This is a genomic window from Leucobacter sp. OLIS6 (assembly GCF_002752355.1).
In the GTDB taxonomy this organism is placed as follows: Bacteria; Actinomycetota; Actinomycetes; order Actinomycetales; family Microbacteriaceae; genus Leucobacter.
The window spans coordinates 1-113,603 of record NZ_MRAV01000012.1; the positions used below are offsets into that span (position 1 = coordinate 1).

Annotated in this window: 102 protein-coding genes (1 of these 102 running past the window's edge); 63 read left to right on the forward strand and 39 right to left on the reverse strand. The window is 71.6% G+C overall.

From position 1 onward, the window contains the following. Positions 1-1,282, reverse strand: a 1,282-nt coding sequence (locus tag BMH31_RS09005; protein WP_158234991.1) for a sigma-70 family RNA polymerase sigma factor, incomplete at its 3' end; no start/stop codon positions are given. Positions 1,283-1,596: 314 nt separating this feature from the next. On the opposite strand from BMH31_RS09005, the gene BMH31_RS09010 reads away from it, so the two are divergent. Then, the gene (locus BMH31_RS09010; protein WP_143469834.1) at positions 1,597-6,246 is read left to right on the forward strand and encodes an SdrD B-like domain-containing protein; all 4,650 of its coding nucleotides are present in this window, start codon (positions 1,597-1,599) and stop codon (positions 6,244-6,246) included. A gap of 115 nt (positions 6,247-6,361) precedes the next feature. On the opposite strand, the gene BMH31_RS09015 is transcribed toward BMH31_RS09010, so the two are convergent. From BMH31_RS09015 to BMH31_RS09025, 3 genes are all read right to left on the reverse strand, one after another. Beyond that, the gene (locus tag BMH31_RS09015; protein WP_099724106.1) at positions 6,362-7,282 is read right to left on the reverse strand and encodes an ADP/ATP-dependent (S)-NAD(P)H-hydrate dehydratase; all 921 of its coding nucleotides are present in this window, start codon (positions 7,280-7,282) and stop codon (positions 6,362-6,364) included. Further along, positions 7,279-9,042: a phospho-sugar mutase gene (locus BMH31_RS09020; RefSeq protein ID WP_099724105.1), complete on the reverse strand. Its 1,764-nt coding sequence runs from the start codon at positions 9,040-9,042 to the stop codon at positions 7,279-7,281. Before BMH31_RS09020 ends, BMH31_RS09015 begins: the two co-directional genes overlap by 4 nt. 274 nt (positions 9,043-9,316) lie before the next feature. Then, positions 9,317-10,303, reverse strand: coding sequence for a LacI family DNA-binding transcriptional regulator (locus BMH31_RS09025; protein ID WP_099724104.1), 987 nt, complete (start codon positions 10,301-10,303; stop codon positions 9,317-9,319). A gap of 144 nt (positions 10,304-10,447) precedes the next feature. On the opposite strand from BMH31_RS09025, the gene BMH31_RS09030 reads away from it, so the two are divergent. The 5 genes from BMH31_RS09030 (at position 10,448) to BMH31_RS09050 (ending at position 15,446) form a co-directional block, all read left to right on the forward strand. Continuing rightward, the gene (locus BMH31_RS09030) at positions 10,448-12,145 is read left to right on the forward strand and encodes an amidohydrolase (protein ID WP_099724103.1); all 1,698 of its coding nucleotides are present in this window, start codon (positions 10,448-10,450) and stop codon (positions 12,143-12,145) included. Positions 12,146-12,209: 64 nt separating this feature from the next. After that, positions 12,210-13,115 (forward strand): ABC transporter substrate-binding protein, encoded by a 906-nt coding sequence (locus BMH31_RS09035; protein ID WP_099724102.1) that lies wholly within the window; start codon positions 12,210-12,212, stop codon positions 13,113-13,115. 21 nt (positions 13,116-13,136) lie between these two features. Continuing rightward, positions 13,137-14,111 (forward strand): amino acid ABC transporter permease, encoded by a 975-nt coding sequence (locus BMH31_RS09040; RefSeq protein ID WP_099724101.1) that lies wholly within the window; start codon positions 13,137-13,139, stop codon positions 14,109-14,111. Then, a complete protein-coding gene (locus BMH31_RS09045; protein WP_275066538.1) occupies positions 14,108-14,872 on the forward strand; it encodes an amino acid ABC transporter ATP-binding protein in 765 nt (254 codons plus the stop codon). Before BMH31_RS09040 ends, BMH31_RS09045 begins: the two co-directional genes overlap by 4 nt. Before the next feature lie 190 nt (positions 14,873-15,062). Further along, positions 15,063-15,446, forward strand: coding sequence for a hypothetical protein (locus BMH31_RS09050; protein ID WP_099724100.1), 384 nt, complete (start codon positions 15,063-15,065; stop codon positions 15,444-15,446). Positions 15,447-15,485: 39 nt separating this feature from the next. Here the strand turns inward: BMH31_RS09050 and BMH31_RS09055 are convergent, their stop codons facing one another. Beyond that, complete coding sequence (locus BMH31_RS09055) at positions 15,486-16,031, reverse strand: Lrp/AsnC family transcriptional regulator (protein ID WP_199068291.1); 546 nt, start codon at positions 16,029-16,031, stop codon at positions 15,486-15,488. Between the two features lie 174 nt (positions 16,032-16,205). Between BMH31_RS09055 and BMH31_RS09060 the strand changes: the two genes are divergently transcribed. Genes BMH31_RS09060 through BMH31_RS09080 form a run of 5 tightly spaced genes read left to right on the forward strand, consistent with a single transcriptional unit; the run spans position 16,206 to position 21,375 of the window. Beyond that, positions 16,206-17,777 carry an ABC transporter substrate-binding protein gene (locus BMH31_RS09060; RefSeq protein WP_099724098.1) on the forward strand — a complete coding sequence of 524 codons (1,572 nt, stop codon included), beginning with the start codon at positions 16,206-16,208 and terminating at the stop codon, positions 17,775-17,777. Between the two features lie 58 nt (positions 17,778-17,835). Continuing rightward, positions 17,836-18,846 (forward strand): ABC transporter permease, encoded by a 1,011-nt coding sequence (locus tag BMH31_RS09065; protein WP_241898216.1) that lies wholly within the window; start codon positions 17,836-17,838, stop codon positions 18,844-18,846. After that, positions 18,843-19,754 carry an ABC transporter permease gene (locus BMH31_RS09070; protein WP_099724097.1) on the forward strand — a complete coding sequence of 304 codons (912 nt, stop codon included), beginning with the start codon at positions 18,843-18,845 and terminating at the stop codon, positions 19,752-19,754. The genes BMH31_RS09065 and BMH31_RS09070 overlap by 4 nt, the downstream gene beginning before the upstream one ends. Beyond that, positions 19,751-20,587, forward strand: coding sequence for an ABC transporter ATP-binding protein (locus tag BMH31_RS09075; protein ID WP_099724096.1), 837 nt, complete (start codon positions 19,751-19,753; stop codon positions 20,585-20,587). The genes BMH31_RS09070 and BMH31_RS09075 overlap by 4 nt, the downstream gene beginning before the upstream one ends. After that, positions 20,584-21,375: an ATP-binding cassette domain-containing protein gene (locus BMH31_RS09080; protein WP_099724095.1), complete on the forward strand. Its 792-nt coding sequence runs from the start codon at positions 20,584-20,586 to the stop codon at positions 21,373-21,375. The genes BMH31_RS09075 and BMH31_RS09080 overlap by 4 nt, the downstream gene beginning before the upstream one ends. A gap of 35 nt (positions 21,376-21,410) precedes the next feature. Here BMH31_RS09080 and BMH31_RS09085 read toward each other — a convergent pair whose 3' ends face one another. Beyond that, positions 21,411-22,661: an aldolase/citrate lyase family protein gene (locus tag BMH31_RS09085; protein ID WP_099724094.1), complete on the reverse strand. Its 1,251-nt coding sequence runs from the start codon at positions 22,659-22,661 to the stop codon at positions 21,411-21,413. A 29-nt stretch (positions 22,662-22,690) separates the two neighbouring features. Further along, positions 22,691-23,425, reverse strand: coding sequence for an aspartate/glutamate racemase family protein (locus BMH31_RS09090; RefSeq protein WP_099724093.1), 735 nt, complete (start codon positions 23,423-23,425; stop codon positions 22,691-22,693). A 137-nt stretch (positions 23,426-23,562) separates the two neighbouring features. On the opposite strand from BMH31_RS09090, the gene BMH31_RS09095 reads away from it, so the two are divergent. Beyond that, positions 23,563-24,390: a bifunctional allantoicase/(S)-ureidoglycine aminohydrolase gene (locus tag BMH31_RS09095; protein ID WP_099724178.1), complete on the forward strand. Its 828-nt coding sequence runs from the start codon at positions 23,563-23,565 to the stop codon at positions 24,388-24,390. Next, entirely contained in the window at positions 24,387-25,730 is a 1,344-nt protein-coding gene (gene allB, locus BMH31_RS09100) for an allantoinase AllB (RefSeq protein WP_099724092.1), read from the forward strand. Before BMH31_RS09095 ends, allB begins: the two co-directional genes overlap by 4 nt. A 51-nt stretch (positions 25,731-25,781) precedes the next feature. Here allB and BMH31_RS09105 read toward each other — a convergent pair whose 3' ends face one another. Continuing rightward, on the reverse strand, positions 25,782-26,057 hold the full coding sequence (locus BMH31_RS09105; RefSeq protein WP_099724091.1) for a metal-sensitive transcriptional regulator: 276 nt from the start codon (positions 26,055-26,057) through the stop codon (positions 25,782-25,784). A 101-nt stretch (positions 26,058-26,158) separates the two neighbouring features. Between BMH31_RS09105 and BMH31_RS09110 the strand changes: the two genes are divergently transcribed. After that, the gene (locus BMH31_RS09110) at positions 26,159-26,344 is read left to right on the forward strand and encodes a hypothetical protein (RefSeq protein ID WP_099724177.1); all 186 of its coding nucleotides are present in this window, start codon (positions 26,159-26,161) and stop codon (positions 26,342-26,344) included. Next, positions 26,341-28,083, forward strand: a complete 1,743-nt coding sequence (locus BMH31_RS09115; protein WP_099724090.1) for an FAD-dependent oxidoreductase — start codon at positions 26,341-26,343, stop codon at positions 28,081-28,083. Before BMH31_RS09110 ends, BMH31_RS09115 begins: the two co-directional genes overlap by 4 nt. On the opposite strand, the gene BMH31_RS09120 is transcribed toward BMH31_RS09115, so the two are convergent. Genes BMH31_RS09120 through BMH31_RS09130 form a run of 3 tightly spaced genes read right to left on the reverse strand, consistent with a single transcriptional unit; the run spans position 28,080 to position 32,095 of the window. After that, positions 28,080-29,414 carry an NAD(P)/FAD-dependent oxidoreductase gene (locus tag BMH31_RS09120; RefSeq protein WP_099724089.1) on the reverse strand — a complete coding sequence of 445 codons (1,335 nt, stop codon included), beginning with the start codon at positions 29,412-29,414 and terminating at the stop codon, positions 28,080-28,082. The genes BMH31_RS09115 and BMH31_RS09120 overlap by 4 nt on opposite strands. After that, positions 29,411-30,742, reverse strand: a complete 1,332-nt coding sequence (locus BMH31_RS09125) for an FAD-dependent oxidoreductase (protein ID WP_342586347.1) — start codon at positions 30,740-30,742, stop codon at positions 29,411-29,413. The genes BMH31_RS09120 and BMH31_RS09125 overlap by 4 nt, the downstream gene beginning before the upstream one ends. 6 nt (positions 30,743-30,748) lie before the next feature. Further along, positions 30,749-32,095, reverse strand: coding sequence for an MFS transporter (locus BMH31_RS09130; protein WP_099724087.1), 1,347 nt, complete (start codon positions 32,093-32,095; stop codon positions 30,749-30,751). Positions 32,096-32,423: 328 nt separating this feature from the next. Here BMH31_RS09130 and BMH31_RS09135 point away from each other — a divergent pair, with 328 nt between their 5' ends. The 9 genes from BMH31_RS09135 to BMH31_RS09175 are packed head-to-tail and all read left to right on the forward strand — an operon-like array spanning position 32,424 to position 41,554. Next, entirely contained in the window at positions 32,424-32,999 is a 576-nt protein-coding gene (locus BMH31_RS09135; protein ID WP_099724086.1) for a cupin domain-containing protein, read from the forward strand. 60 nt (positions 33,000-33,059) lie between these two features. Further along, positions 33,060-34,184, forward strand: coding sequence for an ABC transporter substrate-binding protein (locus tag BMH31_RS09140; RefSeq protein WP_241898217.1), 1,125 nt, complete (start codon positions 33,060-33,062; stop codon positions 34,182-34,184). Positions 34,185-34,194: 10 nt separating this feature from the next. Beyond that, entirely contained in the window at positions 34,195-35,079 is an 885-nt protein-coding gene (locus BMH31_RS09145) for an ABC transporter permease (protein ID WP_099724084.1), read from the forward strand. After that, positions 35,076-35,882 (forward strand): ABC transporter permease, encoded by an 807-nt coding sequence (locus tag BMH31_RS09150; protein WP_099769561.1) that lies wholly within the window; start codon positions 35,076-35,078, stop codon positions 35,880-35,882. The genes BMH31_RS09145 and BMH31_RS09150 overlap by 4 nt, the downstream gene beginning before the upstream one ends. Further along, on the forward strand, positions 35,866-36,915 hold the full coding sequence (locus tag BMH31_RS09155; RefSeq protein WP_099724082.1) for an ABC transporter ATP-binding protein: 1,050 nt from the start codon (positions 35,866-35,868) through the stop codon (positions 36,913-36,915). Before BMH31_RS09150 ends, BMH31_RS09155 begins: the two co-directional genes overlap by 17 nt. A gap of 47 nt (positions 36,916-36,962) precedes the next feature. Continuing rightward, the gene (locus BMH31_RS09160; RefSeq protein ID WP_099724081.1) at positions 36,963-38,336 is read left to right on the forward strand and encodes an FAD-binding oxidoreductase; all 1,374 of its coding nucleotides are present in this window, start codon (positions 36,963-36,965) and stop codon (positions 38,334-38,336) included. A 14-nt stretch (positions 38,337-38,350) separates the two neighbouring features. Then, positions 38,351-38,707: a cupin domain-containing protein gene (locus tag BMH31_RS09165; RefSeq protein WP_099724080.1), complete on the forward strand. Its 357-nt coding sequence runs from the start codon at positions 38,351-38,353 to the stop codon at positions 38,705-38,707. Positions 38,708-38,719: 12 nt separating this feature from the next. Next, the gene (locus BMH31_RS09170) at positions 38,720-39,898 is read left to right on the forward strand and encodes an FAD-dependent oxidoreductase (protein ID WP_099724079.1); all 1,179 of its coding nucleotides are present in this window, start codon (positions 38,720-38,722) and stop codon (positions 39,896-39,898) included. 18 nt (positions 39,899-39,916) lie between these two features. Further along, on the forward strand, positions 39,917-41,554 hold the full coding sequence (locus BMH31_RS09175; RefSeq protein ID WP_099724078.1) for an amidohydrolase: 1,638 nt from the start codon (positions 39,917-39,919) through the stop codon (positions 41,552-41,554). A gap of 104 nt (positions 41,555-41,658) precedes the next feature. Here BMH31_RS09175 and BMH31_RS09180 read toward each other — a convergent pair whose 3' ends face one another. Both BMH31_RS09180 and BMH31_RS09185 read right to left on the reverse strand, forming a co-directional pair. Further along, on the reverse strand, positions 41,659-43,113 hold the full coding sequence (locus BMH31_RS09180) for a SulP family inorganic anion transporter (protein WP_099724077.1): 1,455 nt from the start codon (positions 43,111-43,113) through the stop codon (positions 41,659-41,661). A gap of 9 nt (positions 43,114-43,122) precedes the next feature. Beyond that, a complete protein-coding gene (locus tag BMH31_RS09185) occupies positions 43,123-45,819 on the reverse strand; it encodes an ornithine decarboxylase (protein WP_099724076.1) in 2,697 nt (898 codons plus the stop codon). A gap of 174 nt (positions 45,820-45,993) precedes the next feature. On the opposite strand from BMH31_RS09185, the gene BMH31_RS09190 reads away from it, so the two are divergent. The 3 genes from BMH31_RS09190 to BMH31_RS09200 are packed head-to-tail and all read left to right on the forward strand — an operon-like array spanning position 45,994 to position 48,705. Continuing rightward, positions 45,994-47,433, forward strand: a complete 1,440-nt coding sequence (locus BMH31_RS09190; RefSeq protein ID WP_099724075.1) for an NAD(P)H-quinone dehydrogenase — start codon at positions 45,994-45,996, stop codon at positions 47,431-47,433. A 5-nt stretch (positions 47,434-47,438) separates the two neighbouring features. Then, a complete protein-coding gene (locus BMH31_RS09195; protein WP_099724176.1) occupies positions 47,439-47,840 on the forward strand; it encodes a cupredoxin domain-containing protein in 402 nt (133 codons plus the stop codon). Positions 47,841-47,874: 34 nt separating this feature from the next. Beyond that, positions 47,875-48,705, forward strand: coding sequence for an aldo/keto reductase (locus BMH31_RS09200; protein WP_099724074.1), 831 nt, complete (start codon positions 47,875-47,877; stop codon positions 48,703-48,705). 34 nt (positions 48,706-48,739) lie between these two features. On the opposite strand, the gene BMH31_RS09205 is transcribed toward BMH31_RS09200, so the two are convergent. Then, positions 48,740-49,747, reverse strand: coding sequence for an LLM class flavin-dependent oxidoreductase (locus BMH31_RS09205; RefSeq protein ID WP_099724073.1), 1,008 nt, complete (start codon positions 49,745-49,747; stop codon positions 48,740-48,742). Positions 49,748-49,775: 28 nt separating this feature from the next. Beyond that, complete coding sequence (locus tag BMH31_RS09210) at positions 49,776-50,249, reverse strand: MarR family transcriptional regulator (protein WP_099724072.1); 474 nt, start codon at positions 50,247-50,249, stop codon at positions 49,776-49,778. An 81-nt stretch (positions 50,250-50,330) separates the two neighbouring features. On the opposite strand from BMH31_RS09210, the gene BMH31_RS09215 reads away from it, so the two are divergent. Then, positions 50,331-50,612: a hypothetical protein gene (locus BMH31_RS09215; RefSeq protein WP_099724071.1), complete on the forward strand. Its 282-nt coding sequence runs from the start codon at positions 50,331-50,333 to the stop codon at positions 50,610-50,612. A gap of 23 nt (positions 50,613-50,635) precedes the next feature. Beyond that, positions 50,636-51,976, forward strand: a complete 1,341-nt coding sequence (locus BMH31_RS09220) for a GNAT family N-acetyltransferase (protein WP_099724070.1) — start codon at positions 50,636-50,638, stop codon at positions 51,974-51,976. A 179-nt stretch (positions 51,977-52,155) separates the two neighbouring features. On the opposite strand, the gene BMH31_RS09225 is transcribed toward BMH31_RS09220, so the two are convergent. Further along, positions 52,156-53,922: a biotin carboxylase N-terminal domain-containing protein gene (locus tag BMH31_RS09225; protein ID WP_099724069.1), complete on the reverse strand. Its 1,767-nt coding sequence runs from the start codon at positions 53,920-53,922 to the stop codon at positions 52,156-52,158. A 223-nt stretch (positions 53,923-54,145) separates the two neighbouring features. On the opposite strand from BMH31_RS09225, the gene BMH31_RS09230 reads away from it, so the two are divergent. From BMH31_RS09230 to panB, 7 genes are all read left to right on the forward strand, one after another. After that, positions 54,146-54,766, forward strand: coding sequence for a DUF937 domain-containing protein (locus tag BMH31_RS09230; protein WP_099724068.1), 621 nt, complete (start codon positions 54,146-54,148; stop codon positions 54,764-54,766). A gap of 83 nt (positions 54,767-54,849) precedes the next feature. After that, positions 54,850-55,296, forward strand: a complete 447-nt coding sequence (locus BMH31_RS09235; RefSeq protein ID WP_099724067.1) for a MaoC family dehydratase N-terminal domain-containing protein — start codon at positions 54,850-54,852, stop codon at positions 55,294-55,296. After that, positions 55,293-55,724, forward strand: a complete 432-nt coding sequence (locus tag BMH31_RS09240; RefSeq protein ID WP_099724066.1) for a MaoC/PaaZ C-terminal domain-containing protein — start codon at positions 55,293-55,295, stop codon at positions 55,722-55,724. Before BMH31_RS09235 ends, BMH31_RS09240 begins: the two co-directional genes overlap by 4 nt. Before the next feature lie 71 nt (positions 55,725-55,795). Beyond that, a complete protein-coding gene (locus BMH31_RS09245) occupies positions 55,796-56,890 on the forward strand; it encodes a UDP-N-acetylmuramate dehydrogenase (protein WP_241898226.1) in 1,095 nt (364 codons plus the stop codon). A gap of 10 nt (positions 56,891-56,900) precedes the next feature. Beyond that, positions 56,901-57,683, forward strand: coding sequence for a DUF2520 domain-containing protein (locus BMH31_RS09250; RefSeq protein ID WP_241898218.1), 783 nt, complete (start codon positions 56,901-56,903; stop codon positions 57,681-57,683). Next, entirely contained in the window at positions 57,680-58,558 is an 879-nt protein-coding gene (gene panC / locus BMH31_RS09255) for a pantoate--beta-alanine ligase (protein WP_099724063.1), read from the forward strand. Before BMH31_RS09250 ends, panC begins: the two co-directional genes overlap by 4 nt. After that, on the forward strand, positions 58,555-59,409 hold the full coding sequence (gene panB, locus BMH31_RS09260) for a 3-methyl-2-oxobutanoate hydroxymethyltransferase (RefSeq protein ID WP_099724062.1): 855 nt from the start codon (positions 58,555-58,557) through the stop codon (positions 59,407-59,409). The genes panC and panB overlap by 4 nt, the downstream gene beginning before the upstream one ends. A gap of 21 nt (positions 59,410-59,430) precedes the next feature. Here the strand turns inward: panB and BMH31_RS09265 are convergent, their stop codons facing one another. Further along, positions 59,431-60,840: an aminotransferase class I/II-fold pyridoxal phosphate-dependent enzyme gene (locus tag BMH31_RS09265; RefSeq protein WP_099724061.1), complete on the reverse strand. Its 1,410-nt coding sequence runs from the start codon at positions 60,838-60,840 to the stop codon at positions 59,431-59,433. Continuing rightward, positions 60,837-62,117, reverse strand: a complete 1,281-nt coding sequence (locus BMH31_RS09270) for an aminotransferase class I/II-fold pyridoxal phosphate-dependent enzyme (protein WP_099724060.1) — start codon at positions 62,115-62,117, stop codon at positions 60,837-60,839. Before BMH31_RS09270 ends, BMH31_RS09265 begins: the two co-directional genes overlap by 4 nt. A 156-nt stretch (positions 62,118-62,273) precedes the next feature. Between BMH31_RS09270 and BMH31_RS09275 the strand changes: the two genes are divergently transcribed. Beyond that, positions 62,274-63,149 carry an aldo/keto reductase gene (locus tag BMH31_RS09275; protein ID WP_241898219.1) on the forward strand — a complete coding sequence of 292 codons (876 nt, stop codon included), beginning with the start codon at positions 62,274-62,276 and terminating at the stop codon, positions 63,147-63,149. A 6-nt stretch (positions 63,150-63,155) separates the two neighbouring features. Here the strand turns inward: BMH31_RS09275 and BMH31_RS09280 are convergent, their stop codons facing one another. Next, a complete protein-coding gene (locus BMH31_RS09280; RefSeq protein ID WP_099724058.1) occupies positions 63,156-64,496 on the reverse strand; it encodes a heparan-alpha-glucosaminide N-acetyltransferase domain-containing protein in 1,341 nt (446 codons plus the stop codon). Positions 64,497-64,649: 153 nt separating this feature from the next. On the opposite strand from BMH31_RS09280, the gene BMH31_RS09285 reads away from it, so the two are divergent. Beyond that, on the forward strand, positions 64,650-65,993 hold the full coding sequence (locus BMH31_RS09285; RefSeq protein ID WP_099724057.1) for an anaerobic C4-dicarboxylate transporter family protein: 1,344 nt from the start codon (positions 64,650-64,652) through the stop codon (positions 65,991-65,993). Positions 65,994-66,018: 25 nt separating this feature from the next. Here the strand turns inward: BMH31_RS09285 and BMH31_RS09290 are convergent, their stop codons facing one another. After that, the gene (locus BMH31_RS09290; protein WP_099724056.1) at positions 66,019-67,131 is read right to left on the reverse strand and encodes an N-formylglutamate amidohydrolase; all 1,113 of its coding nucleotides are present in this window, start codon (positions 67,129-67,131) and stop codon (positions 66,019-66,021) included. Between the two features lie 23 nt (positions 67,132-67,154). Continuing rightward, complete coding sequence (locus tag BMH31_RS09295; RefSeq protein WP_241898220.1) at positions 67,155-67,634, reverse strand: RimK/LysX family protein; 480 nt, start codon at positions 67,632-67,634, stop codon at positions 67,155-67,157. 24 nt (positions 67,635-67,658) lie between these two features. On the opposite strand from BMH31_RS09295, the gene BMH31_RS09300 reads away from it, so the two are divergent. Further along, positions 67,659-68,858: a RimK family alpha-L-glutamate ligase gene (locus tag BMH31_RS09300; protein ID WP_099724054.1), complete on the forward strand. Its 1,200-nt coding sequence runs from the start codon at positions 67,659-67,661 to the stop codon at positions 68,856-68,858. Positions 68,859-69,010: 152 nt separating this feature from the next. Then, entirely contained in the window at positions 69,011-69,949 is a 939-nt protein-coding gene (locus BMH31_RS09305; RefSeq protein ID WP_099724053.1) for an Ig-like domain-containing protein, read from the forward strand. On the opposite strand, the gene BMH31_RS09310 is transcribed toward BMH31_RS09305, so the two are convergent. Further along, entirely contained in the window at positions 69,946-70,653 is a 708-nt protein-coding gene (locus BMH31_RS09310; protein ID WP_099724052.1) for a YceI family protein, read from the reverse strand. The two genes, BMH31_RS09305 and BMH31_RS09310, sit on opposite strands and share 4 nt — an antisense overlap. Before the next feature lie 179 nt (positions 70,654-70,832). Here BMH31_RS09310 and BMH31_RS09315 point away from each other — a divergent pair, with 179 nt between their 5' ends. Beyond that, positions 70,833-71,891, forward strand: a complete 1,059-nt coding sequence (locus tag BMH31_RS09315; RefSeq protein WP_099724051.1) for a GNAT family N-acetyltransferase — start codon at positions 70,833-70,835, stop codon at positions 71,889-71,891. Between the two features lie 236 nt (positions 71,892-72,127). Here BMH31_RS09315 and BMH31_RS09320 read toward each other — a convergent pair whose 3' ends face one another. Next, entirely contained in the window at positions 72,128-73,387 is a 1,260-nt protein-coding gene (locus tag BMH31_RS09320) for a glutamyl-tRNA reductase (protein ID WP_099724050.1), read from the reverse strand. A 102-nt stretch (positions 73,388-73,489) separates the two neighbouring features. Here BMH31_RS09320 and hemE point away from each other — a divergent pair, with 102 nt between their 5' ends. The 8 genes from hemE to BMH31_RS09360 are packed head-to-tail and all read left to right on the forward strand — an operon-like array spanning position 73,490 to position 82,273. Further along, complete coding sequence (gene hemE, locus BMH31_RS09325) at positions 73,490-74,608, forward strand: uroporphyrinogen decarboxylase (RefSeq protein WP_099724049.1); 1,119 nt, start codon at positions 73,490-73,492, stop codon at positions 74,606-74,608. After that, entirely contained in the window at positions 74,598-76,175 is a 1,578-nt protein-coding gene (locus BMH31_RS15580) for an FAD-dependent oxidoreductase (protein ID WP_099724048.1), read from the forward strand. Before hemE ends, BMH31_RS15580 begins: the two co-directional genes overlap by 11 nt. After that, entirely contained in the window at positions 76,172-76,888 is a 717-nt protein-coding gene (gene hemQ / locus BMH31_RS09335; protein ID WP_099724047.1) for a hydrogen peroxide-dependent heme synthase, read from the forward strand. The genes BMH31_RS15580 and hemQ overlap by 4 nt, the downstream gene beginning before the upstream one ends. Continuing rightward, positions 76,885-78,090: a ferrochelatase gene (locus tag BMH31_RS09340; RefSeq protein WP_099724046.1), complete on the forward strand. Its 1,206-nt coding sequence runs from the start codon at positions 76,885-76,887 to the stop codon at positions 78,088-78,090. The genes hemQ and BMH31_RS09340 overlap by 4 nt, the downstream gene beginning before the upstream one ends. Continuing rightward, a complete protein-coding gene (gene hemC / locus BMH31_RS09345; RefSeq protein WP_099724045.1) occupies positions 78,087-79,091 on the forward strand; it encodes a hydroxymethylbilane synthase in 1,005 nt (334 codons plus the stop codon). The genes BMH31_RS09340 and hemC overlap by 4 nt, the downstream gene beginning before the upstream one ends. Next, positions 79,088-79,954, forward strand: a complete 867-nt coding sequence (locus tag BMH31_RS09350; protein ID WP_099724044.1) for a uroporphyrinogen-III synthase — start codon at positions 79,088-79,090, stop codon at positions 79,952-79,954. Before hemC ends, BMH31_RS09350 begins: the two co-directional genes overlap by 4 nt. Then, on the forward strand, positions 79,941-80,924 hold the full coding sequence (gene hemB / locus BMH31_RS09355) for a porphobilinogen synthase (RefSeq protein WP_099724043.1): 984 nt from the start codon (positions 79,941-79,943) through the stop codon (positions 80,922-80,924). Before BMH31_RS09350 ends, hemB begins: the two co-directional genes overlap by 14 nt. Next, positions 80,921-82,273 (forward strand): glutamate-1-semialdehyde 2,1-aminomutase, encoded by a 1,353-nt coding sequence (locus tag BMH31_RS09360; protein ID WP_099724042.1) that lies wholly within the window; start codon positions 80,921-80,923, stop codon positions 82,271-82,273. The genes hemB and BMH31_RS09360 overlap by 4 nt, the downstream gene beginning before the upstream one ends. A 237-nt stretch (positions 82,274-82,510) precedes the next feature. Here BMH31_RS09360 and purQ read toward each other — a convergent pair whose 3' ends face one another. The 6 genes from purQ to purD form a co-directional block, all read right to left on the reverse strand. Further along, the gene (gene purQ, locus BMH31_RS09365) at positions 82,511-83,215 is read right to left on the reverse strand and encodes a phosphoribosylformylglycinamidine synthase subunit PurQ (protein ID WP_099724041.1); all 705 of its coding nucleotides are present in this window, start codon (positions 83,213-83,215) and stop codon (positions 82,511-82,513) included. Then, positions 83,215-83,487, reverse strand: coding sequence for a phosphoribosylformylglycinamidine synthase subunit PurS (gene purS, locus BMH31_RS09370; protein WP_099724040.1), 273 nt, complete (start codon positions 83,485-83,487; stop codon positions 83,215-83,217). The genes purQ and purS overlap by 1 nt, the downstream gene beginning before the upstream one ends. A 64-nt stretch (positions 83,488-83,551) precedes the next feature. Next, a complete protein-coding gene (locus BMH31_RS09375; RefSeq protein ID WP_241898221.1) occupies positions 83,552-84,436 on the reverse strand; it encodes a VOC family protein in 885 nt (294 codons plus the stop codon). A gap of 96 nt (positions 84,437-84,532) precedes the next feature. After that, a complete protein-coding gene (locus BMH31_RS09380; protein ID WP_099724039.1) occupies positions 84,533-84,940 on the reverse strand; it encodes a VOC family protein in 408 nt (135 codons plus the stop codon). A gap of 78 nt (positions 84,941-85,018) precedes the next feature. After that, entirely contained in the window at positions 85,019-85,921 is a 903-nt protein-coding gene (locus tag BMH31_RS09385; RefSeq protein WP_241898222.1) for a phosphoribosylaminoimidazolesuccinocarboxamide synthase, read from the reverse strand. Between the two features lie 13 nt (positions 85,922-85,934). Continuing rightward, a complete protein-coding gene (purD, locus tag BMH31_RS09390) occupies positions 85,935-87,200 on the reverse strand; it encodes a phosphoribosylamine--glycine ligase (RefSeq protein ID WP_099724037.1) in 1,266 nt (421 codons plus the stop codon). 39 nt (positions 87,201-87,239) lie between these two features. On the opposite strand from purD, the gene BMH31_RS09395 reads away from it, so the two are divergent. The 3 genes from BMH31_RS09395 (at position 87,240) to tatA (ending at position 88,334) form a co-directional block, all read left to right on the forward strand. Further along, positions 87,240-87,611 carry a sterol carrier family protein gene (locus BMH31_RS09395; RefSeq protein WP_099724036.1) on the forward strand — a complete coding sequence of 124 codons (372 nt, stop codon included), beginning with the start codon at positions 87,240-87,242 and terminating at the stop codon, positions 87,609-87,611. Between the two features lie 75 nt (positions 87,612-87,686). Beyond that, positions 87,687-88,064, forward strand: coding sequence for a hypothetical protein (locus BMH31_RS09400; protein ID WP_099724035.1), 378 nt, complete (start codon positions 87,687-87,689; stop codon positions 88,062-88,064). Positions 88,065-88,097: 33 nt separating this feature from the next. Beyond that, positions 88,098-88,334, forward strand: a complete 237-nt coding sequence (tatA, locus tag BMH31_RS09405) for a twin-arginine translocase TatA/TatE family subunit (RefSeq protein WP_099724034.1) — start codon at positions 88,098-88,100, stop codon at positions 88,332-88,334. Between the two features lie 77 nt (positions 88,335-88,411). Here the strand turns inward: tatA and purF are convergent, their stop codons facing one another. Continuing rightward, positions 88,412-89,872 carry an amidophosphoribosyltransferase gene (gene purF, locus BMH31_RS09410; RefSeq protein ID WP_099724033.1) on the reverse strand — a complete coding sequence of 487 codons (1,461 nt, stop codon included), beginning with the start codon at positions 89,870-89,872 and terminating at the stop codon, positions 88,412-88,414. 78 nt (positions 89,873-89,950) lie between these two features. On the opposite strand from purF, the gene purM reads away from it, so the two are divergent. Then, the gene (purM, locus tag BMH31_RS09415) at positions 89,951-91,090 is read left to right on the forward strand and encodes a phosphoribosylformylglycinamidine cyclo-ligase (protein WP_099724032.1); all 1,140 of its coding nucleotides are present in this window, start codon (positions 89,951-89,953) and stop codon (positions 91,088-91,090) included. 267 nt (positions 91,091-91,357) lie between these two features. On the opposite strand, the gene BMH31_RS09420 is transcribed toward purM, so the two are convergent. Beyond that, positions 91,358-91,543, reverse strand: coding sequence for a DUF3073 domain-containing protein (locus tag BMH31_RS09420; RefSeq protein ID WP_099724031.1), 186 nt, complete (start codon positions 91,541-91,543; stop codon positions 91,358-91,360). Positions 91,544-91,672: 129 nt separating this feature from the next. On the opposite strand from BMH31_RS09420, the gene BMH31_RS09425 reads away from it, so the two are divergent. Continuing rightward, on the forward strand, positions 91,673-92,317 hold the full coding sequence (locus BMH31_RS09425) for a hypothetical protein (protein ID WP_099724030.1): 645 nt from the start codon (positions 91,673-91,675) through the stop codon (positions 92,315-92,317). 27 nt (positions 92,318-92,344) lie between these two features. On the opposite strand, the gene BMH31_RS09430 is transcribed toward BMH31_RS09425, so the two are convergent. After that, positions 92,345-93,637 (reverse strand): DUF445 family protein, encoded by a 1,293-nt coding sequence (locus BMH31_RS09430; RefSeq protein ID WP_099724029.1) that lies wholly within the window; start codon positions 93,635-93,637, stop codon positions 92,345-92,347. Positions 93,638-93,697: 60 nt separating this feature from the next. Between BMH31_RS09430 and BMH31_RS09435 the strand changes: the two genes are divergently transcribed. Together BMH31_RS09435 and BMH31_RS09440 are read left to right on the forward strand one after the other, a co-directional pair. Further along, positions 93,698-97,939 carry an efflux RND transporter permease subunit gene (locus BMH31_RS09435; RefSeq protein WP_099724028.1) on the forward strand — a complete coding sequence of 1,414 codons (4,242 nt, stop codon included), beginning with the start codon at positions 93,698-93,700 and terminating at the stop codon, positions 97,937-97,939. Between the two features lie 6 nt (positions 97,940-97,945). Further along, positions 97,946-99,742 carry a DEAD/DEAH box helicase gene (locus tag BMH31_RS09440; RefSeq protein ID WP_099724027.1) on the forward strand — a complete coding sequence of 599 codons (1,797 nt, stop codon included), beginning with the start codon at positions 97,946-97,948 and terminating at the stop codon, positions 99,740-99,742. 42 nt (positions 99,743-99,784) lie between these two features. On the opposite strand, the gene BMH31_RS09445 is transcribed toward BMH31_RS09440, so the two are convergent. Then, positions 99,785-100,075: a DUF4287 domain-containing protein gene (locus BMH31_RS09445; RefSeq protein WP_099724026.1), complete on the reverse strand. Its 291-nt coding sequence runs from the start codon at positions 100,073-100,075 to the stop codon at positions 99,785-99,787. Between the two features lie 41 nt (positions 100,076-100,116). After that, entirely contained in the window at positions 100,117-100,473 is a 357-nt protein-coding gene (locus BMH31_RS09450) for a cupin domain-containing protein (RefSeq protein WP_099724025.1), read from the reverse strand. A 90-nt stretch (positions 100,474-100,563) separates the two neighbouring features. Between BMH31_RS09450 and BMH31_RS09455 the strand changes: the two genes are divergently transcribed. Both BMH31_RS09455 and BMH31_RS09460 read left to right on the forward strand, forming a co-directional pair. Next, positions 100,564-101,556 (forward strand): DUF5937 family protein, encoded by a 993-nt coding sequence (locus BMH31_RS09455; protein WP_241898223.1) that lies wholly within the window; start codon positions 100,564-100,566, stop codon positions 101,554-101,556. Between the two features lie 229 nt (positions 101,557-101,785). After that, on the forward strand, positions 101,786-103,882 hold the full coding sequence (locus BMH31_RS09460; RefSeq protein WP_099724023.1) for an acyl-CoA dehydrogenase: 2,097 nt from the start codon (positions 101,786-101,788) through the stop codon (positions 103,880-103,882). A gap of 247 nt (positions 103,883-104,129) precedes the next feature. Here the strand turns inward: BMH31_RS09460 and BMH31_RS09465 are convergent, their stop codons facing one another. Beyond that, positions 104,130-105,065: a hypothetical protein gene (locus tag BMH31_RS09465; protein WP_099724022.1), complete on the reverse strand. Its 936-nt coding sequence runs from the start codon at positions 105,063-105,065 to the stop codon at positions 104,130-104,132. Between the two features lie 349 nt (positions 105,066-105,414). Here BMH31_RS09465 and pip point away from each other — a divergent pair, with 349 nt between their 5' ends. Beyond that, a complete protein-coding gene (gene pip, locus BMH31_RS09470) occupies positions 105,415-106,392 on the forward strand; it encodes a prolyl aminopeptidase (protein ID WP_199068279.1) in 978 nt (325 codons plus the stop codon). Positions 106,393-106,450: 58 nt separating this feature from the next. Here pip and BMH31_RS09475 read toward each other — a convergent pair whose 3' ends face one another. Continuing rightward, a complete protein-coding gene (locus BMH31_RS09475) occupies positions 106,451-107,347 on the reverse strand; it encodes an ABC transporter substrate-binding protein (protein ID WP_099724021.1) in 897 nt (298 codons plus the stop codon). A gap of 257 nt (positions 107,348-107,604) precedes the next feature. Between BMH31_RS09475 and BMH31_RS09480 the strand changes: the two genes are divergently transcribed. Continuing rightward, positions 107,605-108,492, forward strand: a complete 888-nt coding sequence (locus BMH31_RS09480) for a neutral zinc metallopeptidase (protein ID WP_099724020.1) — start codon at positions 107,605-107,607, stop codon at positions 108,490-108,492. Positions 108,493-108,502: 10 nt separating this feature from the next. Here BMH31_RS09480 and BMH31_RS09485 read toward each other — a convergent pair whose 3' ends face one another. After that, complete coding sequence (locus BMH31_RS09485) at positions 108,503-109,417, reverse strand: LysR family transcriptional regulator (RefSeq protein WP_099724019.1); 915 nt, start codon at positions 109,415-109,417, stop codon at positions 108,503-108,505. 99 nt (positions 109,418-109,516) lie between these two features. On the opposite strand from BMH31_RS09485, the gene tdh reads away from it, so the two are divergent. Further along, positions 109,517-110,560, forward strand: a complete 1,044-nt coding sequence (gene tdh, locus BMH31_RS09490; protein WP_099724018.1) for an L-threonine 3-dehydrogenase — start codon at positions 109,517-109,519, stop codon at positions 110,558-110,560. Next, positions 110,560-111,777, forward strand: a complete 1,218-nt coding sequence (locus BMH31_RS09495) for a glycine C-acetyltransferase (protein WP_099724017.1) — start codon at positions 110,560-110,562, stop codon at positions 111,775-111,777. Before tdh ends, BMH31_RS09495 begins: the two co-directional genes overlap by 1 nt. Here BMH31_RS09495 and BMH31_RS09500 read toward each other — a convergent pair. Next, a complete protein-coding gene (locus BMH31_RS09500) occupies positions 111,774-112,688 on the reverse strand; it encodes a LysR substrate-binding domain-containing protein (RefSeq protein ID WP_099724016.1) in 915 nt (304 codons plus the stop codon). The genes BMH31_RS09495 and BMH31_RS09500 overlap by 4 nt on opposite strands. Next, positions 112,685-113,023: an MGMT family protein gene (locus BMH31_RS09505; RefSeq protein ID WP_046454820.1), complete on the reverse strand. Its 339-nt coding sequence runs from the start codon at positions 113,021-113,023 to the stop codon at positions 112,685-112,687. Before BMH31_RS09505 ends, BMH31_RS09500 begins: the two co-directional genes overlap by 4 nt. Before the next feature lie 460 nt (positions 113,024-113,483). Here BMH31_RS09505 and BMH31_RS09510 point away from each other — a divergent pair, with 460 nt between their 5' ends. Beyond that, positions 113,484-113,603, forward strand: partial view of a serine hydrolase domain-containing protein gene (locus tag BMH31_RS09510; protein WP_099724015.1) — the start only. The gene runs 1,320 nt beyond the window's last position; 120 of the gene's 1,440 nt are visible here — the first part of the coding sequence; the start codon lies at positions 113,484-113,486; its stop codon lies beyond the right edge, outside the window.

Genomic DNA, 113,603 nt, shown 5'->3' on the forward strand with positions numbered 1-113,603 from the left:
CCACCGGCCAGCCGACGACCTCACCGGCACCGTCGCCGAACGGCGGTACGACAGCGGAAGCCGTTGCGCCGCGCGCGGCCGCAACGGCTTCCGCTGTCGTACCGCCGTTCGGCGACGGTGCCGGTGAGGTCGTCGGCTGGCCGGTGGGCTTCCGCTCGGGCGACCGCGACGGCGAGGCGGGCTTCGAACTCCGTCCGGGCGTCCGCTCCGCGGTGCTCGAGCTGGGCTCGGTCGGCCGGGATCCGGTCGCCGTGGGCGAGAACATCACCGCCCCGGTGATCGCGGCCGCGGCTGCGACGCCCACGGTCGCGACGATCGCCACGGGAGTCGCGACCCCGGCGAGCAGTCCGGTGCTGGTCGCGGCGGTCGCACCGCCGCCCACCGCACCGCTCGCCCCACCGGTCGCGCCGGCTCCGGCCGCTCCGGTCGCGCCGGAGCCTGCCGAGGAGCCGAGCGCGGCGGCGGCGGCGGTGCCTCCGGCGGCCGCGGTGCCGTGCCCGAGCGCCGCGAGCAGCGCGCCGGTTCCGCCGAAGCCCAGCAGGGCGATGGCGAGCGTGCGAGCCAGGTCGAGGTCGAGCACCCGCAGCTCCTCGGACGCACTGCGGCACGCGGCGCAGTCGTCGAGGTGGGCCTCGACCGCGCGACGCTTGCCCGGAGTCAGCCGATGCTGGCCGTAGCGCTGCAGCAGTTTGCGCGTCGAGGCGCACTCCTCCGACACGACGTCCTGCTCGACGTGGGCATCGATCCACGCGGTGCGCAGCGCCTTGCGGGCGCGCACCGCGAGCGCCGAGACGCCGTTGGGGGACACCCCGAGGATCGATGCGATCTCGCGGGGCGGCAGCCCCTCGACCTCGGTGTACCAGAGCACCGCCTGCCAGCGCTCGTTCAGCGTGGTGAACGCGCGCGCGACGGTGTCGTGGTCGAACACCTCATCGGCGCCGGGAATCTCGGACTCCGGGGTGGGGACCATCTCGGGTTCGGCGTCCTGCTCGACCGAGCCGCGGTCCATGTCGGCCGCCGTCGTCTTGATCACCCGGTACAGATACGGGCGGAACGCGCCGGTCGGGCCGCGCCCGTCGCGCACGAGCGCGAGGATCTTGAGGTACGCCTCCGAGACGAGGTCGTCGGCGTCGAGGTGCGGTGCGAGGCTGCGCGCGGCGACCCGGCCCGCGGCCGAGTGCCGGCTCCAGAGCTCGGCGAATGCCGCGGTGTCTCCGGCGCGGCTCGCTTCGAGCAGAGCCGGATCGTCGCGGTCGTGCGATGGTGAACCGAGGTTCGGCATGGCAGCAGAAGTCCCCCTTGTGCATTGACTGCAAGACCGCCCGGCGTGTGCCGATCCGGTCCTCCCCCTGCCAGCTGCGGACCGGAATGTTCCGACCGCCGCCGTCTGCAGTGTCGATGGTACCCGCGACACGCCGAAAGAAAGAATTTCGGAAACTCGCGTCATGAAACGACGGATCCCCCGTGTTATGAGAGTGCCCGGTCTCCGCCGGTTCCTCTCCCCCTAGCAGGACCGTCGGGGGCCGGGCGCATCTACGTGGCGGCCGGAAGGCCGTGGGGAGCGGCCGAGGGGCCGTGGGGAAGGGAAACACGACGATGAAACCATTGGAAACGACGGGACCGCGGTCGCCGGGCATGCGCAGTCGCGTGCTCGCGATGCTCGTCTCGGCGCTGACGGTGCTGATGGGCGCGATCGCATTCGCGCCCGCTGCTGCGCAGGCCGCGGCCGGCGAGATCCGCGAGGCCGCGATCACCATCGTGAACGACGGCACGAGCAACGTGCCGGGCGACACCTCCGCCACCGACGGAAAGGTCGCGGTGGGCAACCGTGCGAGCTTCGCATGGTCGGTGACCGTCAACGAGCTCACGGACGGCGTGCTCACGCAGACGCTCCCTGAGGGCTGGAGCTGGGATCAGCAGTCGCTCGTCACCTCGGGCATGCAGAACCCGGGCGGGCTCAACGGCTACACCTCCTCGTTCGAGGTCTCGCCCGACGGCCGCACCCTGACGCTGCACCTCTCCTCGAGCGTCGGAGCCGCAGGTACGCAGATCATCGAGTTCCGGTCGCCCACCGCCGTGGTGAACCGGACCCAGGCCGCGGTGAACGCCGTCTACGCGCCCGAACTGTCGGTGACCGACGGTGCCGGGACGAAGACGGTTCCGGCGACCGGCTCTCCCAGCACGCTGACCACGGTCGGCGCGGAGCGCATGGACCTGGTCAAGGGCGGGCGCACCGGCGGCGTCGCGGCCGAGGGGACCTACGACTTCGGCAACGGCCCCGAGCCGGCGCTGCGCCACTCCTTCTACGTCGAGCTGCAGTACGGCACCGGAATCGGCGACCTGCCGTTCAAGTGGCAGGGCCCGATGGCGATCGACGATGCCTTCACGCTCACCAAGAACGGCGCGAACGCGCTGGGCAGCGGCCAGGCCATCACCCTGGGCAACAAGTCCCACCCGGGGCTCGACGTGAAGCTGCAGAACGTCGACGCCGCGAGCGGGAAGTTCCAGGTCGTCTTCGACAGCATTCCGGATGCTCCGTCGGTCTGGACCGACGTGAACATCTGGATTCCGCGCTCGCAGGTCCCGAACACGACGGCCGCGGGCTCCTTCCCCCTCGTCATGTCGAACACCGTTTCGAAGCCCGCCGGCGCCGACTGGAAGAGCGCCGACGGCACTCCGCTGAGCGACTGGACCAACACCAACAACACCCAGGTGCGCAACTACGAGGTGAAGGATCCGATCGACGGCGGCTGGGGCGCGCAGCTCTGGTACGACCTCGTGCAGCCGAAGAACAGCAACCAGGCCGTCAACGGCTACGGCGTACTGCCCGGTTCGAAGTTCGGCGGCAATGTCCGGTACATCCCCGCGATCACGAAGCCGGCCGGCACGGACACCATGGTGCCGACTCCGGCGAAGGGGCTCAACCTGATCCAGCGGTGGAACCCCGCGGACGCGGTGCTCGACCCGAGCGTCGCCGACGAGGTCACCGCGTTCGACCCGACCACCGGTGCCGCGAAGCCGAGCACCGAGGGCACCGACTACCGCGTGTACTACACGACCGATGCGGTCGACAACGCGAGCCCGAACTGGGTGCCGCGCACCGGCTTCACCGGCGATGTGAACACCGTCACCGGCATCCGCTACGAGTACATCGGCAACGGCGGGGTGTTCGATCCGGGCACCGGCCCCTCCGACTTCTCGCGCTACCGCTGGCAGGCGGTTCCGCACTTCACCGTCGTGCGTCCGCTGCCAGCGGCCGGCACCAACGACCTCGCGCGGATCCTGCTGACCGGATCGGCGCAGACGGTCTCGCCGGCCGCGCCGGGCGCCATCGCCCGCGACCTCTACGTGCGCGCCGGCGGCGCCGCGATCGCGAAGAAGGGCGTCGTGCTCGACTCGAGCGGTGAGGTGCAGAAGCCCGAGACGGTGTACCTGAACGCCGGCCAGTCGGTGCGCTACACGATCACGCCGCAGCTCACGGGGCTCGCGACCGGTCTCGCACCCGACGACGCCAGCGCGCTGACGATCCCGAACGTGGTCGTGGCCGACTGCCTGCCGGCGAACACGCTGCCGAACACGCTGAACTTCGACTCGCTCGACACGAGCAAGTGGAAGGTCGCGGCGATCACGCCGAACGGCTGCGGCAACGGGAACCGAACCATGGTGTCGTTCGCCTACCAGGGGCAGGCGAAGTACGCGGATCCGCTGGCACCGATCACCTTCTCGATCGGCACCTCGCAGGTGGCGCCGGCGAACTCCGCGTTCGACAACTACGCCGAGATCCGTGCCGACGGCATCTTCGCGGCGAACGGCGGCCCCGCCGCCTCCACGAGCGCGATCATGTACGCGTCGCAGCTCAACGTGGCCCGCGTCGAGAAGGCGACCAAGTCGCCGGTGATCGAGCGCGGCTCGCTCGCCACCTACGACGTGACCTGGTTCAACTTCCTCTCGACCTCGCGCGGCAAGAGCGCCTTCGTCGACGTGCTGCCCTACAACGGGGACCCGCGGGGTACCTCGGTGCACGGCGCGGTCACGCTGAACGCGGCATCGCTCAGCGCCGACGGCGCGACTGGGGCGAAGCTGCAGCTCACCACCGATCCCGCGATCCGGACGGGCAGCGCGGGCACCGCGCCGGCCGACGGTGTGACGTGGATCGACTACGCGCAGGCGACGCCCGCGGAGATCGCCGCGGCCACCGCGCTCCGCGTCTCGATCAGCGACTTCGTCGCAGGGCAGAAGAGCGTCGGCACTCTCAGCTACAGCCTGAAGGCGCCCGACGCGGTGAACGGCGACGTGCTGCGCAACACCGTGACCGGTTCGCTCATGGACGGCGCCACCGCGCTGCCGGCCGGCGCTCCCGTCGACGTCCGGATCCAGAGCAGCACCATCACCGGTACGGTGTGGAACGACGCCAATGGCAACGGCGCGCGCGAGGTCGGCGAGCAGGCGATCCCGGGCGCGAAGGTCGAACTGCTGAGCGGCGACGGCGCGACCGTGCTCGCGGAGACCACGAGCGACGCGAGCGGCGGGTACGCCTTCCCGAACCGGACCTCCGGCGACTACCTGATCCGCGTCGACATGTCGACCCTGCCCGCTACCAGCGGCGCCTGGTCGAACACGGCGGCCCCGGCGAACGGCTCGAACGGCCGGTCGGGCACGGTCAAGGTGCTCGCGGGCTCCGACCTCGCGGGCCAGGACTTCGGGTTCCGCGACAACGTCCCGAGCCTGAAGCTCGAGAAGTCGGGCGTCGCGCCGGCGAAGATCGAGGCGGGCCAGCCCGTCACCTGGACCTTCACCGTCACGAACACCGGCAACACGCGCCTCGAGAACGTGCGCATCAGCGACGCGCTCCCGGGCATCAGCTCGATCGGCTTCGTGCAGTGGCCGAACGCCGCCCAGCCGGGCGTGCTCGGCACGGGGGAGACGGTCACCGCGACGGCGACCTCGCCGCTGACGCAGGCGCAGATCGATGCCGGCGTCGCCGTGAACACGGCCAAGGCCGAGGGAGACTCGGCGGTGCCGAGCACCACCGTGTCCTCGGACGCGACGGCCCGCGTTGTGCTGCCCACCACGTCGGGGATCTCGCTCGACAAGACCGCGACGATCGGGTCGGGCACCGACCCGGCCGATGCGGTCGCCGGTGACACCGTGCACTACTCGTTCGCCGTGAAGAACACCGGTTCGGTGACGCTGAGCGATGTGCAGGTGAAGGATCAGCTCGCGGGGCTGTCCGGGATCCAGTTCGGTGCGTGGCCGGATCCGGCGAAGCCGGGCACGCTGCTGCCGGGCCAGGAGGTGCGCGCGACCGCCGATCTGACGCTCACGCAGGCGCACATCGATGCCGGCGCGCTGAAGAACGAGGCGACCGCGACGGGCACCGCGCCCGACGGGGGCTCGGTGAGCGATGGCGACTCGGTGACCCTGCCGTTCGACAACCGCCCGCTGATCGACCTGCAGAAGACCGCGACCGGCCCCCAGGGTCGCGCCGCGGCCGGCGGAACGGTCGACTACGCCTTCACCATCACCAACGCCGGCAAGTCGACGCTGCACGATGTGAAGCTCTCCGACGGGCTCGCGGGGCTGTCCGCGATCGAGTTCGGCGCGTGGCCGGATCCGGCGAAGCCGGGCACGCTGCTGCCGGGCCAGCAGGTGCGCGCCACCGCGAAGCTGACGCTCACGCAGGCGCACATCGATGCCGGGTCGCTGACCAACACCGCGACCGCGACGGGCACCGATCCCGCCGGAACCGGAGTGAAGGCCGATGACTCGGCGCAGCTCGGGTTCGGCCAGGCTCCGTCGATCTCGCTCGAGAAGCACGGCGCGCTGTCGAAGGACCAGCGCACCATCCGCTACTCGTTCACCGCGAAGAACACGGGCAACGTCACCGTGACCGGCGTGAAGATCGAGGACCGCCTGCCGGGTCTCGGCTCGATCGAGTACGCGTGGCCGGGCAAGCCGGGCGTGCTCGCCCCGGGCGAGACGGTCACCGCGACCGCCGAACTGCCCGTGACCGAGGCCATGCTCGGGACGCAGGTGAAGAACACGGCGACCGTCTCGGGCAAGACCGAGCTGGACGCCAAGGTCTCGGCGCAGGACACGGCGCTCGTGAAGGTTCCGGCGAAGGCCGCGAAACCGGATCTCGTCGTGACCGGTGGTCAGAGCCTGTTCGGGCTGGCCATCGCGGCGCTGCTCGCGATCGGTGCCGGTGGCGTGCTGCTGCTGAGGCGACGCCGCGCCGAGCAGTAGGACGGCGAGGCTGAGACGGGCCGGCCGGGAGCGATCCCGGCTGGCCCGTCGGCGTCTCCGCGGGCGTCCCCGCGGGCGAGCGTGCCGGGACCGCCGACCCGGCCGAACCGCTCGCTCAGCCCGCGGTGGCGCCGGCGCCGGTCCCCGCCGCGCTCACCGCGCGGAACGCGCGGGGCAGCGCGGCGACGACGTCGAGCGCGGTGATGGGGGAGCCTGCGCCGTCGCCCGCCGGGTCGCTCGCCGCGATGCGTGCGGCGGAGTCGTGCAGCAGGGCCGCGGTCGCGCCGAGCTCGACCAGAGCCGCGGGGCGCTCGCGCAGTCGTTCCGCGTGCGTCGCCACGAGCGCGCCGAGGATCCCGGCGAGCACGTCGCCCGTCCCCGCGGTCGCGAGCCAGGGCGTCGACGGGCCGTGCGCGATCGCGCGACCATCCGGACCCGCGCAGATCGAGACGGATCCCTTGAGCAGCACGGCGGCGCCGAGCTCGGTCGCGAGGGCGACGGCGGCCTCGCCGCGTCGCGCGATGCCGCCCGGCGAGCCGTCGTCCGGGAGCGGGGCGCCGCGGTGCAGCCGCTCGAACTCTCCGAGGTGCGGAGTGAGGATCAGCGGGCCCGTCTCGCCGGCGACGCGTGCGACGAGATCGAGCGCCCCCGCGTCGACGACGGCCGGGGTGCCGCTGCGCAGCAGCTCGACGACCGCGGCCTCCTCTGCGGCCGTGCGCGTGCTCGGATCGGTGCCCGATCCGAGCAGCCAGGCGTCGCAGCGTCCCGCGCCGAGCACGGTCTCGGGGTGCCGGACGAGCACGGCCGCGGCCGGTGCCGGCAGATCCCGAGGCGCGTCCTCGAGCGGCGGGACGTACCGGACCATGCCGATGCCGGTGCGCCACGCGGCCGAGACGCCGATCACGGCGGCACCGGGATACTGCGCCGAACCCGTGCGCGCGGCGAGCACGCCGCGCCGGTATTTGTGGTCCTCGGGCGATGGACGCCGGAGCCAGGCCGCCGCGCGGCCGGGCGACCAGCGCTCGAGCGTGCTCACGCCGACTCCGCCTGCAATCCGTCGAGGTGCTCGCGGATCGCGGCCTCGAGGCGCCGCAGACGCTTCTCGGCCTTGCGTCGTCGCTCGGCCACGGACCCCTTACCCGACCGGGCGTCGAGGTAGATCTTGAGCTTCGGCTCGGTTCCGCTCGGCCGGATCATGATCCGGGACCCGCCGGAGAGGTCGAAACGGAGCACGTTCGCCGGGACCTCGGCCGCGCCGGGCGCGCGGAGATCGACGAAGCGCTTCACCTCGACGCCGTCGAACTCGGTCGGCGGATCCTGCCGGATCAGCTCGGCCAGCCGCTCCACCCGGTCGATGCCGTCGAGCCGCACCACGACCTGAGCGCTCGCGAAGTGCCCGAAACGTTCCGAGGCCTCGTCGAGCCGATCCCACACGGTGCGCCCCTGCGCGGCGAGCTCGCGCACCATCGCGATCGCGTCGGCGCTCGCCTGGATCCCGTCCTTGTCGCGGACGACCCCGGGGAACGGCAGATAGCCCAGCGCCTCCTCGTAGCCGAACACCAGGTCGGGCACGCGCGACACCCACTTGAACCCCGACAGCGTCTCGACGATGCCGAGCCCGTGCGCTCGCGCCACGGCGCCGAGCGCCGGCGAGGAGACGATCGTGTTCGCGAGCGCACCCGAGACGGGGAGGGCGTCGCGCTCGGCCTCGCGCAGCCGTCGTTCGGCGGCGCGCCAGCCGAGCAGCAGGCCGAGCTCGTTGCCGCTGAGGCGGCGGTAGGCGCCCCCGTTCGCCGGATCCGGGGCCGCGAGACCCAGCCGGTCGGCGTCGGGGTCGTGCGCGACGATCAGGTCGGCGCCGACGTCGCTCGCGAGCGCGTAGGCGAAGTCGAGCGCGCCCTCCTCCTCGGGGTTCGGGAACGCGAGGGTCGGGAACTCGCCGTCTGGGCGGTCCTGCTCGGGCACCGGCACCACGTGCGGGAGGCCCGCCGCCGAGAACACGCGGCGACCGAGCTCGGCGCCGACGCCGTGCATGGCGGTGTAGACGACCGTGAGCGAGGCGGTGAGGTCGGACTCGGCCTCGGGCGCGATCCCCGCGACGACCGCGGCCGCGGTCTCGCGCACGTACGCATCGGCGAGCTCCGGTCCGGCGATCGTGACCCCGGTGCCGCGGGCGATCTCGGTGAACGGCCGTTCGGCGGCGACCGCGATGCGGGCCGCGATCTCGGCGTCGACGGGCGGCGCGATCTGGGATCCGCCGTCGGCGTCGCCGAGGTAGACCTTGTAGCCGTTGTCGCGGGGCGGGTTGTGGCTGGCGGTGATCATCACACCGGCCGACGCGTCGAGGTGGCGCACGGCGAACGCGGTGAGCGGGGTGGGCCCGGCCTCCGGCAGGAGGGTGACGCGGATCCCTGCTCCGGCGAGCACCTCGGCGGTGTCCCGCGCAAACACCTCGGAGCCCACGCGGCCGTCGTAACCGACCACCGCGGTGGGCGGGCTCGTCGTCTCGCCGCGCGTCGCGCGGTCACGCAGATACGCGGCGAAACCGGCGCTCGTCTGCGAGACGACGACCCGGTTCATGCGTCGGGGCCCGGCGCCGAGCTCCGCGCGCAGTCCCGCGGTACCGAAGCCCAGACGGCCGTCGAAGCGATCGCGCAGCTCGGCTCGCGCCTCCTCGTGGCCGGCCTCGGCCGCGTCGGCGAGGGCCTCGGCCTCGGCGCGTGTCTCGGGGTCGGGGTCCTGGGCCGCCCAGGCGCGCGCATCCGCGCAGAGCTGAGCGTCGGTGGTCTCGGTCATCGCTGCCCCTTCCGCGTTTCCCCCAGCGGTCGATGCTTCACGCTAGCACCCGCACGGCGGCGATCCCGGCGCGTCGCGGGGTGTCCGGGCTCGCAGCTGCGGAGCATGCCTGACCGGATCGGGGTTTCGGACGGCTGCGCTGCGTCGAGTGGCGGCATACGCGTGGAATCAGGTTTGATTCGGCGAGTTTGCCGCCCTTCGATGTGTGGAGGACGAGTGGGGTCTTGCCGGGAGCGGCGGGAGCGGGGCCGGGGCGCGTGCGAATCGTGTTCGCTCAGCCGGAGGCGCGCTCCACGAGCGGCGCCGGGACGGTGCGGCGGATCGGGCGCTCGGGGCGCTCCGCGTCGAGCAGCTCGAGCAGCAGCTCGGCGCAGGCACGCCCGAACTCGCGGGGCTGCAGGTCGACGGCGGTGATGGACGGGGTGTGGAACTCCATGAGCGGGCTGTCGACGCCCGAGATGAGGCGGACATCGGTACCGACGCGCTTGCCGAGGGAGCGCAGGATCCCGGCGATGCGCACCGCGATGCCGTCGCCAGCGGTGAGCACGGCGTCGCACCCCGAGGTCTCGTCGAAGAAACCGGCGAGGGAGCGCAGGATCTCCTCGTTCGAGTCGTGGAATCCGACCTCGGCGATGCGCGGTTCGAGGCCGTGCTCGGCGCACCAGGCCAAGTAGGAGGCCTCGAGCTCGAGGGTCCACTCCGAGACCCGCTCGATCTGGATCATGCCGGGCCGCTTCGCACCGCCCGCGAGGAACCGGTCGAAGACGGTGCGCACGAGCTCCCCGTTGGGGGATTCGACGACGCCCCAGGGGTCGCCGAAGCCGCGCGGGGGCCGGTCGCCGGTGACGACCGGCAGGTCCTGGGCGAGGATCTCGGCGACGCCGGGGTCGTCGGAGTGCGGCTCGATCATGAGGTATCCGTCGACGGCGGGGAAGGTGTCGAGGCGCGCGCCGTGGGCCGCGTTGGGCAGCACGAGCAGGGGGATCCCGCTGCGGTGCAGGGCCTCGGCGACGCCGTTGGTGGCTTCGGTGTAGTAACCGAAGTGCACGGCGGAGTTCGGCAGGTAGAGGCCGATGGCGCCCGCGCGGGAGCTGCGCAGGGCGCGGCCCGCGGGGTTGGGGCGGTAGCCGAGCCGGTGGGCGGCCTCGAGCACCCGGTCGCGCGTCGCGGCCGAGACGCCGGGCTTGCCGTTCATCGCGAGGGAGGCCGCCGCAGTCGAGACGCCGACCTCCCGCGCGACGTCGGCGAGGGTGGTGGTCATCTGCGTGCTCCTCGTTCGGCGGCTTGCGGGCTGTTCGACTCCAATGCTATCTTCCACTCAAACGATTAACCTAAAACGATTGAGCGATGATGCTCGGCCGCCCGGCCCCGCAGCAGCGACTCGATCCCGACGAAGCGGGAACCCATGCAGCAGCTCACGATCGCCTTCACCGGCGGCGAGGTCTTCGACGGCAGCGGCGCCGATCCGGTGCGCACCGACGTCGGAGTGATCGGCGACCGGATCGCGGCCGTGGGCATCGACGAGGTGGCGGCGATGATCGGTCCGGAGACCCGCGTGGTCGACCTGAGCGGCGGGCTGCTGCTGCCCGGCCTCATCGACTCGCACGTGCACCCCGTCGAGGGCGGCCTCGAGCGCCTCGGCTGCGACCTCTCGGACGGCTGGACGCGCGAGGACTACCTCGCGACGGTGCGGGCCTACGTCGAGGCGAATCCCGACGCGCCCTGGATCCTCGGCGGCGGCTGGCAGATGGCCGCCTTCCCCGGAGGGTTCCCCTTGGCCGCCGACCTCGACGCGATCTGCTCCGACCGGCCGATGGCGATCTCGAACCGCGACCACCACAGCACCTGGGTGAACACCGCCGCTCTGCGGCTCGCGGGCATCACCCGGGACACCCCGGATCCCGCCGACGGCACCATCGAGCGCGACGCGGACGGCGAGCCGACGGGCACGCTGCACGAGGGCGCCCGCATGCTGGTGCTCGGCCTCGCCCCCGAGCCGACGCACGCCGATATGTACGCGGCGCTCATGTCCGCGCAGGAGTACCTGCACGCCTTCGGGATCACCGGCTGGCAGGACGCGCTGATCGGCGACTACGGCAACCACAGCGCGCAGGAGGTGGATGTCTACCGCGAGGCCATCGAGCGCGACGAATTGCACGCCCGCGTCAACGGGGCCCTCTGGTGGGACCGCACCCGCGGCGAGGAGCAGATCCCCGAGCTCGAAGCCGTGCGCCGCGAGTTCCAGGGGGACCGCTTCCGCATCACGACGATCAAGATCATGCAGGACGGCGTGGTCGAGAACCGGACCGCGGCCGTCAGCGTCCCCTACCTCGCGGCAGGTTGCGCGTGCGGCGACGCCGGGGACACCGGCATCTCGTTCGTCGAGCCCGAACTGCTGAACCGGATCGTGACGCGCTTCGACGCAAACGGTCTGCAGGCGCACTTCCACGCCATCGGCGACCGCGGGGTCTCCGAGTGCCTCGATGCGGTCGCCGCGGCGCGCGCCGCGAACGGCGACACGGGGGCGACGCACCACATCGCGCACCTGCAGATGGTGCACCCCGACGACGTGACCCGCTTCGGCGCGCTGCGCGTCGCCGCGAACATGCAGGCGCTCTGGGCGTCGTACGACCCGCAGATGGTCGACCTCAACGTGCCGCTCATCGGCGAGGACCGCACCGAGTGGCAGTACCCCTTCCGCAGCATCGCGGACGCCGAGGGGCAGCTCGTCGCCGGATCCGACTGGCCCGTGACCACCGCGGACCCTTGGCTCGGGATCCACGTGGCCGTGAACCGGCAGCACCCCGAGGGGCACCCCGACCGCAACGAGCGCGTGTTCGTGCCCGGGGAGCGCCTCGGTCTCGGCGAGGCGCTCCGCGCCTACACGCGCGGCGGCGCCGAGATCAACGGATGGGAGCACGAGGTCGGCACAATCGCCCCGGGCTTCGCCGCCGACCTGACCGTGGTCGACCGCAATCCCTTCGCCGCCCCCGTCTCCGAGATCGCGCGCACCTGCACGGTCGAGACCTTCTCGCGCGGTCGATCCGTCTTCCGCGCGACCGACCCGATCGGGTCGCCCGATCCGGCCGACCCGGCCCGATAGATCGCGGGCCCCGGCCCGCCCCGGACCACCACCCACTTCCGCACACCACGCAAAGGAGCACCCCATGTCGCTGAAGCGCACCCTCGCCCTCGCCGCCGTCACGGCGGTCGCCATCACGAGCCTCGCGGCCTGCGCGCCGCAGGTCGACGACAAGAAGAGCGGCGACCAGACCGGCGTCGACCTCACCAAGATCACGGTGAACAAGGACGCCGCAGAGAAGGTCCCAGCCGAGGTCTCGAAGGCCGGCAAGATCATCATCGGCGTCGACCCGACCTACGCGCCGAACGAGTTCAAGGACAAGAACGGCAAGCCGATCGGCTGGGAGGTCGATCTCATGAACGCCGCGGCGAAGAAGCTCGGGCTCGAGACCGAGTACCGCGTCGCGAAGTTCGACAACATCGTGCCGAGCATCCTCGGCGAGAAGTACGACCTCGGCATCGGCGGCTACTACGACTCGAAGATGCGCCAGGAGACGATGGACATCATCGACTTCTTCAAGGCCGGCAACCAGTTCGCCTCGCCGAAGGACAAGCCCATCACCGAGGAGCTGCAGGTCTGCGGCATGAAGGTCGGCGCCCAGAACGGCGGCTCCGCGATCCTCGACTACCTGCCCGCCGTGCAGAAGAAGTGCGACGCCGCGGGCAAGGGCAAGATCGAGATCCTCGGCTACGACACCCAGGACGAGCAGACCGCGGCGCTGACCCTCGGTCGCGCCGACGCGATGGTCTCGGACTCGCCCGTCACGAGCTACGCCGTGAAGCTCAGCAAGGGCAAGCTGGTCGGCTCGCCCATCTACGACGAGGTGCTCTCGGGCGCGATCGTCAAGAAGGATCGCGGCGAGTTCGCCGAGGCCCTGCGAGCCGCCGTCCAGGATCTGTCCGACGACGGCACCTACTCGAAGCTCCTCAAGTACTGGGGCGTCGAGCAGGGCGCGATCGACAAGATCACCATCAACGCCGCCACCAAGTAACCGTCAGGAGTCTCCGTCACCATGAGAGCATCCGCTCCCGACCTCGGGATCCCGCCCGAGGTGCGCATCCGCGCCGCGCGCGCGAAGCACCCGTGGCGCACGGTCGTCGCCGTGGTCCTGCTGCTGGCCGTCGTCGCCGTCATCGTCGACGCGGCCGGCCGCGAGGCCTACGACTGGAACGCGTTCCGCACCTACCTGTTCGATCCGCGGATCGTGCAGTCGGCGGGCATCACCCTGCAGCTCACCGCCTACTCCATGATCGTCGCGATCGCCCTCGGCGTGCTGCTCGCGGTCATGCGGCAGAGCCCGAACCGGGTGTTCGTCGCCGTCGCCTGGGCGTTCATCTGGATCTTCCGCGGCACCCCGGTGTACGTGCAGCTCGTCTTCTGGGGCCTGTTCACCACGATCTACAAGACCGTGACCGTCGGGCTCCCGTTCCAGCAGCCCTGGTTCTCGTTCGGCACCGCCGACCTGCTCGACGTGTTCTGGATCGCGGTGCTCGGCCTCGCGCTCAATGAGGCCGCGTACATGGCCGAGATCGTGCGAGCGGGCCTGCTCGCCGTGGATCCCGGCCAGACGGAGGCGGCGACGGCGCTCGGCATGAGCTGGGGGCAGAACATGCGCAAGGTCGTGCTGCCGCAGGCCATGCGAGTGATCATCCCGCCGACCGGCAACGAGATCATCGGCATGCTGAAGACCACATCGCTGGTCACGGCCGTGCCCTACAGTTTCGATCTCTACACCCGCTCCCGCGACATCTCGTCGGAGACGCTGAACCCGATTCCGCTGCTGCTCGTGGCGTCGGTCTGGTACATCGCGTTCACCTCGATCATGATGGTCGGCCAGTACTTCCTGGAGCGCCGGTTCTCGCGGGGTCACGTGCGCCGGGTGAGCCGCGGGCCGAAGGGTCCGCGCGCGGGCAAGGGCGTGACGAAGGTGATCAGCGTGGTGCCGGCGTTCGGCGCCGACACGGGCGACAACGGGAGGGTCTCATGAGCGAGTTCATGGTCGAGGCCGATCAGGTCCACAAGGCGTACGGGCACAACCACGTGCTGCGCGGGGTGTCGATGCGCGTGCGGCCGGGCGAGGTGAGCTGCCTGCTCGGTCCGTCGGGCTCGGGCAAGTCCACGTTCCTGCGCTGCATCAACCACCTCGAGAGCATCGAGGGCGGCAGCATCCGCGTCGACGGCGAGCTGATCGGGTTCCGGGAGCGCGGCGGAAAACTGCACGAGCTGCCGGCCAAGGAGGCGGCGGCGCAGCGCCGTGACATCGGCATGGTGTTCCAGCGCTTCAACCTCTTCCCGCACATGACGGCGCTCGAGAACATCGCGTGCTCGCCGATCACGGTGAAGGGCGAGAAGGCGTCAGTGGCGATGGCCCACGCCCGGGAACTGCTCGACCAGGTCGGACTCTCCGAGAAGGCGGCCGCCTACCCGAGCGAGCTCTCGGGCGGTCAGCAGCAGCGCGTCGCGATCGCGCGTGCGCTCGCGATGCGCCCGAAGCTGATGCTGTTCGACGAGCCGACCTCGGCGCTCGACCCCGAGCTCGTCGGCGAGGTGCTCGAGGTCATGAAGCAGCTCGCGCGCAGCGGCATGACGATGATCGTGGTCACCCACGAGATCGGCTTCGCCCGCGAGGTAGCGGACACGGTGACCTTCATGGACGAGGGCGTCGTCGTCGAGCAGGGGGCGCCGCGCGAGGTGCTGGTGGATCCGCGCGAGGCGCGCACGAGAGACTTCCTCTCGAAGGTGCTGTGACCGCGTGCGGTCCCGGTTCGGGGAAACCCGGGCCGGGACCGCGCGGCCGGGGCCGAGCGCTCCGTCGGACGGCTTCCCCCGAATCCCGTCCGGCGGGGCGCCCGGGCCCGGCCGCGCTCCCGGCGGCGCGGATCCACTAGCGTGGGAGCGCCCACGCGATGGCCGCGCGGTGCAGGCACGAGGGGACGCCATGATCCGGGAGCACATCGAGATCGTCGAGAGCGCGATCGAGGGGGAGCGCGTCGCGGTTCCGCTCGACGGGACCGTGTTCGAGATGCTGAGCTCCTCGACGAGCACGGTCGCCGCGGAGCCGACGCGCTTCTCGTACTTCGAGAACGACGGCGTGGTCTGGGGCGACTACGCCGGCGATACCGTGGTCGAGGGGCGCTTCGCCGGCGTGCGCGAGGGCGATACCGTGCGGCTCTCGTACAACCACCGCTCGGTCTCGGGGGCGCTGACGCACGGGAACGCCGTGACGGTCGTCTCCCGCACGGGCGACGGCGCGCTGCGTCTCACCGAGTTCTACGGTTCGGCCGCTGGGCCCGAGACGAGCGTCTGCGTCGAGGTGCGCTGAACTTCCGCGGCCCGGACCGGTTCCGCTGAGCCCGTCCGCTCACCCCTGCGCGCCGCCGTGGCGCGCGCGGATGAACCGGGTCATGCCGGCGACCTGCCCGTCGAACTCCTCGGACGCGGCGGAGGTCTGCGCCGGAGCCGTCGGGAGCGCCGCGAGGGTGCTCGCCTCGTCCATGAGGAACACCGTCTCGGTCGACTTGATCGACGGCCACTGCGCGAGGCGGAGCGACACGAGGCCGTGGATCCCCGCGACGTCGGCTGCGCGCACCAGCAGCATGGCATCGTGCTGGCCGGTGGTGACGGCGAAGTATTCGAGCTCCTCGACCTCCGCGAGCGCCTCGCGGAACTCGGTCCAGCGGGCCTGCTCGAGGGTGACGAAGACGAGCGCGGAGATGCCCAACCCGACGGCTCGCGGGTCGATGTCGGCGCGGAAACCGGTGATGATCCCGGCCTGGATGAGGCGTTCGAAGCGCTGGTAGGCGTTGGACCGCGAGATGCCGAGCTGCTCGGCGAGCGCGTTGACCGAGAGCCGCCCGTCCTGGCGCAGCAGATCGATCATGCGGCGGTGGGTGTCGTCGAGCTTCACTCTGTCCCTCCTTTGGGATCCGTGCATTCATCATCCTGGACGAATTGGTGAAATTCGGCAGGGTGACCGAAACGTTACGTCCGATCCGGCGGATCGAGTAGCACGAAACGGCGGCTTCACAGCATAATTCCACTCAGGTCCGTTCGCGGACCCCTCGATCATCAAGGAGATCCGATGAAGCATTCTCTGTCCCGCGTCCTCCTCGGCGCGACGGCGGTCGCCGCGACGGCGCTCGCGCTCACCGGCTGCGCCGGCGGCCCGAACGCCGGCGGCGGCGCGAGCGGCAAATCGCTCGTGGTCGACGCCTCGTTCGACCTCAAGACCGCGGACCCGAACCGCGAGTACGAGACCACCGGCTCGATCGTGGCGAAGGCGCTCTACCAGACGCTCCTCACCTTCACCGGCAGCGACGTCACCAAGCCGGTCGACGGCCTCGCCAGCTACGAGATGAACGCCGACAACACGGTCATGACCCTCACCATGAAGGGCGGGGCGAAGTTCTCCGACGGCTCCGAGGTCACCGTCGACGACGCCGTCTTCTCGCTGCAGCGCGTGCAGGGCGTGAAGGGCAACCCCTCGTTCCTGCTCGACGGCATCAAGATCGAGAAGACCGGCGACAAGACGCTGACCCTCACCTCGGCGAAGCCGAACCCGGCACTGCCCTACATCCTGCCGAACCCGGCGCTGTCGGTCGTCAACCAGAAGGTCGTCGCCAAGAACGGCGGCACGAGCGACGCGAACGACAAGGCGGAGGCGTTCCTCAACGGCGAGTCCGCGGGCTCCGGCCCCTACACGCTCGAGTCGTTCGACGCGGCGAAGCAGGTCGTCTTCAAGGCCAACCCCAACTACCAGGGCGACAAGCCGGCCTACAGCCGCGTCGTGCTGCGCAACGTCGAAGGTCCGACGCAGAAGCTCAACGTCGAGAAGGGCGAGTCGCAGGTTGCGCTCGACCTCAACCCCGACCAGGTCGCCGAGCTCTCGGGCTCGAAGGTCAAGGTCGAGAGCAACGCCTCGCGCTACATGATCTTCCTGCTGCTCAACCAGGACCCCGCCGTCAACAAGCTGACGAGCAACCCGGACTTCGTCAAGGCGTTCAAGCTCGGTGTCGACTACGACAAGATCGTCGACCTTGCGGGCAAGGGATCCGTGCGCCCCGGCGGCGTCGTGCCCTCGCTCTTCGACGGAGCGCTCAAGGCCGCCGACGGCAATCAGCGCGATGTCGCGGCCGCGAAGGCCGCGCTCGCGAAGTCGGGCTACGCGGGCGAGAAGATCACCCTGAACTTCCCCAACGACATCACCGTGCAGGGCCTCTCGCTGCAGAACGTCGCCGAGAGCGTCCAGGCGCAGCTCGCCGAGGTCGGCATCACCGTGCAGCTCGCCCCGGCGCCCGTCGCCACCGAGCTCGACGCCTACCGCAACGGCAAGGAGACCGTCGGCCTCTGGTACTGGGGCCCGGACTTCCCGGACCCCTCGAACTACCTCGTGTTCTCGCCCGGCGAGCTCGTGGGCCTGCGCGCCGGCTGGAAGGCCGGAGCCGATGATGCGGTGACGAAGGCCGCCACCGCGGCTGCGGCAGCCACCGGATCCGACCGCGCGTCGGCCTACGGCGACTGGCAGAAGCAGCTCAACGCGAGCGGCCCGTTCATCCCGCTGCTGCAGCCCGCCCAGAACGTGGTCATGGCGCCCAGCGTCTCCTCGGTGACGACCAACCCGGTCTGGACCGTCGACCTTGCCCTCATCAAGTAGCCAGACGCGAGCGATCGCCACGGCCGAACGTAGCGCGCGAGCGGGGATCCACCCGTTCGTGCGCTACGTCGCCGTGCGGCTCGTGGTGACCGTCCTGCTGATGTTCGGCGTCACGGTCGTCACCTTCACGCTCACGAACCTCGTCCCCGCCGACCCGGTACAGGCCGCGCTCGGCGAGCAGGCGGCGGCCAACCCCGAGATCGTCGCCAAGTTCCGCGCCGAGCAAGGGCTCGACCAGCCGATCCCGATGCAGTACCTGCGCTACGTCGGCAACATCTTCCAGGGCGATCTCGGCACCTCGGTGCAGAGCCACCAGCCCGTCGCGAAGGAGCTGGGGGCGGCGTTCCCGGCGACGATCGAGCTCGCGCTCGCCGCGATCGTGTTCTCGGCGATCATCGGCATCGGGCTCGGCCTGTGGGCCGCGCTCAAGCGCCGCACCATCGTCGATCAGGTGATCCGCGTCGTGAGCCTCATCGGGCTCTCGTGGCCGACGTTCTGGCTCGCGCTCGTCGCGTACTACCTCTTCTTCTTCCTGCTCGGGATCCTGCCCGGGTCGGGCCGCCTCGAACCCGCGAGCATCCCGCCGCCGCAGGTGACGGGCATGTACACGATCGATGCGCTGCTCGCGGGCGACCTCTGGACCTTCTGGGATGCGCTGCGGCACCTGATCCTGCCGGCCTCCGTGCTCGCGCTCTACACGATCGGCCTGCTGACGCGCTTCTCGCGCTCCGCGGTGCTCGAGGTGATGGACATGGAGTACGTGAAGGCGGCGCGCGCGAAGGGGCTGCCCCGCCGCACCGTCGTCTTCGGCTACATCCTGCGCGGCGCGTTCGTGCCGATCCTGACCGTGCTCGGCCTGGCCTTCGGCTCGCTGCTCTCGGGCACCGTGCTCGTCGAGCAGGTGTACTCGTGGCACGGCCTCGGCCAGTACTCCTTCGCCGCCGCGACGAAGCTCGACCTGCCCGCCATCATGGGCGTCGGCCTGATCGTCGGCGTCGTCTACATCGGACTGAATTTCGTCGTCGACCTGCTGTACGGCGTCGTCGACCCGAGAGTGAGGGTGGCATGAGCACCGAAGCTCCCCACGCCCCCGGCGCCGCCGAGGTGCTGCGCCGCGAGGCGCCGCGCAGTCGCAGGTTCCGGCTCAACGCGTCGTTCCGCACGCCGCTCGCGATCACGGGCATCGTGATCGCCGTCGGCTGGCTGCTGATCGCGCTGCTCGCGCCCGTGATCGCTCCCGCGGACCCGCTGGCCCAGGCGTTCCCGCGGCTCCAGCCGCCGAGCGCCGAGCACTGGTTCGGCACCGATCAGGTCGGCCGCGACGTGCTGTCGCGCGTGCTCCACGGATCCCGCGTCTCGCTGCCGTTGTCGCTCGCCCTCGTGGCCGCGGCCATGGTGCTGGGCGGTGCGCTCGGCGCCGTCGCCGGCTACTTCGGCAAGGCGGTCGACGAGGTCATCATGCGACTCTCGGACCTGGTGTTCGCGTTCCCGACGATCATCCTCGCGATGGTCATCACCGCGGCGCTCGGCCCGAACCTCACGAACGCCGTCATCGCGATGCTGATCGTGTCGTGGCCCGCGTACGCGCGCGTCACCCGCTCGCTCGTCGTGAGCGCCCGCGGTCAAGAGTACGTGGTCGCCGGGCGCCTGCTCGGCGCGGGCCCGTTCACGACGCTGCGCCGCGACATCCTGCCGAACGTGCTCGCGCCGGTCTTCGTGCTGGCCACGCTCGACGTCGGCACCGCCATGCTGCTGCTCTCGGGCCTGTCGTTCCTGGGTCTCGGCGCCGTACCGCCGACACCCGACTGGGGTGCCATGGTCGCGGGCGGCATCGAGCAGTTCTCGGCGTGGTGGATCTCCGCGTTCCCGGGCCTCGCGATCTTCACGGTCGTGATGGCGTTCAACTTCATCGGCGACTCGCTCCGCGACTCGCTCGACCCGCACACGCGGGATGCCGTGCAGGGGAGGGCCGTATGAGCGGCGGGCTGCAGATCCGCGACCTGACGGTCACGTTCGGGTCGGAGCGCGATCCGAAACCGGTCGTGCGCGGGATCGACCTCGATCTCGAACCGGGCCGGATCACGGGCCTCGCCGGCGAGTCCGGCTCGGGCAAGTCGATGACGGGGCTCGCGATGTGCGGGCTGCTGCCCGGCGGCGCCCGCACGGGCGGCCGCATCGAGTTCGACGGGCGCAACCTGCTCGAGCTCGACGAGCGCGCACTCACGAAGTACCGGGGCAACCGGATCGCGATGGTGTTCCAGGATCCGACCGCGAGCCTGCACCCCATGCTGTCGATCGGCCGCCAGCTGACCGATCACCTGCGGGTGCACGCGGGCGTCGACAAGCGCACGGCTCGCGAGCGGGCGATCCGCACGCTCGAACTCGTGCGGGTGCCGGATCCCGAGACGGCGATCAAGAAGTATCCGCACCAGTTCTCGGGCGGGCAGCTGCAGCGCATCGCCATCGCGATGGCGATCATCTGCGAGCCCGAGATCCTGATCGCCGACGAGCCGACCACGGCGCTCGACGTGACGGTGCAGGCCGGGGTGCTGCGGCTGCTGAAGCAGCTCTGCGACGACCTGGGGCTCGCGGTCATGCTCGTGACGCACGACCTCGGGGTCATGTCGAGCCTCGCCGATCGCATCTCGGTGATGCGAGAGGGCGTGATCCTCGAGGAGGGCCCGCGCTTCGACGTGCTCCGGCGTCCGCGCGAGTCCTACACCCGAGCGCTCGTCGAAGCCCTGCCCAACCACCTGCCGTTCCTCGACGAGGACGGGCAGTCGATCGCCGGAAGCGAGGCCGCACGATGACCGAGCCACTGCTGTCGATCCAGGATCTGACCGTGCGCTACCGTCTGCCGGGCGGCGGTTCCCTGACCGCCGTGAACGACGTGTCGCTCGACATCGCGCCCTCGAGCGTCGTCGGCCTGGTGGGGGAGTCCGGCTGCGGCAAGTCGACCCTCGCCCGTGCCGTCTGCGGGCTCGAGCCCGTCGCCCACGGCAGCATCCGCTTCGGCGGCGCCGCGGTCGGCAAGCTCGGCATGCGCCGACGGCCGAGCGAGCTCATGGGCATCCAGATGGTGTTCCAGAACCCGTACGCCTCGCTCAACCCGCGGCGCACGGTCGGCAGCCAGATCGAGGACGGGCTGCGCGCCAACCCCGAGTCGACCAGCTGGAGCGTCGCCGACCTGCTGAACGAGGTGGAACTGCCCATCGACGTGGGCAGCCGGTTCCCGCACCAGTTCTCGGGCGGTCAGCGGCAGCGCATCGCGATCGCGCGCGCCATCGCCGCAGGGCCGAAGCTCCTCATCGGTGACGAGCCGATCGCCTCGCTCGACGCGAGCCTGCAAGCGAAGGTCGCGGCGCTCATGCGGCGCCTGGCCCTCGAATCCGGCGCCTCGCTGCTGTTCATCAGCCACGACCTCGCGGTCGTGCGCACCATCGCCGACGTGGTCGCCGTGATGAACAAGGGGGTCATCGTCGAGCGCGGCGCGGCCGAGCGGGTCTGGGAGGATCCGCGCGAACCGTACACGCGGCGACTGCTCGCCGCGATCCCCGCCGTCGACGGCATGGGCACGCTGCCGGGGATCGAGGAGTAGGGATCCGGGCGCGCCGCTGGGCGCGCCCGGACCCGCTATCGGCGCAGCCGCACGAGAGTCCCGCGGTCGAGCGCGCCGAGCTCCGACTCCGCGATCGCACCGCACTCCAGCCCGCGAACGACGGTGTCGGCGAGCGCGGCCGCGGTGGCCGGCTCATCCAGATACTCCGTCGGTGCGCCGACTCCGGCGTAGGCGGCGAGCCGGCGCACGGTGACGTCGAGCCCGTCGCGGAAGAACGCGTAGGTCGCGAGGAAGCGCGTGGCGAACTGGCCGGGGTGCAGATCCCACCCCTGGTAGAAGCCGCGTTCGAGCGAACGCCGCACGAGCCGGGTGTGCAGCCGCCAGCCCGCGCGCACCCGGTCCCGGTCGCCGACGGGCAGCACGTTCGTCGACCCGTCAGAGAGCTCGACCCCGGTGCCCGCCGCGGCGACCTGCATCACGGCCTTCGCGTGGTCCGCGGCCGGATGCTCCATCGACTGGTAGCGTCCGACGATCCCGCACGATGCCGAGTAGTCGTAGGTGCCGTAGTGCAGGGCCGTGCACCGGCCGGCCGATGCGTGGATCAGGCGGGCGACGAGCGCCGTGCCGTCGGCGGCGAGGATCGACTGCGGGGTCTCGACCTGGATCTCGAAGCGCAGGACACCCGGGTCGAGCCGGTGCTCGCGCTCCAGGGCGCCGAGGACGCCGACGAGCGCGGAGACCTGCTCGACCGCGGTCACCTTGGGCAGCGTCACGACGAAGCGACGGTCGACGGCCCCGGCCTCCGCGAGCGCTCCGACGAACAGTCCGAGGGTGCGCAGTCCGCGGGCCCGGGTCGCCGCCTCGAAGCACTTGAAGCGGATCCCGGCGCGCATCGGCTTCGGCCCCTCCGCCGCCAGCAGTTCGGCGAGCGCCGTCGCGGCCGTGATCGCCGCGGCGTCCTCCTCGGCGTCGGGGCGCGGGCCGTAGCCGTCCTCGAAGTCGATGCGCAGGTCCTCGACGGGCTCTGTGACGAGCTTCCGCCGGACCCGCGGCAGCAGCTCCTCGACGATCTCGACCGGCAGCTCGACGGCCTCGGCGAGGCTCGCCGCATCACCGCCGTCCGCATCGAGGATGCTGATCGCCTCGGCGCCCCACTCGGCGATCGTGGCGGCCGAGAAGCGATCCGCAGGCACGTACACGGTGTGGATCGGTTGGCGTTCGGTGCGCCGACCCGGGTACTGCTCGGCGAGCCGTCGGTCGACCGGTGCGAGCTCGCGGTCGAGGTCCTGGGTGAGCCGCGCGATCAGCGCCGACCGGTGGTGCATGTTCCGTCCTCGTTTCGTCTCGGATGCGCTCAGCGCACGGCCGGCCCGCTCACCGGCCAGCCCGGTGTTGGTTTGGTGCGGTTCGGTGCGGCGTACGCGCCGGCCTTGCTCGTCCGTTTGCCCTGGCGCACGAGCGACTCGCAGAGGGTGACGGCCGCGGCGACGCCGTCGACGACCGGCACCCCGGTCCGCTCCTCGAGCAGTGCATCGAGCCCGGCGAAGCCCGCGCAGCCCAGCACCAGCACATCGGCGCCCGCCGCGAGCAGCGGTCCCGCGGCCTCGGCGAGCGCGTCCGCCGTCGCCGCGACGTCCTGGGCCGCGTCGACGACGGGCACCTCCGACGCGCGAACTCCGGCGCAGCGCGACGCCAGTCCGAGCCCGTCGAGGCTCTGCTCGATGGATCCGATGGTGCTCGACAGCGTGGTCACGACCCCGAAGCGGTGCCCGATGAGCGCGGCGGTGATGGCGGCGGCCTCGGTGATATCGACGACGGGAACGTCGAGCAGCTGGCGTGCGCCCTCGCGGCCGTGCTCGCCGAAGCCCGCCATGACCACCGCATCGAAGCGCTCCGGCCAGGTGGCCAGGAGATCGAGCACGGCTGCGGCCGAGATGAAGCTCTCGTAGTACCCCTCCGCGGAAGCGACGCCCCAGCTCGGGGTGGCGCCGACGACCACGGTGCCGGGGGCGGCGATGGCCTGAGCGGTGGCCTCGATCTCGCGCGTGACGGCCCGCGAGGTGTTGCAGTTGACGGCCAGCAGTTTCATGTCGCTCCTTCGCGAGGGGGTTCCGCTTCGAATCGTACCTCAGATGTCAGACGATAAGACGTATGACATATGATCGGTGAGCATTCTCCGCGCGACCCGCCGTGGTGCGCGCGTTCCGACCGATCGAAGGAGATCAGATGACCAGCTATCGCGTACCGGACACGACTCTTCCCAGTCAGCGCGCGCTTCTCACCGACCGCGCCATCGTGACCGAGGCCTACACGGTGATCCCCCGCGGCGTGCTGCGCGACATCGTGACGAGCGTGCTCCCGGAGTGGACCGGTACCCGCAGCTGGGTGATCAACCGTCCGGTCGCGGGCGGAGCCACCACCTTCGCCCAGTACCTGGTCGAGGTCGCCCCCGGCGGCGGTTCCGAGCACCCCGAGCCCGAGCCCGAAGTGCAGTCCTTCGTGTTCGTGATGGCCGGCCGTCTGACCGTGCGCCTCGGTGACGAGACCCACGTGCTCGAGCCCGGCGGCTTCGCCTACCTGCCCCCGGGCGCGGACTGGTCGGTCGGCAACGCGGGCGAGGAGCTCGCCTGGTTCAGCTGGATCCGCAAGCACCACGAGCCGCTCGCCGGGCACGAGCCCCGCGCGCGCTTCGGGAACGAGCGCGACATCGAGCCCGACGCGATGCCCGATACGGACGGGACGTGGCGCACGACCCGGATGCTGCCGACCGACGATCTCGCGTACGACATGCACTGCAACGTGGTCACCTTCGAGCCCGGCGCGTCGATCCCGTTCGCCGAGACCCACATCATGGAGCACGGCCTGCTGATGCTCGAAGGCAAGGCCGTCTACCACCTGAACGGCGACTGGGTCGAGGTGGAGGCCGGCGACTACCTGTCGCTCCGAGCCTTCTGTCCGCAGGCCTGCTACGCGGGCGGACCCGGCCAGTTCCGCTACCTGCTGTACAAGGACGTCAACCGCCAGGTGCGACTCACCCCGGGCGGCCGCAGGTGAACCGGGCGGCCGGGACCGCGTCGCCCGCGCCCGTCGCGTCGATCGCGGCGGAGCGCACCTGGCTCGGCGACCGCTTCGCCCCGGCCACGGTCCGGATCGCGGGCGGCATCATCGACGCGGTGGACCCCTTCGACGCGACGGCCGAGCTCGTGCTTCCCGGCGACGCGGTCCTGATCCCCGCGCTGATCGACAGCCACGTCCACCTGAACGACCCCGGCCGGGTCGAGTGGGAGGGCTTCGAGGCCGGGACCGCGGCTGCGGCGGCCGGCGGCATCGGCACCGTCGTCGACATGCCGCTGAACAGCGTGCCCGTCACGACCACGCTCGGCGCCATCGCGGCCAAGCGGGCGGCCGCGGAGGGGCGGCTCGCGGTCGATGTCGCGCTCTGGGGCGGTGCCGTGCCCGAGAACCTCGGTGCGCTCGAACCGCTCATCGGAGGCGGTCTGCGGGGCGTGAAGTGCTTCCTCGCGCCGTCGGGGATCGACGAGTTCGGTCACCTCGACGCCGAGCAGCTCGAAGCGGCGCTCGCCGAACTCGCGGGCTTCGGCGGCCTGCTGCTCGTGCACGCGGAGGACGAGCAGCACCTCGGCGATGCGGTCGGTGCGCGCCGCTACGCCGAATTCCTCGCGTCGCGCCCGGCCGAGAGCGAGCGCGCCGCGATCCTGCGCGTGATCGCGGCCGTTCGGCGCTCGGGCGGTCGCGCCCACATCGTGCACCTCTCGGATGCCGGGGCGCTCGACGCGATCCGCGCGGCGAAGGCCGACGGCGTGTGGATCAGCGTGGAGACCTGCCCGCACTACCTGACCCTCGCCGCCGAGGACATCCCCGATGCCGCGCCCGTGTTCAAGTGCTGTCCGCCGATCCGCGAGCGCGCGAACCAGGACCTGCTCTGGGGCGGTGTGCTCGACGGCACCATCGACGCGATCGTGAGCGACCACTCGCCGTCGACGCCCGAGCTGAAGCAGCAGGGCGACGGCGACTGGGGGCGCGCCTGGGGCGGGATCTCGGGCATCGAGACGGGCTTCTCGTCAGTCTGGGCGGAGGCCTCGCGGCGCGGGATCGCGCTCGAGGCGATCCTGCCGCTCATGACGACCGGCCCGGCGGGGATCGCCGGCATCGGAGACCGGGGGAGGATCGAGGCGGGGCTGCGGGCCGACTTCGCGGTGGTGCGTCCCGACGAGACCCGCACGCTCGATGCGGGCGAGCTGCACGTCCGCAACCGGATGTCGCCGTGGCACGGCGCCGAGCTCCGGGGCGTCGTCGACGCGACCTACCTCGGAGGCGCACCCGTCTACCGCCGCGGCGAGGGCGTGCTCTCGCGGAGCGGGCGGGTGGTCTGAGGCCTGCCTCCGGCCCCCGGCGCTCGACGCATCGCTCGGCCGCTCACTCGCTCAGGCGAGCGAGAGGAAGAGCTTCTCAAGCTCGGCGACATCGAGCTCGGACTCGCCCTCCGGCGCTTCGAGGCACTCGCGCAGGGCGGTCGAGACGATGAGGAAACCGGCGCGGTCGAGCGCCTTCGAGACCGCGGAGAGCTGCTGCACGACGTCGCGGCAGTTCGCCTCGTCCTCGACCGCGGTGATGACCGCATCCAGCTGCCCTCGCGCCCGGCGCAGCCGGTTGGCGATCTTGCGCTTCGTCTCCGGGTCGCCGTGCTCCGTGCCGCTCATCGTGCTCCGTTCTTCGCGGTGGATCGAAACTCCTCCCAGAATACCCCATGGGGTATTGTGCAAGGATACCCCCAAGGGTATCCGAATGAATGGAGCGAACGATGTGCAGACCCACCGCGTGCAAGGTGTGCGGCAAGACGACGTGGGCCGGGTGCGGCCAGCACGTGCAGCAGGTGCGGGCGTCGGTACCGGCATCCCAGTGGTGCCCGGGGTCCCACTCCCGCGCCGAGATCGACGCCGCAGCACCGGAGCGGGGCGGCTTCTTCGCCCGACTGCTCGGCCGATGAACTCGGCGGGCGAATCGGGCGCGCCGCTCGAGAAGCGGGACACGGCCGACGCGCGACCGCGCAGGATCCTGATCGTGGGCGGCGTCGCCGCGGGGATGAGCGCCGCCGCCCGCGCTCGACGTCTCGACGAGCGCGCGGAGATCATCGTGCTGGAGCGCGGCGAGCACGTCTCCTTCGCGAACTGCGGCCTGCCCTATTACGTCAGCGGCGAGATCGCCGACGAATCCGCGCTGCTCGTGCAGACCCCCGAGTCGCTGCGGGCCGCGCTGAACCTCGACGTGCGTCCGCGACACGAGGTGATCGGCCTCGACCCGGCCGCGCGCGAGGTCGTCGTCCGAACTCCCGCAGGGGACGAGACGCTCGCCTACGACGAGCTGCTGCTCGCGCCCGGCACGATCGCCGTGCGCCCCGAGATCCCCGGGATCGATTCGGTGCGCGTGGGAACGCTGCGCACGGTGGGCGACGCGGTCGCACTGCGCGAGCTGGTCGAATCGGAATCGCCGGTCGACGGCGTGCGGCGCGCGGTCGTCCTCGGCGCCGGCTTCATCGGCGTGGAAGCGGCCGAGGCGCTGCGCGCGCGGGGCCTGGAGGTCGAGCTCGTGCAGCGGGGCCCGCACGTGCTGGCACCGCTCGAGCCCGAGATCGCGGTGCCCGTCGCCGCGGAGCTCGTGCGGCTCGGCGTCCGCGTGCGCACCGGCGTCGAAGCGGTCGGGATCGAGCCGGGCGTCGAACGCGACACCGTCCTGCTGTCCGACGGCGCGCGCCTCGCCGCCGACACGATCTTGCTCGCGGCGGGCGCCCGACCCGACACCGCGGTGTTCGAGGCCGCCGGGATCGCCTGCGAGGACGGTGCGATCGTCGTCGATGAGCGCGGCCGGACCTCCGCCCCGCACGTCTCCGCCGCCGGCGACGCGGTCCGCTCGACCGATCCGGTCACCGGGATCCGCCGCTCGGTGCTGCTCGCGGGACCCGCGAACCGGGCGGGGCGCCAGATCGCCGACCACCTGCTGCGCCCGGAGCTCGCGCGCCCGATCCCGGCGCCGCTCGGCACCGCGGTGATCCGCGTCGGGTCCCTCACCGCCGCGCTCACCGGTGCCAACCGGCGGGCCCTCGATCGCGCGGGCATCGAATTCTCCACCCTGCACCTGCATCCGAATCAGCACGCCGGGTACTTCCCCGGCGCGGCGCAGATGTCGCTGCTCGTGCACGTCCGTCGCGGCGACGGGCTGGTGCTGGGCGCCCAGGGCGTCGGCCCCGACGGGGTCGACAAGCGGATCGACGTGCTCGCCACGGCGATCCGGTCAGGGATGACCGCCGGCGACCTGGTGGACCTCGACCTGGCCTACTCGCCCGTGCACGGCAGCGCGAAGGATCCGGTCAACCTCGCCGGGATGGTCGGTTCGAACGTCGTCGACGGCACGCTCGAGCTCTGGTACGCCGAGGACTGGGCGGACCGCCGCGACGGCGCGCTCGTGCTCGACGTCCGCAGCCCGGGGGAGTTCGCCTCCGGGCATCTGCCGGGTGCGCTGAACGTGCCGCACACCGAGTTGCGCTGGCGGCTCGGCGAGATCGAGGCGGCCGCCGCCGGCCGTCCCGTGCTCGCGCTCTGCGGCTCCGGCGTCCGCTCGCACATCGCCCACCGCCTGCTCGCGCAGGCGGGCTTCGACTCGGCGTCGCTCTCGGGCGGCATGCTCACTGCGCGCGCCGTGCTCGGCGACGAAGTGCTCGTGCGGTCCTAGCTCGGGGCGAGCTCCTCGGCGATCCGCTTCGCCTCGCGCAGCCCGCTCTCGATCGCGCCGTCGACGAAGCCGCCCCAGAGGTTCGCGTTGTCTGTGGTGGCGAAGCGCACGAGCCCGTGCGGCTCGCGCAGCTCAGCCAGATCGCGGGTGAGCTGGCCGGGCCGGTGCGTCATCCACGTGTTGCGCGACAGGGGATCCTTCATCCAGTCGTGCGCGGCGACCTCGAGCACCTCGAGGTCGCCGCGGAACGCGCCGACAGCGGCCTGCACGTCGGCGACGCTCGTGACGTCGAGCTGGGTGTGGTCGGGGCCGAAGCCGACGAGGATCGAGTACTCGCCCTGCGCGTCCGCCCCGAAGTACTCGCTCTTCAGTACGGACAGCGGGTGGCGCTGGCTGGCGTACGCGAAGAACCGGGGCACGGTGCCGCGCACCTTCACCCACACCTTCGTGCCCTGCGAGGCCACGGTCTCGGCCGCGGCCCGGCGCCAGACCTCGGGCAGCGCGGGCTCGAACGCGATACCGCCGATCGCGTTGATCGGCAGCGTCGACACGACGCGGCGTGCGCGCAGCGTGGCGCCGTCCACCGTCGTGACGGAGACGAGGCCGGTACCCGGATCCTGCACGACCGACGCGACGGTCGCGCCGAGCCGGATCTCGCCGGGCACGTCGTCGGCGATGAGGCGGGTCCACTCCGACATGCCGTCGACCACGCGGTAGGTGGCCGATGCCTCGTGCATGAGCTGCCAGTGACCGCCCGTCGCGGCGACCCAGCGCATCGCGCTCGACAGGCCGACCTGGTCGAGCCGCGCGTTCACGTGCCCCACCCACACCGATTCGTTCGCGCTGCGCGCTTCGGGGTCGAGGCCGAGCGCGTCGAAGCGATCCTGGATCGAGAGCGCGTCGAGCTGCTCGATGTCGCCGACCGTCGGATCCACGCCGCGCGGGATCGCCGACCGCACGTCGTCGATGAGCTGCTGCTGGCCCGCGTCGATCACCGCCATGAACTCGGTGAGCGATCCGCGCCGGGGCGCGTCGCCCGCTCCGAGCCAGAAGGCCTCCTCGACCGCGGGGCTGCGCACGATGTCGCGCTGGTACCGGGTCATCTCGGCCCAGGTGTGCGGCTGCACCCAGTGCACCCAGGTGCCGCCGAGCTCGAGGTCGTGGCCCATGCGCCGGTCGGTCCAAGTCCGGCCACCGACGCGGTCGCGCGCTTCGAGCACGATCACATCGAGTCCGGCCCGGCCGAGCTCGCGCGCGGCGACGAGGCCGGCGAAGCCGGCGCCGATCACGATGACGTCGGTGTCGGGGTCGGGTGCTGCGTGGGCGGTCATGCGCCGGCCCCGGCGGCATTCGCGAGCACCGGAGCGAGGGCGGCGACAGCGCGGTAACCCGAGGCGACAGCGCCCGAGAGCGACTGCGCGAGCCCGGTGTGCTCGCCCGCGATCGCGACTCGCCCGGCGCTGCGCTCGAACGCGGTCGCGTCGTCCGCGTGCCAGTCGAGACCCGGGGCGCTGTAGGAGCCGCGGGCCCACGGGTCGTCGGCCCAGGTGGTCAGCAGGGGGTCGCCGTCGATGGCGAGTTCCGGCCGCATCTCGCGCAGCGCGCGCACCCAGCCGTCGGGACCGTCCGCCACGCCCAGCGCGTCGAGCGCCGCGGGACCGCCCGCGAAGCAGGAGAGCGCGGGGATCCGGTGCTCGCCGTCGACCGAGAGGGAGCGCCACGACCACCAGGTGTGCTCGGGGTTCTGCAGCGCGATGTCGTCGTCGACGCGACTGAACGGAACGCCGAGCTTGGCGGCGACACCCATGAAACGATGGTCGAGCGCTCGCTGCTGCGCCTCGGGCAGCGCGAAGCCGACTTCGAGGTCGCGCAGCACCGGCAGCGGGACCGAGAGGACGGCGGCGTCCGCGTCGAGGCGGGTGCCGTCGCTCAGCTCGAGCTGCACGCCCGTCGCCGACTGGTCGATGCGGGCGATGGGGTGCTCGAGGCGCACCCGGTCGCCGAGGCGTCGCGCGATCTCGATCGAGAGCGACTGGTTGCCGCCGACGAAGCGGCCGCCGTCCTCCACGTAGCCGCCCTCGGTAGCGGACTCGTGCAGCAGCACCGCCTCGGCGCTGACCAGGTTCGGATCGGCCGCGGCCGAGGTCGTGGTGCGCCGGTATACCGGATCCAGCCGGTAGCCCGCGCCGAGCGCCTCTGCGAAGGCCGCTTCGAGCGACACGTTCCGGGCCCCGTCAGCGATCATCCGCGCGAGCGTCCCGCGGACCCGATCGCCCGTCGCACCGAGCTCCTCGAACGAGATCACCCGGCCGTTCACGGTGCGGCGCCCGTAGCGCACGTTGTGCGACATGATCGGCACCCCGAGCTCCGCCGACAGACGGCGGATGGGGAACTCCGTCGGGAAGATGTACTCGCCGCCGCGCTCGGTCACCTGACCGTTGCCGAGCCGCTGCGACCAGGTGCGGCCGCCGACCCGATCCCGCGCTTCGAGCACGGTGACCTCGTGCCCGGCCTTGCTGAGTTCCCAGGCCGCAGTGAGGCCCGAGAGGCCGGCTCCGACGACGACGATCCGCACGTGATTCTCCCTTGAACGAACGCGAACGATTCGTTCATCGTAGGGGGCGCGGGCCCGCCGCCGATAGGGGGCGGGCCCGCGCAGGCCGCGCTACGCCTCGATGTCGACGTCCTTCGTCTCGGGGGTCAGGATCAGCGACACGAGCGTGAGCACCGCGGCTCCCGTCAGGTAGAGGCCGACCAGCACCGGGCTGCCGCCTGCGAGCCCCCACAGCCAGACTGCGATGATCGGGGCGAGCGCGGCGCCCAGGATCGACGACACGTTGTACGCGATCGCCGAGCCCGTGTAGCGCACGTTGGTCGGGAACATCTCGGGCAGGAACGCGCCCATGGGGCCGAAGGTGAGGCCCATCAGGGTGAAGCCGAGCGCGAGGAAGAAGATCACGGTCGCGGTGCCGCCGCCGAGCAGCGGGACGAACGTGAAGCCGAACAGCGCGATCGCGGCGGTCACCCAGATGAGGGTGCGGCGGCGACCGTAGCGGTCGGCCAACGGGCCCGACACGAGCGTGAAGACGCCGAAGAACAGCACGCCGAACACGAGCATCAGGATGAAGTCGTTGTAGGAGTAGCCGAGGCCCGGCACGTACGACGCGGCATCGAACGGGGTGCCGGCCTTCTCGGCGGCCGCCTTCGCCGCGTCGAGGCCGGGGCGGGTGCCGAGCGTCAGCGTGAACGAGGTCATCAGGTAGAAGAGCACGTAGGTCGCGAGCATCGCGAAGGTGCCGAGGATCAGCGCCTTCCAGTGGCGGGTGAACGCCTCCGCGAGGGGCATGCGCTTCACCTGACCGGTCTCGCGGGTGCGCTCGAACGCGTTCGACTCGACGAGGCGCAGGCGGACCCAGAGCCCCACGATCACCATCACGGCCGAGAACAGGAACGGCACTCGCCAGCCCCACTGCAGGAACGCCTCGGACGCGATGCCGGGCTTCGACGGATCGGCGAGACCGAGGTTGATCGCGTAGAAGAGCATGTTCGCGATGATGAAGCCGATGGGGGCGCCGAGCTGCGGGAAGGTGCCGTACCAGGCGCGCTTGCCCTCGGGAGCGTTCTCGGTGGCGACCAGCGCCGCACCCGACCACTCGCCGCCGAGCGCGAAGCCCTGGGCGAGGCGCAGGATCAGCAGCAGGACGGCCGCCCACACGCCGATGTTCTCGTGGGTCGGCAGCAGGCCGATCAGGAAGGTCGCGATGCCCATGGTCAGGAGCGAGGCGACGAGCGTGGTCTTGCGTCCGAGCCGGTCGCCGAGGTGGCCGAAGAAGACGGCACCGATGGGGCGGGCGAGCATCGCCGCGCCGAACGTCGCGAAGGAGGCCACGAGCGCGGTCGTCTCGTTGCCGGTTGGGAAGAAGAGCACGGGGAACACGAGCACGGCCGCTGTCGCGTAGACGTAGAAGTCGTAGAACTCGATGGTGGTGCCGATGAGGCTGGCGAGGATCACCTGCGCCGGCTTGTTGCGGGGATGCGACGGTGCGGTCGGGGAGGCTGCTGGGGGATTCGTGGCTGACACGGAACGGCTTTCACTGAGGGGCGGGACGGACGATGCACGGACTGTGCAACCGAGCCGTGGGTGTGCTCAGTGCGCAACTTCGGGCCGACTCCGCTTGTGGCGGGGACTCCGACAGCCTACGCCTGTCCGTTTTCGAGCGCTTGCGCTTCGGGCGCGTCGACTGTACGGTGAACGAAACATCACTGAACGAAGTGTTCAGTGAGGTGGCGATCCGGGTTCAGTCCCGCGATCGCGGAGCTGAACGGTTCGAAGGAGAACCATGACGGATCACGAAGACGACCTCGGCCCCCGGGTCGCGTCCTTCCGCGAGCTGCGAGGCATGAGCCTGCGCGCGCTCGCCGCCGCGGCCGGCGTGAGCACCAGCTTCCTGAGCCAGCTCGAGAACGGGCGCACCAACGCGAGCGTCGCCTCGCTGCGCAAGATCGCCGGGGCGCTCGGCGTCTCGCCCGCCGAGCTGCTCGACGAGCGCGCCGCCCACACGCGCGGCGTGCTCCGCGCCGACCGCCGTCCCCGGCTCGAGGGCGCGCTCGGCGTCGAGAAGTTCGTGCTCTCGCTCCCGCCGCTGCGCAACCTCGAGGTCTACGCGGGAGAGTTCGCCCCCGGCGCGAGCACGGGGGCGCACCCCTATACGCACGGCAACGCGCAGGAGATGTTCGTCGTCATCGAGGGCACCGTCGTGTTCGAACTCGGCGGCGAGCGGTTCGAGATGTCGCGCGACGATTCGATCGAGTTCCTGAGCTCGGTGCCGCACCGCATCGTGAACGAGTCCGATGCCGAGGCCCGCGTCATCTGGATCAACAGCCCGCCGACGCCCGACGAGGCGCACAGCGCCTAGCCCGACCGCGCCCGCAGGGGCCGGCCGACCCACCTGATCATCAACGGAGAGGATCACACCATGTCATCAACCCAGCGGATGCGGCGCGCGGTCGCGTCGTCCCTCGCACTGCTCGGAGCCGGCGCACTGCTCGTCGGCTGCGCCTCGGGCGGAGGCGCTCCCAAAGCCGATCTCGGCAGCGGTCCCGCGAAAGCCGGAACGGTCAAGGAGGGCGCGCTGCAGGGCTCGACCGTGACCTTCGTCTCGTGGGGCGGGGTGTTCCAGAAGGGGCAGATGGACGCCGCCGGCAAGCCCTTCGCGAAGGCCTCGGGCGCGACCGTGCTCGAGGACGGCCCGACCGAGTACGCGAAGGTGAAGGCGCAGGTCGACAACAACGCGGTCACGTGGGACGTCGTCGACACCGACATCATCTGGGCGCAGAAGCAGTGCGGTGACAAGGGCCTGCTGATGCCGCTCGACAAGAAGATCGTCGACACGTCGAAGGTGCCCGACGGGCTCGTCGGCGACTGCTACGTGCCCGCCATGCAGTACGGCTACGTGATCCTCTACAACGCGAAGAAGTACCCCACCGCGCCGACCGGGTGGAAGGACTTCTTCGACACCCAGAAGTTCCCGGGCAAGCGCGCCATCGCCGGTTTCGAGGACGTGGGCCCCGGCATCTACGAGGGTGCCCTGCTCGCCGACGGCGTCGCGCCCGACAAGCTCTACCCGCTCGACATGGATCGCGCGTACAAGAGCATCGACGGGATCCGCAGCAGCCTCATCTACTGGAAGACGGGCGCGGAGTCGCAGCAGATGATCGAGTCGGGCGAGGCCGACATGGCGCTCGTCTGGTCGGGCCGCGGCTACGCCGCCGTGAAGAACGGCGCCGACTACAAGCCGATCTGGAACCAGGCGCTGCAGATCACCGAGGCGCTCGGCGTGCCGAAGAACGCGAAGAACCCGGATGCCGCGTTCGCGTTCATCAACTACTACCTCGGCAAGGAACAGCAGGAGAAGCTCACCGAGCTGACCTCGTACTCGCCGGTCAACACCGAGGCGGAGCCGAAGCTCGACGCGCTCGGCGAGGAGTACCTGACCACGGCGCCCGAGATCGCGAAGCAGATGGTCCCGACCGACGCGAAGTGGTGGGCGGAGAACTACGATTCCGAGCTCGAGCGCTGGACGAAGTGGCTGCAGGGCTGATCGGTTCACCGTGACGACCACGAACATCCCGGTGGTGCGCGCCGCGAACACCTCGCGGCGCGCACCCGTCCGGGCGCTCCTGCTCCTGCTGCCGGCGTACGCGCTGCTGCTCGGCGTCTTCGCCTACCCCGTGTTCGAGAGCATGTGGCGCAGCGTCAGCGACCCGCAGCCCGGTCTCGACAACTACGTCTGGGCCTTCGAGAACTCCCAGAACATCGGGATCCTGCTGCGCACCTTCGGCAACGCCGCGCTGGCGACCGTCATCTGCCTGCTGCTCGCGTACCCGTACGCCTTCCTCATGACCGTGGTCGGGCCCCGGGCACGCGCCTGGCTCGTGGTGATCGCGCTGATCCCGTTCTGGACCTCGCTCATGATCCGCACCTTCGCGTGGATCGTTCTGCTGCAGGACTCCGGCGTCGTGAACAGCTTCCTCGAGCTGCTGAACCTCGGCCCGGTCAAGCTGCTGCGCAGCAACACGGGCGTGCTCATCGGTCTCAGCCAGGTGCTCATGCCGTTCATGGTGCTGCCGCTCTACGCGGTGATGAGCGGGATCGACGGGCGGCTCGTGACCGCTGCCCGCTCGCTGGGCGCCCGGCCGTCGGTCGCGTTCCTCCGCGTGTTCCTTCCGCTGTCGCTCCCCGGCATCGCCGCGGGCGCGCTGATGGTGTTCATCCAGGCGCTCGGCTTCTATGTCACGCCCGCACTGCTGGGTTCGCCATCGGACAGCATGCTGGCCCAGGCGATCTACGCGCAGGTGAGCAGCCTGCTGCAGTGGGGCCGCGGCGGTGCGCTCGGCGTGATCCTGCTCGTGTCGACCTTCGTGCTGCTCGGCCTCGTCGGTCTGGTGGCGCGCGGGGCGAAGAAACGCGGCCTCGCGGTGGAGGTGTTCTCATGATCCGTGTCACTCCGCTCACACGCGGGATCCTGTGGGCGTTCAGCATCCTCGTCGCGGTCTGGCTGATCGCGCCGACGCTGGTGGTGATCCCGCTGAGCTTCACCGGGAAGGCATCGTTCGTGTTCCCGCCCGAGAGCTGGTCGCTGCGCTGGTACGAGTCGTTCTTCTCGAACCCGGCGTGGACCTCGGCGCTCGGCAACTCGCTGCTGATCGGCCTGCTGGTCGCGCTGCTCGCGACGGTGCTCGGCCTGCTCGCCGCGCTCGGCCTGCGGGCCCTCACCAGCAAGCGGGCGTCGTCGACGCTGCGGATCGGACTGCTGGCGCCCATGGTGGTGCCTGGCATCGTCGTCGCGATCGGCCTCTACTCGGTGTTCCTGAAGCTCGGCCTCGTCGGCACCCTCGTCGGCTTCGTGCTCGCGCACACGGTGCTCGCGCTGCCGTTCACGGTCATCGCGATCACGGCGGGCTTCGCCGGCTTCGACGACCGGCTCGAGCTCGCGGCGCTGAGTCTCGGCGCGAGCCGGCTCAAGACCTTCTTCGCGGTGACGCTGCCGAACATCATCCCCGGGGTCGTCTCGGGCGCGCTGTTCGCGTTCGTCACCTCGTTCGACGAGGTCATGCTGTCGCTCTTCATCAAGAGCCCCTACCTCAACACCCTCCCCGTCCTCATGTACGCGAGCGTGACTCGCGACACCGACCCGACGCTCGCGGCCGCCGCGACCGTCATCCTCGTGCTCATCACGACGCTCGTCATCGTGGCGCTCGTGCTCACCGGAAGGAAGAACCGTGGCCGAAGGGCGTAACCAGACCGGTGCCGAGATCCTGCTCGCGGGCGTCTCGAAGCACTACCCGAAGTCGATCGCGCTCGACGACGTCTCGCTGCAGGTCGAGCCGGGCGAGTTCATGACCTTCCTCGGGCCGTCGGGCTCGGGCAAGACCACGACGCTCAACCTGATCGCGGGGTTCACCGACCTCACCGCGGGGTACGTCGAGATCGACGGCAAACGCATGGATGACGTGCCCGTGCACAAGCGCGACCTGGGCATCGTGTTCCAGCACTACGCGCTGTTCCCGCACCTCAGCGTGCTCGACAACGTCACCTTCCCGCTGCGGCAGCGCAAGGTCGCGAAGCCCGAGGCCGAAGCCCGGGCGCGCGCCGCGCTGCTCACGGCGGGGCTCTCGGGCTACGAGGATCGCGCGCCGAAGGAGCTTTCGGGCGGGCAGCAGCAGCGCGTGGCGCTCGCGCGCGCCCTCGTGTTCGAGCCGAAGGTGCTGCTGCTCGACGAGCCGCTCGGCGCGCTCGACAAGCAGTTGCGCGAGCGGCTCCAGCTCGAGCTGCGGCGCGTGCACCGCGAGGTGGGCCGCACCTTCGTGTTCGTGACCCACGACCAGGAGGAGGCGCTCACGCTCTCCGACCGGATCGCGGTGTTCAACAACGGCCGCATCGAGCAGGTCGGCACTTCGAAGCAGCTCTACGAGACTCCGGCGTCGCTGTTCGTCGCGGGCTTCATCGGCGAGTCGACGAAGGTGCTGAGCGACGACGGCCGCACGATCACCGTCGTGCGTCCGGAGCACGGGGAACTCTTCGCCAGCGACACCGAGGTCGGCGCCGGGCGTCCCGCGATCCCCGTCTCGATCCGCCAAGCCATCTACCTCGGTTCCGGCTGGAAGTACGAGGTCGTGCTGCCCGACGGTTCGACCGGCGTGGTCCGCGGCCCGCGCGCGCTCGACTGGCTGTCGGGCGACGAGCAGTCGGCCTGGCTGAGCTGGGACCCGGCCCGTGCGTCGGTGTTCGACGCCGAACCGGGCGCGACCGCCGACGCGGTCGCGGCCTGATCGCTCCGTTCCACCCATCATCCATCTCGCAAGGAAGCTCGATACCCATGATCAACGGCAACGTCTCCCACTGGTGGCAGCAGGTCGGCACCCCGAAGCAGCGACCCGAGCTGCCGGGCGATCTGACCGCCGACGTCGCCATCGTCGGCGCCGGATACACCGGACTCTGGACCGCCTACTACCTGAAGCAGCAGCGTCCCGAGCTGCGCGTGGTGGTGGTCGAGCAGCGGCACGCCGGATACGGCGCGTCCGGACGCAACGGCGGCTGGCTCACCTCGGCCATGACCGGCGGGCGGGCGCAGTACGAGCCCACGCACGGCCGCGACGCGGCCGAGCGGTTCCAGCGCGCCATGAACGAGACCGTGGACGAGGTGATCCGGGTCGCCGCGGCCGAGGGGATCGACGCCGACATCAAGAAGGGCGGCGAGTTCAACGTCGCCTACACCCCGGCGCAGGAGGCGCGCATCCGCGCGTTCGCCGCCGAGGAGCAGTCGTGGCGCTCCACCGACCTCGAACTGCTGGAGGCACCCGAGGCGCGGGCGAAGATCAACGTCGCCGGCACGCGGGCGGCCGTCTGGCACCCGCACGCGGCGCGGATCCAGCCGGCGAAGCTCGCGTCGGGCCTCGCCGACGCGGTCGAGCGGCTCGGCGTCGAGATCTACGAGCGCACCCGCGTGGTCGAGATCGAGCCGCACCGCCTGCGCACGACCCACGGCACCGTGTCGGCCGATTACATCGTCCGCGCGACCGAGGGCTTCACCGCGGGCCTCAAGGGCCTCAAGCGGCTCTGGCTGCCGATGAACTCCTCGCTCATCGCGACCGAGCCCCTGTCCGCCGAGGTGTGGGACGAGCTGCGATGGAGCGAGGGGGAGGTGCTCGGCGACTTCGCGCACGTCTACATGTACGCGCAGCGCACGTCCGACGACCGCATCGCGATCGGCGGACGCGGGGTGCCCTACAAGTACGGTTCGCAGACCGACACCGACGGGCAGACGGCGCTCAGCACCGTCGACACGCTGAGCGAGATCCTCCACCGCTTCTTCCCCGCGACCCGCGGGGCGAGCATCGACCACGTGTGGTCGGGTGTGCTCGGCGTACCCCGCGACTGGGCGGCGACCGTCGGCCTCGACCGCGAGACGGGGATCGCGTGGGGCGGCGGGTACGTTGGCACGGGCGTCACGTCGACGAACCTCGCCGGCCGCACCATCGCGGACCTGATCCTCGGCAACGACACCGAGATCGCGAGCCTGCCGTGGGTGAACCACCGGGTGCGCAAGTGGGAGCCGGAACCGCTGCGCTGGATCGCGACGAAGGGCCTCTACGCGGCCTACGGCATGGCTGACCGGGCCGAACTGGGCGGGCGGTCGAAGACCTCGCCCATCGCCCACGTCGCCGACGTGATCACCGGCCGCGGCCACTGAGCGGGAAGGACCCCATGAACGACAGCATCCCCACCATCGCCGCGCACGGCACCGCCGCGCTCGACCTCGGGCCGCACGCGCCCAAGCCGACCGCACTGACCGAGGGCCTCACCGAGGCCGGCCTCGCCGTCTGGGCGCGCGGCCCCATCGAGACCGGGCTCTGGGAGTGCCTCCCCGGCGACTTCACCGCGTTCCGCGACGGCTACACCGAGATCTGCACGATCCTCTCGGGCCGCGTCACCGTCGAAGCCGACGGCGAGGCCCCGACCGAGTTCGGCCCCGGCGACATCATGGTGATGCCGTCGGGCTGGCGCGGCGTCTGGCGCGTGCACGAGCCGCTGCGCAAGCACTACACGACCGTGACCGACTGAGCGGAGCGGGCCATGTCCACGGGACGCGAACGCGCGATCGTCGTCGGCGGGGGAGCCTGGGGGCTTCCCGCCGCACTGCGACTGCAGGAGCTCGGCTGGCAGGTCACACTGCTCGAACGCTTCGAGCCGGGCGGGCCGTACGCCTCGAACGGCGGCAGCTCGCGGCTGTGGCGGCTCGCCGATACGCAGGTGTGGCGAGCGCGGTCCATCTTCGAGACCCTCGGGGCGATGGAACGCCTGGGGGATCGGCTCGGGGAGCCCGTGTTCCGGCGGACCGGCCTGCTCTGGCGCGATGACCGGTCGCTCCCGGCCGTCGCCGAGGCGCTCGCATCGATCGGGCAGCCCGTGCAGCGGGTGGCGGCCGATCGCGTCGGCGAGGCGTTCCCGGGCCTCCGGCCCGACGGGCGTGACGCGCTGTTCGTCGAGCAGGCGGGCGTCGTGCACGCCGACCGCCTGCTCGCGGGCGCGCTCCGCGCGTTCCTCGGTGCCGGCGGCGACTACCGTCCGCACAGCCGGGTCGTGCGGATCGAACCGGGCGCGACGACCGCGACCGCGGTCCTCGAGGACGGCACCGTGCACGAGGCCGAGCAGCTGCTGCTGGCCGCAGGACCGGGTACGGCCGAGCTGCTGCCGGGTCTCGGCCTGCGCCTGCCGCTCACGCCCTACATCGAGCAGGTCGTGTACCTCGGCGATCCGGCGCTCAGCCCGCCCGCCCCCTACCTCCCGGGTCTCGTCGACTGCCCGATCGGCGACGAGCCCGGCGTCTACGCCATGCCGAACGGGGCCGCGGGCTACAAGATGGGGCTCGACCAGCCGCTGCGCCGGCTCGTCGACGGCACCCTCGGCGACGACCTCGACCGCGCCGCGGTGCCCGACCGGACCGAGACGATCCGGGCGCGCGTCGAGCGCGACCTCGCGGCCGTGCCGCCGATCGTGCTCGGCACCCAGGTGTGCACCTGGACGGACTCCGGCGACGGCGACTTCGTCGTCGGACGCGTGCACCCCGCGGTCGTGCTCGCCTGCGGCGACTCGGGCGAGGGCTTCAAGTACGCGGCGTTCATGGGCGAGTACCTCGCCGAACTCGTCGAGGGCGGCACCGGCGACCCCGAATTCCAGGCACACTGGGATCCGAGACGGTTCGGCGCGGAGGCCGAGCCGCGCGACCACTTCGACGCCATCGGGCGTCACTGACTCCCGAGAGGACCGAAGATGACCGAATCCCGCGGAGGCGACCTCGCCCTCATCGGTGCGCGACTGCGCACCAACACCGGCGCGGATGCGGAGGCGACCGCGATCCTCGTGCGCGACGGCCGCATCGCACTGATCGGCGACGACGCCGCGGTGCGCACCGAGGCGGAGGCGGCGGGCATCGCGGTGCGCGAACTGGAGGGCGCGGTGGTCACCCCCGGCCTCTTCGACTCCCACACGCACCCCCACTGGGCCGCCGAGGTGACCGCGGGACTCGACCTCGGCGGACTCGAGACCGTCGAACAGCTCCGCGCGGCGCTCGCCGCCGAGCACGCGCGACTGCCCGAGGGCGCGTGGTTGCGCGGCTGGAACCTCGAGTACGAGGCGTTCGAGCGCACGGGCATGCGCGGCGACCTGCTCGCCGATGCGGCTCCCGGGCGTCCCGTCGCGCTCATCTGCTACGACCTGCACACCGGGCTCGCGACGGCCCCGGCGCTCGAAGCCGCGGGTATCACCGGTGCGCGCGAGTTCGACGACGCGAGCGAGATCGTGGTCGACGCGGACGGCACGCCGACCGGGGAGCTGCGCGAGCCCACCGCCTACAACCTGCTCTTCGACGCTGCGCCGAAGGCCTCCCACGAGGCCGAGCGCGACGCGCTGCGCGACATGTTCCGCCGGCTCGCCGCGGTCGGCCTCACTGGCGGCGCGATCATGGACGGCAAGGACCGCACGGTCGATCTGCTCGCCGAGCTCGAGGAGCGCGGTGAGCTGGATCACCGCCTCACCGTGCACCACTGGCACGCGGTGGGCGACACCGATGAGGACGTGGCGCGGACCATCGCGGGCAAGGACCGGGCGGGGCGCCTCTGGCGCAACGACGGGATCAAGCTGTTCAGCGACGGCGTGATCGACACGGGCACGGCATGGCTGCACACGGTCGACGCCTGCGGCGACGGCCGGGTGCCGTTCTGGCCGTCGTGGGACCGCTACGCCGAGGTGGTGCGCGCGTACCACGACGCCGGCATGCTGATCGCGACCCACGCGGTCGGCGACTACGCCGTGAGCCGGGTGCTCGACGTCTACGCGACGCTGCCCGAACGCGAGGGCCTGCCGTTCCATTCGATCGAACACCTGGAGGTGCTCGCCGACGAGGACGTCGAGCAGCTGCGCGGATTCAACGCCGGACGCGGCGACGCGGGGGTCACCGCTTCGATGCAGCCGCTGCACATGCAGTGGCGCGCGGCGGACCACAGCGACAACTGGGCCGTGCGCCTCGGCGAGGGGCGCGACGAGACCGGATACCGGGTGCGCAGCGTGCTCGACGCGGGCGTGCGCCTGACGCTCGGATCGGACTGGCCGGTCGCCCAGTACGACCCCCGCCTCGGCATGGCGTGGGCCCGCGGGCGCCACACGCCGGGCGACCCGCACGCGACCGTGTTCGAGCCCGAGCAGCGGCTCTCGGGCGAGGAGGCGCTGCTGGCCTACACGCTGTGGCCGGCGCTCGCTCGCGGCCACGAGGATCGCGGCGTGCTCGCGGTCGGCGCCGTCGCGGACCTCACCGTATGGGAGCGGGATCCGGTCGAGACCTCGCCCGACGAGCTCCCCGAGCTGCCGATCCGCCTGACCGTCGTCGATGGTCGCGTGGTGCACGAGGGCTGACGCGGCACCGCGCAGATTCGGGTGCGGCGAATGGCGAGTTCCGGCAGGATCCGGTCGCCGTTCGCCGCACCCGAATCGGCTCGGAGACCCGCTCGGAAACCGGCTCAGAGCCCGCCGCTCAGACGGCCGTGGAAGTCGTGCGAGGTCGGGTTCATCCCGACGATCTCGACCGTCGTGCCGCGGTGGCCGTACTTGGTGACGACGGCGTCGAGCGCGGCGACGCTCGACGCGTCCCACACGTGGGATCGGCTGAGGTCGACGACGACGCGCGCCGGATCCTCGGCGTAGGCGAACTGGGTCGTGAGGTCGTTGCTCGACGCGAAGAACAGTTCGCCCGTGACGGTGTAGCGCGCCTGCGGCACCCCGTCGACCTCGGTGAGCTGGCGCTCGACCGAGACGACCCGCGCCACGCGCCGTACGAAGAGCACCGACGCGACGAACACCCCGGCGACCACGCCGATCGCGAGGTTGTGAGTGGCGAGCACCACGACCACCGTCGCCACCATCACCAGCGTCTCGCTGAACGGCATGCGCTTCAGCGTCGACGGACGCACCGAGTGCCAGTCGAAGGTGCTGGCCGAGACCACGATCATCACCGCGACGAGCGCGGCCATCGGGATCACGGCCACCACGTCGCCGAGCGCGACGACCAGGATCAGGAGGAAGACGCCCGCGAGGAACGTCGAGATCCGGGTCCGGGCCCCCGACACCTTCACGTTGATCATCGTCTGCCCGACGACGGCGCAGCCGCCCATGCCGCCGAAGAGGCCCGAGGCGATGTTGGCGACGCCCTGCCCCCACGACTCGCGGGTCTTGTTCGAGTGCGTGTCGGTGATGTCGTCGACGAGCTTCGCGGTGAGCAGCGACTCCATGAGTCCTACGAGGGCCATGCCGAGAGCGAACGGCGCGATGGTCGCGAACGTCTCCCACGTCAGCGGCACGTTCGGCACGAACAGCTCGGGCAGGCTGCGCGGCAGCTCGCCCTGGTCTCCGACCGTGGGGACGTTGATCGCGAATACGACGACCAGCACGGTGATGATCGCGACCGTCACGAGCGGGGCGGGGACCACCTTCGTGACCCGCGGCAGCAGGATCAGGATCGCGAGGCCGCCCGCGACGAGCGGGTAGACCGCCCACGGCACGCCGATGAGCTGCGGGAACTGCGCGGCGAAGACGAGGATCGCGAGCGCGTTGACGAAGCCGACCATGACGCTGCGCGGGATGAACCGCATCAGCTTCGCGACGCCGAGCGCCCCGAGCGCGATCTGGAACACGCCCGCGAGCAGCACCGTGGCGATGAAGTAGTCGAAGCCGTACTGGCGGGAGACGGGTGCGATCACGAGGGCGACGGCGCCGGTGGCCGCGCTGATCATCGCCGGCCGGCCGCCGACGAACGCGATGGTGACCGCCATGATGAACGACGAGAACAGACCGACCTTGGGGTCGACGCCCGCGATGATCGAGAACGAGATCGCCTCGGGGATCAGCGCCAGCGCGACGACGAGTCCCGCGAGCACCTCGCGGGTGAGCAGGCGCGGGGATTTCAGGGCAGCGAGCACCGGGGAAGCCTAGCGGATGACGCGGTAGCCCTTCGCCGGGTCGAAACCGTGGATCTCGCGGGTGTCGAGCGCCGCCATGAAATCGAGCACTTCGGCCGTGATCACCTGGCCGGGCACGAGGACGGGGAACCCGGGCGGGTAGGGCGTCACGAACCCGGCGGACACCGGCTCGTCGCCGCGGCCGACGCGCTCGCGCAGTTCCTCTGGCGTGACGTACTCGATCAGCTGGCGGCGCTGCCCGTCGGTGAACGCGGAACGCAGATCGCCGTCCGGCAGCCCGGAATCGTGCGCGTACGCGGGCGCGAACGCGCTGAAGTCGGGCAGCGGCGGCATCTCCTCGGCGTCGGACGCGACGGGTGGCAGGCCGTGCGCGACGCGATCCCGCTCGAAGCGCTGCGCGAGCTTCACGAGCACCTCGATGAGGTACGCGATCGCGCTGCGGGAGGTGCCGATGTTGGTCATGAACAGCACGGTGTTGCGGCTCGTCTTGTTGACCTGGATCCCGTACTGGTCCATCAGGTACTGGTGCTTGAAAGTGTCTCCGTCGACGCCCGTGCGCGTGATCTCGATGGTGACCCGGCTCGGATCCACGACGAACTCGTCGTCGTCCCAGGCCCGCCACATCTCCGCCAGGCCGTCGCGCAGCGGCATCGGTCGGCTGCTCCCGCGGTAGTCGGCGGGGACCAGGTCATGCGCGGTCAGCACGCGGAACGTGCGGCGCAGCAGCGGGTGCCGGGCGACGGCCTGCGCGAGGCTCGTCGCGAGATCGAGCTGGCGCTGCACCAGCTCGAAGCCCTCCAGCTCCACCTGGCGTCGCCCGAGGTCGAGGGATGCGAGGATCTGGTAGTTCGGCGACGTCGAGGTGTGGGTCATGAACGCCTCGTGGAACGCGTACTCGGCCTCGAGCGCCCAGTCCTGGTCGTAGACGTGGATCATGGATCCCTGGCGCAGCGCGGTCAGCGTCTTGTGGGTCGACTGTGTCGCGTACACGCGGATCCGGGCGTCGGGCGCGGGCAGCAGCCGCTCGGACAGCCAGGCCTCGTCGTCGCGCGGCGCGCCGGTCACGGGATCGAAGAGGCGCGCGCGCTGCTGCTCGTACGCGGACGCGTGCGCTGCGGTGCGGAGCCGTCCCTCGAGCCGCTTCGCCGCGGCCATCGCGGTGCGACGCCGGGTCACCGGGTGGAACGCCGCGAACGCGAACCAGGCCTCGTCCCAGAGGAACACGAGGTCGGGCTTGATCGCGAGGCACTCGGCCATCACCCGCTCGGGGTCGTAGACGATGCCGTCGAACGTGCAGTTCGTCAGCGTGATCATGTGGACCTCGTCGAGCCGACCCGCGGCCCGGTAATCGAGCAGCAGCTGCTTGATCCTGCTGAGCGGAACGGCGCCGTAGAACGCGAAGTCGTTGAGCGGGTAGGCCTCGAGGTAGGCGGTCCGCCCGCCGGTCAGCATGAGGGCGTGGTGGTGCGACTTGTGGCAGTTACGGTCGACGAGCACCACGTCGTCGGGCTCGACGAGCGCCTGGTGCACGATCTTGTTGGCCGTCGAGGTGCCGTTCGTCACGAGGAAGGTGCGGTGCGCGCCGAACGCGCGTGCCGCGAGATCCTGCGCCTTCTTGATCGCGCCCGTCGGCGCGAGCAGCGAATCGAGCCCGCCCGAGGTGGCCGAGGTCTCGGCGAGCAGCAGGTTCATGCCGTAGAAATCGGCGAGGTCGCGGATCCACTTCGAGCTGACGACCGAACCGCCGCGACCGACCGGCAGCGCGTGGAACACGCCGACGGGGCGGCGCGCGTGATCCTGGATCGCCGAGAAGAACGGGGTGTCGTAGAGGTGGGAGACGCGGCGCAGCAGCGAGAGGTGGAGCTCGAGCTGATCCTCCCGGCGGAACACGCGGCGGAACCGATGCGTGAGCGCGCCCGCGAGATCCTCGATGTGGGCGCCCGCCACGAGGTACAGGTCGACCTCCGGCCGCAGCGCGGCGAGCGTATCGGCGAGCTGCATGACCCGGTGCACCGAGGCGAGCGCGCTCCGCGGGGACGCGGACGCCGCCCCCGGCTGCTGCCGATGCGCCAGCTCGATCGAGTCGCGCAGGTCGCGGCTCAGCGCCTGGCGGCTGCGGTCGCTGAACCCGGGGCGCACGATGCAGGCGAGGATGTTGGGGTTGGTGAGCAGTGCCGCGATGGCGTCATCGGCGGACGGCACGATCACGAAGTCGTAGATGAACGCGTCGGCGCTGGTGCGCAGCCGTTGGGCCTCGGCGTAGAGCGCGTCGCGGTCGCCCGCGGTCGTCTCGTCGACGAGCAGCACCTCGAAGCGCGGGCGGGGATCCTGATCGTCCTGCTGCTCGGCGAGCTCCGCGTCGTCGAACGAGTCCTCCGCGGAACCCGGGACGGTGGTGCGGCGCAGCCGGTGCACCACCCGGCCGATGCGGTCGAGCGCGCCCGCGGCGTCGCCCTGCGCCAGCAGCTCGCCGATCTGGCGCACGTAGCGCTGGCCGAAGCCGGCCCAGTAGAGCTCGATCGTCTCGAGCGCCCGCAGGGAGCGGCGGATCTCGCCGTCGCTCGCGAGCGCATCGCCCGAGTTCCCCTCGAGCGCGATGCGCTTCACAGCGAAGCGGAGGAACTCCCACGCATCGCTGCGCAACCGCCAACTGCTCGCCGGCATGCCCGGATCGCGTTCGAGCTGGTTCTCAAGCGTGGGGGTCATCGGTGACGTCTCCTTCGGGCAGCAGTGCGCAGGCCACGCTCCGAGCTGTCCCCCCGGTGCGATTCGGTGTCCGAGTCTACGCGGAGAGGTATGCCCCGACGGCGAAGATGACGGCCCCGGTCGCCCGGCATCCCGGACAGCCGGAGGGACGCTCGGGCGCATAGACTGTGAAGCATGGCGAATGCGTTCGATCGGAAGCACCGGATCGCAGTGCTGGGCGGCGGTCCCGGCGGATACGAGGCGGCGCTCGCGGGCGCCCAGCTCGGGGCCGAGGTGACCCTCATCGAGAGAGTCGGCGTCGGCGGGGCCGCCGTGCTCACCGACGTGGTCCCGTCCAAGAGCCTCATCGGCACGGCCGGCGGCGTGCAGGCCGTGCGCGACTCGGGCAAGCTCGGCGTGCAGACGTTCGTGCCCGGCGGCGACGGCAAGCCCGTGCGCCCCGAGATCGCCGTCAACCTCAAGGCCGTCAACAAGCGCCTGCTCGCCATGGCGGCGGCGCAGTCCGACGACATGCACCGCACCCTCGAGCAGGCCGGCGTGCGCATCGTGCACGGCGAGGGCCGACTCGACGGTCCCAACGCCGTGGTCGTGGCGACCGCGGCCGGCGCCGAGGGCACCGACTTCGACCGCATCGAGGCCGACACCATCGTCGTCTCGGTCGGCGCGAGCCCGCGCGAGCTCGACAGCGCGAAGCCCGACGGCGAGCGGATCCTCACCTGGAAGCAGCTGTACGACCTGCCCGCGATCCCCGAGCACCTCGTGGTCGTCGGCTCCGGCGTCACCGGCGCCGAGTTCGCCAACGCCTACCGCACGCTCGGCGCCGAGGTCACCCTCGTGTCGAGCCGCGAGCAGGTGCTCCCCGGCGAGGACAAGGACGCGGCTGCCGTGATCGAGCGCGAGTTCAAGCGCCTCGGCATGAACGTCATATCGAAGTCGCGCGCCGACTCCGTCACCCGCACCGAGAACGGCGTGCGCGTCGAGCTCTCCGACGGTCGCACCATCGAGGCGTCGCACTGCCTCATGGCCGTCGGCTCGATCCCCAACACCGCGGGGCTCGGCCTCGAGGAGGCCGGCGTCGGCCTGACCGAGAGCGGACACATCCACGTCAACAAGGTCGCGCGCACCTCGATCCCGTCGATCTACGCGGCCGGCGACTGCACCGACTTCTACCCGCTGGCCTCGGTCGCGGCGATGCAGGGGCGCACCGCGATCATGCACGCGCTCGGCGACTTCGTGCGCCCCATCGACCTGCGCAACGTCTCGTCGAACGTCTTCACCTATCCCGAGATCGCGACCGTCGGCTGGAACGAGCACAGCCTTGCCGACGCGAGCGATATGGCCAAGGCCATCTCGCACACGATCCCGCTCAGCGTGAACCCGCGAGCGAAGATGATCGGCTTCACCGACGGCTTCGTGAAACTGTTCGCCTGGCAGGCCTCGGGCACCGTCATCGGCGGCGTCATCGTGTCCCACCGCGCGAGCGAGCTCATCTTCGGCCTCGCGCTCGCCGTCGAGCACCGGCTCACGGTCGACCAGGTCGCCTCCGCGTTCACGGTCTACCCGTCGATGACGGGCGCGATCACCGACGCGGCCCGCGCGCTGCACCAGCGGTGAGCGGGGTGAACACTCGCCGTCCCGCGGCGAACGCGGTCCTCGGCCGGCGCGCGCTGCTCGGCGGTGCCCTCGGTCTCGTCGGCATCGGTGCCGCGGCGCTCGTCGGCTGCACCCCGGCGAAGCCGAAGTTCGTGCCGTCCGACGACGGCGTGCAGGCCGCGGTCACCGTGAAGGTCGTCGACAACGCCTACGAACCGGCCGAGGTCTCGATCGCCCCGGGCCAGGCCGTGCGGTGGGAGTTCATCGGCCCGGACCAGCACGACGTGATCCAGTCCGACGGGGAGTTCGCGAGCAAGCTGCAGCGCGAGGGCAGCTACACGCACCGGTTCGCGAAGGCCGGCGACTACGCCTACCTGTGCTCGATCCATCCCGAGATGAAGGGCGTCGTGCACGTCACGACGGCCTAGCGTCGCTGTCGGTGGTCGGGCGTAGGCTGACCGCATGACTGAGCAGCGATCCCACGACGGCCTGGTTCTCCCCCCGATCGGCTTCGGCACCTATCGCCTCAACGGCGTCGCGGGTGCGGCAGCGGTCACGAGCGGCATCGAGGCGGGCTACCGCCTGCTCGACTCGGCGTTCAACTACGAGAACGAGGGCGCGGTGGGGCGCGGGGTGCGCGACGCGTCCGTCGATCGGGACGAGCTCATCGTCACGAGCAAGCTGCCGGGTCGGCATCACGCGACCGACGCCGCGCTCCGCACCATCGAGGAGAGCGTCTTCCGCACGGGGCTCGACCGCATCGACCTCTACCTGATCCACTGGCCGAACCCGATCAGCGGCGACTTCGTCGCGGCCTGGCGCGCGCTCATCGAAGCGCGCGAGCGCGGCCTCGTGCGGCACATCGGCGTCTCCAACTTCCTGCCCGAGCACCTCGAACGGGTCGAGGCCGAGACGGGCGTGCGGCCGTCGGTCAACCAGATCGAGCTGCACCCGTTCTTCCCGCAGGAGGAGCAGCTGGCGTACCACCGCGAGCGCGGCATCATCACCGAGGCGTGGAGCCCCGTGGGGCGAGGGCCGGTCATGGCCGCGGACCCCGTGGTGCAACGCATCGCCGAGGCGCGCGGTATCTCGCCCGTGCAGGCGATCCTGGCCTGGCACGTCGCCCGCGGTGCGGTGCCGATCCCGAAATCGGCGGATCCGGGACGGCAGGCCGAGAACCTGCGGGCCGCCGATGTAGCGCTCTCGGCCGAGGAGGTCGCCGAGATCACCGCGCTCGGCCGCCCCGACGGCCGGTTGAAGGATCAGGACCCCGCGGTCTACGAGGAGTTCTGACGCTCGTTCCGGTGCGGCGGCGCGGGCGCCCGGGTCAGGCTGTGGGCGCTTCGTCGAGCGAGGCAGCAGGAGCCGCGACCCGCAGCGAGACGAGCTGCTCGGCCCGCGTCGGTGCGACGTGCACGGTGATCAGCTCGTCGGCGTCCGCGTGCTTCGCGAATGCTTCCAGCTCCTCGCGCACGCGCTTCGGTCCGCCGATCGCGGTGTAGCGCAGCATCCCGCGGATCTCCTGCCCGGCAGGGGTGTCGAGCAGCGGGGCGGCCTCGTCGGCCGTGAGCTCGCGCTCGCGCCCGCGCGACAGGAAGCGGCGGACCCGGTCGAGCTCGGCCCGGGCGAAGAGCGCTTCGGCCGCCTCGTCGGTCTCGGCGGCCGCCACATTTACTCCCGCGATGACGTGCGGTTCCGGGTGCGCCTCGCTCGGCTGGTAGGTGGCACGGTAGTGCGCGACGGCGCCCGTCAGCGCCTGCGGCGCGAAGTGCGAGGCGAAGGCGTAGGGGAGGCCGAGCTGCGCGGCGAGGCTCGCGCCGAACATGCTCGACCCGAGGATCGTGAGCGGCACCTTCGTTCCGCGACCGGGGTAGGCGTTGACCGCGTTCCGCGGCAGCTCGTCCGAGAGGTAGGCCTGCAGTTCGAGCACGTCGCTCGGGAAGCTCTCGGATGCCGAGTGCGTGCGGCGCAGCGCGCGGAACGTCGCCCCGTCGCTGCCCGGTGCGCGGCCGAGCCCGAGGTCGATGCGGCCGGGGTGCAGCTCGGCGAGCGTGCCGAACTGCTCGGCGATGACGAGCGGCGAATGGTTGGGGAGCATGATCCCGCCGGCGCCCAGGCGGATCGTGCTCGTGTGCGCCGCGATGTGCGCGATGAGCACCGAGGTCGCGCTCGACGCGATCGACGGCATGTTGTGGTGCTCGGCGTACCAGACCCGGCGATACCCGCCGGTCTCGGCCGCGCGGGCCAGATCGACCGAGTGGGACAGCGCCGACCGGATGTCTCCGTCCTCTTCGATTGCGGCGAGATCGAGCACGGAGAGCGGAACGGCAGTCATGCGGAGTGCAACCGGGGTGCTCGGGCGGCTATTCCCCGCGACTCGCCGAGATCGGCTGCTCGCCGACCGAGAGGCGGCTCGCGTCGATGAGGCGGATCATGGACCCGTGGAGCTCGCGCAGCTCGTCCTCGGTCATGTCGAGCCGCTGCGCCATCTGCGGCGGGACCTCGAGCGCGCGGGTGCGCAGCGCGCGCCCGGCGTCGGTGAGCGTGATGTCGAGACGGCGCTCGTCCGCGGCGGATCGCTGCCGTGCGAGCAGACCCTGCTGCTCGAGCCGTTTGATGAGCGGGGACAGCGTCGACGCGTCCTGATGCAGGAGCGTCGCGAGACTGCCGAGGCTGAGCCGTTCGTGCTCCCAGAGGGCGAGCAGCACGAGGTACTGCGGGTGCGTGATCCCCAGGGGGTCGAGCACCGGCTTGTACGCCGCGACGATGCTGCGCGAGGCGACGGTCAGGGCGAAGCACACCTGGTGGTCGAGGGAGAGCGGGTCCGCTGCGGTCATCCCTCGATTATCGCGGATCGGTTCCTGGGCGTATGGTTATTTCATGCACCAAGTATTCGTGCATGAATGAATGGAGGATCCGTGTCCGACGAGCGCACCATGACCGAGACCGCCGAGACCACCGCGGCTCACCGGACGTCCGGCGAAGGAGAGGGGCTCTTCGCCCCGCGCAGCGACCGCGCGCACCCCCTGACGATCCCCGTGTTCGTCGTATCGGCGATCCTCGTCTTCGGCGGCTTCTATCTGATGGGCCTCGCGCCGAGCATCGCGGGCGCCGAGCTCTGGCTGTTCCTCGCCGGAATCCTCGTCGACGCGCTCGGGTTCTGGATCGCCTTCGGCTGGTGGCAGGCTCGCGACCGCTGAGTCATCCTCGGGATACTGGACGCATGACCCTTCCCGACGGCTACCGCATCATCCCGCTCGACGACCCCACCCGCCTCGACGACGTGCTCGAGGTCGACACGTGGGCGTTCCCCGTCGAGCACGGGCTCGACGAGCTGCGTCAGCTGCCGAGCCCGCTGCCCTGGGGACGCATGTGGGGCATCGAGGCTGTCGAGCGGCCCGCAGGGTCCCTCGCGCCAGCGAACGCCCTCGCCGGGATGTACGGCACCTACGATCTGCGCGCCTTTCCGGTGCCCGGCGGCGAGACCGCGTGCAGCTGGGTGACCTGGGTCGGCGTGCACCCGAGCCACCGCAGGCGCGGCCTGCTCCGATCGATGATCGCCCACCACTTCGCCGAGGCGCGCGAGCGCGGCGAAGCCCTCTCGGTGCTCAACGCCGCCGAGGCGGGGATCTACGGCCGGTTCGGGTACAGGCACGCGGCGCCCACCCTGTCGCTCACGGTGCCACGGGGCGCCGAGCTGCGTCCCGTGGCGGGATCCGATGCCCTCCGCGGCGAGTTCCTCACCTGGGACCCCGAGTCGCACGGCGACCTCGTCGCCGAGCTGCACCGGGCGGCAGCGCAGGTGCCCACCGGGATCGGCCGTCCGGGATGGGCCACCTGGGAGACACCGGAGCTGCGCCGCGCGCAGGACGCCGACCCGGCGATCCTGCACCGCGGCAAGGAGGCGCTGCGGCTCCTCGTCGTGAGCGATGCGTCCGGGCGGGCGCAGGGGTACGCTCGGTTCCGGCGCGCGGTCACCTGGGAGCGCGCCACGGTCGACGGCACGGTCGAGATCCGCGACCTCGTCGGTCTCACGCCCGCCGCGGTGCATCGGCTCTGGAGCCTCCTGCTCGATCTCGACCTGACGAGCCGCGCGACGATCGACATGATCCCCGTCGACGACCCGATCATGCACCTGCTCATCGACGTGCGCGCCGCCGAACCACGCCTGCGCGATCTCGTCTGGGTGCGGATCCTCGACCTGCCCGCCGCCCTCGCCGCACGCCGCTACGCGGCACCCGTCGACCTGGTGCTCGACGTGCGTGACGAGTTGCTCCCCGAGAACGCGGGGCGCTGGCGCGTCACCGTGACGGAAGCGTTCGGGACCGCTTCCGTGGAGCGGGTCGATGCGGGCGTCGGTGGGGCCGGTGGCGTTGCTGGTGCCGATGGTGCGGCCGACCTCGTGCTCGACATCGATACGCTCGGCGCGGCGCACCTCGGCTCGACGTCGCTCGCGGCGCTCGCACTCGCGGGCCGCGTCGAAGCACGGGAGCCGCGCGTGCTGGCCGCGGCCGCTGTCGCGTGGTCGTGGCCCATCGCGGCCGGGGCCGACTGGGAGTTCTAGGCGGCGCCGGGCGCACCGATTCGGAGATCTGCTCGATGTCGGATGCATTTCGGCTTGAGGTCCGAAATCTTGCAGATCTCCGCGAACCCGACCGTGCGACCTGATGCACCCGGGCGGAAACACGCAAGGCGCCCGGATCCTCTCGGAGTCCGGGCGCCTTGCGCAGTGTGTGTCTGGAGTTACTCGGCGTCGACGATGCTGAGGAGCACGTGGCCGTTCGACACGGTCTGGCCGAGGGGCGCGTCGATGCCGCGCACGACGCCGTCGCGGTGCGCGTAGATCGCCTGTTCCATCTTCATGGCCTCGAGCACGACGACCAGTTCGCCGGCTTCGACCTGCTGGCCCTCCTCGACGGCGAGCTTCACGACGGTGGCTTGCATGGGGGCCGCGACCGAATCTCCCGTCGCGGCGGAGACGCCGGCGCCCTTCGCGCGCTTGGGGGCGGGACCGCGGGTGATCTGCTGGTCGGCGAGCGGGATCAGCGTGGCGGGCATGACGACCTCGACGCGACGTCCGTCGACCTCGACCACCACGGTCTGGCGCTTCGGATCCTGCACCACGGGAGCGACCTCGCCCTCCCACGGCTCGATGTCGTTGTGGAACTCGTTCTCGATCCACAGGGTGTAGACGCCGAAGCGGCCGTCGGGCGCGGTGAACGCCGGGTCGCGGACGATCTTGCGGTGGAACGGGAGCACGGTGGGGAGCCCCTGGATCTCGAACTCGTCGAGGGCGCGGCGAGAGCGCTCGAGCGCCTCCTCGCGGGTCGAGCCCGTGACGATGAGCTTTCCGAGCATCGAGTCGAAGGAACCCGAGATGACGTCGCCCGACTGCACGCCGGTGTCGACGCGGACGCCCGGGCCGAGCGGCGGACGGAAGAGCGCGACGGGGCCCGGTGCGGGAAGGAAGCCGTTGCCCGGATCCTCGCCGTTCAGACGGAATTCGAAGGAGTGGCCGTGCGCGATGGGATCGGCGTAGTCGATGACACCGCCCTCTGCGATGCGGAACTGCTCGCGCACGAGGTCGATGCCGGTGACCTCCTCGGAGACGCAGTGCTCGACCTGGAGGCGGGTGTTGACCTCGAGGAACGAGACGGTGCCGTCCTTCGCCACGAGGAACTCGCAGGTGCCGGCGCCGACGTAGCCGACCTCCTTGAGGATCGCCTTCGACGAGGAGTAGAGCTGCTCGATCTGCTCGTCGGTGAGGAACGGCGCGGGCGCCTCCTCGACGAGCTTCTGGTGGCGGCGCTGCAGCGAGCAGTCGCGGGTGGAGACGACCACCACGTTGCCGTGGGCGTCGGCGAGGCACTGGGTCTCGACGTGGCGGGGCTTCTCGAGGTACTTCTCGACGAAGCACTCGCCGCGGCCGAACGCGGCGACGGCCTCGCGGGTGGCCGACTCGAACAGCTCGGCGACCTCGTCGCGCTCATAGGCGACCTTGAGGCCGCGGCCACCGCCGCCGAATGCGGCCTTGATGGCGATGGGGAGACCGACCTCGTCGGCGAAGGCGAGCACCTCTTCCGCGTTCTCGACCGGGTCGCTGGTGCCGGCGGCGAGGGGCGCACCGACCTTCTCGGCCACGTGGCGCGCCGAGACCTTGTCGCCGAGGCGCTCGATGGCGTCGGGGCTCGGGCCGATCCAGGTCACCCCGGCGTCGATGACGGCGCGGGCGAACTCGGCGTTCTCGGCGAGGAAGCCGTAGCCGGGGTGCACGGCGTCGGCGCCCGAGCGGCGTGCGACGGCGAGAATCTTGTCGATGACGAGGTAGGTCTCGGCGCTGGTGGTTCCGTTCAGCGCGTAGGCCTCGTCGGCGAGCTGGGCGTGCATCGCGTCGCGATCCTGATCTGCGTAGATCGCGACCGAGGCGATCCCGCTGTCTTTCGCGGCGCGGATGATGCGGACGGCGATCTCGCCGCGGTTGGCGATGAGCACTTTACGAATGCGCGACATGCTCACCAGCCTATTGGAGGGGTGGCCCCGATCCTTGGATATGCACGACAAACCTCTCGGAGAATCGTTGCCGATGGCTACAGTGCTTCGCCCTCCCCAACGCATCTGCGCGGGATCCGTCGCGGTGGCGGTGGCCTGCCGCTACGCTGGCCTCCAGACGAGCGGATCCGCTGCCGAAGCGGCTCCCGAACTCGGCACCGAACCGCGCGAAGGAGCAACCCGAATGGCACAGAACTCCGTGAACCTCGACGACCTCATGCAGCAGATTCCCCTGGGCGATCTCGCCCAGCGTTTCGGCGTCGACGAGAGCACCATGGGCGCGGCGGTGCAGCAGGCGCTGCCCGGCCTGCTCGGCGGCATGGCCGTCAACGCGCAGGACGCCGAGGGCGCCGGCAAACTCGAGGCGGCACTGGGCAAGCACGCTCCCGCGTCCGGCACCATCGACCTCAACGCGATCGACGAGGAGGACGGCGGCAAGATCGTCAACCACGTCCTCGGCGACAAGCAGGGCGAGGTCGCCCAGGCGCTCGGCGCGAACAGCGGCGATTCGACCGTCGCCAAGCTCATTCCCGTGCTGCTCCCGCTGCTCGCTCCCATCGTCATGCAGTTCCTCTCGGGCGCGTTCTCGAAGCAGCAGTCGGGCTCGGACTCGGCGTCGACCTCGGGCGGCGGCATCGGCGACCTGCTGGGCGGCCTCCTCGGCGGCGGCTCGGGGTCGCAGCAGTCCGGCGGCGGTCTGGGCGATCTGCTGGGCGGCCTGCTCGGCGGCGGATCCGGTAGCGGGCAGTCCGCGGGCGGCGGCCTGGGCGACCTGCTCGGCGGGCTCTTCGGCGGTAAGAAGTAGTCGCGGCCGCGATCGCAGCCGCAGCTGCCGGGTCCGGGCGTCATGTTCCGGGCTCGCGCAGCGGCATCTTCTAGACTGGCGTCGTGGTCAACCCAGACATTCAGGGGCGCACGTATCCGCCCACCGAGTCCTACCAGGTCGGACGCGAGAAGGTGCGCGAGTTCGCTCGTGCCGTCCTCAGCTCGGCCTCGATCCATCACGACCCCGAGGCCGCGCGCGCCGCAGGCTATGCCGACGTGGTCGCTCCGCCGACCTTCGCGGTGGTGGTGCAGGAGAGCACGCTGCAGCAGCTGCTCGCCGACCCCGAAGCGGGGATCGACTTCTCGCGCGTCGTGCACGGCGACCAGCGCTTCAGCTACACCCGGCCCATCGTCGCGGGCGACGAGCTCACCGCGACGCTCACCGTCGCGTCGGTTAAGCAGCTCGGCGGCCACTCGATGGTCACCGCGTCGAGCGAGATCGTCGATGCGGACGGCGCGCACGTCGTCACCGCGCTCTCGACGCTCGTAGTGCGAGGAGGAGACGAATGACCGCCCAGACCCCGACCTTCGAGTCGCTCGCGACGGGCGACGTGTTCAGCGAGGCGACGCTCGAGTTCACCCGCGACTGCCTCGTCCGCTACGCGGGCGCTTCGGGCGACTTCAACCCGATCCACTACCGCGACGACGTCGCGCAGTCGGTCGGCCTGCCCGGCGTGCTCGCGCACGGCATGCTGACCATGGGCGCGGCCGCGTCGCCCACGATCGAGCTCCTCGGCGCCGCGGCCAGCGTGGTCGACTACCAGTCGCGCTTCACCCGCCCCATCCCGGTGGACGCCGAAGCCGGTGCCGAGGTCACGGTCACCGCGACCGTGGGCCCGCTCGACGCCGAGGCCCGCACCGCGCGGTTCGACCTCAAGGTGGTCTTCGACGGTCAGACCGTGCTCGGCAAGGCGCAGCTGCTGGTGGCCTTCGCGTGACCGAGACCACCTCGGGCGAGCACACGGGCGCCGACCTCGCGGCCGACACGCCCTTCTCCGAGCTCACCACCATGCGGGTCGGGGGACCGGCGGACCACCTCATCGAGGCGCGCAGCTCCGACGAGCTGGTGCGCGCCGCGCTGCAGCTGTGGGAGTACGACGACCCCTGGCTGCTGCTCGGCGGCGGCTCGAACACCGTCATGGCCGACGAAGGCTTCGAGGGCACCGCGGTGCTCGTTCGCAATACGGGAATCGAGCGCATCGACGCCGAGCCCGGAACGGTGCGCCTGCGGGTGCAGGCCGGACACAACTGGGACGAGCTCGTCGAGACCTGCGTCGAGCACGGCTGGGCCGGCATCGAGGCGCTCTCGGGCATCCCCGGGCTCGCCGGTGCGGCCCCGGTGCAGAACATCGGCGCCTACGGCCAGGAGCTCTCCGATGTGCTCCACTCGATCACCTTCCTCGACCGCGAGATCGGCGAGGTGCTGCGCATCCCCGCCGAGGAGCTCGAGCTCGACTACCGCAGCTCCTCGATCAAATCCGGCCGCGAGGGCGTGGTGCTCTCGATCGACCTGCTGCTCACCGAGAGCGAGGACACCGCCAACCCGCTGAGCGCCCCCATCGCCTACGGGCAGCTCGCCGACGCGCTCGGCGTCTCGGTCGGCGACCGGGTCTCGATCCGCGAACTGCGCCGCTCGGTGCTGCGGCTCCGCGCCTCCAAGGGCATGGTGCTCGACGCCGCCGATCACGACACGTGGAGCGCCGGATCGTTCTTCACCAACCCGATCATCACCGAGCGCTCCGCCCGCGGCCTGCCGGCGAACGCGCCCCGGTTCCCGGTCAAGGGCCTCGAACCGGCACCCGCCGTGACCACCTTCGAGGAGCTCGAGGCCGGTGTGCCGCTGCGCGTTCCGCCGACCCCGCAGCCCCCGCAGGTCAAGCTCTCGGCGGCCTGGCTCATCGAGAACGCCGGGATCCCCAAGGGATTCCGGATCCCGGGCTCGGGCGCGTCCATCTCCGAGAAGCACACCCTCGCGATCACCAACCGCGGAGCGGCCACGGCCGAGGACGTCGCGCAGCTCGCACGCTTCGTGATCCAGCTCGTGCAGTCGGAGTTCGGCGTGATCCTGGTGCCCGAGCCGAACCTCGTCGGTATCGAGCTGTAGCCCGGGCGCCGTGCGGATCCAGATCGTGGGCCGGGGCCGCATGGGCGCGGCCCTGGCCGCCGCGCTCGTGGCCGACGACCTCGACCTCACCGTCGAGGGGCGCGGCGCCGACGGCACCGGGCCCGACGGGTCGCCCGTCGATCTCGTGCTGCTCGCCGTGCCCGACGCCGCCATCGCCGACGCGGCGGCGGCCATCCGGCCCGGTCCGCTGCTCGGCCATCTCTCGGGCGCGACCGGCCTCGGTGCACTCGGCGCCCGAGACGGCTTCAGCCTGCATCCGCTGCTCACGGTCATGGGGAGCCCGGCCGCGCGCGACACCGACACGCGCGTTGAAGACACCGCATTCGCTGGTCGATTCACCGGTGGATTCGCCGGCGCATTCGCCGCGATCGACGGCTCGAGCGAGCACGCCCGCGCCGTCGCGGAGTCGCTCGCCGACCGCCTCGGCCTCCGCACATTCCGGATCGCCGAGGCAGACCGTTCCGCGTATCACGCGGCGGCCTCGGCGGCCGCCAACTTCCTCGTCGTGGTCGAGGGCTTCGCCGAGCGGTTGGCCGCGACCGCGGGCGTGCCCCGCGAGGCGCTCGCGCCGCTCGCCGAGGCCGCGCTCGCGAACTGGTCGCGCGAGGGCGCCGCGGCGGCGCTCACCGGACCTGTCGCACGCGGCGATGACGAGACGGTGGCGCGGCAGCGCGCCGCCGTCGTGGAGCGCTCGCCGTCCGACCTCGACCTCTTCGACGCGCTCGTCACAGCGACGCGCGCGCTCGCCGCCCAGCAGAAAGGCTCCCGATGAAGATCGTTCGCTCTGTGCAGGATCTGCGCCGCGAACTGGACGAGGTCCGGGCCGACGGGCGCGACCGCGTCGGCTTCGTGCCGACCATGGGCGCGCTCCACGAGGGGCACCTGTCGCTCGTGCGCGCGGCGCGCGCCGAGAACGACGTCGTCGTACTGTCGATCTTCGTGAACCCGACCCAGTTCACGGAGGCCGCCGACCTCACCGGCTACCCGCGCCAGGAGGCCGCCGACGCCGCGCTCGCCGAGGGCGCCGGCGTCGACCTGATCTTCGCCCCCGAGGCCGCCGAGGTGTATCCGAGCGGCTTCGCCACGACCGTGCACCTCTCGGGTGCGCTCACCGAGACGCTCGAGGGCGCGGCCCGGGGCGGCGCGCACTTCGACGGCGTGGCCACCGTCGTGGCGAAGCTGCTGCTCGCGGTCGGGGCCGACGCGGCCTACTTCGGGCAGAAGGACGCCCAGCAGGTGCTCGTCGTCACGCGCATGGTCGCCGACCTCGGGATCCCGACCCGGATCGTCGCCTGCCCGACCTCGCGCGATGACGACGGACTCGCCCGGTCGAGCCGCAACGTCCGTCTGAACGCCGACGACCGGACGCGCGCGCTGGCGATCCCGCGCGCGCTCGCTGCCGCGGCCGAGGCCGTCGCACGCGGCGAGATCACGGTCGACGCGGTGCATCGCATCGCCGCGGGGATCCTCGCCGAGGCCGGGATCGAGCCCGAGTACCTGGCGTTCGTGGATCCCGCATCGCTCGAGCCCGCACGTACGATGGACGCACCCGTGCTGTGCGCGATCGCGGCCCGTGTCGGCGAGGTGCGCCTCATCGACAACGCCGTGATCGAGCCGGCCGCCGGAACCGAAGGAGGGGCGGCATGACCCGCATCACGATTCCCGAGCTCGAGGCCAAGAAGGCCGCGGGCGAGCCCATCGTCATGGTCACGGCCTACGACTACCCGGGTGCCCGGGCCGTCGAGCGCGCCGGCGTCGACATGGTGCTCGTGGGGGACTCGGGCGCACAGGTCGTGCTCGGCCACGACTCCACCGTCTCGGTCACCACCGACGAGATGCTCGTGCTCGCGAAGGCCGTGCGCCGCGGCACCGAGCGCGCCTTCGTCGTGTGCGACGTCCCGTTCGGGTCGACCGAGGTGTCGGACGCGCAGGCCGTCGAGACCGCGATCCGCTTCGCGAAGGAGGCGGGCGCCGACGCGGTCAAGCTCGAGGGCGGATCTGAGGCCCGGCTCAGCCGGATCCGCGCGATCGTCGCGGCGGGGATCCCCGTCGTGGGACACATCGGTCTCACCCCGCAGACCGCGGTCGCGCTCGGCGGGCTCCGCGCGCAGGGGCGCACCACCGCGAGCGCTGAGCGGCTCGTCGCGGAGGCGCTGGGCGTGCAGGCCGCGGGCGCGTTCTGCCTGGTGATCGAGGCGGTGCCGGCCGAGATCACCGAACTGCTGCGCTCGGCGCTGCGGATCCCGATCATCGGGATCGGCGCGGGTCGCGTCGACGGTCAGGTGCTCGTGCTGCACGACCTGCTCGGCATCACCGAGGGGCGCACGGCCAAGTTCGTGAAGCGCTTCGGCACCGTCGGCGACGACATGACCGCCGCGCTCTCCGCCTACGCCGCGGAGGTGCGCGCGGGGGAGTTCCCCGGAACCGAGCACCAGTACGCCGCGAGCGACGAAGCCGTCGAGGCCGCCCGCGCGACGCTGGCGGCGCTCACCGACTAGCGGCGCCGCACTCGTCGCCGCTCAGACGGCGGCCGCCACCCGATCGAGCGCGCCGCGCAGGTCGCGGATCAGGTCGTCGGCCGATTCGATCCCGATCGAGAGGCGCAGCAGGCCTGGCGTGATGCCGAGGCGCGCGTTGACCTCGGGTGCGAAGGTCGAGTGCGTGGAGGTGTGCGGGTGCAGCACCATCGAGCGGGTGTCGCCGATCCCGGTCATGCGCGAGAACAGGCGCAGGCCGTTCACGAACGCCCGGGCGCCGTCGATCCCGCCGCGCACGGTGACGCCGAACACCGATCCGGTGCGGCCGTAGCCGTCGGCGTCCAGCCCGTAGTCGCGGGCCGCGAGCGCGTGGAACGGGGACGAGGGCAGTCCCGCGTAGTCGACCGAGAGCACCTCGGGCTGCTGCTCGAGCCATGCCGCGATCCGGATCGACGACTGCACGTGGCGCTCCATGCGCAGCGAGAGCGTCTCCATGCCCTGGTGCATGAGGAAGCCGTGCAGCGGCGAGAGGGTCGGGCCGATGTCGTTGACCACGGACTCGCGTGCGGCGCGCGCGTAGGCGCCCTGACCGAAGCGGTCGAGCATCGAGGCGACGCCCGGACGCGACGACCGCGTGATCAGGGGGAAGGATCGTCCGGCCCGCTCCGCGGCCTCCCAATCGAAGTTGCCGCCGTCGACGATCGCGCCGCCGACCGCCGCGCCGTGACCGGTGAGGAACTTCGTCGCGGAGTGCACCACGATGTTGGCGCCGTGCTCGAACGGGCGGATGAGGGCCGGTGTGCCGACCGTGTTGTCGACCACGAGCGGCAGGTTGTAGCGCGCAGCGACCGCGGCGATGCGCCGCAGGTCCGTGATGTCGTTGCAGGGGTTCGGCACGGTCTCGGTGTAGATCGCCTTGGTGTTCGGCCGGATCGCCCGCTCCCACTCGGCGTCGTCCTCCGCGTCCCACACGTAGTCGAACTCGATGCCGAAGCGCTTGAAGCTGCGGCCGAACAGGATCCGGGTGCCGCCGTAGACCGAAGCCGTCGAGACGATGTGGTCGCCCTGCTGGGCGAGTGCGAACAGCGCGGACGAGATCGCGGCCTGCCCGCTCGACACGGCGACCGAGACGGTGCCGCCCTCGAGTGAGGCGAGGCGCTCCTCGGCCACCCAGTTCGACGGGTTGCCCTGGCGCGAGTAGATGGGGGCGTGCTCGCTGGGCGAGAAGGCGTCCCCCTCGCCGCGGGGCCCGTCGTCCTCCGCGCGCCAGTGGATGCTGCCGTCGAAGCGACTCACCTGGTCGTCGAAGTCCTCGAACAGGTAGCCGGCGGAGAGCGCGATCGGCGGGACCCGGAGGCCGTGGTTCTTGTCGGGGTACTCGCCGGCGTGCACCTGGCGGGTGTCGAAGTCGAAGCCGTCCCAGTCGTAGATCGGTTGTGCGGTGGCGGTCATTCCGTAGCTCCTTCGCGAACGGGCGGCAGGGCGGCGATGCGGTCGATCGCCGCGCGCAGGGTGTCGGGCGCGCAGGCGAGGTTGACGCGCACGTGCCCGGCACCGCCCGCCCCGAACGCACGCCCGTTGCTCAGCGCGACCCGGGCGTCCGCGAGAATCCGCGCGTGGGGATCCTCGCCGAGGCCGGCGCCGCGGAGGTCGAGCCAGGCGAGGTAGCCCGCGTGCGGCACCGTGAGGCGCGCGCCGGGCAGGCGGTCGGCGACGAGCTCGCGCAGCAGCGCGACGTTCGCCTCGATGGTCTCGACGGCGCGGTCGAGCCAGTCGCGGGCGTCGCGGAACGCGGCGATGCTGGCGTGCACACCGAGGATGCTCGCGCGGGATCCGACCTCCGGCGGCAGCCGGTCCAGCAGCGCGGCGTCGGCGTCGGTCGCCGCGATCACGAGCGAGCACTTGGTCCCCGCGAGGTTCCAGCCCTTGCTCGCCGAGGTCGCCGTGACCGAGCGCGCGCCGGCGCTCGACGCGACGGGAGCGAACGGCGTGAAGTCGACACCGCGGTGCACGAGCGGCGCATGGATCTCGTCGGAGAGCACGAACACGTCGTGGCGCGCCGCGAGCGCGGCCAGCGCGGCCAGCGTCTCGGCCGAGTGCACGAGGCCGTGGGGGTTGTGCGGGTTGCAGAGCAGGAACGCGTCGACGCCGGTTCCCTCGGCGAACGACGCTTCGACGGCCGCGAGGTCGAGCGTCGCGGCGGGGCCGTCGGCGGAGTCCGAGACGGCCAGCGGGACCTCGACGACCTCGACGCCGAGCTCCTCGAGCATCTCGAAGAAGGAGGGGTAAGCGGGGGTCGCGAGGGCGACCCGGCCGCGCGCGCCCGTCGCGGCACCGCGGTCCGCGCGATCGGCGAGGACGAGCCGGAGCACCTCCACGACGCCGGCGCTCACGTCGGTGGCGAGGTGCACGCGCCCGGGATCGACCTCCCACTCCCAGCGGTCGCGCGCGAAGTCGGCGAACACCGGAGCGAGCGGGCTCCGCGCCTGCCCGTCGAGGTACCCGAAGTCCGAGGCCGCGACCCGCTCGGCGAGCGCCGAGCGGATCTCGGGGGCGACGGTGTAATCCATCTCCGCGACGAAGAGCGGCAGCACGTCCGCCGGGTAGCGGGTCCACTTCTGGCTGCTGCGGCCCGCGCGCAACGACGCGGGATCGAGCTGCGCGAAAGGGGTGCCGCTCGGGTCGGTGCCCTGAGGGGCCGGGCAGTCGGGGTCGCCGTCGGATGACATGCCCTCATGCTCGCGCACGCACCCGCGGCGTCCCAAGGCGGCCGGTAAGGGGGCGTCATACTGGGGAAGGCGATGCGGCGGAGGCCGCGCGGAAGGGCGGACGGCATGCGGCGGACACGATTGGGAGCGCGAGACGCATCGATGCTGGGCCTCGGCATGATGGGACTGGAGCCGCTCGAGGACTCGCAGGTCAGAGAACTGTTCGGCACGGCCCGTGAACTCGGGGTCGACGTGTTCGACCACGCCGACATCTACGGGTCGGAGTGGCACGCGTGCGAACGGCGGTTCGGCGATGCGCTGCGCCTCGGCGCCGCGGAGCGCGACGCGATCGCGATCCAGTCGAAGTGCGGGATCCAGCGCGATGCCCACGGCTTCGACTTCTCGGCCGAGCACATCGTGCGGCAGGTGGATGGATCCCTGGAAGCGTTGCGGACCGACCGGCTCGACGTGCTCCTGCTGCACCGGCCCGACGCGCTGGTGGAGCCCGACGAGGTCGCGCGGGCGTTCGACACGCTCGAGGCGGCGGGCAAGGTGCTGGCCTTCGGTGTCTCCAATCACACGCCCGGGCAGATCGAACTGCTGCGCTCGGCGGTGCGGCAGCCGCTCATCGCGAACCAGGTGCAGTTCGGGCTCGGGCACGCCGGGCTCGTCGCCCAAGGGGTCGCCGCGAACATGGAGGGCGTCGCGCAGTCGTCGGTGCGCGACGGTGGACTCGTCGACTGGGCGCGGCTGAACGGGGTGCGGCTGCAGGCCTGGTCGCCGTTCCGCCGCGGCTTCTTCGAGGGGTCCCTCTTCGACGACGGCGCCCCGAGCGCGCTGCGCGACGCGCTGGCCCGAGTCGGGGCGGCGCACGGGCTCACGCCGTCCGGTGTCGCTGCGGCCTGGATCGCGCGGCACCCGGCCGAGATCCAGACGATCGTGGGCACCATCCGGCCCGAGCGCCTGCGCGAGGCCGCCGCGGGCGTCGACGCGCAGCTGTCCCGATCGGAGTGGTACGAGCTGTTCGGCGCCGCGGGATACGAGATCCCGTAGCAGCGTCTAGCGTCGGCGCTGCCCCGTGAGCAGGCGCACCGTGCCCGAGGTGAGGGCCTCGAGCGGACCGCGCCGGTGCAGGCCTGCGAGGATCGCGCCGATGAGGATCGCGCCCGCGAGCTGCAGACCGAAGGCCGGCATGCCGATCGCGTACCAGGGCAGCGTGCCCGGGTCGGGGACGTCCTGCAGCATGAGCGCTTCCATCGCCGGCTGCACGAGCAGCGCGGTCGCGATCACGTGCAGCGAGTAGATGGTGAGCGGGGCGGCGCCCGCCGAACGGAACACGTTCAGTGCGAAACCGGGCTCGCGGCGCGAGCGCCCGCCATCGAAGATCGCGACGAGCAGTCCGATCACCAGCAGGGAGATGCCGACGGTGCGCAGGAGGTCGAGCGGCGATCCGGAGTGCGGGGTCGCGACGAGCATCGCCCACGGATCGGCCGAGAACGGGGCGCCGAAGGTCGGCGAGACGAGCATCGTGCGGAACATCTCGGGATCGACGCCCTCGGGCACCGCGAAGCCGAATCGGTCGAGGTGGGCGACGACCCACATCGAGACGCCCTGCGCGGCGGCGGCGACGGCAGCTCCGGCTGCGGCCGCGACGAGCGCGGTGCGGCGGAGCGAACCGCGCTCGGTGGCGGCGACGAAGGCGCGGGCGATGAGGATCCCGATCAGGAGGTACACGACCCACGTGACGGCCGGGTACTCGCCGGTGAGGAACAGGCCGCGGATCGCGCCGGCGGGGTCGCCCGAGAACGACTCGAAGGTGACGGAGCCGCCCTCGTTGACGACGCCGAGCGCGGATCGCGCCATCGCGTTGAGCGGCGGCACCGCGACGGCGAGCACTGCGGCGATCCCCGCGATCGCCCAGGACGGGAGCAGGATCGCGGGCGCCGCGATGATCATCGCGAGGCCGTAGTAAGCGAGGACGACGACGATGGGCACCTGCATCATGCCGAGGAGCATGCCGATGAGCACGAGGATCGCGCCGCGGATCAGGATCCCGGAGATCGCCGCGCCGGGGCGGCCGTCGCGCAGCGGGGCGCGCGACGCGAAGACGAGGCTGAGGCCGCCCAGCACGGCGAACAGGGGCGCCGCGATGCCCGAGGTGAGCGTCTGCGCGACCGATCCCGCGGTCTGCTCGAACGGGCTCAGCCCGGGCAGCATGGCGGAGATCGCGACGAGGTGGGTGGCCATCATGCCGGCGATCGCGAGGAATCGGGCGAGGTCGACGCCGACGTAGCGGACACGGGGTGCTCCGGCCGTCGCGCGGGTGCTCGCACGGGCGGAGGTCGAAGCGGGAACGGGGACGTGGATCCGGGTCGGGCCGGTCGGCGTGCTCGTGGACATGCTTCCACCCTCTCCTGAACGGCTGGGTGCGCGCATCGGACGAGGGGGCCATCATCCGGTACTCAAGTACCGGACGGCTCTGGTCCCGGAGCGGCCGCGCCAGTACGCTCGGGGCAGGCGGGCCGCCGGAGCGGCCCGGGATGGGGGATCCCGATGGACATCGCGCTCTTCATCGCGCAGCTCGTGGTCGTGCTCGGCTGCATCGTCATGGGCACCCGGTCGAGCGGCGTCGGCCTCGGGCTCTGGGGCGGTACGGGCGTGGCGATCCTGGTGTTCGGGTTCCGCCTCGCGCCGGGCTCGCCGCCCGTGGACGCGCTGCTCATCGTGCTGTCGGTCGTACTCGCCTCCTCGATGATGCAGGCGGCGGGCGGCATCGACTGGATGGTGTCGATCGCGGCGAAGCTCATCTCGCGCAGTCCCAAGCAGATCACGCTCGTCGCGCCGCTCGTCTCGTTCCTGTTCTCGGTCGGCGCGGGCACCTCGAACATCCTCTACCCGCTGCTGCCGGTGATCCAGGACCTCTCCTACCGCAACGGGATCCGTCCCTCGCGCCCGCTGTCGCTCTCGGTCGTCGCCACGGGCGTCGCACTCGCCTGCAGCCCGGTCTCGGCGGCGATGGCCGCCATGGTCACGCTCACGGATACCGCACCCTGGAACTTCGAGCTCATCGACATCCTGAAGGTCACGATCCCCGCCGCCATCGTGGGCATTGTGCTCTCCAGCATCGCGGTGAACCGACTCGGCAAGGACATCGCCGACGACCCCGAGATCCAGGCGAAGATTGCGAAGGGCGAGCTCGAGGCGCCGCACGCCGACGCGCAGGAGGTCAAGGCGGCGGTGACCGTCACCGCGGCGGGCCGCAACGCGGCGCTCATCTTCCTCCTCGGCGTCGCAGCGATCGTGATCTTCGGTCTCTTCAAGGGGCTGCGCCCGCTCGATGCCGAGGGAGCGGCGATCTCCATGACCCCGGTCATCGAGATCGTCATGTTCGTGGTCGGTACCCTGATCCTGCTGGTGTCGCGCCCGAAGGTCGCCGAGATCCCCACCATGACGGTGTTCAAGGCCGGAATGGTGTCGGCGATCGCGCTGTTCGGCCTGGCCTGGCTCACCGACACCTTCCTCGGCGCGCACACGAAGCTCATCGCCGAGGGCGTCGGTGGACTCGTCACCGCGGCGCCGTGGATCTTCGCGCTCGGCGTGTTCCTCGTCTGCGTGCTGACCACGAGCCAGTCGACGGCGACGCGCACGATCGTGCCGATCGGCCTCGCCGCCGGGATCCCGCTCGGGCTGCTCTCGGGCATGTGGGCCGGTGCGTTCGCCGGAATCTACCTGCTGCCCACCAACGGATCGCAGATCGCGGCCGCGAACTTCGACACCTCGGGCAGCACCAAGCTCGGCACGAAGCTCGTCGACCACGCGTTCTTCCTGCCGACGCTGATCCTCGCGGTCACGACGATCGCCGCGGGTGCCCTGTTCGGGGCGCTCTGGGGCGGGTGATGAGGAGAGAGCGGGTGAGGGGCGCCTAGACGCGGGCGCGGAACGCGTCCCACGCGCGCTTGCAGGCGTGCGCCAGCGCATCGACCCGAGCCGGATCCTCGTCGATCCAGCCGGTGCCGGGCTCGTGCAGCTCGGCCGTCGCCGCCGGGCCGAGCAGGTACTCGCGCAGGAACTCGGCCTGCACCGCCCCGAGCCGCAGCTCTGCCGCCTCGGCGACCGCGGTCACCTCGCGGAACTGCGCCCCCGCGGCCAGGATCTCCTGGCTGCCGAGGTACGGCTGATTGAGCGCGACGGCGTCGGGACGTTCGACCGCGAATCCCGCGCGATGGGCGTCGGCGAGCGCGCGCAGCGCGTCGCCCGGCATGGTGGGCGGGTCCGCGGGACCGGCCGCCTCGCGCGGCTCGCCGAGCGCATCGCCGCGGTTCGACAGGGCCACGACGTCGGGCAGGCGATCCTGCTCGGCGCGCGGCACGTTCACCGCGCCGTCGCGGGTGGTCGTGGTGTTCATGGTGTCGTGGAACGAGAGCCGCGTGAACGTGCCGCCGCGCGCGAGCTTCATCGTGAGGAACTGCTCGGTGAGACGGTCCCGCGTCGCCTCGTAGACCCCGAGCCCCTGCTCGGCGGTGCGCGCGAAGGCATCGACGAGGCGGGCGATCCCGGCCTCGGTATCGGGGATCTCGAGGATCGGGAAGAACGAGAACGTGACCGGGCGGATCGCGTCGACGCCCGTGAGATCGACGCGCTGCCAGGGCCCGGCAGCGCGCACCCGCTCGACGGCCTGCGCGAGGGTGCCCCGCACATCGGCGGGCTTCGGGCGGTTGGGATCGCGGATCAACCGCGGGTGCGGGTTGATGACCGCGACGATCCGCGGATCGATCTCGGCCCAGCGGCGCACCACCGCGGCCGTCGCGACGTCGCTGAAGTCGTACTGCAGGCGCTTCGTGAGCGCGGGGGAGAGGAACTCGGCGATCTCCTCGGGGATCGCAGCGCCCGAGTGGGGTGTGCTGACCAGCAGATCGGCCTGCCGGATCGCGTCCTCGAGGCTGCGCGAACCGTCGGCGCCGCCGACGAAGTGGGTGATCTGCTCGGGGGCGAAGACGGTGCCGGACGGAATGAGGTCGAGATCCGCGTCGCTCATGGCCTCAGCGTAGCCCGGCTCGCCTAGGAACGCCCGCGATTCTTCCGACGGATCTTGCGATCCGGCTTCTCGCCGACGTACGAGGCCGCCGAGTCGACCAGGAACCCCTGCCGCAGCGCCTCGCGGCCGATGAGCATGCGGAACACCATCTCGTGCCGGCTCGTGAGCGTGACCTCGGCGGGCACGCGCCGGCCCACCAGCTCGATGTCCATGAGCACGACGATGCGGTCCTGCGAGTGCCCCGACGAGCTGCGGACGGTGCGGCGGTCGTGCACCGGGAGCTCCACCTGCACGGCGTCCTCTTCGGAGTTCTGCCAAGGGTGCACCTCGAACCGGACCCACGGCGCGCCGTCGCGCTCGAACTCCTCCAACTCCGCCGCGTGCAGCGCGGAGGTCTGCGCGCCCGTGTCGATCTTCGCCTTGATCCAGGGAACTCCCGCCGCAGGCAGGCGAACCCATTCACGCCAGCCCGTCAGGGTGCTTGAATGGTGGGGTTCGATCACGCACCTATCTTGGCAGGAAACCACGTGAAACTCGCGATTCTCTCGCGCGCCCCGCAGGCGTACTCCACGCAACGACTCCGCGCGGCCGCTGAGCAGCGCGGCCATACCCCCAAGGTGCTCAATACGCTGCGCTTCGCGATCGACCTCACGAGCGATGAGCCCGACCTGCAGTACCGGGGCAAGCAGCTAAGCGACTACGACGCGATCCTGCCCCGTATCGGCAATTCGATCACCTACTTCGGCACCGCGGTGGTGCGCCAGTTCGAGCAGATGGACGTCTACACGCCCAACACCGCGAACGGGATCACCAACGCACGCGACAAGCTGCGCGCGATCCAGATCCTGTCGCGGCACAACATCGACATGCCGGCGACCGCCTTCGTGCGCAATCGCGCCGACGTGCGCCCCGCGATCGAGAGCGTGGGCGGCGCGCCCGTCGTCATCAAGCTGCTCGAGGGCACCCAGGGCATCGGCGTGATCCTCGCGCCGCAGGTGAAGGTGGCGGAGGCCATCATCGAGACCCTGCACTCGACCCGCCAGAACGTCCTGATCCAGCGCTTCGTCTCGGAGAGCCGCGGGCGCGACATCCGCGCGCTCGTGGTCGGTGATCGGGTGGTCGCCGCGATGCGGCGCAGCGCAGCGGGCGACGAGTTCCGCTCGAACGTGCACCGCGGCGGCACGGTCGAAGCCGTGCAGCTCGACGCGGCCTACGAGCAGACCGCGGTGCGCGCGGCGCAGATCATGGGGCTGCGCGTCGCCGGCGTCGACATGCTCGAGGGTGACGAGGGGCCGCTCGTCATGGAGGTCAACTCCTCACCGGGCCTCCAGGGCATTGAGGCCGCCACCGGGCTCGACGTCGCCGGTGCGATCATCGACTACATCGCCGGGCAGGTGAACTTCCCCGAGATCGACGTGCGTCAGCGGCTCTCGGTGTCGACGGGCTACGGCGTCGCCGAGCTCCTCATCCACTCGGGCGCCGAGCAGGTCGGCAAGACCCTCGGGGATCTGGGTCTGTGGGACCGCGACATCACGGCGCTCACGCTCCACCGCGGCGTGCAGGTGATCCCGAACCCCCGCAAGCACCAGGTGCTCGAGGCGGAGGACCGGCTCCTGTGCTTCGGCAAGCTGGAGGAGATGCGCAGCATGATCCCCGAGCGTCGACGTCGGCGTGCGCGCGTGCGCAAACTGTCGAAGGAAGCGCAGGAGCTCGCCGAGGGGCAGTAGGGATCTTCGGGTGCTCGGGTGCTCGGGTGCCCGGGTGCTCGGGTTATGCACAGGGCGCAGACGCGCCTGTCCTGAGCCGGGGGAGCGTCCATAGCTTGGATCTACGGCAGCAGCGACCGTCGCTGCTGCGAATCCGAGCCGTAGGAGGCCCCGTGCAGTCCAACCGTCCCACCATCGGCAGCACGTCGTGCGCCCTGATCGCCGCGATCGCGCTCGTGGCCGCACTGCTCGCCTTCGGGCCCGCGGCTCGGGCAGCGGGTGCGGCGTCCGCGCCCGCCGTTGCGGTCGCCGCCGATCAGCATGTCCGGCTCACAGGTCCCTGGGTGATGCGGCATGCGACGAGCGACTACCCGATCCAACGCGGGGCCCAGCGCATCGCCTTCGTAGGCGGCGGCACTCCCGAGCAGGCGGTCACGGCCGAGTTCCCCGGGATCGGCAGGCAGGGCCCGATCACTTCCGAGTCAGAATGCCTCACGCTCCTGCCGACGAACCACGTCGGATTCACCGAGTGCAGCGGGGCGGCCGAGCAGGTCTTCGCTCTCGTCCCGCAGCAGTTCGGCTCGCACGCGGGGGCGCGCATCGTGTCGGCGCTCCGACCGGGTGACTCGCTGCAGCTCTACGGCGTCTGGAAGCTGGAATCCGACGCGTGGTCGACCGGCGGCGCGTCCACCGAAGCTGTCGAACTGCTCGACACCCGGCTACTGGACGCGATGAGCGGCGAGGCGCCGGTCCGCATCGAGGGGCCGCTCTCCGGCGAGACGGTCGATACCGCGACTCCCGTGGTGTTCGGGTCCGCCGAACCGGGAGGCACCGTCATCCTGACCGGCTCCGACGGAACCGAACTCGGCCGGGCCGTCGCCGGCGCGGACGGTGCCTGGGCGGTGGAACTCCCGGACCTTCCCGACGGCGCGCACACCGTGACCGCACGGGACGAGGGCGGCGCCGGCGAATCGGTGTCGTTCTTCGTCGCGAGGGAATCGGCCGAGACCCCGATGCAGGCGGGAGCCTTCGCGGGCATCCTTCTGGCGTTCACTGCTGCGGGGGTGCAGCGCGTGCGGCGCCTGCGCGGTCTCGCGCGTGCGGTGGGCTAGCCCTTGTGGGCCAGCAGCTGGAACTCGACGAACCCCTTGGGCTCCACCTTCACGAATCCGAGGCTCGGTGCTTCGACGCCGTAGTCGGCGAACGTGATGGGGATCTGCCCGGCGATCTGGGTCTGCGAACTGTCCGAGCGCACCTCGACCTCGAATGTGACCGACCGTGTCTTGCCCGCGAGCGTCAGGTCGCCAGTCACCGACTGCTTCACCGTCTCACCGGCCTTCGGGGCGGCCGCCGGCTTCGCTGCTTTCGTGAGCACGAAGGTGGCCTTCGGGAACCGATCGGTGCGCAGCGCCGTCGACCGGAAGTAGTCGTCGCGATTCTGGCTGTCGGTCGCGATCGACGCCACATCGACCGAGAGCTCCGCCTTCGTGAGCGTCAGATCCTGCACCGTCAACGAACCCGTCACCTCGGAGGTCCTGCCGGTCACGGTCACGTCGGTGCCGTTCAGCACCTCGTTCACCCGGTACCCCGCCTCTGAACCGGAACCCACGGACCAGGCGCCATCGACATCCGCCGCGGAGAGACGGCCGGTCGGGGTGCTGCCGAGCGTGCCGGGCCCCGCCGAGATGGTGGGCACGGCGTCGGCCGGCTTCGCGATCACGTCGCGATACACGATCGGCCCCGCGATCGCCGCAGTACCTCCGATCAGCACCAACGCGACGGCGGAACCGATCAGCACCTTGGTCCGTCGTCTCATGCGCCAGCCCTTCGCAGAATCCTTCGAGAAACAAAAAGTCGACGGCGACGCCTCCACCTCGCCCGCGGTGAATACGACGCCGTAATCACTACTTTCACGTGAAAACCCATGGGGTGGCTGAGAGCTTGCTCCACAAGCGGAGAGAGACGAGCGCGATGCAACGGTCGTAAACTTGAGCGGTGAACAGCAGCGCCTTCGAGATCCGTCCCATCCGTCCCGAAGAACACGCCGTGGAAGCCGAGCTGCTGCGCCGAGCGTACGCCGCCGGACCCTACGCCGCGGACCTCGACGGCAACGAAGCGTGGATCGCCACCGAGCGCGACACCGCCGGACGCGATGCTGCCGGGCGAGTGCTCGTCGCCGTTCGTGCCGAGGCCCCCGGCGAAGTGATCGGCGCGGTCAGCGTGCTCCGCGGCGGAAGCCCCTACACCAAGCTCGCGGCACCGGGCGAAGCGGAACTCCGCCTCGTCGCCGTCGACCCGGCCGCTCAGGGCGCGGGACTCGGCGCAGCGCTCACCCGCGCCGGCACCGAGCTCGCCATGCGGTGGGGCGTCGACGCGATCCGCCTCGACACCGGCGAACGCAACCCCGCCCAGCACCTCTACGCGAAGCTCGGCTACGAGCGCACTCCCGAACGCGACACGAGTCTCGCGGACGGCGGATACGGCGGATCCCTCACCTACGCCTACCCCCTGAACGGCGATTCCGCGGGCCCGATCGATGCGAGCGTGCGAGTTCGGGAGATCCGGAGCGCCGACGTCGAAGCGGTCAGCGCGCTCGTGCTCGCCGCGTACCGGGACACCTACGAGGGTCTCGACCCCGCCTACCTGGGCGAGATCGCTGACGTCGCCGGACGCATGCGCGACGGCCTCGTGTGGGTCGCCGAAGACCGCGATAGCGGCGAACTGCTCGGCACCATCACGACGCCTCGCCCCGGGAAGACGCTCAGCGACGTCGCGCACCCCGGCGAGCTCGACATCCGCCTCCTCGGCGTCGGAGCGGCGGCCCGCGGGCGCGGCATCGGCGAACGGCTCACCCGGCTCGGCATCACCCTGGCCCGGCTCCGCGGCAACAGCCGGCTCGTGCTCAACACCGGGCTGATGATGGAACCCGCATGGAGGCTCTACGAGCGCCTCGGCTTCGAGCGCCTCGTCGATCGAGAGCGCCAGTTCACCCGCCCCGACGGCACCGTGGTGCACCTGCTCGCCTACGGATACGACGTCCAGACCCGCGGCTGATACCTGGGTCTCGCCCAGGGTCTGGGTCTGGGACTGGGTATGGACCTGGGTCCGGGTCTGGGACGGACCAGTGCTTGGGCGTGGGCCCGCACCGGTGCGCTCCCTCCCCGCCCCCGCGCGAGTCATCGAGTGGCGTCAAACCGCTGGAATGCGGATTGATTCGGCGTGTTTGCCGCCTCTCGATGGATGAGCCCGCCGGGGTGCCCGGCAAGGCGCCCGCTCAGGGAGCCCGAGCCCTATTCGCCAGGCCCGAACAGCGCCTCGACCGCGGCTCGCGCCTCCGGCGCACGGCCGGCGCGGCCCAGTTGGCGCACCCGCACGGTCGGCTGGTGCATGAGGCGTCCCGCGAAGTGGCGCAGCGCCGCCGCGACGTCCGGATCGCCCGAGCGCGCGATCTCGTCCTCCAGGATCCCGTGCACGTGTCCCCGCAGCGTCACGAGCGCGGGCACCGCGTCGAGTTCGGCGCGGTCGGCCGCGAACTCGGCGGCGGCGTCGGCGACGATCTCTCGTGCCTCGGCCTCGGCGCTGAGCTCGGCGATGGGGGCGTGCTTCGCGACGGTCTCGAGGTCGAGCAGCTCGACACCGGGCACGGTGGCCGATGCGGGGTCGATGTTGCGCGGTACGCCGAGGTCGATGAGGAGTCGGGGACGCGGCCGGTCGGAGTTCGACACCGCGCCGCCCGCGAGCGCGTGGCAGAAGGGGGCGCGGGACGGCGCGACGGTGCGGGCGAAACGCTCGCGGCCGAGGAGCGGGTCCTGCGCATGGCTGCACGCGATCACGAGGTCTGCGCGCTCGAGCTCGAGTTCGAGCGCCTCGTGCGGGATCGCGCGCACACCGTGCGACGCGGCGAACTGCTGGGCGCGGCCCGAGGGGGAGTAGACGCCGATGCGTTCGGCTCCGCGCGCGCGGAGCGCGGCGAGACTGGCGCCCGCGTACGCGCCGGTGCCGACGAGCACGATCCGGGTGCCGCGCCAGTCGCCGATGCGGCTCTCGGCCATGCGCAGGGCGAGGCGGACGAGCGAGCGCCCCTTCGACTGGATCCCGGTCCGGTGCTTGATCGCCTTGGAGACGCCGGTGGCGCGCTGGAAGAGGCGTTCGAGCTCGGTCGTGACGGTGCCCGCGGTGCGGGCCCGGTCGAGTGCGCGGCGCACCTGGCCGGCGATCTCGCCCTCGCCGACGACGGCCGATTCGAGGCCGCCCGCGACGGCGAACAGGTGCTCGGGCACCTCGCTGCCCGAGTGCACCGCGCTCGCGACGGCGAAGCGCTCGGCAGGCAGCTCCGCGGCCTCGGCGAGGCTGCGGATCACGGCCTCGCGGTCGAGCACGGGCGAATCGAGGTACGCCTCGAAGCGGTTGCACGTGGCGACCACGACGGCTCCCGTGGCGAACGCGGGATCGGTCAGCCGTGCCGTGAGGTCATCGGCGCGTCGCTCGATGTGCTCGAGCAGTTCGAGGTCGGCCCGGTGGTGGTCGACGGATACGCAAAGCAGACTCATCAGGCTGGAACTCCGCGGAATCGTGCGGAATCCCGGTGCCTGAGAGCAAGCTGAACGAGAGTGTGCATCTTCATCGGATGAATACGTTAGCATCATCATCTGATGAATGCCCTGCCCTCCTCGCACCCGCTCCGCGACGGCCGCACCTCGGCCGCTCCGCTCGTCCGAGCCCTCCGCGGCGACCGCCCCGAGACGCCCCCCGTCTGGTTCATGCGCCAGGCCGGACGCTCGCTCCCCGAGTACCGCGAGCTGCGCGCCGGCGGCGACATGCTCGAGGCCTGCACGACCCCCGAGCTGGCTGCCGAGATCACGCTGCAGCCGGTGCGCCGGCACGGGGTCGATGCGGGCATCTTCTTCAGCGACATCGTCGTGCCCCTGCTGCTCGCGGGAGTCGACGTGCAGATCGTCGCCGGCCGCGGCCCGGTGTTCGCCGAGCCGGTGCGCACCGCCGAGCAGGTCGCCCGGCTCCGTGCGGAGCACGGGGCGGACCGCCTGCGCGAGCACCTGGACCCGATCCGCCGCGCCGTCGAGATCACGGTCGCCGAGCTCGGACCGACCCCGCTGATCGGCTTCGCGGGTGCGCCCTTCACGCTCGCCTCCTACCTGGTCGAGGGCGGGCCGTCGCGCGATCACCTGCGCGCTCGCGCGCTCATGCACGCGGAGCCCGAGACGTGGGCTGCGCTGCTCGACTGGGCCGCCGAACTCAGCGGCGCGTTCCTCGAGGCGCAGGTGCTGGCGGGCGCGAGCGCCGTCCAGCTGTTCGACTCCTGGGCCGGTTCGCTGCGCCCCGTCGACTACCGTGATTCGGTCGCGGTCCACTCGGCCAAGGCGCTCGACGCCGTGCGCCACCTGCACGCGCCGGATCCCGGCCTCGAGGGCTACGCCGCCGCCGGAGCACGGGTGCCGCGCATCCACTTCGCCGTCGGCGCCGGCCACCTGGCCGATCAGTTCGCGGGCCTCGGCGTCGACGCCGTCGGTGTCGACTGGCGCACCCCGCTCGACGAGGCCAGCCGGGCGCTGGGCGACGCGGTGGTGCTGCAGGGCAACATCGATCCGGCGTTCCTGGCGGCCCCCGCCGAGGTGCTCGACGCGCACGTCGACGACGTGATCGCCCGCGGGCGGCGTGCGCCCGCGCACGTGCTGAACCTCGGCCACGGCGTGCCGCCCGAGGCCGATCCGTCGGTGCTCACCCGCCTCGTGGAGCGGGTCCATGGGCGCTGACGACGAGGACCAACCCCTCGGCCGGGCGGCGCGGCGGGCTGCCGCGCAACCCGCCGCCGCGAACCGCGCCGCAGCGCGGCGGCCGCGCGTCGCCGTGGTCGGCGGCGGGATCGCCGGCCTCGTCGCCGCGCGCGACCTGGCGATCGGCGGGGCCGAGGTCACGGTGCTCGAGCGCGGCGACCGGCTCGGCGGCAAGCTCCGCGGCGAGCGGATCGCGGCGTGGGCCGGCACCGGAACCGATGCCGTCGTCGCCGACCTCGGTGCGGAGGCGTACGCCACCCGTGGCGACGGCGTCGCCGTGCTGCTGACCGAGCTCGGCATGATCGATCGGATCGAGGCGCCGCGACCGCTGGGCTCGTGGGCCTACGACAGTGGAATCGCGTACGCGCTGCCCCCGGGGCTGCTCGGAATCCCCGCGCAGCCGTTCTCGAGCAAGGCGTTCCGGGCCCTCGGACTCGGCGGGGTGCTGCGCGCCGCGATCGAGCCACTGCTGCCGCGCGCGGTCGGCCGCGACGAGCGGTCCCTCGGCGGCCTCGTCGAGGCCCGCTTCGGTTCCAGAGTGCTCGACCGTCTCGTGCGTCCCGTGGCCCGCGGCGTCTACTCGACGGACCCCGAGAGCCTGCCGGTCGCGCGCGTCGCCCCCGGTCTGGCCTCGACCCTCGCGAAGGGCCGTTCCCTCACCCGGGCGGTGCGCGCGGCGAACGCGCGCCGCACCTCCGCCGGCGGAGCGGTCGCCCGCATCGGCGGCGGCATGCACCGGCTCCCTGAGCGGCTCGAGGCCGAGCTGCGCGAGCTCGGCGTCGCGATCCGTCTCGGCGCCGAGGTCGTCGAGGTGAGCGGCGTGGACGACGGCTGGGCCGTGCAGCTCGCCGCCGAGACGATCCGCGTCGATGCGGTGCTGCTCGCCGCGGGGCTCCCGGGTCCCGTGCGGGATCCCGGCTTCGACGTGGAGGTCGTGTTGCTCGCCATCGAGGATCCGCGACTCGACGCGGCACCCCGAGGCACCGGCCTGCTCGTCGCGGCGACCGATCGCGGCGGTCCCGCCGCGAAGGCCCTGACCCACACCTCGGCGAAGTGGCGCGCCGCCGCCGACGGGCTCGGCCCCGGTCGGCACCTCGTGCGGCTCTCCTACGGCAGCGCGGACTGGATCCCGGCCACGCGCGGGCTCGGGGACGCGGCCGTGCGCGAGCGCGTCGTCGCCGATGCGGCCGAACTCCTGGGCATCGAACTGCGCGCCGGCGACGTACGCGAGATGCACCGCGCGGTCTGGACCATGCCCCGCGCCGATGCGTCGAATCCCGGCAGTGCAGGAGCCGGAGCCGCGGCTGGGCCCGCCGGATCCGCCAGGGTGACCGCTGCAGGCACCGACGTGCTCCGCGTCCCCGTCGCTCGCACCGGCGAGGCCGCCTCCGGCACGGGCCTCGCCCAGGTGATCCCGCACGCGCGCGCCGCCGCGCGCGAGCTGCTGGCCGGCCTGTCCCGGTCCGCCGAACGAGCTTCCGCCGCAGGCGGAACCCCCGAACCGTCCACCCGCAGCGAGTCCCAGCAGAGGAGTCACACCCCATGAGCGCACACGAGCAGTCCGCGGCGCACCCCGCCGAGCCCGGCCCGAGCGGCTACACCCTGTTCGCGGTGTTCCGCCGCGATCCGCAGCGCCCCGCGCCCGCGGGCGACGCCGCCGCGCGGACCGAGCTCGCCGAGCTGACCGCCGCCGGCGAGCGGATCGCCGCCGACGGGGTCGTGCTGCGCGGCTGGTACGACGTGTCGGGCCTGCGCGCCGATGCCGATCTGATGGTCTGGCTGCACGGCGATACCGCCGAGGGCCTGCAGGCCGCGCTGCGCGTGCTGCGCCGCACGGCGGCCATCGACCGCCTGCTGCCGACGTGGAACGCGCTCGGCGTGCACCGCACGGCCGAGTTCAACCGCGCCCACGTGCCCGGCTTCCTGCGCGAGGAGCGCGCCCGCGACTGGCTCGTGCTCTACCCCTTCGTGCGCGATGCCGAGTGGTACCTGCTGCCCGACGAGGATCGCCGCCGCATGCTCGCCGATCACGGACGCAAGGGCGCCGCGTTCCGCTCGGTCGTGGCGAACACCGTCTCGTCGTTCGCACTGGGCGACTACGAGTGGCTCCTGCCGATGGAGTCCGACGAGCTGACCGACCTGGTCGACATGATGCGCGAGCTGCGCAACACCGACGCGCGACGCCACATGCGCGAGGAGGTCCCGTTCTTCACGGGCCGCCGCATCACCGAAACCGAAGCACTGGAGGTCCTTCGATGAGCACCGACCCCGCTCTCACCGCCGCGTCCGCCGCGTTCGACGAGCAGCCGCACGCGACCGCTGCCGCGAGCTTCGATGAGACTGCGCACGAGTACGACGCGATCCTGCTGCTGGGCTTCGGCGGTCCCGAGGGACAGGACGACGTGATCCCGTTCCTGCGCAACGTCACCCGCGGCCGGGGGATCCCGGATGAGCGCCTCGAGGAGGTCGCGCACCACTACCGTCACTTCCACGGCGTGAGCCCGATCAATCAGCAGAACCGCGAGCTGCGCGACGCGCTCGTGGCCGAGCTGGATCGCCGCGGGATCGACCTGCCTGTGCTGTGGGGCAACCGCAACTGGGACCCGAGCCTCCCCGACGCGCTGCGCGAGGCCGACGCCCGCGGCTTCCGCCGGATCCTGGCGCTCGCCACGAGCGCCTACGCCTCCTACTCGGGCTGCAAGCAGTACCAGGAGAACATCGACGACGCGCTCGCCGAGACCGGTCTGGCGGGCCGCCTGACCATCGACAAGGCGCGCCCCCACTTCGACCACCCGGGCTTCATCACGCCGTTCGTCGAGGCGCTGCGCGGCGGCATCGCCGAACTGCGCGAGAAGATCCCCGGGCTCGATCCCGCGCAGGACGTGCGGATCCTGTTCGCCACCCATTCGGTGCCGAACAGCTACACGGGCGACTTCGGGCCGCACCCGGAGGCGCTCGGTGGCGAGGGCGCGTACGAAGCGCAGCACCTCGCGGTGAGCGCGGCCGTGGCCGAGGCCGCGGGCGAGGGCGCGGCCTGGGACCTCGTGTACCAGTCGCGCAGCGGCCCCGCGCACCAGCCCTGGCTCGAGCCCGACATCAACGACTTCATCGCCGAGATGCCGAAGGGCGAGGCGAAGGCGATCGTGATCGTGCCCGTCGGCTTCGTGAGCGACCACATGGAGGTGCTCTGGGACCTCGACACCGAGGCGGTCGAGACCGCGGGCGAGCACGGTCTCGAGGTCGTGCGCGTGCCGACACCCGGCACCCACCCGGCCTATGTGAGCGGGCTCATCGACCTCGTGCTCGAGCGCCGCGACGGCACCCCCGTCGCCGAGCGCGCCTCCGAGCTCGCGCTCGGCCCCTGGTTCGACGTGTGCGGCGCGGGCTGCTGCGACACCGAGGAGCGCCAGGCCGCCGTGCGCGCGCACCGGGCCCGAATGCTGCAGGCGGCCGACGCATGACCGCACCCAGCGGGATCCTGGTCTCGCGCGAGCCTGTTCAGGCCCGCGACGGCCTGATCCGCGTCGGTACGCGCGGCAGCGCGCTCGCCGTCACCCAGACGACGGGCGTCGCCGAGCGCATCGCCGCGGCGACGGGCGCCGAGGTCGTGCTCGTGATCATCACCACCCACGGCGACACCTCGCGGGCGCCCCTCTCGCAGCTCGGCGGCACCGGTGTGTTCGTGAGCGCGCTGCGCGACGCCCTGCTCGCCGGAGAGTGCGACCTCGCGGTGCACTCGCTCAAGGACCTGCCGACCGGGCCGTGCGAAGGGATCGCGCTCGGCGCGATCCCCGAGCGCGTCGATCCCCGCGACGCGCTCTGCGCCCGCGACGGCCTCACCCTCGCGGAGCTGCCGCAGGGCGCCGACGTCGGCACCGGATCGCCGCGCCGCGCCGCGCAGCTGCTCGCCCGGCGCCCCGACCTCACCGTGCACGACCTGCGCGGCAACGTCGACACCCGGCTCGGCCGCGTGGGCCGCGATCTCGACGCCGTCGTGCTCGCCGTCGCCGGACTCGAACGGATCGGCCGCGGCGCATCCATCACCGAGCGCTTCCCGCTCGAGGACGCCCCGACCGCCCCCGGGCAGGGCGCCCTCGCCATCGAGGCGCGCACGGAGGACGCCGCGACGCCCGGTCCGATCGCCACCGCGCTCGCCGCCGTGGAGCACACCGACTCCCGCTGCACCGCGCTCGCCGAGCGCAGCCTGCTCGGAACGCTGGAGGCCGGCTGCGCCGCGCCGGTCGGTGCCTGGGCACGCATCGACGACGACGGCCGCATCGTGCTCGCCGGAGCCGTGTACCGGGTCGACGGCAGCGCGTCGCTCGTGCGCGAGAACTCGGCGCAGCTGCCCGAGGACGCGTTCGCCAGAGCCGAGACCGCTTACGCGCTCGGTGCCGCGGTCGCGCGGGCGCTGCTCGACGCGGGCGCGGCGCAGCTCGCCGACCTCGGGGCCGCGCGATGATCCCCGTCCGACGCGCACCGCTGCCCCTCACCGACCGCCGGATCCTGCTGCCGCGCGGCGGCGTCTGGGGCGAGCGCGTCGCCGCCGAGGTGCGGCGCCGCGGCGGCGTGCCGGTGACCGGGCAGCTCATCGAGCTGGCCGAGCCGCACGACGGCGAGCCGCTGCGCGCCGCGGTCGAGGCATGGAACCGCGGCGACTACGACTGGCTCGCGGTCACCTCCGCCAATGCCGCCGCCGCGCTCGTGAGCGCCGGCGCCCGCCCGCGCCCGGACTCGCGCGTCGCGGTCGTCGGCCCGAGCACGGCCGAGGCGCTGCAGCAGCACGACTTCCGCATCGCCGTGATGCCGGCCCGCAACTACTCGGGCGAGGGCCTCGTGACGTCGATGCTCGCCGCGCTCGGCGCGGGCCCGGCCGAGGTGCTGCTGCCCGTCTCCGATCAGGCGGGTACCGGCCTGGAGGAGGCGCTGCGCGATGCCGGCCACTGGGTGTCGCGCGTCACCGCGTACCGCACGGTCGAGGTCGCACCGGACCCGGCCCACGCCTCGGCGCTCGCGGAGGGCAGCTTCGACGCCGTGCTCGTGACGAGCGGGTCCGTCGCCCGTGCGCTGGCCGCGGCCTGCCCGGTGATCCCCGCGGAGACCCGGGTCGCGGCGATCGGCGGCCCGACGGCGCAGGCGCTCGTCGATGCCGGCCTGCGCGCCGACACGGTCGCCCCGATGCACACCGTCGACGGACTGCTCGACGCCCTCTCGGCCGCGTTCGCCCTCGAGCCCACGCAGCCGTTCGAATCGACCTCGCCGTTCGCGGGCCTCGCGCCCGACGACGGCACCGCACCCGAGAAGGACCCCGATGCCCAGCCCTGACGCCCCCAGCATCCGCCCGCGCCGCCTGCGCAGCACACCGGCCATGCGCCGGCTCGTCGCCGAGACCCGGCTGCACCCGGCCGAGCTCGTGCTCCCGCTCTTCGTCCGCGAGGGGATCGACGCGCCCCGCGAACTGCAGGCCATGCCCGGTGTCCAGCAGCACACCGTCGATTCGCTGCGCCGCATCTCGGCCGAGGCCGCGGCCGCCGGACTCGGCGGTGTGATGCTGTTCGGCGTGCCCGCGGTGCGCGACGCCCGCGGCTCCGGCATCGACGACCCCGAGGGGATCCTCAACATCGCCACTCGTGCGGTGCAGCAGGAGGTCGGCGACGCGCTCGTCGTGCAGACCGACCTCTGCCTCGACGAGTTCACCGATCACGGCCACTGCGGCGTGCTCGCGGGCGACGGATCGGTCGACAACGACGCCACGCTCGAGCGCTACCGCTCGGCCGCCGTGGCGCAGGCCGACGCCGGTGCCGCGATGCTCGGCCTCTCGGGCATGATGGACGGCCAGGTCGCCGCCGTGCGCGACGCGCTCGACGCAGCCGGGCACGAGGACACCGCGATCCTGGCCTACGCCGCGAAGTACGCGTCGGCCTTCTACGGCCCGTTCCGCGAGGCCGTAGACTCGCAGCTCACGGGGGACCGCCGCAGCTATCAGCAGGATCCCGCCAACCGGCGCGAGGGCCTGCGCGAGGCCGAGCTCGACCTCGCCGAGGGTGCTGACGTGCTCATGGTGAAGCCGGCGATGTCCTACCTGGATGTGCTCGCCGACGTCGCCGCCACGAGCCCCGTGCCGGTCTGGGCCTACCAGGTCTCGGGTGAGGCGGCGATGATCGAGGCCGCGTCGGCCAACGGCTGGATCGACCGCTCCGCTGCCATCCACGAATCCCTCATCTCGATCCGTCGTGCGGGGGCCGACGCGATCCTCAGTTACTTCGCCCTCGAGGTTGCGGAGCGACTGCGATGAACCCCACCACCGATACCACCGGGACCGACGCGGCCACCGCTCGGAGCGCAGCCCTGCAGGAGCGCGCGGCGCGCGTGATCCCCGGCGGCGTCAACTCGCCCGTACGGGCCTTCGGATCGGTCGGCGGCACGCCCCGCTTCCTCGTCTCGGGCACGGGCCCCTATGTGACCGACGCCGACGGCAACGAGTACGTCGACCTCGTCGCCGCGTGGGGCCCCGCCCTGCTCGGCCACGCGCACCCGCCCGTGATCGACGCCGTGCAGCGCGCGGCAGCGGCCGGCCTCGGCTTCGGCGCGTCGGCGCCCGGCGAGGCGGAACTGGCCGAGGAGATCATCGCGCGCGTGCCCGCGGTCCAACGTCTGCGTCTGGTGTCGACGGGCACCGAGGCGACCATGACCGCGATCCGACTGGCGCGCGGCGCGACCGGGCGGCCGCTGCTCATCAAGTTCGCCGGGCACTACCACGGCCACTCCGACGGTCTCCTCGCCGAGGCCGGCTCGGGCCTCGCGACGCTGTCGCTGCCGGGTTCCGCGGGCGTGACCCCCGAGACCGCCGGACAGACCCTCGTGCTGCCCTACAACGACCTCGCGGCGCTCGAGGCGGCCTTCGCCGAGCACGGAGACCGCATCGCCGGCATCATCGCCGAGGCCGCGGCCTGCAACATGGGCGTGCTGCCGCCCGAGCCCGGCTTCACCGCCGCGATGATCGAGCTCGCGCACCGCCACGGCGCGCTCGTGATCCTCGACGAGGTGCTCACCGGCTTCCGCGCGAGCGCCTCCGGCTACTGGGGCATCGAGTCGGCGGGGGTTCCCGCCGGTGTGCAGCCCGATCTCTTCACCTTCGGCAAGGTCGTGGGCGGCGGGCTGCCGCTCGCCGCCGTCGGCGGTCGCGTCGAACTCATGGAACAGCTGGCGCCGCTCGGCCCCGTCTACCAGGCGGGGACCCTCTCGGGGAACCCCGTCGCCGTGGCCGCCGGGCTCGCGACCCTGCGCGGGGCCGACGATGCGGCGTACGCGCGCCTGTCGGCCGCGTCGGAGCGCCTGTCGGGAGCCGTCGGCGCTGCGCTCTCCGCGGCGGGCGTCGCGCACCGCGTGCAGCGTGCCGGGACCCTGTTCAGCGTGCTCTTCGGCGATTTCGCCGAGGCACCCCGCACCTACGCCGAGGTGCAGCAGCAGGAGTCGTTCCGCTACCGGGCGTTCTTCCACGCCATGCTCGACGGCGGAGTGAACCTGCCCCCGAGCGCGTTCGAGGCCTGGTTCGTGACGGCCGCGCACGACGACGCGGCGCTGAGCCGCATCGAAGCGGTGCTGCCGGCGGCTGCTGCGGCCGCCGCGGCGGCCCGGCCGTAGCGCGCGGGGCGGCCGGAGCAGCCGTCGAGACGCCCGCTTGCCGACGGAACACCGCGCTGCTTCGTAGTGTTTCGCAGGTAGGCGGGAGTCTCGGCGGCAGGACGTGTGAGCGCGGCAAAAGAGGCGGGTGCATGGGCGCCATGCCCCGCGCGACGAGGCCAGCCGCAACGACGAAGCCCGCCGGATCCCCGAGGACCCGGCGGGCTTCGTCGTTCGCCGCGGAAGCGCGGGGAGCGGTCAGACCCGCGCCGCGAGTGCGTTCACTGCGCTCGTGAAGAACTTCGCCCCGTCGAGGCCCGAGCGCATCGCCTCGGGCGTATCGGGGCCGAAGCCGGCCTCGACCGCGTGCTCGGGGTGCGGCATGAGGCCGACCACGTTGCCGCGCTCGTTGGTGAGGCCCGCGATGTCGTTGAGCGACCCGTTGGGGTTGACGCCCGCGTAGCGGAACGCGACGAGCCCCTCGCCCTCGATGCGCTTCAGCGTCTCGGCGTCGGCGATGTAGCCGCCGTCGCCGTTCTTCAGCGGGATGGTGATCTCTTCGCCCTGTTCGAACTCGCTCGTCCACGCGGTGCGCGCGTTCTCGACGACGAGCTTCTGGTCGCGGCGGATGAACTGCTGGTGCGCATTGCGGATCAGGCCGCCGGGCAGCAGGTGCGCCTCGACGAGCACCTGGAAGCCGTTGCAGATGCCGAGCACGGGCATGCCTGCATTCGCGGCGGACACGACCTCGGTCATGATGGGCGACACCGCGGCGATCGCGCCGGGGCGCAGGTAGTCGCCGTAGCTGAAGCCGCCGGGCAGCACGATCGCGTCGACGCCCTGCAGGTCGTGATCCGCGTGCCAGAGTGCGACGGCCTCGGCACCGGCGAGGCGGATCGCGCGCTGCGCATCGCGGTCGTCGAGCGAACCGGGGAAGGTGACGACGCCGATACGGGGGGACATCACTGGGCCTCGACCGGAACGGACGCGCCGTCGACGCTGATCGCGACGACGTCCTCGATGACCGCGTTCGAGAGGATCTCGTTCGCGACGGCGCGCACCTCGGCGAGCACCTCGGGGGTGACCTCGCCGTCGACGTTCAGTTCGAACCGCTTGCCGATGCGGACGTCGTGGAAGCGGCCGTGACCGAGACGGTCCAGCGCTCCCGACGTGGCCTTGCCCTGCGGGTCGAGCAGCTCGGCCTTGGGCATGACATCAACAACAATCGTGGGCACCCGGGTCTCCGTCCATCGGCGCTGGCATCGAATCGGCGCGGTCGCGCTCCCGCCAGTCTACCGGCTACTCGGCGCCGGTCACCCGCACGCGCACGCGGTTGCGCCAGGGGTCGAGCACGGTGAGCTCCCGGCCGTCGTACGCGCGGCCGATGCCCTTCGCCGCGAGGCGTTCGGAGAGTGCTCCGATGGCGTCGGCGGTGGGCAGCTCGATGGTCACCTCGCCGAGTCCGAGCGCGGGGGAGCGCTCGCCCGCGCCGCGCGACTCCCACGTGTTCATGCCGAGGTGGTGGTGATATCCGCCGGCCGACACGAAGAGCGCCTGGTCGTGCAGGGTCGCGGTGACGGCGAAGCCGAGGGTATCGACGTAGAAGGCGCGGGCGGAGGCGATATCGCCGACCTTGAGGTGCACGTGGCCGACCGACGCGGGCGTGTCCGCCACCGCCAGGGATCCGGCCTCGGTGAGGTGCTCGTGCAGGTAGCGGTTGGGGTCGAGCGGCAGCGTGCCCATCGTGATCTCACCGCCGTCCGCGATGCTCCAGGTGTCGCGCGGGCGGTCGACGTAGAGCTCCACACCGTTGCCCTCGGGGTCGGCGAAGTAGAAGGCCTCGGACACGAGGTGGTCGCTGGATCCCTGGAACCGGCTCGCGTATCGGCGGGCGACGGAGGCGACGACCGAGGCAAGCTCTGCCGCCGATTCGAAAAGGAACGCCGTGTGGTAGAGCCCGGCAGCGGTCGCCGGGGCGTGGGCGAGCGCGCCGTCCTGGTCGAGCACGAGCACGGGCACGCCGCGGCGTCCGAGGATCGCGGTGCCGCGTTCCTGGGCGAGCACCTGCAAGCCCATCGCTCCGTGGTAGAAGTCGAGCATGCGGTCGAGGTCGGCGACGGCGAGGGTGACCGCGCCCATGCCGGTCGCGTCGGGCAGGAGGTCGATCGGGAGCTGGGCGTTCATGTGCGGCTTTCGGTGCGTGCGGTCCGTCGGGCGGCGGGGTCACTCGAACGAAACACGTGAAGCTTCATGTATATTCCGCGATTCCGAGACACAGGATCACGGCAGCACGTACGCCCCGGACTCGCCGGGGTTGACCGCGATCTCCCAGCGGAACCCGTCGGGATCCCGGAAGTAGCCGGAGTAGCCGCCCCACTCGCGACGCTGCGCGGGCTGCGCCGCGGCGCCGAGCGTCGCCGCGAGCGCGAGTACCGCGTCGGCCTCGGTTTCGGTGGCGACGTTGTGGGCGAGCGTGATCGGTGCGAGCCCCTGGGCCGGGGCCTCGCCGATCTCGGCGGTGAAGCCCTCGACGCTCCAGAGCGAGAGGATCAGGTGCTCGCCGACGGGCAGCATCACCACCTCGTCGTCCTCGAAGATCGGCGACCAGCCGAGGCCGTCGACGTAGAAGGCGCGGCTGCGCGCGACGTCCGCGACCGCCAGGGTGATGAAGCTGACCCGCTGTTCCATGCCGCCAGTGTCGTGGAGGAGCGGCGGCCGTGCAAGCGCTTCGGCCCGGAACGCCGGCCGGGGCTCCGCCTGAGGCCGTCAGGCGGTCTCGGCCGTCAGCCGGTCGAGCAGCTCCTGGTAGCGCTCCCGGGTGCGCTCGACGATCTCGGCGGGGAGCACGGGCGGCTCGCCCTGCTTGTCCCAGTTCGCCGCGAGCCAGTCCCGCACGATCTGCTTGTCGAAGCTCGCCAGGCGGCCGGGGCCGCCCGCGGCGTAGGCCCCGCCGTCCCAGTAGCGCGACGAGTCGCTCGTGAGCACCTCGTCGGCGAGCACCAGCTCGCCGGTGACGGGATCGATACCGAACTCGAACTTCGTGTCGGCGAGGATCACGCCGCGTTCGGCGGCGAGCTCGCGCGCCGCTGCGAAGATCGTGAGCGAGGCGTCGCGCAGCGCCGCCGCCGCTTCGGCTCCGACCAGGTCGACCGAGCGCTCGTAGGTGATGTTCTCGTCGTGCTCGCCGAGCGGCGCCTTGTAGGCGGGGGTGTAGATCGGCTCGGGCAGCAGGTCGCCGTCGGCGATCCCCGCGGGCAGCTCGATGCCGCACACCGCCCCCGTGCGCTGGTACTCGGCGTAGCCGGATCCGGTGAGCGCGCCGCGCACGACGCACTCGATGGGGTGCATCTCGAGCCGGCGGCTCACGATCGCCCGGTCGGCGACCTCGGCGGGCACGGGCGGGACGCCCGCGGTGCCGACCGGCACGAGGTGGTTGGGCAGATCGATCCGGTCGAACCACCAGTTCGAGAGCTCGGTGAGCAGCGCGCCCTTGCCGGGGATCTCGGGATCGAGCACGTGGTCGAAGGCGCTGACCCGGTTGCTCGCCACCACCAGCAGGACGGGCGAGTCGTCGCGGGCCCGCCCCTCGGGCACGTACAGGTCGCGGACCTTGCCCGAGTAGACGTGGGTCCACCCGGCGAGCTCGAGCGGTGCGGGGAGCTGGGTCACGGGATCCTCCTGGTCAGTTCGCGACGCGCGCGGCGATGTCGGTGCGGTGCTGGCCGCCTTCGAGTCCGATGCGGTCGACCGCGTCATAGGCGCGAGCACGGGCCGCGGCGAAGTCCTCGCCGCGCGCGACGACGCCGAGCACGCGGCCGCCGGTCGCGATCCAGCCGCCGTCGTCGGTGCGCTCGGTGGCCGCGTGCACGAGGTGCACGCCGGGCACCTCGGCGGCCGAGTCGAGTCCGGTCAGCTCGCGACCGGTGACGACGTCGCCCGGGTAGCCCTCGCTCGCGACCACGACGATCACAGCGGGCTCGTCGGAGAACTCGGGGGCCGGCAGCTCGGCGAGGGCGCCCTGCGCTGAGGCGAGCAGGTACCGGCTCAGCGGCGACTCGAGACGGGCGAGCACGACCTGCGTCTCGGGATCGCCGAAGCGCGCGTTGAACTCGATGACGCGCACGCCCTTCGACGTCACGATGAGGCCGCAGTAGAGCAAGCCCGAGAACGGGGTGCCCTCGGCCTCGAGCTGGCGCACGGTGGGCAGCGCGACGGTGCGGGTGATCTCCTCGACGAACGCGTCGACCCCGCCCGGCAGCCACGGCAGCGGCGTGTAGGCGCCCATGCCGCCGGTGTTCGGACCGGCGTCGCCGTCGAAGATGCGCTTGTAATCCTGAGCCGGAGTGAGCGGCAGCACGTCGTGGCCGTCGGCGAAAAAGAAGAGCGAGACCTCCTGGCCGTCGAGGAACTCCTCGATCAGCACCTCGCCGTGCGGCGCCCAGGTGGCGACGTGGTCGAGCGCGGCGGCGCGATCCTCGGTCACCAGGACGCCCTTGCCCGCGGCGAGGCCGTCGGCCTTCACCACGTAGGGTGCGCCGAACTCGTCGAGCACGGGGCCGGCCTCTTCGACCGACGCGACGCGGGCCGCGCGGCCGGTGGGCACGCCCGCTTCGTCCATGATCCGCTTCGCGAACGCCTTGGAGCCTTCGAGCTGCGCGGCGGCGGCGTCGGGGCCGAACACCGGCACGCCAGCGGCGCGGAGCGGATCCGCGACGCCCGCGACCAGCGGAGCCTCGGGGCCGACCACGACGAGGTCGAAGCCGCGATCCCGCACGAAGGCCGCGACGGCCTCGGGGTCGGTGTACGCGAGCTCGGGCGTCTCTACGCCCTCCGCCGCGATACCGGCGTTGCCGGGAGCGCAGACGATCTCGTGCTCTGCCGCTTCGGCGAGCAGGGCGCGGACGATGGCGTGTTCGCGGGCACCCGGGCCCAGCACGAGGATCTTCACCGCTCCAGAGTAGCGGGAGCCGGCTCTAGAGTGGATCGCATGGCGAAGCGCAGGATCGGGGACGGCGACGGGCGCGCGGCGGTGCGCGCGGTGCTCGAGGGCGCGACGGATCGGAGCAACCGTGCCACCGCAGTGCGTTTCCTGCTGGAGGAGCTCGCCGAGCGGGCCCCGGGCAACGCCGTCGAGGTGCGGGTGCCGCCGTTCGGCGCCGTGCAGTGCGTCGCCGGCCCGAAGCACACGCGCGGCACGCCGCCGAGCGTCATCGAGACCGATCCCGAGACCTGGATCGCGCTCGGCACGGGCGGACTCGCCTGGGAGGACGCGCTCGGCAGCACCCGGGTCATCGCCTCGGGCCTGCGCACCGACCTCGCGCCGCTGCTCCCGCTGATCCGGCCGACCTGGCTCGGGTGAGCGGGCCTGCCGTCCGGCGGCCGCCGCCCGGCGGCACCAGATCCGGTTCACAGGCGAACCTGAGACAATGAGGGTATGAGTACCGCCGATGCCGTGATCCCCGAGTCCGCCGACTCGGCCCAGTCGACCGCGCCCGAGGGCGCCGAGGCGGCGGCCCCGGGCGCCACGGTCACCGAGGTCGAGGTGGGCGTGCGCCGCTCGGTCCGTTACGGCCGCGTCGTCGTCGGTTTCGCGATCCTGGGCGGCCTCGTGAGCGCGATCGCCTGCCTGTTCCTCCCCATCCAGAACAACCCCGCGGTGGGGGAGTACTCGATGGTGCAGGTCGCCGGGTTCACCGGCATGATCGGGGCGGGCATCGGCCTGATGCTCGGCGGGATCCTCGCCGTGATCCTCGGCGCCGTCGCACGTCGGCGAACCGGTTCTGCCACGGCAGAGCTGACTGACGTACGATAGACACAGACCTCGACTCGATCGGAGCGACCCCACATGCTTGGCAACCTGAGCGGATGGCACTTCGTCATCATCCTCTTCATCATCCTGCTGCTCTTCGGCGCGCCGAAGCTGCCGGCGCTCGCCAAGAGCCTGGGCCAGTCCGCACGCATCCTCCGCAAGGAGGTCTCGAACGACGCCGACAAGCCGGCCGAGGGCGCGGACGTCGATCCGGCGGTCAAGTCGGAGGCGGCGAAGGCCGATCCGGCGAAGACGGATCCCGAGAAGCCGTAGCGGCTCCCACGAACGGCGAAAGCGGGCGATCACCTCGGTGATCGCCCGCTTTCTCGTGTTTCGGGGAGGGGCCGCGACTAGCTGGTCTGGCTCGACTCCACCCAAGTGAGGTACTCCTCGTCGACGTCGCCGGCGATGTACTCGCCCGTGAAGCAGCTCTGCTCGAGCCGGGTGACGTGATCCTGGCCGGCCATGATGGCGCGGTCCATGCCCTCGACGGTCTGGTAGATGAGGTGGTCGGCGCCGAGCTCGGCGGCGATCTCCTCGGTGGTGCGGCCGTGCGCGATGAGCTCGGCGCGGGTCGGCATGTTGATGCCGTAGACGTGGGGGAACAGCACCGGGGGAGCTGCGGATGCGAAGGTGACCGACTTCGCGCCGGCGGCGCGCGCCATCTCGACGATCTCGCGCGAGGTGGTGCCGCGCACGATCGAGTCGTCGACGAGCAGCACGTTCTTGCCGCGGAACTCGGCATGCATGGCGTTCAGCTTCTGCCGGACGCTGCGCTTGCGCACGGCCTGCCCGGGCATGATGAACGTGCGTCCGACGTAGTGGTTCTTGAAGAAGCCCTCGCGGTAGGGCACGCCGAGGCGCTGCGCGAGCTGCATGGCGCTCGGCCGGCCCGAGTCGGGGATCGGCATGACGACGTCGATATCGAGGTCGGGGAGTTCGGCGCGGACCTGGACGGCGAGCTCGTCGCCGAGGCGCAGGCGGGCCTCGTAGACCGAGATGCCGCTGAGCACGGAGTCGGGACGCGCGAGATAGATGTACTCGAAGGCGCAGGGCACGAGCTCGGGGTTCTGCGCGCACTGGCGCGACGACATCGTGCCGTCGGGCGAGATGAGGATCGCTTCGCCGGGCTCGACGTCGCGCACGACCTCGTAGCCGCCGGACTCGAGCACGAGCGACTCGGAGGCGACGATCCAGTCGTCGCCCTGGTCGGTCGACCGGCGACCGAGCACGAGCGGGCGGATCCCGAAGGGGTCGCGGAAGGCGAGCAGGCCGTGCCCGGCGATCATCGAGATCACCGAGTAGGAGCCCTCGATCCTGCGGTGCACGCGCGCGACCGCGTCGAACACCTGGTCGATGCCGAGCGACGAGAGCCCGCGGATGCCCGACTGGAGCTCGTTGGCGAGCACGTTGAGCAGCAGCTCGGTGTCGGAGTGGGTGTTGAGGTGACGGCGATCGACGTTGTAGAGCTCGGCGGTGAGCTCGCGCGTGTTCGTCAGGTTGCCGTTGTGCACGAGGATGATGCCGTAGGGCGCGTTCACGTAGAACGGCTGCGCCTCTTCCTCGCGGTGGGCGTCGCCGCGCGTCGCGTAGCGCACGTGCCCGAGGCCGACGTTGCCGGCGAGGCTGCGCATGTCGCGGGTGCGGTACGCCTCGCGCACCTGGCCGCGGGCCTTGACCATGTGGAACTGGTCGCCCTCGGCGGTGGCGATGCCCGTCGAGTCCTGGCCGCGATGCTGCAGCAGCAGGAGGCTGTCATAGATCTGCTGGTTGACGGGATCCGATGAGACGATGCCGACGATGCCACACATGCTGCGTGTGTTCCCCTAACGAGACGGGCGGGAGGCCACGAAAACGAGACTCCGACCAGTCTCCCACATCCGGCCTGGATGGCGACCACGACCGGGTACGCTGGCAGGGTGAGCGAGAACTCGTCGATCTATGCCCAGTCCGGAGTCGATACTGCTGCGGGTGACCTCGCCGTCGAACTGATGAAGTCCGCCGTGGCGCGGACCCACGGTCCCGAGGTGATCGGCGGGGTCGGCGGATTCGCCGGCCTGTTCGACGCGTCGGCGCTGAAGGAGTACCGCCGCCCGCTGCTCGCGAGCGCGACCGACGGCGTCGGCACCAAGGTCGCGATCGCCCAGGCGATGGACATCCACCACACCATCGGCCAGGATCTCGTCGCGATGATCGTCGACGACATCGTGGTGGTCGGCGCGAAGCCGCTCGCCATGACCGACTACATCGCCTGCGGCAAGGTCGTGCCGCAGCGGATCGCTGACATCGTGCGCGGCATCGCCGAGGCCTGCGAGGCGACCGGCACCGCGCTGGTGGGCGGCGAGACCGCCGAGCACCCCGGACTGCTGGGCGTCGACGACTACGACGTGGCCGGCGCGGCCGTCGGCGTAGTCGAGGCCGACCGCGTGCTCGGTCCCGAGCGCGTCGCCGACGGCGACGTCGTGCTCGCGATGGGCGCGTCCGGTCTGCACTCCAACGGCTTCTCGCTCGTGCGCCACATCCTCGCCGAGCGCGGCATCGGCTACGCCGATCACAGTGCCGAGCTCGGCTCGAGCTACGGCGAGGCGCTGCTCGTGCCGACCGCGCTCTACACCTCGCCGCTGCTCAGCGCGATCGAGGATCCCGAGCTCGACGGCGCGATCCACGCGCTCAGCCACGTCACCGGCGGCGGCATCGCGGCGAACCTCGCCCGCGTGCTGCCGGTCGGGTCCTGGACCGAGGTCGACCGCGCCAGCTGGTCGCCGCTGCCCGTGTTCCGCCACCTCGCCGATCTCGGCGGGCACTCGCTCGAGTCGGTCGAGGGTGCCTGGAACCTCGGCATCGGCATGTTCGCCGTGGTCGAGGCCGCGCGCGCCGAGCGGGTCGCCGAGCGGCTGCGCGCCGCAGGCCTCACGGTCTGGCAGACGGGCACCGTCTCGACCTCGGCCCGCGACTTCGACGGTTTCGAGCAGGGGGCCAAGGGTGTCGACGGCGGCGCCGTGCGCCTCACCGGAGCGTTCGCCGCATAACCCACGAGCCCGGATGCTCCGCGAGCGCGGGGCCGCACCGCAGCGGGCGGGCACTGACCGGTTCGGTGCCCGCCCGCTGCGGTGTCGGCCTGCTGCAGTGTCGGGCCTCTGCGCGTCCGCCGCACCGCACCGGAATCGGTCGGTGCCCGGACAGCAAGAAGACCGTGCGATCACGAACGTCGGGGACGCGATCGCACGGTCTCGTGCATGAGAAACGCCGAACGCCCCGTCGCGCGGGGCGTTCGGCTCAGAGGGTGAGGACCTGCCTCACTTCCCCTCTTCGTCGCCGGAGTCGTCGTTGTACTTGTCAGCGTATTCGGCCCACGCATCTTCGTCCGAATGCTGCCCCGCCGCGAGCTCCCGCTCCAGCTGAGACAGGTCGGTGTTGGGGCTGAAATACTTCAGCTCCCGTGCGACCTTGGTGTGCTTTGCCTTTTGACGGCCGCGCCCCATGCGTGACCCCCTTACACATTCGGGCCCCGCGAAAGAATGTTCCGCGAGGCATGGACCTGACAATATCGACGTATGGGCGCAAGCTTATCACGGTCCGCTTCCCCCACGCCCGCGAGCTAGCATGATCGCGTGAGTGCAACCCAGCCCAGACGACGCCCGGCTCGAGCGATCCTGATCGCCGTGCTCGTCGTCGCCGTCGTCGTGCTCGTCGCCGTGGTCGCGATCCTCGTCCCGATCCTGACCCACCAGAGCGCCGGAGGCTCTGGGCAGGCCGTCCCGCAGGGCTTCGCGAGCGAGTCGAGCGCCACGGGCGCCGACGGTCGCACGCGCACGATCGAGGTGCGCACACCCGAGGGGAAGCCCGCGGATCTCGCGCGAGTCGCGCCGGGAAGCGAGCTCGTGGTGACGGGCACCGGCTTCGATGCATCGATCGGCATATACGTCGGCGTGTGCGCGATCCCGGCCGAACCGGGACGCAAGCCGTCGCCGTGCCTCGGCGGGATCCCGAAGGGGGCCGAGGAGGGGAAGGCGGCGAAGGAGGGCGCGCAGCCGAGCGTCTGGATCACCGACGACTGGGCCTGGAAGGCGTTCGCGAGCCACGGCTACGCCGACGCAGCGAAGGGGGCGTTCACCGCCCGCGTGCTCGTGCCGGAGGCGAGCTCGGACGGCCTCGATTGCCGCAAGGTGGCCTGCGCCATCACCACGCGAGCCGATCACACCGCGGCGCAGGATCGGGTGCAGGACATGCAGCTCCCGATCGCCTTCGCGCAGTAGCGCGGAACGGGCCGCGGCCCGGCGGGCTCAGCTCACGAGCGGGGCGATGACGAGGGTCGCGATCGTGTAGATCGCGAGGCCGGCGAGCGAACCGACCACGGTGCCGTTGATCCGGATGAACTGCAGGTCCTTGCCGACCTGGAGCTCGATCTTCTCGGCGGCTTCGCTCGCGTCCCATCGCTGGACCGTCTCGGTGACGACGCTCGCGATCTCGTGGCGCGAGCGCCGGACGACGTGCTCGACCGCGTTCATCACCCAGACGTCGATCTTGTACTGCAGCGTGGCGTCCTCGAGGAGGCGACGGCCGAAGTCCTGCATCGCCGAGACCAGACGGGTGCGCAGCTCGCTCGAGGGATCCGCGAGCATCTCGACGAGCGCGGCGCGGGCGGAGGCCCAGGTGCTCGCGGCGAGGGCGCGGATGCGGGGGCTGTCGAAGATCTCGTGCTTCAGCGCTTCGAGCTGATCCTGCAGCTCGGCCTTCTGCCCGAGATCCCGCGCGAGGTCGTGCAGGAACCCGTTCGCCGCCGCGCGGAACGGGTGCGAGCGATCCCTCGCCACGTTCTGCACGAAACGCACGGCCTCGGCGTGCAGGCGGTTGTCGACGAAGCGGTCGACGATGCTCGGAACCCAGCTGGGAAGACGGGAGGAGACCACTCGGTCGAAGGCCTCGGGATGGGCGACGAGCCAGTTCTCCAGGTGATCCGCCGCGATATCGATGAGCGACTCGTGATGGCCCGCGTCGAGCACCGTCTCGAGGCCGTGGCCGACGGTGGGCCCCCACTTCGGATCGATGACGTGCTTGCGCACGAGCCCCTCGATGAGGTCCTGCACATCGCGATCGTCGAGCACCGTGAGCGCGGCGGTGCCGGCCTCCGACAGGATCGCGCCCGCGCGCTCGGCGTTGCCGGGGTCGCGCAGCCACTCGCCGGCCATGCGCGCACCGCTGATCTCGGAGAGCTTGGCGTGGACGACGTCGTCCGCGAGGAAGTTCTCCTCGATGAAGGATCCCAGCCCCTCGCCGATCTCGTCCTTCTTGTTCGAGATCAGATTGGTGTGGGGGATCCGGAGCCCGAGCGGGTGCCGGAACAGCGCGGTCACGGCGAACCAGTCGGCCAGTGCGCCGACCATGCCGCCCTCGCTGGCGGCGCGCACGTAGCCCAGCCAGGGGAACCGCTGCTGCAGGGCGAACGAGACGACGAAGACCACGCCCATCGCGATGAGGAGCCCCAGCGCGATGGCCTGCATACGCCTCAGCTGCGCCAGGCGCTCGAAGTCCGCTGGGGTGACGGCACCGAGGGTGCGGCGGGTGCGAAACGGCATTGCAGCATTATCCACCCGCGCGGGGCCGCCGTGTCACCCGCGCATGGAAGAATGAGGCCCATGCATCTCCTCACCAGGCTCAGCCTGAAGAACCGCGCGCTCATCGCACTCGTCACGGTGGTCGCCGCGGTCTTCGGAGTGATCAGCATCGGCTCCCTCAAGCAGGAGCTCATGCCCTCGGTCGAATACCCGGCGGTGGCGGTCATCACCAGCTACCCGGGCGCCTCCCCCGAGGTGGTGAGCAACGACGTCTCGGGTCCGATCGAGACCGCGCTCAAGAGCGTGCCGAACCTCGAGCACACCACGGCGACCTCGTCGACGGGGGCTTCGACCGTGGTCGCGCAGTTCACCTACGGCGTCGACACCGCCGCCACGCAGCAGAAGGTGGAGCGGGCCATCAGCCGGCTCTCGAAGGTGCTGCCGAAGGACGTCGACCCGCAGGTCATGTCGGGCAGCATCGACGACTTCCCGGTCGTGCAGATCGCCGTGACTCCGCCCTCGGGCGGCGACGCCGAGACCACGGCGAAGGCGGTCGAGCGACTCGCGGTCCCCAAGATCAAGGACCTCACGGGCGTGCGCGACGCCCAGCTGGTCGGCGCCCGCGGCGACCGGGTCACCGTGACCCCCGATCTCGCGAAGCTGGGCGAGGAGGCGCTGACCGCGCAGTCGATCACCGATGCGCTGCAGCAGAACGGCGTGCTCGTCGCCGCCGGAACGGTGACCGACGGCGACCGCACGCTCGCGGTGCAGGCCGGATCCAAAATCTCCAGCGTCGAGGACATCAAGGCGCTGCCGCTCGTGCGCAGCCCCGAGCTGCTCGCGGCGAAGGCGCAGCAGCAGGCCGCGCAGCAGCAGGCTCCGCGCCCGGGTCAGCAGCAGGAGCAGGGTGCCGCCGCGCAGGGCCAGGGGCAGGACGCCGCGCAGGGGCAGAGCCAGGCCGCGGCGGAGCCGCTGCCCACGATCACCATCGGCGACGTGGCCAAGGTCGCGCTCGAACCGAACCCCGCGCAGGGCATCTCCCGCGTCGACGGCAAGCCGGCCATCACCATCGGGGTCACCAAGATCTCCTCTGCCAACACGGTCGACGTCTCGAAGGCCGTGCACGACGAACTGCCCAAGCTCGAGAAGGAGCTCGACGGCGCCAAGCTGACGGTCGTCTTCGACCAGGCGCCCTACGTGGAGCGCTCGATCCACTCGCTCACCACCGAAGGACTGCTCGGACTCGGTTTCGCGATCATCGTGATCCTGGTGTTCCTGCTCTCGGTGCGGGCGACCATCGTCACCGCCATCTCCATCCCGACCTCGGTGCTGCTCACCTTCATCGGGCTCAACTTCGCCGACTACACGCTGAACATGCTGACGCTCGGCGCGCTGACCATCTCGATCGGTCGCGTGGTCGACGACTCGATCGTCGTCATCGAGAACATCAAGCGGCATCTCTCGCATCCGGGCGTCACCGACCGGGGACACGCGATCGTCGCGGCGGTGCGCGAGGTCGCGGGCGCCATCACGGCGTCGACGGCCACCACCGTCGCGGTGTTCCTGCCGCTCGCCTTCGTCAGCGGCATGGTGGGCGAGCTGTTCCGTCCGTTCGCGTTCACGGTGACCATCGCGCTCATCGCCTCGCTGCTCGTCTCGCTCACCATCGTGCCGGTGCTGGCCTACTGGTTCATCCGGGTGAAGCACGCCCCGGCCCACGCGGCGGGCAACACGGCGCTCGCGGCCGAGCACTCGGGGCCGGCAATCGACGACGAGCCCGAGAACGCGATGCAGCGCGGGTACCGACCGATCATCGGGTGGACGCTGGCTCACCCCATCATCACGCTCGGCGTCGCCGTCGCGATCTTCGCGGGGACCATGGCGGCTGCGCCGCTCATGAAGACGAACTTCATCGGGTCGGACGAGCAGAATTCCGTCGGCCTCACCCAGACCCTCGCGCCGGGCACGAGCCTCGACGCGCAGCTGAAACAGGCCGAGCGCGTCGAAGCCGAGCTCAAGAAGATCTCGGACGTGGAGACCGTTCAGGTCACCATCGGCAGCTCGGGCGGCGCGGCCGCGATGTTCGGCGGCGGCGGGAGCGACGGCAGCGTGACCTACGCCATCACGACGCGCGAGGACGCCGACCAGGCCAAGGTGCAGGATCGGATCCGCACGGCCGTCGACGGCCTGAAAGACGCAGGCGACTTCTCGATCGGGCAGTCGGGCGGCGGCATCACCCAGTCGAGCGCCATCGAGGTGCAGGTCACCGCCCCCGACCAGAAGACCCTGGTCTCCGCGAGCGAGGCCATGGTCGCCGAGCTCAAGAAGCAGAAGGGTCTGATCCAGGTCGAGAGCGATCTCGGTCAGTCGCGCCCCTACCTGCGTGTGGTCGTCGATCGCGACAAAGCCACCCAGGCCGGCCTCAGCGAGGCCGCGGTCGCGGGCATGGTCGCGCAGCGCATGCAGCCGGCGCAGATCGGCCAGGTCGTGCTCGACTCCACCACCACCTCCGTCTACCTGTCGCTCGGCACGGCTCCCGCCAACGAAGCCGCGGTCAAGGCGCTGCCCGTGCAGACCCAGACGGGCGAGGTCCGCCTCGACAGCCTCGCGACCGTCACGGTCGCCGACGGTCCGGTCTCGGTGAAGAGCGAGGACGGCGCGCGCATCGTCACCGTGTCGGCGCTGCCGAAGGGCGACGACCTCACCGCCGCGGGCACCCAGGTCAACCGGGCCCTCGACTCGGTCAAGCTGCCCAGCGGGGCGAGCGCGCAGATCGGCGGTGTCATGTCGCAGCAGGGCGAGGCCTTCGGGCAGCTCGGCCTCGCGCTGCTCGCCGCGATCCTCATCGTCTACGTGGTCATGGTCGCGACCTTCCGCAGCCTGCTGCAGCCGCTGCTGCTGCTCATCTCGGTGCCGTTCGCGGCGACCGGCGCGATCCTGCTCCTCATCCTCTCGGGCATCCCGCTCGGCGTGGCCTCGCTCATCGGCGTGCTCATGCTCGTGGGCATCGTCGTGACCAACGCGATCGTGCTCATCGACCTCGTGAACCAGTTGCGCGACCGGGGCGAGAGCCTGCACCACGCGGTCATGCACGGCGCCTCCCTGCGTCTGCGCCCCATCGTCATGACGGCGCTCGCGACCATCCTGGCGCTCGTCCCCATGGGGCTCGGAATCACGGGATCCGGCGGGTTCATCTCGCAGCCGCTCGCGGTCGTGGTGATCGGCGGCCTGCTCTCATCAACCGTGCTGACCCTCGTCGTGCTGCCCACGCTCTACTACGCGGTCGAGCACGGGCGCGAGCGACGCAAGGAGCGCCGTGCCGGGCGCCGTGCGGGCGGCGGACGCCGTCCGAAGCCCGGCGGCGGTGCCGGTGCTGCTGCGTCTGCGGCAGCCGTCGGCGCCCCCGCGCTCGCGATGGCGGGTGCCGGTGCGGTCGAATCGGACGCGGCGGACCCGGACGCGCTCGGCGCGGACGCGGCGGTCGTGACCGACGGGCTCGCGTCGTCGGCGGTGGCGGCGCCGGTCTCGGCGATCGAGCACGTGGCCGAGGACTCCGTCGCACCCGAGCTGCCTCCGCTGGCCGAGCAGATCGACGAGGACTCCTCGGGAGTTCCGGATACCCGTGAAACATCGGAGGTCTCGGAGGCCGCGGAGGTTCCGGGGGCGGCGCTCGATGCGGCCCCGTTCGTGCCGGCGCCGGGGGAGTCCGCACCGCTCGAGCCGCTGGCCGAGACCGCGATCCTGCCGATCCCGGTGACCGCGACCATCCCGCCTGAGCCTGAGCTGGAGCCGGAAGCAGAGGCACCTGCCGCTGCACCCGAGTCGGGCGTCGATCCCAGCGGATCCGACGAGCACCCCGATCAGGGCGCCGAGGCCGAGGTCTCGCCGGAGCTCTCCGCACTGCTCGGGCGTCTGGGACTGCCCCTCGACACCGAGGCCGGGCCGACCGACCCGGCGCCCGCGGCCGGGGAAGGCACTGTGGAGGACGCAGCCGGGGCGGAGCGCGAGACTGCCGGGGTCACCTGGGAGGACCTGCCGTCGGCGCTCCCCGAGGCCCGCATCGAGCCCGAGCCCGAGCCCGAGCCCGAGCCGGAGCCCGAGCCCACGCCGGAGCCCGAATCGGAGCCGAAGCCGGAGCCCGCAGCTCCGGCACTCGATCCCATCGAGCTGCCCGCCGTACCTGAGCAGGATCCCGCGAAGCCGGCCCCGCCGGTCACGGGCGAGCTCGACTGGGCCGAGCTCATGTGGCAGGCCACCCACGACGCCGAATCCGACGGCGACCAGCACGACGGTCCGGGCTCCGGCCCCGCCGCCCAGCGATAGGCAGAGATGAATCAGCGTCGGCGCGGCTACCGCGCACCATCCGACTACAACCCCAACCGAGGCAAGTCCTCCGGGCGTCGAGGGCGCCCGGGCGGGCGAGTCGGCGACGAACGGCAGAGCGGCGCCGCCGACTCGCCGGAGCGTCCGCGGCGCGACTCCGATCCGCGCGCCGGGCAGGACCGCGGCGCCGATCGCCGGGGAGCGGCCCGCCGTGACGGTCGCGACGCCGGCCGGGAACCCGGCCGCGAAACCGGCCGCCCCGACCGCGCCCGCCGGGATCCGCGGGATCGCGGATCCGGCCACGGCTCGGGACGCCAGCGCGAGTCGCACCGCGACGCCGCCGCGCAGAGCAGCGGCGCACGGGTCTTCTCGTTCGACGCCGACGGCATGCCCCGCGGCGGAGCACCGGGCGACGGGCGACCGCGTTCGGAGCGTCCGCACCGCGAGCACGGCGAGTCACGCGGCCACCGCCCCCAGGTCGCCGACCAGCGATCGCAGGAGCGACGCGAACCGCCGCAGCGCGCAGCGAAGGAGCACTCGGTCTCCTTCGAACGGCTGGAGGCGAAGCGCACCTCGGCTGAGGACGTGCGAGGTCTCGGCTTCGCCGACCTCGGCCTCGGCGGCAACATCGTGCGCGCGCTCAGCGAGCTCGGCGCCGAGCGTCCGTTCCCGATCCAGGCCGCCACGATCCCCGACGCCGTCGAGGGACGCCACCTGCTGGGCCGGGCCCGTACCGGATCCGGTAAGACCATCGCGTTCGGCGCCGCTCTCGTCGAGCGCATCCTGAAGCTCAAGGCCGAGGGCGTGTTCCGCCCGGATCCGCCCAAGCAGCGCCGCGAGCGCGGCGTCGCGCAGAAGCGGCAGAAGGGCGAGAAGCCGAGCGTGCGCGCGCCGAAGGCGCTGATCCTCGCGCCCACCCGCGAGCTGGCCCTGCAGATCGACCGCACCGTGCAACCCATCGCCCGTTCGGTCGGCCTTTACACCGGCCAGTTCGTGGGCGGCTCCCCGTTCGAACCGCAGCTGCACGCGCTGCAGCGCGGCGTCGACATCGTGATCGGGACGCCCGGCCGCATCGAGGACCTCGCGCAGCGCGGGATCCTCGAACTGCGCGACGTGCACGTGACGGTGCTCGACGAGGCCGACCACATGTGCGAGCTCGGGTTCCTCGAGCCGGTGCAGCGGATCCTGCGCCGCACCGAGCGCGGCGGGCAGCGCCTGCTGTTCTCGGCCACGCTCGACTGGGGTGTGCGCGACCTTGTCGACGAGTTCCTGCGGAATCCCGCCGTGCACGAGATCGCGGAGGACGCCGAGGTGCAGGGCGACGTCACGCATCGCGTGCTCGTCGTGCTGCGGGAGGACAAGGACTCGGCACTGGTCGAGCTCGCGCGCCGCGGCGACCGGGTGATCGTGTTCTGCCGGACCCGCGCCTACGTCGACCGGCTCGCTGAGCTGTTCGCCGAGGCGGGCATCCGCGTGACCGCCCTGCACGGCGACCTGGCCCAGGCGAAGCGCGAGCGCAATCTGCAGCGCTTCGCCGAGGGGAAGGTGCCGGTGCTCGTCGCGACCGACGTCGCCGCTCGGGGCCTGCACGTCGACGACGTCGACCTGGTGATCCAGGCGGATCCGCCGGATGACGCAAAGACCTACGTGCACCGCGCCGGGCGCACCGGCCGGGCCGGCCGCGACGGGGCCGTGCTCACGGTGATCCCGCGCACCCGGCAGAAGCGCACACGCGAACTCTTCGAGCAGATCGGGATCGAACCCGACTCGTTCGGCGACTTCGCACCCGGCGACCGCTTCTAGCCGCGCTCGGCGCGGGGTTGCTCGCCCGGCCGGGCGGGCAGCCTAGCCGGCGGGGTTCGAGTCCTTGCCGTCGAGCCAGAGCACGTCGCTCGCGTCGGCGTGCGTGCCGCCGGAGCCGACATGCTTGTCGCTGATCTGCGGCCCCTTGGTGATCACGTGGACGAGCGCCATGCCGTGCCCGCGGCCGAGGCCGTAGTCGGCCTGCAGCCACTCGAGGATGGGGGTGGCCTTCGTGCCCGGCCCGAACCCGCGCTCGTCGGCGAGCTCGATGAAGCGGCGCGGCGTGAGTCCGGTCTTGGTCTCGATGTTGTCGAGGTAGCTCTGGAACGACATGGGGGTCTCCTTCGTGCGGGTGGCCGGTGCCGGCCGGGTGATCAGTCGAGGTCGGTCTGGATGATGACGGGCGAGGCGTGGATCCCGATGACGCGCAGCGGCCCGGATCCGGAGTTCTCGAAGCGGTGCGGCATGCAGGGCGGACCGGTCACGGTGTCGCCCGCCGTGCCGCGGATCGACGCGCCGCCGACGGTGAAGGTCGCCTCGCCCTCGAGCACGATCCAGGTCTCGGCGTAGGGATGCCAGTGGAGACCGGTGCCGCGCCCCGGCGCGTAGTCGACGGAGAAGTAGGAGACGCCCGCACCGTGGTCCATGCCCTGGAAGCGGCGGGTGCCGCCCGTTCCGAAGGCGATCTCCTCCGGTGCGACCAGCGTTGCCGCGGCGGGATTCTCGCTCATGATGCGCTCCTCTCGGTCGGTGATCCTGCGCTGGGTCCACTCTCCCGTTCCGCGGCTCCGGACGCGTAGAGTTTCGATATGGATCGAAAGATGGCGCAGTCGCATCACGTCGATTTCCGGCTCAGTCCCGGCGACATCCAGGCCGTGCGCTTCGGGATCTCGCCCGGGCACGAGCTCGCGCACGCGGTACGGGTGCTGCTGCGCCCGGCTCACTACCCGCTGCAGTGGGGGTGGCTGAAGCAGGTGCGGGACCGGCTGCCGCGGGAACCGTTCGCGCTGCTCTCGGACGTCATCGGAGCCGACGGATACCTGCCCGACTTCCTCACGACGACCGCGCGCTGGGATCTGACTCCCGAGGCCGAGCTCGCGGCACTGCGAGCGGCGGCCCTGCCGGGCATGCGCGTTGACCTCGGCAAGATGGTGGATCGATCGAGCGGGGACCGGCGGGCAGCGCTCGAGCGCATGCGCGCGGATCCCGAGCGGGCCCGCGCGCGGATCGCCGATGCCTGGGCGCAGGTGTGGGAGGCGACGCTCGCTCCGGTCTGGCCGCAGCTCGAGCGGATCCTGCGGGCCGACATCGCGGTGCGCTCGCGGGCGGTCTCGGCCGACGGGCTCGCGGCGATGGCGTCGCGGATCCACCCCTCGGTGAGCTGGGGCGACGGGGCGGTGCGGGTCGTGCTGCGCAAGCACAGCGAGCAGGTCGACTGCCGGGGGAGCGGCCTGGTGCTCGTGCCCTCGGTGATGAGCTCCTGGGGGTGCATGGTGCTGACCGAGCCGCCGGCGCAACCCACGCTCTTCTATCCCGCACGCGGTGTGACCGCCGAGTGGGCGCGGGATTCCGACGCGGCGCGCGATGCGGTCGCGGCGCTCGTCGGAGCGGCGCGGGCCGAGATCCTGTTCGCGGCGCACGTCGCGCGCACGACCTCGCAGGTCGCGGCCGACGCCGGCCTGGCGATCTCGACGGCGTCGCATCACCTCTCGGTGCTGCGCAGGGCCGGCCTCGTGTCGAGCACCCGGGAGGGGGCGCGCGTGCTGCACCTGCGCACCCCGCTCGGCGAGGCGGTGATCGGACAGGCGATCTGAGGGTGGGTTCGTCGACCCGATATCGCACATTCGGCATGGCGTTGATCGACAGCTCGGAGCGCTTCTGTTTGGAGAATGCGCACAATCGACGCTGGCGCCGGTGCGGCATCGCTTTGTGGGGTCGAATCGGATCGATTGCCGTTGTCGGAGGTCGCTCCTAGCCTGGCGATATCGCCCGCCGCGATGCGCGCGGGCCGAGTCGTTCGTCTTGGATCGTCGAGGAGCACAGATGACCGCAACGCAGACCGTCGCCCAGCAGGGCGCCGCCGACCGTGCCGCCGCCACGCAGCAGGAATCCGCCCGCATCGACGTGCCGGCGGTCGCCGACGCGCTGCTCGGTCGCTGGAAGGAGGAGCGTCTCGCCTCCCGCAAGCTCGTCGAGGATCCGCGGCTGCAGACGATCCCCGGCCAGCCCATGCCCGAGCATCGCGAGCGCGCCCTCGGCCAGCTCGGCATCCTCGTAGAAGAGGGCGCGATCCAGCGCGCGTTCCCGACGGATTTGGGCGGCAGCGACAACCACGGCGGCAACATCGCGGCGTTCCAGGAGCTCGTGCTCGCGGATCCCTCCCTGCAGATCAAGAGCGGTGTGCAGTGGGGGCTGTTCGGCGCAGCGATCCTGCACCTCGGCACCCGCACGCACCACGAGAAGTGGCTGCCCGACGTGATGAGCCTCAAGCTCCCGGGCGCCTTCGCCATGACCGAGATCGGGCACGGTTCCGACGTCGCCTCGATCGGCACCACGGCGACCTACGATCCCGCCACCGAAGAATTCGAGATCCACACCCCGTTCGCGGGGGCGTGGAAGGAATTCCTCGGCAACGCGGCGCTGCACGGCCAGGCCGCGGTCGTGTTCGCCCAGCTCATCACCAAGGGCGTCAACCACGGCGTCCACGCCTTCTTCGTCCCGATCCGCACGCCCGACGGCGAGATGCTGCCGGGCGTCGGCAGCGAGGACGACGGGGTGAAGGGCGGCCTGAACGGCATCGACAACGGTCGACTGCACTTCTCGCATGTGCGGATCCCGCGCGAGAACCTGCTCAACCGCTACGGCGACGTCGCAGCGGACGGCACATACTCCTCGGCCATTCCGAGCCCCGGTCGCCGCTTCTTCACCATGATCGGCACGCTCGTGCAAGGCCGCGTCTCGCTCGACGGCTCGGCGGTGAAGGCGATGATGGCGGCCCTGACCATCGCGATCCGGTACGGTTCCGAGCGCCGCCAGTTCCCCGGCCCCGACGGCCGCGAGACCGTGCTCCTCGACTACGGTCTGCACCAGCGCCGACTCATCCCGCGCATCGCCGAGACCTACGCCATGGCGTTCGCGAGCGAGCGCCTGCTGACCACCTTCGACGAGGTGTTCTCCGGCGTGCGAGACGACGACGCGCACCGCGAGGATCTCGAGACGCTCGCCGCAGCGCTCAAGCCGCTCTCCACGTGGGCGGCGCTCGACACGCTGCAGGAGGTGCGGGAGGCCTGCGGCGGCGCCGGGTTCATCGCCAAGAACCGCGTCGTCGGGCTGCGCGCCGACCTCGACATCTACGTCACCTTCGAGGGCGACAACAATGTGCTGCTGCAGCTCGTCGGCAAGCGCCTCCTCACCGACTACGCCGCGCAGTTCGCGGGCGGCGACAAGGCCGCGCTCGCCAGGGCGGCGGCCAGCCAGCTCGGCGACCGGGTCAGCCGCTTCGGGCTGCGCCAGATCGGTCAGAGCGTCGCCGATCTCGGTCAGGTGTCGCGCTCGGTCGAGCAGCTGCGCGAGACCGAGACGCAGCGCACGCTGCTCACGGACCGGGTGCAGACCATGGTCGCCGAGATCGCGGGCGCGATGCGCGAGGCGACGAAGGACGTTCCCAAGGGCGACAAGCGGGCGAAGGCCATCGCACAGGCAGACGCGTTCAACGCCCAGCAGCACAAGCTGATCGAAGCCGCCCGAGCGCACGCCGAGCTGCTGCAGTGGGAGGCGTTCACCGAGGCGCTCGACCGCTTCGACGGCGAGACCCTGCGCGTGCTCACCTGGCTGCGCGACCTGTTCGGGCTCGGCCTGCTCGAGAAGCACGCGACCTGGTACCTCGTGCACGGTCGCCTCTCGGGGCACCGCGTCGAGGCGATCACCGCCTACGTCGATCGCCTGATCGGCCGTGTGCGCGAGCACGCGCTCGACCTGGTCGACGCCTTCGGGCTCACGCCGGGCATGCTGCGCGCCGAGATCGCGACCGGCATCGAGGCCGAGCGGCAGCAGGAGGCCGCCGACTACGTGCGGGAGCAGCAGGCGGCGGGCACCTGGCCGATCCACGAGAAGCAGCTGCGCAAGCAGCAGCAGGGGTGAATCCCGCGGGCGGGCGTTCGGCGCCTGCCTGCTTGCCTGCCTGCCGGATCCCATTCCGCCCGAGACACCGCGCTGCCTGCGAGACACCGTATTGCCGGCGAGACACCGTGTTGTTCGCGAGACACCGCTTGGCTGCCTGGCGTCTCGCGGGCCGGGTGGTGTCTCGGCGAGCGAGAGAGCGAGGACGCGGGAACGGGGCCCGGCGAACCGTGCCTCGGCGAGCGAGGGAGCGAGGGCGAGCGGCATCTCAGCCGAAGGGGTCGCGGGGGATCCGGACACCGAACGAGCGCAGCATCGACGCGAACGTTCCGATCGAGTCGAGTTCGAGATGACCCCACCGGATGAGCCGCTTCTCAGTGACGCCCGTGATCCAGTCCTGCCGCCGCTTCTCGGCGTAGAGCGCGCGTTCGACCGCGCGATCCCCCGCACCCCGGTCGCCGCCGACCGCCGAGGCGATGTACTTCGTACGCCCGTCGACCTCGCAGAGGATGCCGAGGCCGCTGAGCTCGAGATCGACCCAGTAGGTCCCGCCGTTCGGCGACGGCACCGGCACCTGCAGTTCGGTGTCGAAGCCCAGCCTCGTCAGGAACCAGCGGCTCGCGCTTTCGAGCGGCGACTCCGCTCGCGGGTCGGCGAGCTCCAGCACGGTCCTGGCCGCGCGGACCCCGCGTGCGCCCGGCATGGTTCCGAGCGCGGAGAGCAAGTGCGCGCGGGTCGGCCCGACTCCTGCGAGATCCGAGCCGGGGCGGGAGCGCGCCCGCAGCGCGGCGTCCGCGCAGCCGAGGGCGACCTCCGGTGGCGCCGTGCGAGCGATGTCGAGAGCCGTGCGGGTCAGCGTCGTGCAGCGGAGGCCCGCGACCGTCGTGACCTCCTCCGGATCCAAGCGATCCGCATGCCGCGCAACGGAGCGCATCGCCCGTGATCGTCGGGAGTCCCCGAGAGTCATGAGGTGCACCGTCGACGCCCGGAAACGGTACACCGGAAGTCCATGGATCGCCGCCGCCGAGGTCCGGCAGAAGACGTCCTCCGGTCCGAGGCGGCTGCGCACCGCCAGTATCGTCAGCAGGTGCCGGTCCTCGGCGGAGAGGCGCCGCCAGGCCTCTCCCGCGACGAACCAGCCGCGCGCCACGCGAACCAGGGTGCCCTGCTGGACCGCCGCCGCGATCCGGCGATCGTTCACCATCGCAGAATTCAGTGCGGCCCGAGTGGAGAGCAGCGGCTGGAGCCGAGCAAGCCGCCGGTCGGGTGTTTCATGCGCCATGGCGGGAGCCTGGTCGATCGGACGGGGGAACGGAACGCCCAATGAACGCCTGTGGATAAGTCGCTTCGGGCTTCGGGCTTCGGGCTTCGGACTTTGGGCTCCTGGGATCGCCCCGGCCTCCCGACCAGCGAGACACCACGTTCACAGCGAGACACCACGAAGCATCGTGGAGCTTCGTCGGTGAGCTGGTGTTTTGGCGACGGTGCGGCGGGTGCGGGAGCGGGTGCGGCGCCTCGGGCGCCCGCCGAGTCCCCCTGAGTAGGCTGAGGGCATGACCGCACCGCTGCGCACCCTGTACCCCGCGATCGAACCGAACCGCTCCGGTCTGCTGCCGGTGGGGGACGGCCACGAGGTGTTCTGGGAGGAGAGCGGCAATCCCGCGGGCAAGCCGGTCGTGTTCCTCCACGGCGGCCCGGGCGGCGGCTGCTCGCCCGACCACCGACGGTACTTCGATCCCGCGAAGTACCGGATCGTGCTGTTCGACCAGCGCGGTTGCGGCCGAAGCACCCCGCACGCGAGCGCGCCCGACGCCGACCTGTCGACGAACACCACCTGGCACCTCGTCGCCGACATCGAGCGTCTGCGCGAGCACCTCGGCGTCGACCGCTGGCAGGTGTTCGGCGGATCCTGGGGGTCGACCCTGGCGCTCGCCTACGCGCAGACCCACGCCGACCGCGTGACGGAGCTCGTGCTGCGCGGCATCTTCACGCTCCGTCGCAGCGAGATCGACTGGTTCTATCAGGAGGGCGCCTCGCAGCTGTTCCCGGATGTCTGGGAGGAGTACCTCTCGGTGATCCCCGAAGCGGAACGCGGCGACCTGGTCGCGGCGTACCATCGGCGCCTGTTCGACGCGGACCCGGCCGTGCACACGCCGGTCGGTGTCGCCTGGACCGTGTGGGAGCACTCCACGATCCGGCTGATCCCCGACACCGCGGCGATCGCCGCGGCCCGCACCGACACGGCCATGGCGGTCGCCTTCGCCCGCATCGAGAACCACTACTTCTCGAACGGCGGGTGGATGGAGGACGGCCAGCTGATCCGCGACGCCGCCGAGAAGCTCACCGGGATCCCCGGAGTCATCGTGCAGGGGCGCTACGACGCCTGCACGCCGGCCACCACCGCGTGGGATCTGCACCGCGCCTGGCCCGAAGCGGCGTTCGAGCTGATCCCCGATGCGGGTCACGCGGCCAGCGAGCCCGGCATCGTCGACGCGCTCGTGCGCGCGACGGACTCGTTCGCGGATCGCTGACCCAACCGTCTCCGCAGGCGCAACCGTCTCCGCCGGGCGCTGCTACGCCCGGGCGCCGTTACGCCCGGACGCCGTTGATCGTCGCCCGGTCGACGGCACCGGACTCGACCCCGGCACCGCGCAGGATCTTGGCGTACGTGCCGTCGTCCATCAGCGACTGCACCGCGGCTCGTACCGCGTGAGTGAGCGCGCTGCCGCGGGGCGTCACCAGTCCGTACGGCGCGGTATCGAACACCTCACCGGAGAGCTGCAGGCGGTCGCTCAGCTGCGCGACGGCATCGCCGGCGATCGGAGAGTCCGCGGAGAAGGCGTCCGCGCCTCCTGAGGCGACCGCCTGCGTGGCTTCCTGCTGCAGGCTGAACGCCACGACCCGCAGCGGCTTCTTCCCCGCGGCGACGCACTGCTCGCTGCGGGCCGGGAGCTCCACCGTCTCCTGCACGGTCGTCGCCTTCACCGCGATCCGGAGACCGCACGCTCGATCCGGGTCGACCGGTTTCCCCTTGGGCGAGACCCACTGGGAACCCGCTTCGTAGTAGTCGACGAAGTCGACCGACTTCTGTCGTTCGACCGTGTCGGTGAACGAAGAGGAGCTCATGTCGAGGGTCCCTCCGTGAATGCGGGGGATGATGCTGTCGAACTGCATGGACTGCCACTCCGCCTGCAGCCCGAGTTTCGCGGCGACCGCGTCTCCGAGATCGACACCCCAGCCGGCGGGTGCTCCGCCCGCATCCTTGAATTCGTTCGGGGGATAGTTCGGGTTGATGCCGATGCGGAGGACGCCTCGGTCGCGTACGTCCTGCGGGAGCAGGTCCGCTGCGGCGGGATCCGTCGTGATGCGAGAGATGAGGTCCGCATCGACGCTGCTGCGCGCGGCCCCGTCGTCGTTCGTGCATCCTGCGGCTCCGAACAGGAGCGCTGCCGCGGCCAGCGGCGCGATGAGGCGGGGAATCTTCATCGATCCGGATCCTTCTGCATATCGGGGGAGTTTCCGCAATGCTACCGGCTACCGGATCGGAATACGGGACGGGTGATATCGCCTTCCGATCTCTCGAAGGATCGCCGATTCCGGGCCGCCGAGGGCACGATCCAGCCCCGCCGGATCCGGACCTGCGCGAACCTCGCGCGACCTCATAGAATCGGTCGCAGCGGGCGGTCATCGGCCGCGAACCGTCGGTGCGCACCGCACGGGCGGAGCACCAGCGGGAGCGCGACATGACCTTCAACGACAACGCCCAGATCGACACCAGCGGGGTGCAGCGCCGCCGCGGCGGCGCCGGCGGCAAGGTCGCCGTGGGCGGCGGCATCGGCATCGTCGGCATGATCGTGCTGTTCGCGCTCTCCAACATCCTCGGCGTCAACCTGACCCCGCTCGCGAACTCGATCACGACGGATCCGGTCGGCACGGGCCAGGAGCAGGCCACGGGCATGGATCAGTGCGCCTCGGGCGCCGACGCGAACCGCGACGACGACTGCCGCTTGGCCGGCGCGAGCAACTCGCTCGACCGGTACTGGGCGGAGCAGGTCGGCGGATACCGCTCGCCCGGCTTCGTCATCTACGACGGGGCCACGAACTCGCCGTGCGGTACGGCCTCGAACGCGACCGGCCCGTTCTACTGCCCGAGCGACGAGACGGTCTACATCGACCCGACGTTCTTCGCCACGCTGCGTACCGACTTCGGGGCGTCGGCGGGATCCCTCGCGCAGATGTACGTGCTCGCCCACGAGTGGGGCCACCACATCTCGAAACTCATCGGGTCGCTCCAGGGCGCCGGCAACGCCTCGGGCGCGAGCTCGGGCTCGGTTCGTCTCGAGCTGCAGGCGGACTGCTTCGCGGGCGCCTGGGTCAAGGATGCCTCGACGGTCGAGGGCAAGAACGGCGTCGCGTTCCTGAAGCCCGTGACGAAGGCGCAGATCGCCGACGCGCTCGACGCTGCCGCCGCGGTCGGCGACGACAACATCATGCAGCGCTCGGGCCGCGGGGTGAACCCCGACGCGTTCACGCACGGTACCTCGGAGCAGCGGCAGCGCTGGTTCATGACCGGTTACGAGAAGGGCCCGAACTCCTGCGGCACCTTCGACGTGGCGGCGAACCAGCTCTAGGCGACCCCGGTCACGACCCCCGCGCGATGAGCCCGGCCATGGCCGAGCGCAGCGCCATCACCACGAGCTGCACCGAACGCCGGTGCAGGTTCTCGGGGCGGGTGAGCACGTCGATGCGCCGCGTCGCGCTGATGCCGGAGAGCGGGCGCAGCGCGAGGCCCTCGGCCGCGCGGCCGACCGTGTAGCGGGGGACCAGCCCGATCGCACCTCCCGCCGCGACCACCGAGGCCACCGAGCCGTAGTCGTTGATGCGGTGCGTCACGGTCAGCGGGCGGTCGGCGAGCGCCGCGACGGATCCGAGCAGGTCATCGGGGGAGAAGCCGCCGCGGCTCGTCACCCACCGCTCCCCGGCGACGTCCGCGGGCCTCAGCGCGGAGCGTGACGCGAGCGGGTGGCCCACGGCGAGCGCCACGTCGATCGGTTCCTGGGCGAGGGGCAGCACCGTCAGCCCGTCGGCCGGCCACGGCGGACTGTGCTCCAGGCGGTGCGCGAGCACGAGGTCGTGGTGGGCGGTGAGCGCGGGGAACTCGTCCTGCGAGACGTCCTCGTCCGAGAGGTGGAGTTCCGGGCGCTCGGGAAGCGCCTCGAGCTCGGTGAGCACGCGGCCGTAGAGCGCCTGCCCGACGCTGTGGAAGCCGCTGAGGGTCACCGCGCCCGTCGACGACTGCTCGAAGTCCTCGACCGCGTGGCGGGCGGCGGCCATCGCCTCGACCACGTCCACTCCGGCCCGGGCGAGCGCGCGTCCGGCCTCGGTGAGCGCGAGTGAGCGACCCTGCCTGCGGGTGAGCGGCGTGCGGAACTCCCGCTGCAGCGCGGCGATCTGCTGCGATACGGCCGAGGGGGTGACGTGCATCATCTCGGCGACGGCGGTGACGCTGCCGAAGGCCTCGAGCTCGCGCAGCACTTCGAGCTGCCGCAGTTCCATCAGCGCTCCGATCCCGGTCTCAACAATGAAGCTCTTTCTACAGAGATAGTGAAGACACTAGCGCTTGTTCTGAATCATCGGGGGCGCGAGATTGGACGCATGAGAGCACTCGTGAAGACCGCGCCGGGCGCGGGACTGACCCTGACCGACGTGCCCGAACCCATCTGCGGGCCGGGCGAGGTGAAGATCCGGATCCTCCGCACGGGGATCTGCGGCACCGACCTGCACATCATGCGCTGGGACGACTGGGCGGCGGGCAACATCGCCGCACCGCTCATCCCGGGGCACGAGTTCTCCGGCGAGGTCGTCGAGGTCGGCGAGCAGGTCTGCGACGTCGCGATCGGGGACCGGGTCTCGGGCGAAGGCCACATCGTCTGCGGCACCTGCCGCAACTGCCGGGCGGGCCGTCGGCAGATGTGCATCCGCACCGTCGGACTCGGACTGCATCGCGACGGCGCGTTCGCCGAGTTCCTGACCCTGCCCGCCAGCAACGTCTGGGTGCACCAGAGCGACATCGCGCCCGAGCTCGGAGCGATCTTCGATCCGCTCGGCAACGCCGTGCACACCGCGCTCGCCTTCCCGCTCGTCGGCGAGGACGTGCTCGTCAGCGGCTGCGGCCCCATCGGGCTCATGTCGATCGCGATCGCCCGGCACGTCGGAGCGCGCTTCATCGCCGCGACCGACGTCAGCGCCCAGCGGCTCGCGCTCGCGCAGGGCCTCGGAGCCGATGCGGTCGTCAACGTGGCCGAGCGCCGGATCCGCGATGCGCAGGGCGAGCTCGGCATGCGCGAGGGCTTCGACATCGGGTTCGAGATGAGCGGGGCACCGACCGCGCTGCCCGAGATGCTCGAGAACCTCAACCACGGCGGCCGCGTCGCCATGCTCGGACTGCCGAGCTCGGACTTCGCAGTGGACTGGGGCAAGGTCGTCACCCACATGCTCACGCTCAAGGGCATCTACGGGCGCGAGATGTTCGAGACCTGGAACGCGATGGCCGCGATGCTGCAGACGAGCGCAGAGCTGCGCGAGCGGATCTCCTCGGTGATCGCCGAGGTGCGGCCCGCGCGCGAGTGGGAGTCGGCGTTCGCCGCCGCGGGCGCGGCGAGCACGGGCAAGATCATCCTCGACTGGACGGAGCTGTGATGTACGGAGCATTCAAGGAGCACGCGGCCGACGAGCTGCGCGGGATCGACGAGGCGGGCCTCACCAAGGGCGAGCTCGGGATCCGCGGGGCGCAGGGCCCCCGGATCCGGGTCGCCGGAGCCGACGCGGGCGACGAAACCGCCCCCGGGGAGCGCGAGATGCTGAACTTCTGCGCGAACGACTACCTGGGCCTCGCCGACGATCCGCGGCTCGTGGCCGCCGCGAAGGACGCGCTCGACGAGTGGGGCTACGGTCTCGCGAGCGTCCGGTTCATCTGCGGCACCCAGACCCAGCATCTCGACCTCGAACGCCGTCTCGCCCGATTCCTCGGCGTGGACGACGCGATCCTGTTCTCGTCGTGCTTCGACGCGAACGGCGGTGTCTTCGAGACCCTGTTCGGCGCCGAGGACGCGATCATCTCGGACGCCCTGAACCACGCCTCGCTCATCGACGGGATCCGCCTCTCGAAGGCTCGCCGTCTGCGCTACGCGAACGGGGATGTCGCCGAGCTCGAAGACCGCCTGCGCGAGGCCGCGGACGCGCGCTTCCGCGTGATCGTCACCGACGGCGTGTTCTCGATGGACGGTGCCATCGCCCCGCTCGAAGCGATCTGCGACCTCGCCGAGCAGTACGGAGCGCTCGTGCTCGTCGACGATTCGCACGCGGTCGGATTCCTCGGCGCGCACGGGCGCGGCACCCCCGAGCTGCGAGGCGTCGAGGGGCGCATCGACCTGCTCACCGGCACCTTCGGCAAGGCGCTCGGCGGGGCGTCCGGCGGCTACGTCGCCGGGCATCGCGAGGTCATCGCGCTGCTGCGCCAGCGTGCCCGCCCGTACCTGTTCTCGAACACCCTCTCGCCAGCGATCGTCGCGGGCACCCTCGCGGCGCTCGACATCGCCGAGGGTGCGCACGACGCACGGGAGCGGCTCGTCGCGAACGCAGCCCGGTTCCGGTCGGCCATGGAAGCCGAGGGCTTCGAACTGCTGCCCGGCGAGCACCCGATCGTGCCCGTCATGTTCCGCGATGCGGTGCTGACCCAGCGGGTGGCCGAGGGGATGCGTTCGCGGGGCGTATTCGTGACCGCGTTCAGCTATCCCGTGGTCCCGAAGGGGGAGGCGCGGATCCGCGTGCAGCTCTCGGCAGCGCACACCCCCGAGCAGATCGACGCCTGCGTCGCGGCGTTCGTCGCGGCCCGGGAGGACGTGACGGGCGACTAGCGTTTGCGGCGCTTCGCCTGCTTCTGCTTCTCGGCCGCCTTCGCCCGCTTCGCGCGCTCGCGCTTCTCGGCCGCGGCTGCGAGCTGCGCACCGCGGGAGTTCTTCGGCAGAGCCCGCTTGGGCGCCTTCGCGCCCGCCTGACCACCGGCCTGCTTCGCCGCGGGCTTCTTCGCGGCGGGCGTCCGCTCGGGCCCGCCGGAATGCCCGGCGCCGGCCCGGGCGGCCGAGGCGCTCGCAGCAGCGTCACCCGCCTGGGCCGCGTCATCCGCGACCGGATCCTCGCCGCGCGAACTGCGGCCCGTGCGGCCTCGGAGCACCCCAATGAGCTGCTGCACCGTCGCGTCGTCGCGCGTACGGTCCCAGCTCGCCCAGATCTCGGTGCCGGGCAGTTCGAAGACCGGAGAGAGCGGCACGATCACGTGCGCGCGCTTGTTCGCGAGATGGCGCGCGAACGGCAGCGGCAGCAGGATCCCTCCGAGGCCGGTCTCGACGAGCTCGAGCGCGGCGCGCACGTTCTTCGGCGCCCAGGACGGATCCGCCCAGGGCTGCGGTTCGGGCCAGTCGGCCGCGTGGTCGGGGTGATCGAGCAGGTGGACCAGGGTCAGGTCGTCGGGCTCGATCACGGTCGCCTCGGCGAGCTCGTGCTCGACGGGGAGCACGAGCGCGAGCGACTCGACGTAGAGGCGGACGCCGTGCCGGGTGCGATCCTCGCCCGAGGACGACTCGGCTTCGCCACCCGGCGCGACCCGTTCCAGCAGCACGTCGACGGGCTCCTCGCCCGCGGGCAGACGCCCGGCCGGGGTCAGCGGAACCAGCACGAGCGGGGTCTCGGGGAAGAACGACTTCCACCGGTTCGCCCACTTGGTGGGGGCGACCCCTCGGGCGAAGCCGAGGCGCAGGGGTGCGTTCACGGGGCGATCCCTTCGTAGATCTCATGGTCCCAGCCGAGACGTGCGCTCGACAGGGCGATGCGGTACCCGTCTGGTTTCGGCTCGCCGCGCAGCGGCGTGCCCTCCTCGAGGTAGTGCGGCAGTGCGGAGGCCGAGTGGCCCCGCGGCGGCTCGCCCGAGGACGGGACGACCCGCCACCAGGGAACCGCATGGCCGAACAATGCGAGCACCTTGCCGACGGCGCGCGGCGCACGGGATCCGATGGCCTCGGCGATATCGCCGTAAGTCATCACCCGCCCCTCGGGGATGCGCGCGACGACCGCGAGCACCTGCTCCACGAACTCATCGGACGGCATGGAACCAGGATAGGCGGTGCCCGGCCGCGAGCTCCGCCGTGGCCGGTGGCTGGTCGTCGTGTCGAGGATCGGGCGGGTCCTTCAGGATCGATGTTCCTGACGAGGATCGGTGCGTCTGTCGGGGATCGGTGCTCATACCGAGAGCCCGGTCGAATATCGCCGGTCTGCCCCCCACCCTCGACACACGCACCGACTCCCGAGAGGGGGGGACCGGCTCTCGACACACGCACCGACCCTCGAAAGGCGGGCCGGCTCTCGGCATGCGGACCGGCCCATCAGCACTGAGACCGTTCCCCGGCACGGACACCGCCAGCTCCGGCACCCGCAGTCTCACTGCGACCGTCGTCCGCGCGTTCGGCCGGGTCGACAAGCGGGGCCCGGATGGCTCGTCGGGTTCGACGAATCGGGGATCCCGCAGGTTCCCTAGGCTCGTGCGCATCGAGGGCGAAGGGGGGCCACCATGCCGCGAACGAGCCACCTGGCGACCGCCGGAACGAGCCGCCGCACGGACGACCGCACGCGCGCCCTACGCGACCATCTCTCGGCACGCCTGCCCGAGCTGCTCGCCGAGCACGGGGTG

Excerpts from the sequence above, each read along its gene's own strand:
- BMH31_RS09010 (WP_143469834.1), top strand. The coding sequence starts at position 1,597 with ATGAAACCATTGGAAACGACGGGACCGCGGTCGCCGGGCATGCGCAGT.
- BMH31_RS09020 (WP_099724105.1), bottom strand. The coding sequence starts at position 9,042 with ATGACCGAGACCACCGACGCTCAGCTCTGCGCGGATGCGCGCGCCTGG.
- BMH31_RS09025 (WP_099724104.1), bottom strand. The coding sequence starts at position 10,303 with ATGACCACCACCCTCGCCGACGTCGCGCGGGAGGTCGGCGTCTCGACT.
- BMH31_RS09030 (WP_099724103.1), top strand. The coding sequence starts at position 10,448 with ATGCAGCAGCTCACGATCGCCTTCACCGGCGGCGAGGTCTTCGACGGC.
- BMH31_RS09035 (WP_099724102.1), top strand. The coding sequence starts at position 12,210 with ATGTCGCTGAAGCGCACCCTCGCCCTCGCCGCCGTCACGGCGGTCGCC.
- BMH31_RS09040 (WP_099724101.1), top strand. The coding sequence starts at position 13,137 with ATGAGAGCATCCGCTCCCGACCTCGGGATCCCGCCCGAGGTGCGCATC.
- BMH31_RS09045 (WP_275066538.1), top strand. The coding sequence starts at position 14,108 with ATGAGCGAGTTCATGGTCGAGGCCGATCAGGTCCACAAGGCGTACGGG.
- BMH31_RS09050 (WP_099724100.1), top strand. The coding sequence starts at position 15,063 with ATGATCCGGGAGCACATCGAGATCGTCGAGAGCGCGATCGAGGGGGAG.
- BMH31_RS09060 (WP_099724098.1), top strand. The coding sequence starts at position 16,206 with ATGAAGCATTCTCTGTCCCGCGTCCTCCTCGGCGCGACGGCGGTCGCC.
- BMH31_RS09070 (WP_099724097.1), top strand. The coding sequence starts at position 18,843 with ATGAGCACCGAAGCTCCCCACGCCCCCGGCGCCGCCGAGGTGCTGCGC.
- BMH31_RS09075 (WP_099724096.1), top strand. The coding sequence starts at position 19,751 with ATGAGCGGCGGGCTGCAGATCCGCGACCTGACGGTCACGTTCGGGTCG.
- BMH31_RS09080 (WP_099724095.1), top strand. The coding sequence starts at position 20,584 with ATGACCGAGCCACTGCTGTCGATCCAGGATCTGACCGTGCGCTACCGT.
- BMH31_RS09085 (WP_099724094.1), bottom strand. The coding sequence starts at position 22,661 with ATGCACCACCGGTCGGCGCTGATCGCGCGGCTCACCCAGGACCTCGAC.
- BMH31_RS09090 (WP_099724093.1), bottom strand. The coding sequence starts at position 23,425 with ATGAAACTGCTGGCCGTCAACTGCAACACCTCGCGGGCCGTCACGCGC.
- BMH31_RS09095 (WP_099724178.1), top strand. The coding sequence starts at position 23,563 with ATGACCAGCTATCGCGTACCGGACACGACTCTTCCCAGTCAGCGCGCG.
- BMH31_RS09105 (WP_099724091.1), bottom strand. The coding sequence starts at position 26,057 with ATGAGCGGCACGGAGCACGGCGACCCGGAGACGAAGCGCAAGATCGCC.
- BMH31_RS09110 (WP_099724177.1), top strand. The coding sequence starts at position 26,159 with ATGTGCAGACCCACCGCGTGCAAGGTGTGCGGCAAGACGACGTGGGCC.
- BMH31_RS09115 (WP_099724090.1), top strand. The coding sequence starts at position 26,341 with ATGAACTCGGCGGGCGAATCGGGCGCGCCGCTCGAGAAGCGGGACACG.
- BMH31_RS09120 (WP_099724089.1), bottom strand. The coding sequence starts at position 29,414 with ATGACCGCCCACGCAGCACCCGACCCCGACACCGACGTCATCGTGATC.
- BMH31_RS09135 (WP_099724086.1), top strand. The coding sequence starts at position 32,424 with ATGACGGATCACGAAGACGACCTCGGCCCCCGGGTCGCGTCCTTCCGC.
- BMH31_RS09140 (WP_241898217.1), top strand. The coding sequence starts at position 33,060 with ATGTCATCAACCCAGCGGATGCGGCGCGCGGTCGCGTCGTCCCTCGCA.
- BMH31_RS09150 (WP_099769561.1), top strand. The coding sequence starts at position 35,076 with ATGATCCGTGTCACTCCGCTCACACGCGGGATCCTGTGGGCGTTCAGC.
- BMH31_RS09160 (WP_099724081.1), top strand. The coding sequence starts at position 36,963 with ATGATCAACGGCAACGTCTCCCACTGGTGGCAGCAGGTCGGCACCCCG.
- BMH31_RS09165 (WP_099724080.1), top strand. The coding sequence starts at position 38,351 with ATGAACGACAGCATCCCCACCATCGCCGCGCACGGCACCGCCGCGCTC.
- BMH31_RS09170 (WP_099724079.1), top strand. The coding sequence starts at position 38,720 with ATGTCCACGGGACGCGAACGCGCGATCGTCGTCGGCGGGGGAGCCTGG.
- BMH31_RS09175 (WP_099724078.1), top strand. The coding sequence starts at position 39,917 with ATGACCGAATCCCGCGGAGGCGACCTCGCCCTCATCGGTGCGCGACTG.
- BMH31_RS09185 (WP_099724076.1), bottom strand. The coding sequence starts at position 45,819 with ATGACCCCCACGCTTGAGAACCAGCTCGAACGCGATCCGGGCATGCCG.
- BMH31_RS09190 (WP_099724075.1), top strand. The coding sequence starts at position 45,994 with ATGGCGAATGCGTTCGATCGGAAGCACCGGATCGCAGTGCTGGGCGGC.
- BMH31_RS09200 (WP_099724074.1), top strand. The coding sequence starts at position 47,875 with ATGACTGAGCAGCGATCCCACGACGGCCTGGTTCTCCCCCCGATCGGC.
- BMH31_RS09205 (WP_099724073.1), bottom strand. The coding sequence starts at position 49,747 with ATGACTGCCGTTCCGCTCTCCGTGCTCGATCTCGCCGCAATCGAAGAG.
- BMH31_RS09210 (WP_099724072.1), bottom strand. The coding sequence starts at position 50,249 with ATGACCGCAGCGGACCCGCTCTCCCTCGACCACCAGGTGTGCTTCGCC.
- BMH31_RS09220 (WP_099724070.1), top strand. The coding sequence starts at position 50,636 with ATGACCCTTCCCGACGGCTACCGCATCATCCCGCTCGACGACCCCACC.
- BMH31_RS09225 (WP_099724069.1), bottom strand. The coding sequence starts at position 53,922 with ATGTCGCGCATTCGTAAAGTGCTCATCGCCAACCGCGGCGAGATCGCC.
- BMH31_RS09230 (WP_099724068.1), top strand. The coding sequence starts at position 54,146 with ATGGCACAGAACTCCGTGAACCTCGACGACCTCATGCAGCAGATTCCC.
- BMH31_RS09240 (WP_099724066.1), top strand. The coding sequence starts at position 55,293 with ATGACCGCCCAGACCCCGACCTTCGAGTCGCTCGCGACGGGCGACGTG.
- BMH31_RS09245 (WP_241898226.1), top strand. The coding sequence starts at position 55,796 with ATGCGGGTCGGGGGACCGGCGGACCACCTCATCGAGGCGCGCAGCTCC.
- panC (WP_099724063.1), top strand. The coding sequence starts at position 57,680 with ATGAAGATCGTTCGCTCTGTGCAGGATCTGCGCCGCGAACTGGACGAG.
- panB (WP_099724062.1), top strand. The coding sequence starts at position 58,555 with ATGACCCGCATCACGATTCCCGAGCTCGAGGCCAAGAAGGCCGCGGGC.
- BMH31_RS09265 (WP_099724061.1), bottom strand. The coding sequence starts at position 60,840 with ATGACCGCCACCGCACAACCGATCTACGACTGGGACGGCTTCGACTTC.
- BMH31_RS09270 (WP_099724060.1), bottom strand. The coding sequence starts at position 62,117 with ATGTCATCCGACGGCGACCCCGACTGCCCGGCCCCTCAGGGCACCGAC.
- BMH31_RS09275 (WP_241898219.1), top strand. The coding sequence starts at position 62,274 with ATGATGGGACTGGAGCCGCTCGAGGACTCGCAGGTCAGAGAACTGTTC.
- BMH31_RS09280 (WP_099724058.1), bottom strand. The coding sequence starts at position 64,496 with ATGTCCACGAGCACGCCGACCGGCCCGACCCGGATCCACGTCCCCGTT.
- BMH31_RS09285 (WP_099724057.1), top strand. The coding sequence starts at position 64,650 with ATGGACATCGCGCTCTTCATCGCGCAGCTCGTGGTCGTGCTCGGCTGC.
- BMH31_RS09290 (WP_099724056.1), bottom strand. The coding sequence starts at position 67,131 with ATGAGCGACGCGGATCTCGACCTCATTCCGTCCGGCACCGTCTTCGCC.
- BMH31_RS09310 (WP_099724052.1), bottom strand. The coding sequence starts at position 70,653 with ATGAGACGACGGACCAAGGTGCTGATCGGTTCCGCCGTCGCGTTGGTG.
- BMH31_RS09320 (WP_099724050.1), bottom strand. The coding sequence starts at position 73,387 with ATGAGTCTGCTTTGCGTATCCGTCGACCACCACCGGGCCGACCTCGAA.
- hemE (WP_099724049.1), top strand. The coding sequence starts at position 73,490 with ATGAATGCCCTGCCCTCCTCGCACCCGCTCCGCGACGGCCGCACCTCG.
- BMH31_RS15580 (WP_099724048.1), top strand. The coding sequence starts at position 74,598 with ATGGGCGCTGACGACGAGGACCAACCCCTCGGCCGGGCGGCGCGGCGG.
- hemQ (WP_099724047.1), top strand. The coding sequence starts at position 76,172 with ATGAGCGCACACGAGCAGTCCGCGGCGCACCCCGCCGAGCCCGGCCCG.
- BMH31_RS09340 (WP_099724046.1), top strand. The coding sequence starts at position 76,885 with ATGAGCACCGACCCCGCTCTCACCGCCGCGTCCGCCGCGTTCGACGAG.
- hemC (WP_099724045.1), top strand. The coding sequence starts at position 78,087 with ATGACCGCACCCAGCGGGATCCTGGTCTCGCGCGAGCCTGTTCAGGCC.
- BMH31_RS09350 (WP_099724044.1), top strand. The coding sequence starts at position 79,088 with ATGATCCCCGTCCGACGCGCACCGCTGCCCCTCACCGACCGCCGGATC.
- hemB (WP_099724043.1), top strand. The coding sequence starts at position 79,941 with ATGCCCAGCCCTGACGCCCCCAGCATCCGCCCGCGCCGCCTGCGCAGC.
- BMH31_RS09360 (WP_099724042.1), top strand. The coding sequence starts at position 80,921 with ATGAACCCCACCACCGATACCACCGGGACCGACGCGGCCACCGCTCGG.
- purQ (WP_099724041.1), bottom strand. The coding sequence starts at position 83,215 with ATGTCCCCCCGTATCGGCGTCGTCACCTTCCCCGGTTCGCTCGACGAC.
- BMH31_RS09375 (WP_241898221.1), bottom strand. The coding sequence starts at position 84,436 with ATGAACGCCCAGCTCCCGATCGACCTCCTGCCCGACGCGACCGGCATG.
- BMH31_RS09380 (WP_099724039.1), bottom strand. The coding sequence starts at position 84,940 with ATGGAACAGCGGGTCAGCTTCATCACCCTGGCGGTCGCGGACGTCGCG.
- BMH31_RS09395 (WP_099724036.1), top strand. The coding sequence starts at position 87,240 with ATGGCGAAGCGCAGGATCGGGGACGGCGACGGGCGCGCGGCGGTGCGC.
- BMH31_RS09400 (WP_099724035.1), top strand. The coding sequence starts at position 87,687 with ATGAGTACCGCCGATGCCGTGATCCCCGAGTCCGCCGACTCGGCCCAG.
- tatA (WP_099724034.1), top strand. The coding sequence starts at position 88,098 with ATGCTTGGCAACCTGAGCGGATGGCACTTCGTCATCATCCTCTTCATC.
- purF (WP_099724033.1), bottom strand. The coding sequence starts at position 89,872 with ATGTGTGGCATCGTCGGCATCGTCTCATCGGATCCCGTCAACCAGCAG.
- purM (WP_099724032.1), top strand. The coding sequence starts at position 89,951 with ATGGCGACCACGACCGGGTACGCTGGCAGGGTGAGCGAGAACTCGTCG.
- BMH31_RS09420 (WP_099724031.1), bottom strand. The coding sequence starts at position 91,543 with ATGGGGCGCGGCCGTCAAAAGGCAAAGCACACCAAGGTCGCACGGGAG.
- BMH31_RS09430 (WP_099724029.1), bottom strand. The coding sequence starts at position 93,637 with ATGCCGTTTCGCACCCGCCGCACCCTCGGTGCCGTCACCCCAGCGGAC.
- BMH31_RS09435 (WP_099724028.1), top strand. The coding sequence starts at position 93,698 with ATGCATCTCCTCACCAGGCTCAGCCTGAAGAACCGCGCGCTCATCGCA.
- BMH31_RS09440 (WP_099724027.1), top strand. The coding sequence starts at position 97,946 with ATGAATCAGCGTCGGCGCGGCTACCGCGCACCATCCGACTACAACCCC.
- BMH31_RS09445 (WP_099724026.1), bottom strand. The coding sequence starts at position 100,075 with ATGTCGTTCCAGAGCTACCTCGACAACATCGAGACCAAGACCGGACTC.
- BMH31_RS09450 (WP_099724025.1), bottom strand. The coding sequence starts at position 100,473 with ATGAGCGAGAATCCCGCCGCGGCAACGCTGGTCGCACCGGAGGAGATC.
- BMH31_RS09455 (WP_241898223.1), top strand. The coding sequence starts at position 100,564 with ATGGCGCAGTCGCATCACGTCGATTTCCGGCTCAGTCCCGGCGACATC.
- BMH31_RS09460 (WP_099724023.1), top strand. The coding sequence starts at position 101,786 with ATGACCGCAACGCAGACCGTCGCCCAGCAGGGCGCCGCCGACCGTGCC.
- BMH31_RS09465 (WP_099724022.1), bottom strand. The coding sequence starts at position 105,065 with ATGGTGAACGATCGCCGGATCGCGGCGGCGGTCCAGCAGGGCACCCTG.
- pip (WP_199068279.1), top strand. The coding sequence starts at position 105,415 with ATGACCGCACCGCTGCGCACCCTGTACCCCGCGATCGAACCGAACCGC.
- BMH31_RS09475 (WP_099724021.1), bottom strand. The coding sequence starts at position 107,347 with ATGAAGATTCCCCGCCTCATCGCGCCGCTGGCCGCGGCAGCGCTCCTG.
- BMH31_RS09480 (WP_099724020.1), top strand. The coding sequence starts at position 107,605 with ATGACCTTCAACGACAACGCCCAGATCGACACCAGCGGGGTGCAGCGC.
- BMH31_RS09485 (WP_099724019.1), bottom strand. The coding sequence starts at position 109,417 with ATGGAACTGCGGCAGCTCGAAGTGCTGCGCGAGCTCGAGGCCTTCGGC.
- tdh (WP_099724018.1), top strand. The coding sequence starts at position 109,517 with ATGAGAGCACTCGTGAAGACCGCGCCGGGCGCGGGACTGACCCTGACC.
- BMH31_RS09495 (WP_099724017.1), top strand. The coding sequence starts at position 110,560 with ATGTACGGAGCATTCAAGGAGCACGCGGCCGACGAGCTGCGCGGGATC.
- BMH31_RS09505 (WP_046454820.1), bottom strand. The coding sequence starts at position 113,023 with ATGCCGTCCGATGAGTTCGTGGAGCAGGTGCTCGCGGTCGTCGCGCGC.